The 112640-nt window shown below is 64.7% G+C and carries 102 protein-coding genes, 1 tRNA gene and 7 pseudogenes (2 of these 110 only partly in view); 59 read left to right on the top strand and 51 right to left on the bottom strand.

Features of this window, described 5'->3' with window-relative positions; genetic code table 11:
- The 3 genes in view from yidC to rpmH are tightly spaced (at most 32 nt apart) and all read right to left on the bottom strand, a layout consistent with a single transcriptional unit that may run on beyond the window.
- A protein-coding gene (gene yidC, locus ACVWW1_RS33755; protein WP_176534091.1) for a membrane protein insertase YidC crosses the window boundary here: on the bottom strand, positions 1–218 show its beginning. It extends 1654 nt beyond the left edge of the window; 218 of the gene's 1872 nt are visible here — the first part of the coding sequence; the start codon lies at positions 216–218; its stop codon lies beyond the left edge, outside the window.
- 3 nt (positions 219–221) lie between these two features.
- Positions 222–602 (bottom strand): ribonuclease P protein component, encoded by a 381-nt coding sequence (gene rnpA / locus ACVWW1_RS33760; RefSeq protein ID WP_456658865.1) that lies wholly within the window; start codon positions 600–602, stop codon positions 222–224.
- Positions 603–634: 32 nt separating this feature from the next.
- Positions 635–769 carry a 50S ribosomal protein L34 gene (gene rpmH / locus ACVWW1_RS33765; RefSeq protein ID WP_008542748.1) on the bottom strand — a complete coding sequence of 45 codons (135 nt, stop codon included), beginning with the start codon at positions 767–769 and terminating at the stop codon, positions 635–637.
- Positions 770–1135: 366 nt separating this feature from the next.
- On the opposite strand from rpmH, the pseudogene ACVWW1_RS33770 reads away from it, so the two are divergent.
- The 6 genes and pseudogenes from ACVWW1_RS33770 to ACVWW1_RS33795 all read left to right on the top strand — a co-directional run bounded on the left by ACVWW1_RS33770 (position 1136) and on the right by ACVWW1_RS33795 (position 5304).
- A pseudogene (locus tag ACVWW1_RS33770) lies at positions 1136–2615 on the top strand (sensor histidine kinase).
- Between the two features lie 153 nt (positions 2616–2768).
- A tRNA-Arg gene (locus ACVWW1_RS33775) sits at positions 2769–2845 on the top strand.
- Between the two features lie 195 nt (positions 2846–3040).
- Positions 3041–3307, top strand: a complete 267-nt coding sequence (locus tag ACVWW1_RS33780) for a hypothetical protein (protein ID WP_176534088.1) — start codon at positions 3041–3043, stop codon at positions 3305–3307.
- 370 nt (positions 3308–3677) lie between these two features.
- Positions 3678–4478 carry a sterol desaturase family protein gene (locus tag ACVWW1_RS33785; RefSeq protein WP_176534087.1) on the top strand — a complete coding sequence of 267 codons (801 nt, stop codon included), beginning with the start codon at positions 3678–3680 and terminating at the stop codon, positions 4476–4478.
- Complete coding sequence (locus ACVWW1_RS33790) at positions 4465–4752, top strand: DUF5658 family protein (RefSeq protein WP_224924701.1); 288 nt, start codon at positions 4465–4467, stop codon at positions 4750–4752. Before ACVWW1_RS33785 ends, ACVWW1_RS33790 begins: the two co-directional genes overlap by 14 nt.
- Positions 4753–4929: 177 nt before the next feature.
- Positions 4930–5304 carry a hypothetical protein gene (locus tag ACVWW1_RS33795; RefSeq protein WP_456658866.1) on the top strand — a complete coding sequence of 125 codons (375 nt, stop codon included), beginning with the start codon at positions 4930–4932 and terminating at the stop codon, positions 5302–5304.
- Between the two features lie 75 nt (positions 5305–5379).
- Here ACVWW1_RS33795 and ACVWW1_RS33800 read toward each other — a convergent pair whose 3' ends face one another.
- The 6 genes from ACVWW1_RS33800 to ACVWW1_RS33825 form a co-directional block, all read right to left on the bottom strand.
- Complete coding sequence (locus ACVWW1_RS33800; protein ID WP_176534085.1) at positions 5380–6876, bottom strand: sugar ABC transporter ATP-binding protein; 1497 nt, start codon at positions 6874–6876, stop codon at positions 5380–5382.
- Positions 6873–7970 carry a hypothetical protein gene (locus ACVWW1_RS33805; RefSeq protein ID WP_456658867.1) on the bottom strand — a complete coding sequence of 366 codons (1098 nt, stop codon included), beginning with the start codon at positions 7968–7970 and terminating at the stop codon, positions 6873–6875. The genes ACVWW1_RS33800 and ACVWW1_RS33805 overlap by 4 nt, the downstream gene beginning before the upstream one ends.
- On the bottom strand, positions 7967–10090 hold the full coding sequence (locus tag ACVWW1_RS33810) for an ABC transporter permease (RefSeq protein ID WP_456658868.1): 2124 nt from the start codon (positions 10088–10090) through the stop codon (positions 7967–7969). The genes ACVWW1_RS33805 and ACVWW1_RS33810 overlap by 4 nt, the downstream gene beginning before the upstream one ends.
- A gap of 78 nt (positions 10091–10168) precedes the next feature.
- The gene (locus tag ACVWW1_RS33815; RefSeq protein ID WP_092122674.1) at positions 10169–11185 is read right to left on the bottom strand and encodes a sugar ABC transporter substrate-binding protein; all 1017 of its coding nucleotides are present in this window, start codon (positions 11183–11185) and stop codon (positions 10169–10171) included.
- Between the two features lie 41 nt (positions 11186–11226).
- Entirely contained in the window at positions 11227–12198 is a 972-nt protein-coding gene (locus ACVWW1_RS33820) for an ABC transporter permease (RefSeq protein ID WP_456658869.1), read from the bottom strand.
- A gap of 19 nt (positions 12199–12217) precedes the next feature.
- Positions 12218–12925 (bottom strand): TetR/AcrR family transcriptional regulator, encoded by a 708-nt coding sequence (locus ACVWW1_RS33825; protein ID WP_176535260.1) that lies wholly within the window; start codon positions 12923–12925, stop codon positions 12218–12220.
- 495 nt (positions 12926–13420) lie between these two features.
- Between ACVWW1_RS33825 and ACVWW1_RS33830 the strand changes: the two genes are divergently transcribed.
- The 16 genes and pseudogenes from ACVWW1_RS33830 (at position 13421) to ACVWW1_RS33905 (ending at position 28649) form a co-directional block, all read left to right on the top strand.
- Complete coding sequence (locus tag ACVWW1_RS33830; protein WP_456658870.1) at positions 13421–14116, top strand: STN domain-containing protein; 696 nt, start codon at positions 13421–13423, stop codon at positions 14114–14116.
- A complete protein-coding gene (locus ACVWW1_RS33835) occupies positions 14113–14841 on the top strand; it encodes a TonB family protein (protein ID WP_456658871.1) in 729 nt (242 codons plus the stop codon). Before ACVWW1_RS33830 ends, ACVWW1_RS33835 begins: the two co-directional genes overlap by 4 nt.
- 202 nt (positions 14842–15043) lie before the next feature.
- Positions 15044–15586, top strand: coding sequence for an RNA polymerase sigma factor (locus tag ACVWW1_RS33840; protein ID WP_456658872.1), 543 nt, complete (start codon positions 15044–15046; stop codon positions 15584–15586).
- Positions 15587–16045: 459 nt separating this feature from the next.
- Positions 16046–17026, top strand: a complete 981-nt coding sequence (locus ACVWW1_RS33845; protein ID WP_456658873.1) for a FecR family protein — start codon at positions 16046–16048, stop codon at positions 17024–17026.
- Positions 17027–17301: 275 nt separating this feature from the next.
- A complete protein-coding gene (locus ACVWW1_RS33850; RefSeq protein WP_456658874.1) occupies positions 17302–18960 on the top strand; it encodes a ShlB/FhaC/HecB family hemolysin secretion/activation protein in 1659 nt (552 codons plus the stop codon).
- Positions 18960–21003 (top strand): annotated as a pseudogene (locus tag ACVWW1_RS33855) (DUF2341 domain-containing protein). Before ACVWW1_RS33850 ends, ACVWW1_RS33855 begins: the two are co-directional and overlap by 1 nt.
- 5 nt (positions 21004–21008) lie before the next feature.
- Positions 21009–21413 (top strand): ExbD/TolR family protein, encoded by a 405-nt coding sequence (locus ACVWW1_RS33860; RefSeq protein WP_092122695.1) that lies wholly within the window; start codon positions 21009–21011, stop codon positions 21411–21413.
- A gap of 20 nt (positions 21414–21433) precedes the next feature.
- Positions 21434–21967, top strand: a complete 534-nt coding sequence (locus tag ACVWW1_RS33865; RefSeq protein WP_456658875.1) for a hypothetical protein — start codon at positions 21434–21436, stop codon at positions 21965–21967.
- On the top strand, positions 21964–22755 hold the full coding sequence (locus ACVWW1_RS33870) for a TonB C-terminal domain-containing protein (RefSeq protein WP_456658876.1): 792 nt from the start codon (positions 21964–21966) through the stop codon (positions 22753–22755). The genes ACVWW1_RS33865 and ACVWW1_RS33870 overlap by 4 nt, the downstream gene beginning before the upstream one ends.
- A gap of 99 nt (positions 22756–22854) precedes the next feature.
- Positions 22855–24719: pseudogene (locus ACVWW1_RS33875) on the top strand (putative porin).
- A 2-nt stretch (positions 24720–24721) separates the two neighbouring features.
- Positions 24722–25315 (top strand): hypothetical protein, encoded by a 594-nt coding sequence (locus tag ACVWW1_RS33880; protein WP_456658877.1) that lies wholly within the window; start codon positions 24722–24724, stop codon positions 25313–25315.
- Positions 25312–26361 (top strand): peptidylprolyl isomerase, encoded by a 1050-nt coding sequence (locus ACVWW1_RS33885; RefSeq protein ID WP_456658878.1) that lies wholly within the window; start codon positions 25312–25314, stop codon positions 26359–26361. The genes ACVWW1_RS33880 and ACVWW1_RS33885 overlap by 4 nt, the downstream gene beginning before the upstream one ends.
- A gap of 13 nt (positions 26362–26374) precedes the next feature.
- Positions 26375–26905 carry a YbjN domain-containing protein gene (locus ACVWW1_RS33890; protein ID WP_456658879.1) on the top strand — a complete coding sequence of 177 codons (531 nt, stop codon included), beginning with the start codon at positions 26375–26377 and terminating at the stop codon, positions 26903–26905.
- A 144-nt stretch (positions 26906–27049) separates the two neighbouring features.
- Positions 27050–27832: a lytic transglycosylase domain-containing protein gene (locus ACVWW1_RS33895; RefSeq protein WP_456660738.1), complete on the top strand. Its 783-nt coding sequence runs from the start codon at positions 27050–27052 to the stop codon at positions 27830–27832.
- Between the two features lie 342 nt (positions 27833–28174).
- Complete coding sequence (locus tag ACVWW1_RS33900) at positions 28175–28357, top strand: hypothetical protein (protein WP_210285514.1); 183 nt, start codon at positions 28175–28177, stop codon at positions 28355–28357.
- 100 nt (positions 28358–28457) lie between these two features.
- Positions 28458–28649, top strand: a complete 192-nt coding sequence (locus tag ACVWW1_RS33905) for an MJ0042-type zinc finger domain-containing protein (protein WP_050406106.1) — start codon at positions 28458–28460, stop codon at positions 28647–28649.
- A gap of 146 nt (positions 28650–28795) precedes the next feature.
- On the opposite strand, the gene ACVWW1_RS33910 is transcribed toward ACVWW1_RS33905, so the two are convergent.
- Positions 28796–28960, bottom strand: coding sequence for a helix-turn-helix domain-containing protein (locus ACVWW1_RS33910; RefSeq protein WP_456660739.1), 165 nt, complete (start codon positions 28958–28960; stop codon positions 28796–28798).
- Positions 28896–29837 carry an AraC family transcriptional regulator gene (locus ACVWW1_RS33915; protein WP_456658880.1) on the bottom strand — a complete coding sequence of 314 codons (942 nt, stop codon included), beginning with the start codon at positions 29835–29837 and terminating at the stop codon, positions 28896–28898. The genes ACVWW1_RS33910 and ACVWW1_RS33915 overlap by 65 nt, the downstream gene beginning before the upstream one ends.
- Positions 29838–30221: 384 nt before the next feature.
- Here ACVWW1_RS33915 and ACVWW1_RS33920 point away from each other — a divergent pair, with 384 nt between their 5' ends.
- The 7 genes from ACVWW1_RS33920 to ACVWW1_RS33950 all read left to right on the top strand — a co-directional run bounded on the left by ACVWW1_RS33920 (position 30222) and on the right by ACVWW1_RS33950 (position 38415).
- Entirely contained in the window at positions 30222–31877 is a 1656-nt protein-coding gene (locus ACVWW1_RS33920) for a fatty acid--CoA ligase (protein ID WP_456658881.1), read from the top strand.
- 42 nt (positions 31878–31919) lie between these two features.
- Positions 31920–32396 (top strand): MaoC family dehydratase, encoded by a 477-nt coding sequence (locus ACVWW1_RS33925; RefSeq protein WP_456658882.1) that lies wholly within the window; start codon positions 31920–31922, stop codon positions 32394–32396.
- A complete protein-coding gene (locus ACVWW1_RS33930; RefSeq protein WP_456658883.1) occupies positions 32393–34093 on the top strand; it encodes an alpha/beta fold hydrolase in 1701 nt (566 codons plus the stop codon). The genes ACVWW1_RS33925 and ACVWW1_RS33930 overlap by 4 nt, the downstream gene beginning before the upstream one ends.
- The gene (phaZ, locus tag ACVWW1_RS33935) at positions 34090–35037 is read left to right on the top strand and encodes a poly(3-hydroxyalkanoate) depolymerase (protein ID WP_456658884.1); all 948 of its coding nucleotides are present in this window, start codon (positions 34090–34092) and stop codon (positions 35035–35037) included. The genes ACVWW1_RS33930 and phaZ overlap by 4 nt, the downstream gene beginning before the upstream one ends.
- A 23-nt stretch (positions 35038–35060) precedes the next feature.
- Positions 35061–35489, top strand: coding sequence for a phasin family protein (locus ACVWW1_RS33940; protein ID WP_456658885.1), 429 nt, complete (start codon positions 35061–35063; stop codon positions 35487–35489).
- 89 nt (positions 35490–35578) lie between these two features.
- The gene (locus ACVWW1_RS33945) at positions 35579–36796 is read left to right on the top strand and encodes an acyl-CoA dehydrogenase family protein (RefSeq protein ID WP_456658886.1); all 1218 of its coding nucleotides are present in this window, start codon (positions 35579–35581) and stop codon (positions 36794–36796) included.
- A 74-nt stretch (positions 36797–36870) separates the two neighbouring features.
- Positions 36871–38415, top strand: coding sequence for an acetolactate synthase large subunit (locus ACVWW1_RS33950; RefSeq protein WP_456658887.1), 1545 nt, complete (start codon positions 36871–36873; stop codon positions 38413–38415).
- Positions 38416–38441: 26 nt separating this feature from the next.
- Here the strand turns inward: ACVWW1_RS33950 and ACVWW1_RS33955 are convergent, their stop codons facing one another.
- The 4 genes from ACVWW1_RS33955 to ACVWW1_RS33970 are packed head-to-tail and all read right to left on the bottom strand — an operon-like array spanning position 38442 to position 41058.
- Positions 38442–39677 carry an MFS transporter gene (locus ACVWW1_RS33955; protein WP_456658888.1) on the bottom strand — a complete coding sequence of 412 codons (1236 nt, stop codon included), beginning with the start codon at positions 39675–39677 and terminating at the stop codon, positions 38442–38444.
- The gene (locus ACVWW1_RS33960) at positions 39674–40003 is read right to left on the bottom strand and encodes a hypothetical protein (protein ID WP_456658889.1); all 330 of its coding nucleotides are present in this window, start codon (positions 40001–40003) and stop codon (positions 39674–39676) included. Before ACVWW1_RS33960 ends, ACVWW1_RS33955 begins: the two co-directional genes overlap by 4 nt.
- Entirely contained in the window at positions 39990–40565 is a 576-nt protein-coding gene (locus ACVWW1_RS33965) for an isochorismatase family protein (RefSeq protein ID WP_456658890.1), read from the bottom strand. The genes ACVWW1_RS33960 and ACVWW1_RS33965 overlap by 14 nt, the downstream gene beginning before the upstream one ends.
- 40 nt (positions 40566–40605) lie before the next feature.
- Positions 40606–41058, bottom strand: a complete 453-nt coding sequence (locus ACVWW1_RS33970; RefSeq protein ID WP_176534061.1) for a MarR family winged helix-turn-helix transcriptional regulator — start codon at positions 41056–41058, stop codon at positions 40606–40608.
- 465 nt (positions 41059–41523) lie between these two features.
- Here ACVWW1_RS33970 and ACVWW1_RS33975 point away from each other — a divergent pair, with 465 nt between their 5' ends.
- Positions 41524–42264 (top strand): alginate lyase family protein, encoded by a 741-nt coding sequence (locus ACVWW1_RS33975; protein ID WP_456660740.1) that lies wholly within the window; start codon positions 41524–41526, stop codon positions 42262–42264.
- A gap of 37 nt (positions 42265–42301) precedes the next feature.
- Here ACVWW1_RS33975 and ACVWW1_RS33980 read toward each other — a convergent pair whose 3' ends face one another.
- A complete protein-coding gene (locus ACVWW1_RS33980; RefSeq protein WP_456658891.1) occupies positions 42302–42529 on the bottom strand; it encodes a hypothetical protein in 228 nt (75 codons plus the stop codon).
- Positions 42530–42855: 326 nt separating this feature from the next.
- On the opposite strand from ACVWW1_RS33980, the gene ACVWW1_RS33985 reads away from it, so the two are divergent.
- The 4 genes from ACVWW1_RS33985 to ACVWW1_RS34000 all read left to right on the top strand — a co-directional run bounded on the left by ACVWW1_RS33985 (position 42856) and on the right by ACVWW1_RS34000 (position 45215).
- Positions 42856–43926, top strand: a complete 1071-nt coding sequence (locus tag ACVWW1_RS33985; protein ID WP_456658892.1) for a histidine kinase — start codon at positions 42856–42858, stop codon at positions 43924–43926.
- A 108-nt stretch (positions 43927–44034) separates the two neighbouring features.
- Positions 44035–44535 (top strand): response regulator, encoded by a 501-nt coding sequence (locus ACVWW1_RS33990; protein ID WP_456658893.1) that lies wholly within the window; start codon positions 44035–44037, stop codon positions 44533–44535.
- 13 nt (positions 44536–44548) lie between these two features.
- A complete protein-coding gene (locus ACVWW1_RS33995; RefSeq protein ID WP_456660741.1) occupies positions 44549–44692 on the top strand; it encodes a response regulator transcription factor in 144 nt (47 codons plus the stop codon).
- 160 nt (positions 44693–44852) lie between these two features.
- A complete protein-coding gene (locus ACVWW1_RS34000; protein ID WP_224924685.1) occupies positions 44853–45215 on the top strand; it encodes a hypothetical protein in 363 nt (120 codons plus the stop codon).
- On the opposite strand, the gene ACVWW1_RS34005 is transcribed toward ACVWW1_RS34000, so the two are convergent.
- On the bottom strand, positions 45181–45591 hold the full coding sequence (locus tag ACVWW1_RS34005; RefSeq protein ID WP_456658894.1) for a hypothetical protein: 411 nt from the start codon (positions 45589–45591) through the stop codon (positions 45181–45183). The genes ACVWW1_RS34000 and ACVWW1_RS34005 overlap by 35 nt on opposite strands.
- On the opposite strand from ACVWW1_RS34005, the gene ACVWW1_RS34010 reads away from it, so the two are divergent.
- The 5 genes from ACVWW1_RS34010 (at position 45545) to ACVWW1_RS34030 (ending at position 48990) form a co-directional block, all read left to right on the top strand.
- Positions 45545–46975 carry an OmpA family protein gene (locus tag ACVWW1_RS34010; RefSeq protein ID WP_456658895.1) on the top strand — a complete coding sequence of 477 codons (1431 nt, stop codon included), beginning with the start codon at positions 45545–45547 and terminating at the stop codon, positions 46973–46975. The genes ACVWW1_RS34005 and ACVWW1_RS34010 overlap by 47 nt on opposite strands.
- Entirely contained in the window at positions 46975–47475 is a 501-nt protein-coding gene (locus ACVWW1_RS34015; protein WP_456658896.1) for a Rab family GTPase, read from the top strand. The genes ACVWW1_RS34010 and ACVWW1_RS34015 overlap by 1 nt, the downstream gene beginning before the upstream one ends.
- 384 nt (positions 47476–47859) lie before the next feature.
- Entirely contained in the window at positions 47860–48273 is a 414-nt protein-coding gene (locus ACVWW1_RS34020) for a DUF3597 domain-containing protein (protein WP_207833648.1), read from the top strand.
- 183 nt (positions 48274–48456) lie between these two features.
- Positions 48457–48735, top strand: a complete 279-nt coding sequence (locus ACVWW1_RS34025; RefSeq protein ID WP_207833646.1) for a hypothetical protein — start codon at positions 48457–48459, stop codon at positions 48733–48735.
- 90 nt (positions 48736–48825) lie between these two features.
- Complete coding sequence (locus tag ACVWW1_RS34030; RefSeq protein ID WP_456658897.1) at positions 48826–48990, top strand: hypothetical protein; 165 nt, start codon at positions 48826–48828, stop codon at positions 48988–48990.
- A gap of 34 nt (positions 48991–49024) precedes the next feature.
- Here ACVWW1_RS34030 and ACVWW1_RS34035 read toward each other — a convergent pair whose 3' ends face one another.
- Both ACVWW1_RS34035 and ACVWW1_RS34040 read right to left on the bottom strand, forming a co-directional pair.
- Positions 49025–49855, bottom strand: a complete 831-nt coding sequence (locus ACVWW1_RS34035; protein ID WP_456658898.1) for a class I SAM-dependent methyltransferase — start codon at positions 49853–49855, stop codon at positions 49025–49027.
- A complete protein-coding gene (locus ACVWW1_RS34040) occupies positions 49842–50306 on the bottom strand; it encodes an Rrf2 family transcriptional regulator (RefSeq protein WP_456658899.1) in 465 nt (154 codons plus the stop codon). Before ACVWW1_RS34040 ends, ACVWW1_RS34035 begins: the two co-directional genes overlap by 14 nt.
- Before the next feature lie 322 nt (positions 50307–50628).
- On the opposite strand from ACVWW1_RS34040, the gene ACVWW1_RS34045 reads away from it, so the two are divergent.
- Positions 50629–52707, top strand: a complete 2079-nt coding sequence (locus tag ACVWW1_RS34045; protein ID WP_456660742.1) for a tetratricopeptide repeat protein — start codon at positions 50629–50631, stop codon at positions 52705–52707.
- 45 nt (positions 52708–52752) lie between these two features.
- Here the strand turns inward: ACVWW1_RS34045 and ACVWW1_RS34050 are convergent, their stop codons facing one another.
- On the bottom strand, positions 52753–53049 hold the full coding sequence (locus tag ACVWW1_RS34050) for a helix-turn-helix domain-containing protein (RefSeq protein ID WP_456658900.1): 297 nt from the start codon (positions 53047–53049) through the stop codon (positions 52753–52755).
- Between ACVWW1_RS34050 and ACVWW1_RS34055 the strand changes: the two genes are divergently transcribed.
- From ACVWW1_RS34055 to ACVWW1_RS34065, 3 genes are all read left to right on the top strand, one after another.
- Positions 53006–53866: a tyrosine-type recombinase/integrase gene (locus tag ACVWW1_RS34055; RefSeq protein WP_029085027.1), complete on the top strand. Its 861-nt coding sequence runs from the start codon at positions 53006–53008 to the stop codon at positions 53864–53866. The genes ACVWW1_RS34050 and ACVWW1_RS34055 overlap by 44 nt on opposite strands.
- A 20-nt stretch (positions 53867–53886) precedes the next feature.
- Positions 53887–55113 (top strand): IS91 family transposase, encoded by a 1227-nt coding sequence (locus tag ACVWW1_RS34060; protein ID WP_176396397.1) that lies wholly within the window; start codon positions 53887–53889, stop codon positions 55111–55113.
- A gap of 417 nt (positions 55114–55530) precedes the next feature.
- Positions 55531–56473, top strand: a protein-coding gene (locus ACVWW1_RS34065; RefSeq protein WP_456655323.1) for an IS630 family transposase whose coding sequence is annotated in 2 segments (ribosomal slippage) — positions 55531–55866 and positions 55868–56473 — 942 coding nt in all. Because the reading frame shifts where the segments join, the coding sequence is not laid out codon by codon here.
- A gap of 12 nt (positions 56474–56485) precedes the next feature.
- On the opposite strand, the gene ACVWW1_RS34070 is transcribed toward ACVWW1_RS34065, so the two are convergent.
- Together ACVWW1_RS34070 and ACVWW1_RS34075 are read right to left on the bottom strand one after the other, a co-directional pair.
- Positions 56486–56653: a hypothetical protein gene (locus ACVWW1_RS34070; protein ID WP_456658901.1), complete on the bottom strand. Its 168-nt coding sequence runs from the start codon at positions 56651–56653 to the stop codon at positions 56486–56488.
- Between the two features lie 106 nt (positions 56654–56759).
- Positions 56760–58700 carry an ATP-dependent Clp protease adaptor ClpS gene (locus ACVWW1_RS34075; RefSeq protein WP_456658902.1) on the bottom strand — a complete coding sequence of 647 codons (1941 nt, stop codon included), beginning with the start codon at positions 58698–58700 and terminating at the stop codon, positions 56760–56762.
- Positions 58701–59021: 321 nt separating this feature from the next.
- Between ACVWW1_RS34075 and ACVWW1_RS34080 the strand changes: the two are divergent.
- The 4 genes and pseudogenes from ACVWW1_RS34080 (at position 59022) to ACVWW1_RS34095 (ending at position 64585) form a co-directional block, all read left to right on the top strand.
- Positions 59022–61363 (top strand): annotated as a pseudogene (locus tag ACVWW1_RS34080) (mechanosensitive ion channel domain-containing protein).
- A 413-nt stretch (positions 61364–61776) separates the two neighbouring features.
- Entirely contained in the window at positions 61777–62877 is a 1101-nt protein-coding gene (locus ACVWW1_RS34085; RefSeq protein ID WP_456658903.1) for an LLM class flavin-dependent oxidoreductase, read from the top strand.
- Between the two features lie 79 nt (positions 62878–62956).
- A pseudogene (locus ACVWW1_RS34090) lies at positions 62957–63513 on the top strand (flavin reductase family protein).
- 316 nt (positions 63514–63829) lie between these two features.
- A complete protein-coding gene (locus ACVWW1_RS34095; protein ID WP_456658904.1) occupies positions 63830–64585 on the top strand; it encodes an SDR family oxidoreductase in 756 nt (251 codons plus the stop codon).
- 9 nt (positions 64586–64594) lie between these two features.
- On the opposite strand, the gene ACVWW1_RS34100 is transcribed toward ACVWW1_RS34095, so the two are convergent.
- The 5 genes from ACVWW1_RS34100 to radC all read right to left on the bottom strand — a co-directional run bounded on the left by ACVWW1_RS34100 (position 64595) and on the right by radC (position 72202).
- Positions 64595–64999, bottom strand: a complete 405-nt coding sequence (locus tag ACVWW1_RS34100; protein ID WP_456658905.1) for a hypothetical protein — start codon at positions 64997–64999, stop codon at positions 64595–64597.
- Positions 64999–66582, bottom strand: coding sequence for a hypothetical protein (locus ACVWW1_RS34105; RefSeq protein WP_456658906.1), 1584 nt, complete (start codon positions 66580–66582; stop codon positions 64999–65001). Before ACVWW1_RS34105 ends, ACVWW1_RS34100 begins: the two co-directional genes overlap by 1 nt.
- An 81-nt stretch (positions 66583–66663) precedes the next feature.
- On the bottom strand, positions 66664–68529 hold the full coding sequence (locus ACVWW1_RS34110; protein WP_456658907.1) for a sigma-54-dependent Fis family transcriptional regulator: 1866 nt from the start codon (positions 68527–68529) through the stop codon (positions 66664–66666).
- A 444-nt stretch (positions 68530–68973) separates the two neighbouring features.
- Positions 68974–71088: a glycogen debranching protein GlgX gene (gene glgX / locus ACVWW1_RS34115; protein ID WP_456658908.1), complete on the bottom strand. Its 2115-nt coding sequence runs from the start codon at positions 71086–71088 to the stop codon at positions 68974–68976.
- Between the two features lie 400 nt (positions 71089–71488).
- Positions 71489–72202, bottom strand: a complete 714-nt coding sequence (gene radC / locus ACVWW1_RS34120) for a RadC family protein (RefSeq protein WP_456658909.1) — start codon at positions 72200–72202, stop codon at positions 71489–71491.
- A gap of 124 nt (positions 72203–72326) precedes the next feature.
- Between radC and ACVWW1_RS34125 the strand changes: the two genes are divergently transcribed.
- The gene (locus tag ACVWW1_RS34125) at positions 72327–73046 is read left to right on the top strand and encodes a DNA-3-methyladenine glycosylase I (RefSeq protein WP_456658910.1); all 720 of its coding nucleotides are present in this window, start codon (positions 72327–72329) and stop codon (positions 73044–73046) included.
- 12 nt (positions 73047–73058) lie between these two features.
- Here ACVWW1_RS34125 and map read toward each other — a convergent pair whose 3' ends face one another.
- Together map and ACVWW1_RS34135 are read right to left on the bottom strand one after the other, a co-directional pair.
- Entirely contained in the window at positions 73059–73883 is an 825-nt protein-coding gene (gene map, locus ACVWW1_RS34130) for a type I methionyl aminopeptidase (protein ID WP_456658911.1), read from the bottom strand.
- A 281-nt stretch (positions 73884–74164) separates the two neighbouring features.
- On the bottom strand, positions 74165–75481 hold the full coding sequence (locus tag ACVWW1_RS34135; protein ID WP_456658912.1) for a mechanosensitive ion channel family protein: 1317 nt from the start codon (positions 75479–75481) through the stop codon (positions 74165–74167).
- 323 nt (positions 75482–75804) lie between these two features.
- On the opposite strand from ACVWW1_RS34135, the gene ACVWW1_RS34140 reads away from it, so the two are divergent.
- Positions 75805–77598, top strand: a complete 1794-nt coding sequence (locus ACVWW1_RS34140) for a potassium/proton antiporter (RefSeq protein WP_456658913.1) — start codon at positions 75805–75807, stop codon at positions 77596–77598.
- A 9-nt stretch (positions 77599–77607) separates the two neighbouring features.
- On the opposite strand, the gene ACVWW1_RS34145 is transcribed toward ACVWW1_RS34140, so the two are convergent.
- The 6 genes and pseudogenes from ACVWW1_RS34145 to mepA form a co-directional block, all read right to left on the bottom strand.
- Positions 77608–78840 carry a hypothetical protein gene (locus tag ACVWW1_RS34145; RefSeq protein ID WP_456658914.1) on the bottom strand — a complete coding sequence of 411 codons (1233 nt, stop codon included), beginning with the start codon at positions 78838–78840 and terminating at the stop codon, positions 77608–77610.
- Between the two features lie 93 nt (positions 78841–78933).
- Positions 78934–79605 (bottom strand): molybdenum ABC transporter ATP-binding protein, encoded by a 672-nt coding sequence (gene modC, locus ACVWW1_RS34150; RefSeq protein ID WP_207833623.1) that lies wholly within the window; start codon positions 79603–79605, stop codon positions 78934–78936.
- Between the two features lie 2 nt (positions 79606–79607).
- Positions 79608–80303, bottom strand: a complete 696-nt coding sequence (modB, locus tag ACVWW1_RS34155; protein WP_456658915.1) for a molybdate ABC transporter permease subunit — start codon at positions 80301–80303, stop codon at positions 79608–79610.
- Between the two features lie 4 nt (positions 80304–80307).
- Positions 80308–81093 carry a molybdate ABC transporter substrate-binding protein gene (modA, locus tag ACVWW1_RS34160; protein WP_456658916.1) on the bottom strand — a complete coding sequence of 262 codons (786 nt, stop codon included), beginning with the start codon at positions 81091–81093 and terminating at the stop codon, positions 80308–80310.
- Positions 81094–81283: 190 nt separating this feature from the next.
- A pseudogene (locus tag ACVWW1_RS34165) lies at positions 81284–81794 on the bottom strand (hypothetical protein).
- 148 nt (positions 81795–81942) lie between these two features.
- Positions 81943–82890: a penicillin-insensitive murein endopeptidase gene (gene mepA / locus ACVWW1_RS34170; protein ID WP_456658917.1), complete on the bottom strand. Its 948-nt coding sequence runs from the start codon at positions 82888–82890 to the stop codon at positions 81943–81945.
- Positions 82891–83121: 231 nt separating this feature from the next.
- Here mepA and ACVWW1_RS34175 point away from each other — a divergent pair, with 231 nt between their 5' ends.
- Together ACVWW1_RS34175 and ACVWW1_RS34180 are read left to right on the top strand one after the other, a co-directional pair.
- Positions 83122–83310, top strand: a complete 189-nt coding sequence (locus tag ACVWW1_RS34175; RefSeq protein WP_456658918.1) for a hypothetical protein — start codon at positions 83122–83124, stop codon at positions 83308–83310.
- Between the two features lie 398 nt (positions 83311–83708).
- Entirely contained in the window at positions 83709–85832 is a 2124-nt protein-coding gene (locus tag ACVWW1_RS34180) for a putative bifunctional diguanylate cyclase/phosphodiesterase (protein ID WP_456658919.1), read from the top strand.
- Positions 85833–86291: 459 nt separating this feature from the next.
- On the opposite strand, the gene ACVWW1_RS34185 is transcribed toward ACVWW1_RS34180, so the two are convergent.
- The 3 genes from ACVWW1_RS34185 to ACVWW1_RS34195 all read right to left on the bottom strand — a co-directional run bounded on the left by ACVWW1_RS34185 (position 86292) and on the right by ACVWW1_RS34195 (position 88254).
- Positions 86292–87323 carry an IS110 family RNA-guided transposase gene (locus ACVWW1_RS34185; protein ID WP_207836975.1) on the bottom strand — a complete coding sequence of 344 codons (1032 nt, stop codon included), beginning with the start codon at positions 87321–87323 and terminating at the stop codon, positions 86292–86294.
- Positions 87324–87461: 138 nt separating this feature from the next.
- Positions 87462–88055: a hypothetical protein gene (locus ACVWW1_RS34190; RefSeq protein WP_456658920.1), complete on the bottom strand. Its 594-nt coding sequence runs from the start codon at positions 88053–88055 to the stop codon at positions 87462–87464.
- Positions 88009–88254: a hypothetical protein gene (locus ACVWW1_RS34195; protein ID WP_456658921.1), complete on the bottom strand. Its 246-nt coding sequence runs from the start codon at positions 88252–88254 to the stop codon at positions 88009–88011. Before ACVWW1_RS34195 ends, ACVWW1_RS34190 begins: the two co-directional genes overlap by 47 nt.
- Before the next feature lie 245 nt (positions 88255–88499).
- On the opposite strand from ACVWW1_RS34195, the gene ACVWW1_RS34200 reads away from it, so the two are divergent.
- Positions 88500–89564, top strand: coding sequence for an IS110 family RNA-guided transposase (locus ACVWW1_RS34200; RefSeq protein ID WP_456655926.1), 1065 nt, complete (start codon positions 88500–88502; stop codon positions 89562–89564).
- A 593-nt stretch (positions 89565–90157) separates the two neighbouring features.
- Here the strand turns inward: ACVWW1_RS34200 and ACVWW1_RS34205 are convergent.
- The 4 genes from ACVWW1_RS34205 to ACVWW1_RS34220 all read right to left on the bottom strand — a co-directional run bounded on the left by ACVWW1_RS34205 (position 90158) and on the right by ACVWW1_RS34220 (position 95606).
- Positions 90158–90616, bottom strand: coding sequence for a DUF1801 domain-containing protein (locus ACVWW1_RS34205; protein WP_456658922.1), 459 nt, complete (start codon positions 90614–90616; stop codon positions 90158–90160).
- A 70-nt stretch (positions 90617–90686) separates the two neighbouring features.
- On the bottom strand, positions 90687–92654 hold the full coding sequence (locus ACVWW1_RS34210; protein WP_456658923.1) for a methyl-accepting chemotaxis protein: 1968 nt from the start codon (positions 92652–92654) through the stop codon (positions 90687–90689).
- 490 nt (positions 92655–93144) lie between these two features.
- Positions 93145–94194: a DUF1254 domain-containing protein gene (locus ACVWW1_RS34215; RefSeq protein ID WP_456658924.1), complete on the bottom strand. Its 1050-nt coding sequence runs from the start codon at positions 94192–94194 to the stop codon at positions 93145–93147.
- An 11-nt stretch (positions 94195–94205) separates the two neighbouring features.
- Complete coding sequence (locus ACVWW1_RS34220) at positions 94206–95606, bottom strand: DUF1254 domain-containing protein (RefSeq protein ID WP_456658925.1); 1401 nt, start codon at positions 95604–95606, stop codon at positions 94206–94208.
- A 145-nt stretch (positions 95607–95751) separates the two neighbouring features.
- Here ACVWW1_RS34220 and ACVWW1_RS34225 point away from each other — a divergent pair, with 145 nt between their 5' ends.
- The gene (locus ACVWW1_RS34225; RefSeq protein WP_207836975.1) at positions 95752–96783 is read left to right on the top strand and encodes an IS110 family RNA-guided transposase; all 1032 of its coding nucleotides are present in this window, start codon (positions 95752–95754) and stop codon (positions 96781–96783) included.
- Positions 96784–97408: 625 nt separating this feature from the next.
- Entirely contained in the window at positions 97409–97933 is a 525-nt protein-coding gene (locus ACVWW1_RS34230; RefSeq protein WP_456658926.1) for a DUF2867 domain-containing protein, read from the top strand.
- A 56-nt stretch (positions 97934–97989) separates the two neighbouring features.
- On the opposite strand, the gene ACVWW1_RS34235 is transcribed toward ACVWW1_RS34230, so the two are convergent.
- From ACVWW1_RS34235 to lepA, 4 genes are all read right to left on the bottom strand, one after another.
- Positions 97990–99162 (bottom strand): acyl-CoA dehydrogenase family protein, encoded by a 1173-nt coding sequence (locus tag ACVWW1_RS34235; RefSeq protein WP_456658927.1) that lies wholly within the window; start codon positions 99160–99162, stop codon positions 97990–97992.
- Between the two features lie 145 nt (positions 99163–99307).
- A complete protein-coding gene (locus ACVWW1_RS34240; protein WP_456658928.1) occupies positions 99308–100534 on the bottom strand; it encodes an MFS transporter in 1227 nt (408 codons plus the stop codon).
- A gap of 151 nt (positions 100535–100685) precedes the next feature.
- On the bottom strand, positions 100686–101018 hold the full coding sequence (locus tag ACVWW1_RS34245; protein ID WP_456658929.1) for a hypothetical protein: 333 nt from the start codon (positions 101016–101018) through the stop codon (positions 100686–100688).
- Positions 101019–101219: 201 nt separating this feature from the next.
- Positions 101220–103031, bottom strand: coding sequence for a translation elongation factor 4 (gene lepA / locus ACVWW1_RS34250; RefSeq protein WP_456658930.1), 1812 nt, complete (start codon positions 103029–103031; stop codon positions 101220–101222).
- Between the two features lie 162 nt (positions 103032–103193).
- On the opposite strand from lepA, the gene ACVWW1_RS34255 reads away from it, so the two are divergent.
- From ACVWW1_RS34255 to ACVWW1_RS34265, 3 genes and pseudogenes are all read left to right on the top strand, one after another.
- Positions 103194–104552, top strand: a complete 1359-nt coding sequence (locus ACVWW1_RS34255) for a YARHG domain-containing protein (RefSeq protein WP_456658931.1) — start codon at positions 103194–103196, stop codon at positions 104550–104552.
- Positions 104553–105320: a M15 family metallopeptidase gene (locus ACVWW1_RS34260; protein ID WP_456658932.1), complete on the top strand. Its 768-nt coding sequence runs from the start codon at positions 104553–104555 to the stop codon at positions 105318–105320.
- Between the two features lie 174 nt (positions 105321–105494).
- Positions 105495–107111, top strand: a pseudogene (locus tag ACVWW1_RS34265) (glycosyltransferase family 39 protein).
- Positions 107112–107273: 162 nt separating this feature from the next.
- Here the strand turns inward: ACVWW1_RS34265 and ACVWW1_RS34270 are convergent.
- The 5 genes from ACVWW1_RS34270 to ACVWW1_RS34290 all read right to left on the bottom strand — a co-directional run bounded on the left by ACVWW1_RS34270 (position 107274) and on the right by ACVWW1_RS34290 (position 111270).
- On the bottom strand, positions 107274–107600 hold the full coding sequence (locus tag ACVWW1_RS34270; RefSeq protein ID WP_456658933.1) for an HPr family phosphocarrier protein: 327 nt from the start codon (positions 107598–107600) through the stop codon (positions 107274–107276).
- Entirely contained in the window at positions 107597–107998 is a 402-nt protein-coding gene (locus tag ACVWW1_RS34275; protein ID WP_021076632.1) for a PTS sugar transporter subunit IIA, read from the bottom strand. The genes ACVWW1_RS34270 and ACVWW1_RS34275 overlap by 4 nt, the downstream gene beginning before the upstream one ends.
- Before the next feature lie 214 nt (positions 107999–108212).
- Positions 108213–108653, bottom strand: coding sequence for an HPr kinase/phosphorylase (locus ACVWW1_RS34280; RefSeq protein ID WP_176534018.1), 441 nt, complete (start codon positions 108651–108653; stop codon positions 108213–108215).
- Complete coding sequence (locus ACVWW1_RS34285) at positions 108650–110458, bottom strand: sensor histidine kinase (RefSeq protein WP_207833612.1); 1809 nt, start codon at positions 110456–110458, stop codon at positions 108650–108652. The genes ACVWW1_RS34280 and ACVWW1_RS34285 overlap by 4 nt, the downstream gene beginning before the upstream one ends.
- Positions 110459–110568: 110 nt before the next feature.
- The gene (locus ACVWW1_RS34290; protein WP_016843287.1) at positions 110569–111270 is read right to left on the bottom strand and encodes a response regulator transcription factor; all 702 of its coding nucleotides are present in this window, start codon (positions 111268–111270) and stop codon (positions 110569–110571) included.
- Positions 111271–111509: 239 nt separating this feature from the next.
- Here ACVWW1_RS34290 and ACVWW1_RS34295 point away from each other — a divergent pair, with 239 nt between their 5' ends.
- Both ACVWW1_RS34295 and ACVWW1_RS34300 read left to right on the top strand, forming a co-directional pair.
- Positions 111510–112244: a HugZ family pyridoxamine 5'-phosphate oxidase gene (locus ACVWW1_RS34295; RefSeq protein ID WP_456658934.1), complete on the top strand. Its 735-nt coding sequence runs from the start codon at positions 111510–111512 to the stop codon at positions 112242–112244.
- 134 nt (positions 112245–112378) lie between these two features.
- Positions 112379–112640: the 5' portion of a hypothetical protein gene (locus ACVWW1_RS34300; protein ID WP_456658935.1), read on the top strand. Its footprint extends 308 nt past the window's final position; only the first 262 of its 570 coding nucleotides appear in the window; it begins with the start codon at positions 112379–112381; the stop codon falls past the right edge of the window.

Here is a 112640-nt window from a genome sequence, read left to right on the forward strand (position 1 = left end):
GCGGGCACGGCGGCCGTCGGTGACGGCGTCGCGGAGCTTCCGGGAGCGGCGCCGGGAGCAGCACCAGGGGTCGCCTGCGGTGCCGGCTTCAACAGCTCGGCCTGGCGCTGCGCCTCGCGCTGCTTCTCCATCTGCGGCACGTTATAGAAATATTGCCAGGCGATCAGGACGAGGCCCGACAGAATGACGGCGATGATCGTGTTGCGGTTGTCGGACATCTCTTAGGGTCTCGTCATTCCATTCGGATTGGGAGCGCTCTTGTTACCCGCCTTTGGCGCAGGCCGGTCGAGGCGGCGCAGCGCCGACCGCAGGTCGTCAATCATGGTCGCAAAGTCGCGGGTCAGCGCGTCACGACGGCCGACTAGCACATAATCATGGTGCGGCCGCATGAATACGGCATCGACCCGTCTTATCACTTCGCGAAGCCGGCGGCGGATGCGATTGCGCTCGGTCGCGGTGCCGTTCTTCTTGGTGACGGTATAGCCGACGCGGATCGGGCCTTGATCGTCGCGACGGCGGCCCTGCAGCACAAAAGCTGCGGTATTCGCCCGTGCGCCATTGGCAACGGCGAGGAAATCCGCCCGCTGCCTCAGCCGATCCATAATGGGTATCTCCGGAGAGGAGACGTCCGGGCTCAGGCGCTCAGGCGCTTGCGGCCGCGCGCACGGCGCGCAGCGAGGACCTTGCGGCCGCCGGCCGTGGCGAGACGGGCGCGGAAGCCGTGACGGCGCTTGCGCACCAGTTTGCTGGGTTGATAAGTCCGCTTCACGGGTAATTCTCCGCTGACCGGGCAATTTGCCGTTGTATTGAGATGGAGTCCGATGATGCTGGCAGGCCCAAGCGAGCCGATTACGGCCCCAAATGAGCCGCCCCCGGTCAAGAACCGGGCCATCGCGGACAGTTGGCGCGGCTTATAAGCGAGCGCCCTGTTTTCGTCAATGTCACAGGGCGTCGCAAAGAGGCTTCTTTGAAACGTCGCAATTGGGGCGAATATAACTGTTTTCGCGGGGTTTTTTTGACGGTGAGGAGCGCTTTGGGGCGTTCGGGGAACCGCCGACATTAGCGATCCGTAATTTGACCGGCTTGGGGGCCGGGCCGCATCTTCCGACCCCTAAGCCCAACAAGGCCTTATCTTGTGGCTCTAACTGACGATCAGGCGACCGCACAGAAGCAGCGGCCCAAGCCGCCCCTTCGGCTCGGGCTGTCCGGCAAGCTTTTGCTGCTGACGATCCCCCTGGTGATGATCGCCGGGCTCCTGATCTACGTGCCGGCGATCGCCAACTTCCGGATGAACCGGCTCAATGACCGCCTGGCTGCCGCCAACACCGCGGCGCTGGTGCTCGATGCCGCCCCCTCCGGCCTGGTGCCGGATTCGCTGGCGCGGCAGATCCTGACCAGCATCGGCGCCCGCGCCGTCGCCATCAAGCTCGGCCAGCAGCGCCGCCTTCTCGCCAGCGCTGACCTGCCGGCCGCGATCGACCATGATGTCGACATGCGGGCCATGACGGTGTGGGTCGGCGATCGTCGATGCCTTCGAGATCATGCTCGAACACGGTGACCAGACCATCCGCGTGGTCGGACCCGCGCCGGGCCAGGCGCAATTCATCGAGGTCGTGATCGACGAGAAACCGCTGCGGCAGGCGATGTACCGCTTCTCGCGCAACGTTCTGGTGGTCGCGCTCCTGATCGCCGGCCTGACCGCCGGCCTGGTCTACCTGGCGCTGCATTATCTGTTCGTCCGCCCGATGCGGCGGCTGACCGCGAGCCTGGTCGGCTTCCACGAGAATCCGGAGAGTTCGGCGCGAATCATCGTGCCCAGCCAGCGCGGCGACGAGATCGGCGTCGCCGAGCGCGAGTTGTCGGACATGCAGCGCGACCTCGTCTCGATGCTGCATCAGAAGAGCCGGCTTGCCGCGCTCGGGCTCGCCGTCTCCAAGATCAATCACGACCTGCGCAACCTGCTGGCGTCCTCGCAACTGCTATCGGACCAGCTCGCCAGCGTGCCCGATCCGCGGGTGCAGCGCTTCGCGCCGAAACTGCTGCGCTCGCTGGAGCGCGCCATCGCCTTCTGCCAGTCGACCTTGTCCTATGGCCGCGCGCAGGAGGCGGCACCCGACCGCCGCGTGATCATGGTGGAGCCTGCGGTTGCCGAGGTGCGCGAGTCTGCCGGGCTTGCAACCGATGTCTCGATCACCTGGATCAGCGCGATCGAGCGCGGCCTCACCATCGACGCCGATCCGGACCAGCTGTTCCGCGTGCTGCTCAACCTGGTGCGCAATGCGACGCAGGCCCTGGAAAGCCGGCAGGACAGCGATGGCGGGGCCCAGCAGATCCGCATCACCGGCCGCCGCGAGGGGACGGTTGCGATCATCGAGGTCTCCGACACCGGCCCCGGCGTGCCGGCCAAGGCGCGCGAGCATCTGTTCGAGGCGTTCCAGACCTCCGGCCGCCCCGGCGGCAGCGGGCTGGGCCTGGCGATCGCCGCCGAGCTGATCCGCGCCCATGGCGGCCATATCCATCTGGTCGAGGGCACCATCGGCGCCACGTTCCAGATCTCGATCCCGGATCGCCCGGTGGAACTGCTGTCGGTCCGCAGCGAGCGGGCCAGGGCCTGAGGCCTTTCCGGTAACCCAGGGCGGCTTAAACCGCGGCCGAAATTGGCGCTTGCAGACCTTGCCAACCGGACCGGGAGCCTGTAGCTAGAGCGCTCTTTCGCGACGCTCCGGGGCTCCCGGAGCCGTGCGGGCTTATGCCCCACCGCGAAAAATGCGCCCGTAGCTCAGCTGGATAGAGCATCAGACTACGAATCTGAGGGTCGGACGTTCGAATCGTTCCGGGCGCGCCATTCAACTTTGTTTCCATTGGATTTTTCGCGGTGCGTGCCGGGCTTGTTGCCCGGCAAGGGCATTGGCCGCGCCGCGGTTTCCAGTTGTCGGCGTGTCGCGGCCATCAAATGTTTGTGCGATGCGGCATAAACTTTATTGCATTGCAACAAAGTGAGCCTACCTCTGCTCATCGAGACCCATCGAGGAGCCTTCAAGTGACCAAGATTTCCCTTTCCATCATTGCCGCCACCCTCGCGATCGCGAGTGCAACGGTCGCGTCCGCCGCCGAGCTTCCGACGTTCGAAGCCGCCGGATTGCCGATCTCGCCGGTGCAGGCTGGCGTGCTTGGCGCCGCCAACGTCCACGAGCAGGCAGCGGCTGCCGCGACCGCGGCCACGCCGCATCAGCTCCACGTCCTGACGCCGCGAAGCAAGGTCACGACTGCACGGGCTTCGGTCCGGGCGGACCGCTCGCTGCACTAACCGGCATCGCCGAACCCTTGGAGAGAGCCCGCGGCGACGTTGCGGGCTTTTTCGTCCGGCACAAGTCGCGGCGTGCTTAAACAGAATTGAGCCCGCGAGTAGAACGATCAGCTCCGTTAACTCCGGGCCAACGGATTGCCGTAGCCGCCGCGCAGAAGCAGCAAACGCGTCCGACATTTTTGATCGAGCAGGCAGTAGCCGCATCAGCCGCGACGGCCCGTCAGAATCGGGCTCAAGGGCGAGGCGCACGCCCGTAGAAACCCTGCTTGCGCGCGCCCGACCGTTGAGAAAAAATAAGGTTTTTAGCTTATAGGGGACGGAGTGTTTTTATTCCTTTTGTCCATCCTATTGAATCGGCGAGTGATCCCTCATGCCGAGTGACATCGCAAACGCCGTCTTTTACGCGGCGGTATTTCTGGGCATCGTCTATGGCAGTCGCATCCTGGAAAAAAGGTGGCCGATTGCGGACGTTCCTTACCCCGAGTTTCGTGATGATTGGCTCGCGGTGATCGTGAGCCTCGGGTTGTCGCACATGCTCGCTCCGATCGCGGCGATCAGCGCGGGCGCAATTGCGAGCTATGCTGGTGTCGGTTGGATCAAGTTACCGACCGACGGTTACTGGTGGTACGTCTCTCTCGCAATCGTCGTGGTCGCGCTCGATCTCTACAAGTACACATACCATCGCCTCCAACACGCGATCCCGTTTCTTTGGGCGATGCACTCGTTCCATCACAGCGCGAACGGCGTTACGTTCATTACCGGCGGTCGGCATTTCTGGTTTGAGAGGGTGCTGTCCGACGCCTTCCTTCCGATTATGGCGATCTTGTTTCGCGTCCCGGCGGACATGGCGATAGCTGTCGGATTTATCTTCTTCATCCCCGATACATGCGCCCATCTCAACGTCCGTATCCCGCTCGGCCGGTTTGTGACCTGGGTCAACAATCCGCAATGGCACCGGATCCATCATTCGATCCATCCCGAGCATCGCGACAAGAACTTTGCAGCCTTCTTCCCACTCCTGGACATTCTGTTCGGCACTGCCTGGGTGCCGAAGCCGGACGAGTATCCTGCAACGGGCCTCGTGCCTGCCGAGCGAGTGGACATTATCAACAGTGTGATCTGGCCAATCCGGCATCTTCGCCATCGGGAGTCTCGGAATGAATTGGGTTAAAGGTCTTTTGGTGCTCCTCGCGTTGTTGCTGGGATACGCCGACCTGGTGTCGACCAATGTGATCCTGAATCTCGGATTGGGTGAGTTGAACCCGTTCATGCATCTGGCACAGACATGGTTCGGCGTGTGGTGGCTGGTCCCTAAGCTCGGTTTGACGTTCCTCGTCACGTGGCTGCTTTGGCGCAGCAACAACGTCTACAACATCGCGCTTGTCGTCGCCTTCTGTTCGACGCCAGTACTGAACAACCTCGTCGTCATCGCGGGCAATAGCTGAGCCGGCCGCCTCGCCAGTTGTCGCAACTGGCGAAGCGTTTGCCCCGTGCGGACTTTCCATTACCCTTGGACGCCGCGCAGACTTTCGTCGCATCTCGCAGAACCTGCCCGCATCGTCCGACGACAAACATCCTGGAATGACCGATGATCGCGTTCCGGCGGTCCAGGAGATTGAGTGATGTCGGACAGGTTTATTCTCGCCTGCATCGTCTGTAGTGCCCTGATCCTGGGGGCCCTCGGTGCGACCGTGCACGCGCAGACGCCGTCGAGCTGCAAGGAGCCGCGGGCGGGCACCAGCCGCGTCCCGATGCTGTCGCCGCCGCTAGCCAATGTGGTGACGGGCAAGGGACGGCTGCAATTCTACTCGGCGCCGAATCTTCACTGCCCGATCAGCGGCGTGTTCGTCATTCCGAATGAGGAGCTCGTCGCCTATGCGCAGACCAATGATGGCTGGTCGTCGGTGATGTATCTCAATCCGGGGACGGGCAACGACGTCTCGGGTTGGGTGCGGTCGGCGCGATTGAAGGTGACCGGAACCATCGGCCCAAAGTAGCACGTGGCCGGGATCGCAGCGGATGCTGCATGACAGCGAGCGGCGAGCCGGCCGCGACGCATGGGCGTTGCCACCTCAATGGATCGCTGCGTACATGATCTTTTCCTCGGTCGCCTCGACCGCCGAGAATTCCTCGACCACCTTGCCCTGGCGCGAGACCAGGATGCGGTCGGAGAGGGCCATGATCTCGGGCAGATAGGATGAGATCACCACCACCGCCTTGCCTTCGTCGGCGAGCTGGTTGATCAACTCGTGAATCTCGACAATGGCGCCGACGTCGACGCCGCGGGTCGGCTCGTCGAAGATGATCAGCTCGGGCTCCTGCACCAGCGACTTGGCGATCACCACCTTCTGCTGATTGCCGCCTGAAAGCTCGACCACCTTGGCTTCGTCGCCGATGGCGCGGACCTTCAGCCGCTGGGTCCAGGTCTTGCCCACCGTGTTGGTCTCGCGCCGCGACAGCATCATCCGGCCGGCGGGAAACTTCGAGAGCAGGCCGAGATAGATGTTGCGGGCGATCGAGGCGGTCTCGAAGAAGCCCTCGACCTTGCGATCCTCGGTGACATAGGCAATGCCGGCCTTCACCGCCGGCGCCGGAACCCGGTAGCGCACCGGCTTGTCATGCAGCAGGATCTCGCCGCCATGGAAGAAGTCGCGCTTCAACACACCGGATACGATCTTGAACGTTTCGGTGCGGCCCGCGCCGACCAGGCCGAACACGCCGGTGATCTGCCCGGCGAACACCGACAGCGAATTGTTCTTTACCATCGGCGCCATCTTGAGATTCTGCACCGTGAGCACGCGCGCCCCGGCGGGCCGCACGCTGGTCTTCCTGGCGCCGTACAGCGTGTTGGAAAGGTCGCGCCCGACCATCGCCTGCACGATCGCGGCCCGATCGAACTTCGCCGCATCGTCGGTGATGACGTGCTTGCCGTCGCGCAGCACGGTGATCCGGTCGGCGAGCAGCAAGGCCTCTTCCAGCGCGTGCGAAATGAAGATGATCGAGACGCCGCGTTTCTTGAGGTCGCGGACGAGGTCGAAGAAATACTTCTTCTCTTCGGGCGTCAGCGACGCGGTCGGCTCGTCGAAGATGATGACCTTGGCCTTGTGCAGGACCGCGCGCGCGATCTCCACCATCTGCTTCTTGGCCGCGCCAAGCCCGCTCACGGTCGCGGTCGGCGTCACGTCGAAATTCAGCGATTGCAGGAATTGCTGGGCGGCGATGTAGATGCCGCGCAGCCGGTTGTAGAACTTCTCCTGGCCGAGAAACAGGTTCTGCGCCACGGTCATGGTCGGCACCAGGCTGTTCTCCTGGAACACCATGGCGATGCCGAGATTGCGTGCCTCGAGCGGCGTGCGCGGCGCGACGTCGGAGCCGTCGACCGTCATGCTGCCCGACGTCAATGTCACGACGCCGGCCATCACCTTGGTCAGCGTCGACTTGCCGGCGCCGTTCTCGCCGACCAGCGCGTGGATCTCGCCGCGGCGAAGCTCGAAGTCTACGCCCTCGATGGCGGGCACGCCGGCGTAAAGCTTGGTGGCCTTGCGCAGCGAAAGCACGGTGTCGCTCATGAGCCGACCTCCTCGGCGAGCCCGGCGAGGGGCAGTTTCAGCACGCGGCCCGGTCCCTTGGCGATCAGCACGAGGTCGCTGCCCAGCTCGAGCGCCGCGACGACGCCATGATTGATGCCGTCGACCCGGCTGTGCAGCGAATAGAGCGGCTTGCCGTCTTCGCCGAGCCGGATCACGAGGCCGTAGGAACGCGGCGGCGCCCACGGCTTGATGACGCCCATCGTCTTGATGTGCGCGCCCTGCATCGGCTCCTTGAACGAGAAGCCCGAGCGCAGCCGCGGCGCCACCCAATAAGCCGGCTCGATCTCGGCCATCATGCGACGGCGATAGGCGGGCTCACGCAGCACGAATTCGATCAGCTGGGTGCGTGCGGTGAACGCGGTGAGCCAATAGCCGCCGCCGGTGGCCTTCGACAGCCGCGACGGATAGACCGGCAGGTGGCCGAGCACGATCTGCGGCGGCCTGCCATCCGCAACGAGCACGAGACGATGCCGCCAGCTTTCGCTGACCAGCGCGCCATCGCCGCGCGCACAGGCGCCGAAAGCGTAGCCGAGCTTTGAGGCCAGCGGCTTCACCGAGCGGGACTTGGGATCGAGCCGGAACACGCGGCCGCTCCGGTTGAGCTCCATCAGGTCACGCGCCCAATCGTCGACGCCGCAAGTCGTCGAGCCGTCGGTCGCGATCAAGGCCCCGTCGTCCGCCAGCGTCAACGCGTTGATCGCATTGAAAGCGGCGTCGCTGAACTGCACGCTCGGCTCGCCCGATGAGGGATTGGCGTAGAGGCGCACCTCGCGGCCGCCGAGCGCGACGGCGAGGCCGCCGTCGGCGAGCGCACAGAGCGCCGAAATCGGCTGCTCGAAGCTGCGCAGCTCGGTCGCAGCGCTGCCGTCGAGGCGCAGCAGACGCCGGCCGTCGGCGACATAAAGATTGCGGCCGTCGGTTGCGAGATCCTGGGGCGCCTCGCACTCCAGCAAGGTGGTCGCGGCCTCCAGTTTCTGGTTCGGCTTGAGCGCGCCGTCGAACGACGGCACGGTGATGGTGGCCTCGCCGCGGCCGAGAAAGCGGTTGGCGAATTCCCTGACGGCCGCGATCACGACGCTTTCCCCCAACGCTTGTCATACTGCACGAAGTTCGGGTCTGCGTTGGTCAGCTTGTAGCGGCCGATCCGGTTGTTCATGATGCCGCCAAGATAGAGGTAGCCGCGATGCTCGCGCATCGAGGTGATCATCGGATGGTTCTCGCCGCGCAGATCCCAGAACGATTCGAGGATCTTGCCCTGCTCGTTGAACTTGACGACGCAGCCGGTGTTGATGTTCGGGAACAGCCACTCGTCGACCGGGACGCGCTTGGCCATGCGGCGGCGGAATCCCGGCATCTTCCAGGCGAGGTCGAGCGAGGGGCTGCGCATGCCGACCAGCGCCAGCCAGTAATTGCCGTCGGAGGCGAGATTGATGTTGTCGGGATAGCCCGGCAGATTGTCCATCACCACCTCGACCAGGCCCTTCTTCGGTCCCGCGAACCACAGCCGCTTGATCGAGCAGCCGAAGGTTTCGGCGAACAGGATCGACTGGCCGTCGCTGGCGACGCAGATGCCGTTGGGGAATTTGAGGCCGCGCAGCGCCGTATGCGTCGCGCCGGTCTTGGTGTCGTAGCAGATGATGCGGCCGTTGCCGCGCGCCTCGAGGCCGTCGATCGGCCATTCATCCATCTCGTAGCGCACGGTGGCTTCCGAGAAGAAGATCAGGCCGTCATCGGTGATGTCGAGGTCGTCGGCCAGCCGCAGCCGGCTGTCGTCGTTCACCGAATGCATGCTGCGATTGGTCTCGTCGGTCGCCTTCTCCACGGTGCCGTCGGGCGTGATCCGGTACAGGCCCATGCCGCCGATGCAGACATAGAGATTGTCCTGCCGGTCGAACGCCATGCCGAGCGGCTGGCCGCCGATATGGGCGAACACCTCCATGCGCTGATAGTCGGGCGCGAAGAAGCGCATGATGTCGCCGTGGCGCGAGCCGGCGTAGAGATTGTCGTTGCGATCGAGGATCACGTCTTCCGGCGCCTCGATGCGGCCGAGGCCGATCAATTCGACGTCGCGCAGCTTGTCGTTCTGCTCGAACGGACCGCCCTGGCCGATCTCGGTCGCCGGCGGTGGCGGCAACGCGTGATAGGTCGGCGCGACATAGACCTTGCTGATGATGCGGGTGCGGTTCTTCTGCCAGCGGATGTCGACCATCGCGGCGATCAGCAGGATGCCTGCGAGCGCCATGCGGTTGATGCCGCCGCGGGCATTGAGCGTGGTCAGGCCGTTGGTGATCAGGAGCACGATCAGAACGCCGACCAGCGATTTGGCGACCGAGCCCTTGCCGCCGCCGAGCGTGATGCCGCCGAGCACGGTCGCGGTCAGCACGATCACCTCGAGGCCGACGCCGATGTCGCCGCCGACGGTGCCGAGCCTTGCTGCGAAGAACAATGCGGCGATGCTGGTCAGCACGCCGCTCGCGACATAGCACAGCGCGATGGTGCGGCGAACCGGAATGCCGGAATTGTAGGCCGAACGGCGCGAGCCGCCGATCGCGGTGATGTGCCAGCCCGGGCGCAGCCGCGTCATGAAGATATGGCCGAAGATCGCGATCGCGATGTAGACCAGGGCGACGCTCGGAATGCCGAACACGTCGCCGCCGCCGATGAAATTCCAGGACGGGATGTCCGGGAAGGCCGCGGCGATCGAATTGGAGTAGCGCTGGATCAGCAAATCGAACGCCGAACGGTAGATGATCAAGGTGATCAGCGTGGTGATGAAGGCGCGGAGCCGAAGATATCCGATCAGGACGCCGTTGACGGCGCCGAGCAGCGCGCCGCAGGCGAGGGTGGCGACCACCACCGCAGGCACCGGCCAGTTCAGCACGTCGAGCAGATAGAGTGCGCAGAAATCCGTCAGCGCGAAGATCGAGCCAACCGACAGATCGATGCCGCCGACAATGACCACCAGCGCCATGCCGAGCCCGATGAAGCCGATCTCGCCGGCCTGCCGCGCAGTGTCGGCAAGGCTCGCCGGCGACAGGAAGTGATCGATGGAGCGGCTGAGCGCGAAGCCGACGATCAAGAGCAGGATCACCGGAATGGCGGTCTCGGTCCAACGCTTGGACAGGATCTCGCCGAGGAGATGATCTGGCCAATAGCGGTAACGCAGGCTCGTCAGGGTATCGCGCATCGGCATTCCAGCAAGGCGTTCGATTTTGGGAGATGAACGTCCCGGGCGGGATGCGCCCGGGACGTCCAGCGGGGAATGGCCGGGCTATTTCTTCAGGTCACTGAGATTCCAGCACGCGGTCTGGCTGTCCGCGTTCTCCTTGGTGATCGGAATCAGGGTGGTGTATTCCGAACCCTTGATCGAACCGGCCTTGGCACCCGACGACAGCAGCCATTTGATGGTGCCTGCCATCTGCGCCGCCTGGGTCGGCACGTCGTAGCTCAGGTTGAGGTCGAAGGCGCCGGACTTCACGAGCTCGCAGGCGCCCTTGCGCTCGCCGCCGCCGGAGGTCGCGACGAACACCTTGCCGGTCAGGCCGGCTTCCTTCACCGCCGCCGCGGTGCCGATGTCCATGCCGTCCCAGAATCCGACGATGCCGCAGAGATCGGGATTCTGCTTCAGCACCGTCTGGGTGATCGCCTTTGCCTTTGCGGCATCCCAGTCGGCCGCCTGGCTCGAGACCACCTTGATCTCCGGATGCTTGGCGAGCACGTTCTCGACGCCCTTGAGGGTGTAGGCGCTGGCCGCCGCTGACAGCGCGCCCTGCACGATGGCGATCTTGTTCGACTTGCCCTGGCAGGCCTTCACCACGGCTTCAGTGTCCTTTTCGCCGATCTCGATCCAGTTGGCGCCGACGAAGGCCGACGAGCGATAGGCCGATCCCATGTTGATCTGGATGACGTAGATGCCTTCGTTCTCGGCGCGCTGCAGCAGCTTGGCGTAGGTCTGCACGTCCGGATTGTGGATCACCATCACGGCCGGCTTCTCCGAGATCAGCGAGGTCACCGCCTGCGCGCCGGCATTGGTGTTCCAGTTGGGATCGCGGATCTCGAACTTGACGCCGAGCGGCTCGAGCTCCTTCTTCATGCCGGCGTACCAGCCTTCGGTGAGGTCGAAGTTCATGGCGACCGGAACGTAGGCCACCGTCTTGCCGGCGAGCGCCTCCTTGAACGGCTTCTGGAACGGCTCGTCCAGGCCCTGCTGGGCCAGAGCCGGTGCGGCGATGGCCGCGAGCCCGAGCGCTGCGGCGATCACCTTGGCAGTCCTGACAGCGTATTTCATTGCTTCCTCCTTGGTCGTGATTGATCGTTCTTTGATTTGGTTCAGATGTCGCCCTGCTGTGCGGTTTCTTCGTTGCGCGGATTCAGGAATGAATCCGTGATGACGGCGAGCAGCAGGACGACGCCCTTGACGAGGTTTTGTCCGGCGTAGGAGATGTCCATGATCGTCATGCCGTTCAGCATGGTGCCGATCAGCAGCGTTCCGATGATGACGTTGAGCACGCCGCCGCGGCCGCCCGACAGGCCGATGCCGCCGAGCACGACGACGAGAATGACGTCGTAGATCAGGGTCGAATTGAAGACGCGGGTCGGCATCGAGTTGACCGACGCCGCCATCACCAGGCCTGCAAAGCAGCCGATCAGGGCCGCGACGATATATTGCAGCACGATGATCGGCCGCGAGGGGATGCCGGTGACGCGGGCCGCATAGGGATTGTCGCCGATCGCGTAGATGTAGGCGCCCCAGCGCGTCTGGCGCAGCAGGAAGGCGACCACCACGCAGGCGATCGCAAACATCACGATCGAGGTCGGGATACCGAGGATGGTGCCTTGTCCGAGCCGCTCGAAGCCCTGCATGCCGTCGCTCCACTGCACGACGTCGAGCTGAAACAGCGCGGCCTGTCCGAGGCCGGCGAGCAGCAGGCCGGTCGCCAGCGTCGCAAACAGCGAAGGGACTTCGGCGTAGGCGATCAGCCAGCCATTGACCAGGCCGAAGGCGATCGTGAGCAGCACGGCCGTCAGCAGCGAGGCCGGCAGCGAGTGGCCGTTCTGCACCATCTGCAGCACGAGCCCCGGAGGCACCGCGAGGGCTGCGATCAGCGAGATGTCGATGCCGCGCCCGATCACGACCAGCGCCATGGCAAGCCCGAGAATGCCGAGCACCGCCACGTTCTGCAGCAGCGTCAGCATGTTCTCCGGCGTCAGAAAGCCGCGCAGGAAAATCGAGAACGCCAGAAAGAGCACGGCGAATACGGCGAAGACGATCTCCTGTTGATTGAACCGCAATCGCTTCATTGCCTCGTCCTTCCTGCTGCTATGGCTGCGCCGTCGGCCTGGATCTCGTGCGGGAGCCGGTCGCGACGCGGCCGGGCCGCGTCCTGCCGGCGACCGCGGCGTCGACGAAGGCGCCGACGGCGTTGATGTAGGCCTCGATCGAGGTGCCGCGTCTGCGGTACTTCGCGCGCTTGACGTACCAGTCCTGCAGCAGCGGCTTGATCAGCGATGCCGTCAGCGTGACCTGGTCGATGGCGAACACCCCGCTGGCGACGCCTTGTTTGAGGACGTCGGCGATGATCTTCTCGGTCATCACCTCCATCTCGATGGCGCGCTGGCGCTCCGCGGGCGGAAACGACTTTGCTTCCATGAAGGAGAACACGAACCAGGGCTGCATCGCCTCGCTCATGCGAACGTGGGTGGCGATGATCCAGTGCAGGTGCTTGCGTGCATCCTGCTTCACGTTGGCGGGCGGCGCGGTGAGGACCTCGGCGGCCGTTTCGGCGACCTCGCCGAGGATCATCGACAGCAGCGTCGGCTTGCTGTCGAAATAGGTATAGAGGCCGCCCATGCTGAGGCCGGACGCCTCCGCGAGCTGGCGCAGCGTGGTGGCGTGAAAGCCGTGCTTGTTGGACAGCGTCAGCGTCGCGCCGATGATGCGCGTGAGGTTCGGAACGGCGAGATGCGGCTTCTGGACCCGGATGGAATCCCGATGGCGTTCGAGAATGCGTGCGCAAAGCACGTCCATCGCGAACGCATTCGTCCCCGGCCGCTGACGCGCGAGACCCACGTTGCCTCCCTGGCTATGTCCCCGGATCATTTCATTTGGTTGCCGATCCGGGCCGGGCTTTGCGCCCTTGCTCAATTCCTAGCCCACGAACCGCGGTTCGGAAAAGGGGGATGATCAATTTTTCTGAGAGAGCGCTCGCTCGTTTTTTGGGCCGCGCCGCGGCGCTTGCCTGGAGCCCAGCGCCGCTCCGGCGCTGTTCGGGAACTTTTCGCGCTGAAAGGTCAGCACAAATTCCCGTCACTCCGGCCGATCATGTCGCCGGTTAGACGGCCGTCACATTCCAGATATAAAGAACGCAGGCTCGCTGGCCGGAAGGTCAACCCGCACAGACATGCTGGCCGAATTTCACCCACGGTTACTTTGGGCCGAAGCAAGGTTATGACGGCAGTTGGATCATATGGTGCACGCGCGGGCGCTGCGATCGGCGCTGACGCTCGGGGAGCCACCGCGAGGTTGCGGCATCTGTTCGGGATTTGCGCGACGCTGTTGATCGGCGGCATTTGCGCGGTCGCCGCGCAGCAGCGCGAGATCGTTGCCACATCCACGCCGATCGACTTCAACATCCCGTCCCAGCAGCTTGCAAGCGCGCTGCAGGCTTATGGCGAACGCACCGGCGTGCAGGTGCTTTACGAGAGCAACTCGGCAACCGGCCGGAAGTCGGCGCCGGTCGAAGGGACCCTCACGCCTGGGGAAGCATTGAACCTGCATCTGAAGGGAACCGATCTGAAGGTCCAGTACATTCGTCCGGACGCCATCACACTTGCTTCGCGCGCCGCGCGCGCCGACCATCCGCCGGCGAGCCCGCTTGCGACCGCGGATCTGTCGCTCGGCACGCTGCGGGTGCGGGCGACCAGTGACGGCAACGATACCGGCGCGCTGCGCGACTACAGCGAAAGCCTGCAGCTCGACCTTCAGAAAGCGTTGCAGAAGAATATCGGGTCTCGCGGCGGCAGCTATCAGCTCGTCGTCGATCTGTGGATCGATTCCTCGCGTACGATCCAGCGAACCTGGCTGTTGCGATCGACCGGCGATCAGAGCCGTGATGCCGCCGTGACCGCGGCGCTGCAAGGATTGACCGTCAGCCGAACGACGCCTGCGAATGCGTCGCAGCCGGTGCGGATCGCGATCCGGGTGAAATCGTTCCAATGAGCGACAACGACACCAGCGGAGCGGATGGCGTGCGCGGCTTGAGGCCGATAACGCTGCTGTTTCATCCCGAGGATCCGAGCGCGTGGACCTCGGGCGAGGTGCTGCGTCTGCTTCTGGTGCCGGCGATCGCGGCCCTGTTGTTCGTCGGGGGAATTTACTGGATCCGGTTGCAGCCGCCGGCTGGACAGGCAAGCCGGGAGCAGAGCTCGATCGTCCAGGTTCGGTTGCTGCCGAGCCCATCACCTGCGCCGATTCCGGTTGCGCCCGTGTCGCAGCCGCAAACCGCGACCCTCGCGAGCCTGACCGAGGTGTCCCTGGAGAGCTCCGATCCGCCGTTCGACAATCTGACCGCGGCCCCGGCGCGGGAGCCGATGCCGGCGGAGCCAGCCGTGCCGAGCCTGCTTGCGACGCCGTCGCCCGCCGATGCGCCGCCCAACAGTGTCGCCGTGAAATTTCAGCAGGCGCTGCTTCGTCACGTGGCACGCTACCAGCGGTATCCGAACGCGGCGCGGCTCGGTCGGCTGCACGGGGCGGTCGAGACGCTGTTTTCGATGCAGCGGGACGGCACCCTGCTCGAGGTCTGGGTCAAGACCAGCTCCGGACAGGCGGTGCTCGACAAGGCTGCCGTCGACGCGATCCGCCGCGCGCAGCCGCTGCCAATGATCCCGTCGGCGCTGCCCGACCGCCTCAACATTCAGATCACTTTGGTCTTCGACCCGGCCTGATCCAATTGCGCGGGCCCCTTCGGCTTCGCAAGCGCGAGCGGCAGTTCATTGTTTGGATGTGACCGCGATGCAACCAGCTTGCGTGTCGTTCGGTGTCGACTTGTTGCCGTCATAAATATGTTGTGCGCGGCCGTTACGAGACGGGCAGCTTCAAGAACAATTCAATCTGGATATCGGGCTGGTGTCTGGGAGGCCGCGGAACGTGGCTGAAATCAATCGAGTGCGGCTGCGGGGCCAGCTTGCAGAGAACTACGACGGGCTGGTCAAGAAATTGACCCGCCGTCTGGGATCGTCGGACTTCGCGTACGAAGCCCTGCACGAGACGTTCCTGCGGCTGGAGCGGGTCACTGACGCCGTGCCGATCCGCAGCCCCGCCGACTATATCTTCCGTATCGCGATCAACATCGCCCGGGATCGCCAGAAGGCGCAGAATCTCCGCGTCAGCGCGGCCGAAATCGATTCATTGCTCGACGTCAGCGACGACGGACCGAGCCCGGCGAGAATCGTCGAGGCGCGCTCCGATGTTGATGCCTTCAAGCGTGCGTTGGCCGAATTGCCGGAGCGGCCGCGCGATGTGCTCTATAGTATTACGATCGAGGGACGGACGCCGGGCGATGTCGCGACCCGCCTCGGTGTCAGCGTGCGAACGGTGGAAAGCGATTTGAAGTTGGCCCTGAGCCATTGTGCCGATTGTCTCGATTATACTCTGATCCGTCGTCTCGGCGGTCCTCGTCCCCGCACGTGATCCCGCCGTGGCCGCGACGCGCGCTGTCACGCGGAGCCGGCCGTCGAAATTTGTTGCCGGAACTATTTCCAACAACTGCAGGCGCTTGACCTGAGATCAGGGGGCACAAGTTGCAGGATTTTCAACCTCTGTTCTGCGGGATAGCGGGCTTTCCGTCATCTATAGGGTAGAGAGCGATCTCATAAGGACCGTTTGGGTACCTGGGAAAGGTTCGCCGGAAGTGTTGCGCCGCCTGAAAACACGTGCAGGCCTGGTCGGCCTGGCATGCGATCGCCGCGAGGACTGCCGGCACGCGACCCGGTGCAAGCTGCGATTGCCGGATGTTTCTGGTTGCGTTGTGCCCAACGGCCGATTGCGGTGCCCTGCTGCCGTCGGAATCGTCTATATAGCGACCTTCGCTATGTGCTCGACGCGATTGGGAGGTTGAGGTTTGGCGAGCAGGGTGATGAGCAATCCGTCGTGACCGAGCCGACCCGCACTTCCGGGCCCGATCCGTTGCTGGACGAGGCGCTTGACTGGGTTGTTCGGCTGAAAGCCGGCGCGCCGACGCGCGCCGATGTCGACGCGTTGCAACGTTGGCGCGCGCAAAGTCCCGGCCACGAGGAAGCGTTCAGGCAGGCTGCCCGGCTGCTTCGCAGCGCCAGCGCCGCGGCCAAGGAGCTTGCCGACGAAACGGCCTCCGCCTCCGTCGTGGCGTTGCCGTCCCGACCGTCGCGCCCTTTGACACGCCGCATCGTGCTCGGTGGCGCGATCGCGGCCACAGCCGGCTACGTGATGATCCGCCCGCCACTCGACATGTGGCCGTCGATCGAGGAGCTCTCGGCCGACTACCGGACCGGAAAGGGCGAACAGCGCAAGGTGATGCTGGCCCCCGACATCTCGGTCGAATTGAACACCCAGACTAGTCTCGCGCTGCGGCCCACGCCAAACGAGACGCGGATCGAATTGATTTTCGGCGAGGCCTCGGTGGCCGCCCGAAGGTCGTCGTCGACGCCGCTGGTGATGTTGGCACGCGACGGACGCATCAGCACGCTGCAGGCCGATTTCAACGCGCGCTGCCTCGATGGCGTCGTTTCGGTGACGTGCCTCGACGGCATCGTCACCGTCGAGCAGGACGGCCGCTCCGTGCAGCTTCGCAAGGCAGAGCAGGTCACCTATTCACGCGCAGGCCTGCAGGCGTCGCTTCCGGTCGATGCCAGGCAAGTCGCGGCCTGGCAGACCGGATTGTTGATCTTCCGCGACCGGCCGCTGGCGAGCGTCGTCGACGAAGTGAACCGGTACCGCGCCGGAAAAATCATCATTACCAACGCGGAACTGAAACGCCGGTTGGTCAACGGCACTTTCCAGGTCGACAAGCTCGACAATTTTGTCGCCCAGGTCGAGCAACTGTTCGGCGCGCGGATCACATCGCTGCCTGGCGGTGTGGTGCTGATGAGCTGACGACATTCGCCGAATCGGCGCCGCGCCGTTCGATTTCCTAACAAACCAAAAATTTCTTTTGCGCCGCCGCAGATTCTTTTGCGGGTTTGCGTTCGTCCAGTCGTCTTCAGAGTAAGGCGTCGTCATCGCGGCCTTCCTGTCGCGATGGCGCGCGTCTGCGCGAAGTAAGTGGGACGTCTGTGCGTAGTCGAAGAGATCACCGGGTTTTCGGGCATCGTCAGCGATGCCGGATCGGGTTGCGGGTGTCGGCTGCGGCACTCACCGTGGTTGGCTCCGTGGCAGCCATCGTTCCGGCGCGTGCGGCGAAGGAAGCAGCGAAAGATGCGGCTACGGCCGCAGCGCCGGCGGCGGACAAGCAGCCGGCGCAGGCGAATGCACCGGCGCAAAAGCCGTCGGCGCCGCTGCAGCGCTTCGACATCGACGACTTCGCCGTGCAGGGCGCCGATAGACTGCCGCAGGTCGAGATCGAGGAGGCGATCTATCCGTTCCTCGGTCCGAACAAGACCTCGGAGGACGTCGAGAAGGCGCGGGCCGCGCTGGAGAAGGCGTATCACGACAAGGGCTTCCAGACCGTCAGCGTCGCGGTCCCGCAGCAGAACGTGACCGGCGGTGTGGTCACCCTCAAGGTGACCGAGCTGAAGGTCGGGCGCCTGCGGGTGAAGAATTCGCGTTATTTCGATCTCGATCGGATCAAGGACAGCGCGCCTTCGCTGAAGGAGGGCACCGTTCCCAATTTCGGTGACGTCACCAAGGACATCGTGTCGCTCAACCAGTGGCCGGATCGCCGCGTGACCCCGGCGCTGCGCGCCGGCGTGGCGCCGGGCACCGTCGACGTCGATCTCAATGTCGAGGACAAGGCGCCGTTCCAGGCCAGCGTCGAAGCCAACAACCGGCAATCGCCGTCCACCACGGCGAGCCGCGTCTCCGCCACCGTGCACTACGACAATCTGTGGCAGCTCGGGCATTCCCTGAGCTTCACCTATCAGGTCGCGCCGGAGCGCCCGAGCGATGCCGAGGTGTTCTCCGGCTCGTACATGGCGCGGATACCGAACGCCGATTGGCTCAGTCTGCTGTTCTACAGCGTCAAGTCGAACAGCAATGTCGCGACGATTGGCGGCACCAATGTGGTCGGTCCCGGCACGATCATCGGCGAGCGCGCCGTGATCACGCTGCCGACGCGCGAGGGCCTGTTCCACACGCTGTCGGTCGGCATGGATTACAAGCATTTCGACCAGACCGTGAAGCTCGGCACCGACGGGTTCTCGTCACCTGTCACTTACTATCCCGTCGTCGCGACTTATGGGGCGACGTTCCAGGAAGAGAAGTTCACGACGCAGTTCAATGCCGGCGTCACCTACAACATTCGGACGCTGAGCAGCCCGTGGGACGAGTTCGACGCGAAGCGCTTCAAGGCCTCGCCGAGCTTCACCCACCTCAACCTCGACGTCTCGCATACCCAGGAGCTGCCGGAAGGGTTCCAGCTCTACGGCAAGGTGCAGGGCCAGATTGCCGACGGCCCGCTGGTCTCGAGCGAGCAGTTCAGCCTCGGCGGTCTCGATACCGTTCGAGGCTACCTCGAGTCCGAGGTGCTCGGCGACAACGGCGCGGTCGCCAATTTCGAGCTGCGCACGCCCAATGTCGGCGGCATGCTGCAAGGCGAACTCAAGAGCGAAACCGGCGACGGCAAGCCGCGCTTCATCACCTTCAACGATTGGCGCTTCTTCACGTTCTTCGATGCCGGTTACGCGTCGATCCAGCAGCCGCTGCCTGATCAGCAATCGTCATTCGTCGCATGGAGCTACGGCCTCGGCACGCGATTCAAGACCTTCGAATATTTCAACGGCATGGTCGCGCTTTCGGTGCCTGGGGTCGCTCAACAATACACGCACGCAAACAGTCCGCGCGTGAACTTCCGAATCTGGGGTGAATTCTGATGGGGATGGGTCTTACTCTCGAGCGGGGCACGCGCCGGCCGGCGCTGCGTCGAGGCATTGCGAACGCCGCGACCGCATTGTTGTTCGGGTTCGTCGCCCTGGTGGCGTCGCTCGCGCCGGCCAATGCGTGGTGGAACGACGAATGGTCGCTGCGCAAGAAGATTACGGTCGACGCCAGCGCGTCGGGCGCCAACGTCACCGATCCGATCGGCGGGGCGCCGGTGCTGGTGCGGCTGCATGTCGGCAACTTCCGCTTCAACTCGGCGAAGGACGACGGCAGCGATCTGCGGTTCGTCGCCGGTGACGACAAGACGCCGCTGAAGCATCACATCGAGAAGTTCGATTCGCTGCTTGGCGAAGGCCTCGTCTGGGTCGCAGTGCCGAACATCGCGCCGGGTGCGCGGACCGATATCTGGCTCTATTACGGCAACAAGAAAGCGCTCGCGACCAGCGATCCGAAGGGCACTTACGATCCGGATACCCTGACGGTCTATCACTTCAACGAGCGCGGTACGCCGTCGATCGATTCCTCGGTATGGGCCCAACAACGCCCAAAGCGTCGGCCAGCCGGCGGACGGTTCGCTGATCGGGACCGGCTTGCGGCTCGACGGCCGTGCGCCGGTAACCGTGCCGGCCTCGCCGTCGCTCGCGTCGCCGGATGGTGCTGCCTTGACCTGGTCGGCCTGGATCAAGCCGGCCGCCTTGCAGCCCAACGCCGCGCTGTTCAGCCGGCGTGACGGCGCCAACGCGCTGGTGGTCGGTGTCGACAATGGCAGCCCGTTTGTCGAAGTCACCAACGCGGGTTCCGTGCAGCGCTCGGGCGCCGGAGCGCCGGTGGCGGCCGGCAGCTGGCATCATGTCGCCGTCGTTGCCGGAAACGGTCAGGTCACGCTCTATCTCGACGGCGTATCTTACGCCGCGCTCAGCGCGAGCCTGCCCGCCCTCAATACCGTTGGCCTGATCGGAGGAGACTCGTCGACCTCCAGTGCGTCTCCGATCGCGCCTGCGACGGCCCCGTCCGCAGCAACACCATCAGTGCCCCCCCCTGATGCGTCGGCTGCGGACGGTGGCGCCGCGCCCGCGGCGACGCCGGATGCAGCGACAACGCTGGCACCGGCGCCTGTAGCCGCCGCGATGGCCGGCTTCGTCGGCGACATCGACGAGCTGCAGATCAGCAAGGTCGCGCGGCCCGCCGGACTCATCAAGGTGATGGCGATCGGGCAGGGCCCCGACCAGGCCAAGCTGATGGCCTTCAGCGTCGACGAGGAGACTGCAAGCTGGCTGTCCGGCTACTTCGCGGTGATCCTGAAGTCGGTGACGCTCGACGGCTGGGTGGTGATCGGCATTCTCTTGATCATGGCCGCGGTCAGCTGGGTGGTGATGTTCGACAGAGCCTCGTATCTCAGCAAGCAGGCCAAGGCGAATGCCCAGTTCATGAAGGGCTTCCACGAGATCGCGGCCGATCTCACCATGCTGGATCGCGGCGATGCCGACGACATCTCGACGCTAGGCGGACGCCTCACCGAGGCTGACGCCAAGATGATGCGCTCGTCCTCGCTCTACCGCATCTACCACATCGGCGCCGCGGAAATCCGCCACCGCTTCAGCAACTCGCAGCGCGCTCCGGTGCTGTCGGCGGTCTCGATCGCGGCGATCCGCGCGGCGCTTGACTCCGGCGTCGTCAAGGAGATGCAGCGCCTCAACCGCCTGATGGTGGTGCTGACCATCGCGATCTCCGGCGGACCGTTCCTCGGCCTGCTCGGTACCGTGGTCGGCGTCATGATCACCTTCGCGGCGATCGCGGCGAGCGGCGACGTCAACGTCAACGCGATCGCGCCCGGCATCGCTGCGGCGCTGGTCGCAACCGTCGCCGGTCTCGGCGTCGCGATCCCGGCGCTGTTCGGCTACAACTACCTGATCTCCCGGATCAAGGACCTGACCAACGATATTCAGGTCTTCGTCGACGAGTTCGTGACCAAGATGGCGGAATTCTATTCCGCCGACCGGCCGGACCCGATCGAACACCGTATCGCTGCGGAGTAACGGCCATGCAGATCCAGGCCGACTCCAAGCCCTATGACGACATCAACATCACGCCGATGCTGGACCTCGCCTACGTGCTGCTGGTGATCTTCATCATCATGACGACGGCGACCGTGCAGGGCCAGAAGGTCAATCTGCCGAAAGCCTCGGCGGCGCCGAGCCTTGCGACTCAGACCACCAAGGCGATCACGGTCGCCAATGACGGCAAGATCTTCCTCGACACCATACCGGTGACCCTGGCCGAGCTCGAGCAGCGGCTGATCCAACAGAAGGCGCTGACGCCGGAATTTCCGGTGGTGCTGCGCGGCGATGCGCAGGCCCAGTACCAGAGCGTGATGGATGTGTTCGATCTGCTCAGCCGTATCGGCCTGAGCCAGGTCGGGCTCGCCACCAAGCCGCTCGTGAAGTGAGCCAGTCGGGAAGCGACGCCATGATCACGCAGCCATCACCTTTCCCGCTGACCGAGCGCAGGACGCTGCGGTCGTGGCTGAGCGGCATGATGCGATCATTCGATCACGGCTGCGGTGCCGCGGACGTCACGCGCGCCGAGCCCGTTTCGCAGGTGTCGATCCGCGCCGGTATTGGCGCGGAGCTCCCCGTGTTGCCGGTCGCCCCGGTTGGGCGCGAAGAGCCGCGCGGCGAGGTGGTGGCATTTCCCGTTCATGGCGAGGCCTTGCTGGTCAAGCTCGCTGATCTGTTGCGCCGGCGCGTCGCCGGCCGCGAGCCTGCCGACAATCCGCTGTGGCTGACGATCTCGCGATGCCCGTGGACCCGCCTCTCGATCGACGCGACCGCCTATGTCGACTATCTGAGCGATGTTGAGACCTTTCACGCAGCGATCGAAGCAGGCCCCGACACCAAGGTCATCCTGAAGACCATGGACTTCGACGCGCTTGCCAGCTTCGTCATGCAATACGTCAATGACAGGCTGCTCGACCGCGCCTCGGTGGAGGCCGCGCCATGAACGCGCCGATGCGGGAGAACGCGCGTGCCGCGCCGCCAGCCGACGATCACGATGTTGCCGTCGCGCCCGCAACAGCCGCGGCGCTGCCGACGGCTGCCCGGAAGGGCGAGCGCAGTGCGCTGCTGCGCTACGGCGCGGTGGTGGCGGTGGTCGCGCTGTTCCTTGGCGGCATCGTCTATTTCTTTCTCGGTCACGACGATCTGCCGCCGCCGCGTCAGGTGCGGGATCTCACCATCGTCAATGTGACGCTGCCGCCGCCACCTCCGCCTCCGCCGCCACAGCCGCAGCCCGAGCAGAAGATGATCGAGCAGCCCAAGATGGCGGAGCCCGAGTTCAAGGAAGAGAAGCCGGTCGACAAGCCGAAGGACGAGCCGGCCAAGGATGCCAAGAACGACGAGCCGCCCGGTCCGCTGTCGCTCGATGCCAAGCCGACAGGACCCGGCGATCTGTTCAATCTCGGCGGCAAGCCCGGCGGCAACCCGTATGGCGGAGGCGGCGGCGGTGGCAGCCGCTGGGGTTGGTACACCACGATCATCACCTCGCAGGTCGAGGCGGCGATCCGCGCCAATCCGAAGACCCGCAACATGGCGACGCAGATCCAGGTGCGGCTGTGGGTTGATGGCTCCGGCCACGTCACCCGCGTCGTCCTGACGCCGTCCTCCGGCAATCCGGAGATCGATGCGGCGCTTCGCAACGAGGTGATCGGCAGCCTGACGCTGCGCGAGCCGCCACCCAAGGACATGCCGATGCCGGTGGTCACGCGCGTCACCGCGCGACGGCCGAGCTGACGAGACCGACTGACGAACGACCAACCTTCGAAATTCAATGTGCGAGTGAGAACTGGGGGACTGATGTTTAAGAAATGAGCTCACGCAGAATGGCGCGCGTTGCCGCTTGCGGTGTCGCTGAGCGCGCTCGCCTGCGCAACGCCGGCCGTGGGCCAGACCGCGGACCAGGCCGTCGAGCAGGGTCCCGCCGCCGCGGCAAAGCGGACTGACGCAAAGAAGCCAAAGGTGTCGAGCACCAAGCCGACATCGTCAAATGCCACCGTCAATCTCGTCAACCTGCTGGTGCAGCAGGGCGTCCTCAAGGAGGAGCAGGCCCAGGCGCTGATCAAGCAAGCCGAGGACGAGGCCTATGTCTCCCGCCAGGCCGCCAAGGACGCCACGACCAAGGCCGACGACGCCACCAAGGCGGCAACCGCCGCCGCCGCGGCGGCACAACCGCCCGGCACGCGGCACGTCACCTACGTTCCCGAAGTCGTCAAAAGACAGTTACGGGAAGAGATTAAGCAGGAGGTGATGGCCAAGGCGCAGAAAGAAAACTGGGCGTCGCCCGGAACCTACCCGGAATGGGCGCAACGCATCCGCTTCTACGGCGATGCGCGCGTTCGCTATCAGGGTGCCTATTTCCCGACCGGCAACGACCAGGCCGGCGCGGCCAACTACAACGCGATCAATACCGGGTCGCCATATGACATTTCGAGCACTGCGTTTGGTCCGACCTACGACGCCACGCAGGATCGCAACCAGTTCCGCTTCCGCGGCCGGCTCGGCATGGAAGCCGACCTGCTGTACGGGTTCACTGCTGGCCTGCGCATTGCCACCGGCGAGAACAGCTCGCCGGTGTCGACCAACCAGACCCTTGGCGGTGGTGGCGGCAACTTCTCGAAGTATGGCGTCTGGCTCGATCGCGGCTACATCAACTGGCAATCTTGGGGCGACGATCTGAGGATCTCGGCGGGTCGCATCGACAATCCATTCTGGTCGCCGACCGATCTGGTCTGGTACAAGGAGCTCGGCTTCGACGGTTTTGCCGTTCAGGCCAAGCACGAGGTTTGGGAAGGCTTCACGCCGTTTGCGGTGGGCGGTGCGTTCCCGATCTACAACACCGATTTCAATGCCGGCAGCAATCTACCGGCCGATCCGAGCAACCTGAACTCGCCGCCGAGCAAGTTTGCCAGCCACGACAAGTGGCTGTTCGGAGGCCAGGTTGGCTTCAATGCCCGGTTCAGCCCGGAATACTCATTCCGGTTCGGTGCGTTGCCTTCTACGACTTCGACAATGTTCAGGGCCAGTTCTCGAGCCCCTGCAGCGTCTCGTCCGCATCTGACGTCTGCGACACCGACCTGACCCGGCCGTCGTTCGCGCAGAAGGGCAATACCTATTTCCCGCTGCGTAACATCATCGTCGATCCACCGGGCACCGGTAACAATGGCGGCACGATCAACCAGTTCGAATATTTCGGATTGGTCAGCCAATATCGGCCGGTCGTTGTCAGCGGACAGCTCGATCTCGGACAATTCCATCCGACCCACATCGTGCTCGACGGCGAGTATGTCTACAACACCGCGTTCAGCCGCTCCTTCATGAACGCGGCCGCGGCAACCTACGGGGTGCTGATGAACAACCGCGGGCCGAGCCCGGATGGCGGCACCACGCCCGGCGCGTTCAACGGCGGCAATCAGGGTTGGCTCGGCCGCGTCACCGTCGGCAACAGGGAGATCAAGCATCTCTGGGATTGGAACGTCCACGCCGGCTACAAATACCTGGAATCCGACGCCACCATCGATGCCTTCGCGGATTCCGACTTCGGCCTCGGCGGCACCAATCTCAAGGGCTATTTCGTCGGCGGCAATATCGGTCTCGGCGAGAATGTCTGGGCGACCTTGCGCTGGATGAGCGCCAACAGCATCGCCGGCAGCCCCTATGCCGTCGACGTCCTGCAAGTCGACCTCAACGCCAAGTTCTGACCATGCGCATCGCACTCTTCGTCCTGATGATGGTGATCGGAGCATTGAGCTCCGGCACCGCATTCGCCCAGTCCGAGACCGACCGCCTGCGCGACGCCCTGCGCAGCGCGACGGCGCAGACCCGTGCGCTGGAAGACCAGCGCACGGCGTTGCAGGCCAAGGTCGCCGACGCCGATCGCGAGAAGGCGGCGGCCAAGAAGGAGGTCGACGACCTCAAGGCGCAGCTGAAGAAAGCCGACAAGGAGCATCGCGACGCCGTCGACGAGTTCAATCAACGGCTCGCCGAACGCGATGAGACGCTGGAGAAGTGGAAGTCGGCTTACGAAGAAGCTGCCACGGTCGCCCGCACCAAGGACGCCGAGCGGGCCAAGTTCGAAGGCGAGGCCACCGCCTACAAGGCCAGCACCAAGAGCTGCGTCGCCAAGAACACCCAGCTGATCAAGGCCGGCCAGGAGATGGTGCAGCGCTACAAGGATCTGACCATCGGCGAGATCGTGGTCTCGCGCGAGCCGATGATTCAGCAGCGCCGCGTCGAAATCCAGAATCAGCTGCAGGAAAGCCAGGACAAGTTTCTCGATCAGAAGGTGAATCCATGACGACCGCCCTTATTGTGAAGCCGCTTCGGTCGATCGGTCTCGCCGCCGCCGTCGCAGCTTTCGTTGCGCCGCTCGATGTCTCGGCGCAGACGCAGGCCCAGACCCAGGCTCCCGCGCCGCGCGCCGTGCAGGCTCCGGTCAGGAAGCCGCAGCCACAGCGTGCGGCACAGGCGCAAGCTGCCGCCACGCCCGCGCCGGTCGCGGCTGCGCCGAAGCCCGCCGCGCCCGAGAATGTCATCGCGCGGGTCGGCGAGACCAACATCTCGGCCGATGATCTCCGGAGCTATGTCGCAGCCCTCGCGCCGCGCGAGCAGGCTGCGCTGGCCAAGGATCCGGCCATGCTCAGCCAGGCGGTCCGGCTGCTGCTCGCGAACCGCCTCGTGCTGCAGGAGGCGGTGGCGAAGAAGTGGGATCAGCAACCTGCCGTCGCCGCGCAGCTCGACCGGGCACGCGAGGGCGCGGTGGTCGAGCTCTACATGCAATCGGTGTCGACGCCGCCGGCCAATTTCCCGAGCGAGGACGATTTGCAGAAGGTCTACGAGGCCAATCGCGCCGCATTCCTGATGCCGCGGCAATTCCAGCTCGCGCAGATCTTCGTCGCCGCTCCGAAGGAGGGCGACAAGGCCGCCGAGGACAAGGCGAAGCAGGAGCTCGACGACGTGCAGCGCAAGCTGAAGGCGCCGGGAGCCGACTTCGCGGCGATCGCGCGCGGCGACAACAACGCCGCCAAGGATGCCGGCGACCTCGGCTGGGTTGCCGAGAGCCAGATCCGTCCGGAGATCCGCAACCAGGTGATGGGGCTCGCCAAGAACAGCGTGTCCGAGCCGATCAAGCTCGACGACGGCTGGCACATCATCAAGCTGCTCGACACCAAGGCGTCCTATACCCGCACCTTGCCGGAAGTGCGCGACCAGCTGGTGCTGCAGATCCGCTCCGAGCGGTCGAACATGATGCGGCGGGCCTATCTCGCCGAGCTGCTGAAGCAGCATCCGCCCGTCCTCAACGAGCTTGCACTGTCGAGCCTGCTCGACGCGTCGAAAAAGTAATACGGAGATAGAGATGTCCGAGATCATCACCAAGCTCACCATCGACGGATTGCGCGACAGCTTCCAGAATGTCGGCTATCGCGTCGAAACGCTGACCGATCCGGTCGCCAACACGACCTATCTGCGCTCGGCGACGGCGGGGCTTGGCTTCGAGATCCGTCCAGGAAACCAGCTCGTCGGCGAGGAGCAGAGTTTTGTCGACGCCACGCTGGTCACCACGCTTCAGGTGCAGGGCGAGCTGCCGCTCGACCTCGTCAATCGCTGGAACACGACGCGGCGATTCGGGCGGCTGCAGTTCAGCCAGCCGTTCCTGATGTTCTGCCTCGATGTCTCCGTCGCCGGCGGCGTGGCGCCGAACTTTGTGCGGGCGCAGATCGAGGTCTGGGACCGGCTGGTTCAGGAGCTGATCGCCTATCTGCGCGAGGAGCTGCCGAAGATCGTCGCCCGCAATGCCGCGGCGGCTGCCCCGCAGCCGAGTGCGCCGGCCCAGCAGCCGGCGCATGAGCACGCCGCGGAAGCGGGGGCTGTTCCCACGATCCAGTAGATCATGCGGACACGCGACGATCAGGGCCGTAAGCGACCGATGAATGACGGTGCCTCAACGATGAAGGCGGGCAGCCTCAGCCGATGGCGGAAGCTGCTTGATCCTGCTCGTCACCGGGGCAGCCGCATCGCAGCCGGCGGTCTTGTGCTCGCGCTTTGTCTTGTTCAGCCCGCCCATGCCGAGGGAGAGACGCCGGCGTCGTCATTCAGCACGCGCTTTGCCGCCGTCGAGTCGGCAGACCCTTCAGCTGACGCGACGGCAAAGCCGCCGGCCGAGGCGACGACGAAGCCGGCCGCGCCGGCCAAAGATGCGGCGAAGGACGCCGGCGGGAAGACAATCCCGCCTCCGCCCGTGGGCCAGCCCACGGTGTCGGACGCGCGCATGCGCTATCGCGCGCTGATCGAGAAGGAGGCGACGGGAAGCGGGCTCGCGCCCGAGATCGCCGAGGCGGTGATGGGCGTGGAGAGCGGCTACAATCCCGACGTGATCGGCGGTGTCGGCGAAATCGGGCTGATGCAGCTGCTGCCGTCGACCGCGCGCATGCTCGGTTTTTCCGGCTCGCTTGCCGAACTCGCGATTCCCGAAAACAACATTCACTTCGGCGTCATGTATCTTGCGCAGGCATGGCGCCTTGCCGGCGGCGACCTGTGTACCGCGGTCATGAAGTACCGCGCAGGTCATGGCGAGACCCGCTTCTCCTATCTGTCGGTGAATTATTGCGTGGCGGTGCGCGCCCGGCTGTTTGCCCGCGGCTTTCGGGTGACCGGCACCGTACCGGTCGCGACCTTCGGCGAACCGGGCCGTGGCGGTGGCGGCGGATGTGGCCGTAAATGTCTCGGCGGCGGCGGACGCATCGGCCGCGTCGATCTCGTCGCGCTCAACACGCGGCTCAATGCGCTTGTGATCCAGGCCCGGGGAGGGAAATAGCAAGGCCGCGCCGCCCGCATTCATATCGTTACCTTGATATCCTCGCTTGATATCTGCCCTTGGCTTCCTATCGTTTGAAACAAGTCTGGTTCTGCAAGGAGCAGTACCGATGAAAGTGATCATGTTGGCGGTCGCCGTTGCCGGATTGTCGGCGATGCAGGCGCAGGCGCAGCACAACACACGCCGCTGCCGGAAATTGTCGTCGGCACACCGCCGCCGGCGCTCAACCTTAACCGCGACGCCAGTGGCGGCACCGGCCGGGCTGCGGCAAGAGGTGGCGGCGCCGGCGCGCCGGCCGAGCGCTGCGGCGATGCGGCCTCGCTTGGCTGCATCAACGAGCGGTTGAAGAAGCAGGTCGATCAGGTCAATCCGCCCGTCACCAACACGCCGCCGATCGACGCGAAATCGCAGGACCTCAAGGTGGGCGTGGTCAACGTCCCGGCGGTGCAGCAGCAATATGGCCGCAACTTCGGGGTCTCGGCGTTTCCCTACCGCCCGCCAGCACCCGTTTACAGTCATCGATAACGTCAGCGAAGACACCGTCTGTTTCGCACAGATCGTGACGCCGTCACATTTCTGACGATGGGCATATGGAAAATAGAGAGAGCAACGGTTTGCTGATTCCATGCGAAAATCTGACGTGACGTGCCCCCATTGCCAGGCCGGCTATCGCCGGATCGAATTGACGTCGAAGGGCGGCATCGCCGGCGAGTTTCGATGCCTGGTGTGTGACCAGTTGATCGAGCTGATGGACGGTTCGACCGACGTCGCCTTTCGGCTGACCGTGCAGCCGGGCAAGACGTCCTACGCTTACTAGAGCCTTTTCCGCTCGGATCGGAGCGGAGCGGGCTCTAGATTCTTGTTTGACGCGTTTTCTTCACGCGAACCGGTCTCCACTTCGCTCGAAAACGCTCCAGCGCCGACGTCCTTGCAAGCGAGGCGGTGAGCGATCGCGGCCCGCAATCATTCGCCGCGGATATCGCTCGGGGCCTTGTTGGTCCAGCGGTGAAACGCACGCCTGAAGTTTGCTGCATCGCTGAAGCCGAGCGCCAATGCGATGTCGTCATTGGCCAGCGTCGTGCTGCGGAGATATTTCAGCGCAATCTGGGTCCGCAGCTCGTCGTGCAGCCCCCGGAAGGAAAAGCCCTGCTGACGAAGCTGGCGGCGCAACGACCGCGTCGTTCACGCCGAGCAGCTTGGCGATCGCCTCGAAAGTCGGGGGATTGGCGATGTCGCGAAGCAGGATGGCGCGGATTTTTCCGGCCACGCCGGTCCGCAATCTCAAGTCTCCGAGCAAGGCGTCGCAGAGGGCGACGATGGTCGGGTACGTCGTCTTGTTGCCGAGATCGGCTCTCCGGTCCAGCAACTGCGCCCTGAAGACGATCTGGTTGGCCGGCTGATCGAAGCGCACCGGGCACCCGACATGATCGAGCGGAAGATCGAAATCCTGTGCCTGCGGATAGGCGAGCGTGATTTCAAAGGGAGCGAAGCTTGGTCCCATGATGTCGCGCATCAGCGAAATGTGGATGCCGATCTGCATCTCGGCGACGAACCGGTACAGCGTGGAATCGGCAAGTGCGTGCAGATTGGGTTCGATGGTCCATCTCGCATGGGCCTTGTCCTCGCTGAATTCGATCGTCGCAAGCGGCGCGGCGAGCGCGTGGTAGCGCATCGCGAATTCCATTGCCTTGCGAAAGTCCGGGCAGCACAGCAGCGCATAGCCGTACATTCCGTAGGTCGAGATGTGGATCGATGCGCCGATGCGATAGGGCAGGTGACGGTCGGTCGACAGGCTCAGCGCGTTTTGACAAACCGTCATCAGCTGCGTGAGCGAAATCCGCGCCTGCGGTGAGTGGACATCGGCCAGCGGAACGCGGGTGTCGCGCAGGATGGCGTCGGCCGGGACGCCGGCGCCGGCCAGCATGTCGAAGACGGCGCCAAGCTTGGTCGTCTCATAGACCTTGTCGCCGGTGCCGACGGTCAGGACATCGTTGCGGGAGCCCACAGGCCTCTTCAGTCGCGTGGTTGGTTGCAAAGTGAACCAGCCTTTCCTTCGGTCGGAAAGCAGTGCGCCGCAAACCTGGCCCGAGTGGATTTCCGTTCGCGAGCCCTTGGAACATAGCCGGTTCGCGCCAAAACCCAAGACTCATCAATGGGCCTCCCTTGCTGCGCAGCAGCAAGACCATCGCCATTGACGAGAGCAACTTGTCCGGTTGAGACCCCGCCGATGTCCGTTTCGGACCTTCACAAATCTCGGGCGTCACGCGAGGCTTCGTCCTAATGTCACACGGTCAGACCGTCGTGATGCAGCACGGCAGACCACACGATCCGCTCGCTTAGAACTGCGGACGCAACGGTCGGAGGACATGCCAGGTCGAGGGAGGCTTCCATGGTTGGAAGGCTGATTCAGACTGCCCAATCCGCCTATCACTATCCGCTCATCTTCAAGCAGCTTTGGCACACGCCGAGCGTCCAGGCGCCGGACCAGGAGATCGTCTATCGAGATCTCAAGCGCCAGACCTATCGACAGACCCGAGAGCGGATCGGCCGTCTCGCCTCGGCGCTCAGCAAGGCCGGCGTCGAGCCCGGCGACACCGTCGGCGTGCTCGAATGGGACAGCCATCGTTTCCTCGAAGCCTTCTTCGCGATCCCGATGATGGGCGCTGTGCTGCAGACGGTGAACGTCCGCCTGTCACCGGAGCAGATCGCCTATACGATCGATCATGCCGGCGCATCGACGCTGCTGGTCAATGAAGAGTTCGTCGGATTGCTTGAAGGCATCAAGGCGCAGCTGCCCAAGGTCAAGCGGATGATCGTGATGTCGGACAAGCCGTCGCCGCAGACCGGCAGCCTGTCCTTTATCGGCGAGTATGAGGGCCTGCTCGCGGCGGCCTCGCCGGATTACGACTTTCCCGATTTCGACGAGAATACCCAGGCCACCACCTTCTACACGACCGGCACCACCGGTCTGCCGAAGGGCGTCTATTACAGCCACCGCCAGCTCGTGCTGCACACGATCGCCGGTCTCGCACTGTTCGGCATGGCCGGGTCGCAGGGGCGCTTCTCGCGCGACGACGTCTACATGCCGATCACGCCGATGTTCCACGTTCACGCCTGGGGCTTTCCGTGGTCGGCGACGCTGGCCGGCACCAAGCAGGTCTACCCCGGCCGCTACGAGGTGCCGGCGATGCTGGTCAAGCTGATCAAGAGCGAAGGCGTCACCTTCACCCACGGCGTGCCGACCATCCTGCAGATGCTGCTCAACGCCGCCGCTGCGGCCAAGGTCGATCTCCAGGGCCTCAAGATGGTGATCGGCGGCTCGGCGTTGCCGAAGGCGCTGGCCAAGCAGGCGATGGAGGCCGGCATCGACATCTTCGCGGGTTACGGCATGTCGGAGACCGGCCCGCTTGCCGCGGTCTCCCATGTCCAATCCAGGGATCTCAGCGGCGATCCTGACGGCGAGGTCGAATTCCGCACCCGCGCCGGCATGGCCGGCCCGCTGGTCGATTTGCGCATCGTCGATCCCGACATGAAGGACGTGCCGCATGACGGCAAGTCGCCCGGCGAGATCGTGCTGCGGGCGCCCTGGCTCACCCAGGGCTACTTCAACAATCCTGAGGGCTCGGAGCAGCTCTGGGAAGGCGGCTATCTGCACACCAGCGATATCGCCGTGGTCAGCCCGGGCGGCTACGTCCAGATCACCGACCGGATCAAGGATGTGATCAAGACCGGTGGCGAATGGGTCTCCTCGCTGCAGATCGAGGATCTGATCTCGCAATGCGCCGGCGTGGCCGAGGCCGCGGTGATCGGCGTCAAGGACGAGAAATGGGGCGAGCGGCCGCTCGCGCTCGTGGTCAAGAAACCGTCCGGTACGGACGGCCTCAGCGACGACGCCATCAAGGATCATCTCAAGCTGTTCGCCGACAAGGGCGTGATCTCGAAATACGGCATCCCCGGCAAGATCTTGTTCATCGACAGCATTCCAAAGACCAGTGTCGGCAAGATCAACAAGAAGGAGCTGCGCGAGCTGTACGGCGACATGTGACGGCTCCGGTGCAGTCGAGAAAAGATCGTGGAGGACGATGTCATGAGCAACCTCACACTTGCCGGCCTGGGCGAACACCTCGGAAAGGAGCTCGGGCTCTCCGATTGGGTCACGATCGATCAGCAACGCATCGACGCGTTTGCGTCCTGCACCGGCGATCACCAGTGGATTCACGTCGATGTCGAACGCGCGAAGCGGGAGAGTCCGTTCCGCGGTCCGATAGCGCATGGCTATCTGACGCTCGCGATGGTGGCGCCGCTGGCGATGCAGGTCGGCATCATCCCGCGCGATGCCGCCGCCGGGTTGAACTACGGGGTCGACAAGGTGCGCTTCCTGGCGCCGGTGCCATCAGGCGCGCGGGTGCGGCTGAGGGTCGTGCTGTCCGGCGTTGAGCCGAGGGACGGCGGCCAAGTGATCATGAAAACCCTGAACACGCTGGAGGTCGAAGGTTCCGAGAAGCCGGCACTGATCGCCGAGACGCTGGCCCTTCTGATCCCCGCGGCGGGAGCAAAGCAATGAGCACGGAAAATCGCAGTCCGGAGTCCTCGGCGTCTGACATGTCCGAGGCGGCGTCCAGGAATACGCTGGCGCTCAATCCGCTGGTCGGCATCCAGGGGCAGGACCTCGTCGAGGGCGCCGGCATCCTGTTCAAGGCGGTCATCAACGAGCCGAAGGTCGCGACCGAGCAGTGGCTGTCGTTCGTCGGCGAGCTCGGCTCGATCGCCGCCGGCAAATCCGAGCGCGCACCGAAGGCCGGCGACAAGCGGTTTGCCGATCCGACCTGGAAGGAGAGCTCGCTGCACTCCGGCCTGCTCAAGGCCTATCTGGCGTGGGGCGAGGCGGTCAACGGCCTGGTCGACAAGACCAGCCTCAGCAACATCGACAAGCAGCGCGCGCATCTGATTACGGATATCCTGATCGATGCGGTCGCGCCGACCAACACGATGCTCACCAACCCGGCGGCGGTCCGCAAGTTCATCGACACCGGCGGGCAGAGCCTGTGGAGCGGCCTGAAGAACTACATCGGTGATCTGACGCAGAATCGCGGCATGCCGTCGATGGTGGATATGAGCGCGTTCAAGGTCGGGGAGAACCTCGCGACCACGCCGGGAGCAGTGATCTTCCGCAACGAGCTGATCGAGTTGATCCAGTACACCCCGACGACGCCGACGGTCAGGAAGCGGCCGCTTTTGATCACGCCGCCGCAGATCAACAAGTACTACGCGCTCGACCTGTCGCCGGACAAGAGCATGGTTCGCTTCCTGCTGGAGAGCGGCTTCCAGGTCTTTGCCGTGAGCTGGCGCAACCCGACCGCGGCGCATCGCGACTGGGGGCTCGACACCTATGTCGCGGCGCTCGACGAGGCGGTCGACGCGGCGCGCGAGATTTCCGGCAGCGCGGACATCTCGATGATGGGATCCTGCTCCGGCGGCATCACCTCGACGGCCTATTTCGCGACGCTCGGCAGCGCCACTGAAAAGAAGATCAAGAATTTGGTGCTGGCGGTCTGCCTGCTCGATCCCAACTCGGCCGAGGAGAGCACGTTCGGCTGCCTGATGACGCCGGAGACCATGCGCGTGGCCAAGGCGACGTCGCAGCTGCGCGGCATCGTCGATGGCCACGACCTGGCGCGGATGTTCGCCTGGATGCGGCCCAACGACCTGATCTGGAACTACTGGGTCAACAACTACCTGCTCGGCAACCAGCCGCCGGCGTTCGACATTCTCTATTGGAACGCCGACACGACCCGCCTGCCGGCGGCGCTGCACGGCGACTATCTGGATCTCTATTTCTCCAACCCGTTCGTCAACGCCGGCAAGCTGACGCTCAACGACAAGACCATCGACATGAGCAAGGTCAAGGCCGACAGCTATGTCGTCGCAGGGGTGACCGACCACATCACGCCGTGGAAGGGCGTCTACAAGACCGCCCAGATCATGGGCGAGGGCACTACCTTCGTGCTGTCGAACAGCGGGCACCTGCAGAGCCTGCTCAATCCGCCGAGCAATCCGAAGGCGTCCTTCATGATCGGGCCGATCTCCACGGACAAGCCCGATGCGTTCATGGCCTCGGCGGAGAAGCGCAAGGGCAGCTGGTGGCTCGACTGGCGCGACTGGCTGCAGGCGCGTTCGGGGCGACGAGGTGGCGGCGCCCGCCTCGCTCGGCAGCGCGCGCTATCCATCCCTTGGCGCGGCACCGGGGACCTACGTCTTTGACTGACGATCTCACCAGCGCTGACGAGGCCGGGCCGTCGGCGGCTGCGCAGCGTGGCACGATCGAGACGCGGCAGATCACGATCGACGGCCAGCTGCTTCAGGCCGCGATCAGGCACGGCGACGGTAGCGGGCCGCCATTACTGTTGTTCAACGGGATCGGCGCCAATTGGGAGCTGGCGAAGCCGTTCCTCGATGCGCTGACCGGCACCGCCATCATCTTCGACGTGCCCGGCATCGGCGGATCGCCAAGGCCGGCATGGCCGTATCGTCCGTCGACCCTGGCGCGGCTCGCCGCCGGGCTCGTTGCCGAGCTGGGCTATGCCGAGGTCGATGTCGCCGGCGTGTCCTGGGGCGGCGGCATCGCGCAGCAATTCGCGCATCAGTTTCCAAAGCGCTGTCGCCGCCTGGTGCTCGCCGCGACCGCGCCCGGTTTCACCATGGTGCCGGCAAGCCCGTCGGTGCTGTGGAAGATGGCGACGCCGCGCCGCTACACCGACAAGGGCTACATGAAAACGATCGCCGCCGAGATCTATGGCGGGGCGTTTCGCGACGATCCGTCATTGATCGGCCGGCATGCGGCCGCGATGCACGGCGCGCGCAGCATGGGCTACTTCTATCAGCTGCTCGCGATGACCGGCTGGACCAGTCTGCCCTGGCTGTGGTCGCTGCCGCAGCCGACGCTGATCCTGATGGGCAGTGACGATCCGCTGGTTCCTCCGGTCAACGGTCAGATCATGGCGAGCCTGATCCCGAACGCCGAGCTGCGCCTGATCGACGACGGACACCTGTTCATGGTGACGCGGCCAAAGGAAACCGCCGACCTGATCGAAGCGTTTCTGGCTGACGAGAGCCGTCAGGCCGTGTCGTCATCCCTGCTCTCGCGAACGACGAGCTACTTCAGGGATCTCGTTCCAACGTCCGGAGGCGGGCGACAGAAGCCTTAAACACAGCAACCAGGGAGGATATCGTGACCGACAATGCCTCTTACATCGATATGCTGCGGAAGTTCGGCAGTGATCTCGGCTTGCCGAAGCTGAATGTGGACGAATTGCTGCAAGCTCAAAAGAAGAACCTCGAGGCGCTCGGCCTGAGCGCGAAGGTTGCGGCCCAGGGCGCGCAATCGGTGGCGCAGAAGCAGCGCGAGGTGATTGAGGCGGGCTTGCGCGAGGCCTCGACCTTGGCGCGCGAGTACAAACCGCTCGGCAAGATTCATGAGAACCTCGCCTTGCAAACCGAGTTCGCGCGAAAGGTGTTCGATATCGCGGTCAAGGGCGCGCAGGACAGCGCGTCGACGGCGCGGCAGTCGACCACGGAAGCGGTGAAGATCATCCAGGACCGGATGAAGGAGAATTTCGAGGAGTTCCGCGCCAGCGTCCGCCCGAACAAGCCAACCTGACGTCACGTTGAGATGAATCCCCGGCAGGGCGTGGGTCCTGTCGGGAGCGCGATAAGGGCGAAGCATCGCCATGCATCAGGGAGCGTACCATGGCTAACGCGCAGGCGACACGGCCACCCAAGCCCGATTACGCGCCGCCGCCGATCAATGGTGATTTCTACGGGATTGCCACCGTCCTCAACGACAAGGAGCGCGCGCTGGCGCAGCGCGTGCGCGCATTCACCGAGGGCGTGGTCGCGCCGGTCATCGAGGAGTTCTGGAGCCGCGACGAATTTCCGTTCGCGATCATTCCGAAGATGGCCGAGATCGGCATCGGCGGCGTCGGCTACCAGGGCTATGGCGCGGCCGGCGGCAGCTGGCTGCTGAACGGCTTTGTCGCGATGGAGCTGGCGCGGGTCGATTCCTCGGTTGCGACCTTCTGGGGCGTGCACACCGGGCTTTCGGCGGGCTCGATCTATCTGTGCGGCGACGAGGCCCAGAAGCAGCGCTGGCTGCCGGCGATGATGCGCTTCGAGAAGATCGGCTCGTTTGGTCTCACGGAGCCGCTGGTCGGCTCGGCGACGTCGGGCGGGATGCTGACCACCTGCCGGCGCGAGGGCGACGTCTGGATCCTCAACGGCCAGAAGAAGTGGATCGGCAACGCCACGTTCGCCGACATCAACGTGATTTGGGCGCGCGAGGAAGGCTCCAACCAGGTCAAGGGCTTTGTCGTAGCCAAGGACAATCCGGGCTTCTCGGTCGAGAAGATCAAGACCAAGATGGCGCTCCGCGTGGTGCAGAACGGCCTGATCACGCTGAAGGACTGCCGCGTGCCCGAGGCGGACCGGCTGCAGAACGCCAACTCCTTCAAGGACACCGCCAAGGTGCTGCGCATGACCCGCACCGGCGTGGCGTGGTTCGCCGTCGGCTGCGCGATGGGCGCTTATGAGCATGCGCTGCGTTATGCAACCGAGCGGCAGCAGTTCGGCAGGCCGATCGGCGGCTTCCAGCTGGTGCAGGACCTGCTGGTCCGGATGCTCGGCAACGTCACCGCGACGCAGGCGATGATGCTGCGGCTCGGGCAGATGCAGGACGAGGGCGTGATGCTGGACGAGCACGCCTCGCTGGCGAAGGCGTTCTGCACCGTCAAATGCCGCGAGACGGTCGGCTATGCGCGCGAGCTGCTGGGCGGCAACGGCATCCTGCTCGAGAACCATATCGGCCGCTTCGTGGCCGATGCCGAGGCGATCTACTCCTATGAGGGCACCCGCGAGATGAACACCCTGATCGTCGGCAAGTCGATCACGGGGCTGAGTGCCTTCGTCTGACATGACGGAACGGAACGCCCTAGGTGGGAACATCATAACGAGCCAGGCGATCAATCACACGACGGAGAAGCGGCATGAACGGCGCGGAAAGTCTTTTGCGGACGCTCGTCGAATCGGGTGTCGAGGTCTGTTTCGGCAATCCGGGCACGTCGGAGATGCACTTCGTAGCGGCCCTCGACAGGGTCAAGGGCATGCGGGTCGTGCTTGGCCTGTTCGAAGGTGCGGTGACCGGCATGGCCGACGGCTACGGTCGCATGGCTGAGAAGCCGGCCGCGACGCTGCTGCATCTCGGACCGGGCCTCGCGAACGGACTAGCCAATCTCCACAACGCGCGACGCGCGGCGACACCGATCGTCAATATCGTCGGTGACCACGCGACCTATCACGCGCAATATGACGCGCCGCTCGCTTCCGACGTCCATGGTTTCGCGCGGCCGGTCTCCGCGTGGGTGCATTCGTCGGCAAGTGCCCAGACGGTCGCCGCGGACGGCGCTCGCGCCGTTCAGGCTGCGCTGCAATATCCAGGTCAGATCGCGACCTTGATCCTGCCCGCTGACACCGCCTGGCTGGAAGCTGATCGCCCGGCGCCGGCCTTGCCGAAGCCGATGCCGGAGGAGGTTTCGACTGAGGCGATCGACCAGGCTGCGGCCGCGCTCCGATCCGGCAAGAAAACCATGATGCTGATCCGCGGAGCCGCGCTGAAGGAGCGCGGGCTCAACGCGGCCGGCCGGATCGCCGCGGCGACCGGCGCACGGATCGCCTGCGATACTTTTGCACCACGTTGCCAGCGCGGAGCCGGCCGCGTGCCCCTCGAACGCATTCCCTATTTCGCCGAGCAAATTGTCGAGTTCATGAACGGGACGGAGCAGCTCATCCTGGTCGGCGCCAAGCCTCCCGTCAGCTTCTTCGCCTATCCGAACAAGCCGTCCTGGTGCACGCCCGAGGATTGCAGGATTCTCTATCTCGCTCACGCGCATGAGGATGGTGCGGTTGCCTTGGAGGCTCTTGCCCACGCAGTGAAGGCGGCGCGTCTGCCGCTGCACGTCGGCGTATTGAACAAGCCAGATATTCCAGCCGGACCGCTTGATGCGCGGACGGCCGGACAGGTCATTGCCCATTATCTTCCTGATGGTGCCATCATTTCCGACGAAGGCGCAACGGCAGGGGGCGGCGTACATCGATTTGCAGCCAGTATCGAGCCACACGATCATCTGGCGCTGACCGGCGGCGCGATTGGACAGGGCATCCCTCTCGCCACAGGCGCTGCGGTCGCCTGCCCGGACCGGAAAGTCGTCTGTCTCCACGGTGACGGTGGGGCAATGTATACGCTGCAGGCGTTGTGGACACAGGCCCGGGAGCAGCTCGACGTCACCACGGTGATCTTTGCCAACCGCTCCTACGCGATTCTCAACATCGAGCTCGGGCGGGTCGGAGCCGGCGATCCGGGACCCAAGGCCTTTTCGATGCTCGATCTGCACAATCCCGAGCTTGATTGGGTCAAACTTGCGTCCGGCATGGGCGTAGAGGCGAGCTGCGCAACGTCGGTTGAGGAATTCGCGAGCCAGTTCGCCAGCGCGATGAAAAATCGCGGTCCCCGTCTGATCGAGGTCATTTTGTGATTTAAGCGTCGGCTTGACCGAGCTGCTTACCGCTTCACCGCGGGCGGCAGGTGGCTTGCTTCGTCGTCCCGTTGAGAAAGGAAGGTGATCGCCACGACTGCAGCCGCAAAGCCGGCGGCGGCGCCGACCCCGAGTGCCCAGCGCGGGCCGAGGTGATCGGCGACCCAGCCGACGATCGGTGCGCCGATCGGCGTGCCGCCCAGCGCCACGCCGAGCCGCAGCGCCATCACCCGGCCGCGCATCGCAGGCTCGGTCGAGAGCTGCATCAGCGCGTTCGAGGTGTTGGTAACGGTAAGCGCGGCGACGCCGATCACGACGAGCGCGGCGGCGAACAGCCAATAGTTCGGCGCCAGTGCGGCCAGCGTGCAGCCGAGGCCAAAGATCGCAGAGCCCAGCATCAGGGAAGAGAATCGCGGCTGATCGCGGCTCGCGGCCAACAGCGCGCCCGACATCGTGCCGAGCGCCATCACCGACGACAGCAGCCCGAAGCCGCGCGCATCGGTGTGGAACACGCCGACCGCCATGGTGGAAATGAAGATCGGAAAGTTCAGTCCGAAGGTCCCGATCAGGAACAGCATGATCAGCGTCGCCCGGAGATCCGGGCGGGACCACACATAGTGGAAACCCTGCATGACGCTGCCCTTGGTGGGATGGGCCCGCGCATTGGGACGCAGCTCGGAGGTGCGCAGCAGGGTCAGCGAGGTCAGCACCGCAAGAAACGAGGCGCCGTTGAACAGGAACGCCCAGCCGGTGCCGACGGAGGCGATGATGAGGCCGGCGACGGCGGGGCCGATCATCCGCGCGGCATTGAACGAGGTCGAGTTCAGCGCGATCGCGTTCGACAGGTTCGTGTCGCTGACCAGCTCGGCCACGAAGGTCTGGCGCACCGGCGCGTCGAGCGCTGCCGCGCAGCCGAACAGCAAGGCGAATACATAGACGTGCCAGAGCTGCACCAGTCCGGTGACGGTGAGAATCCCGAGGACCAGCGCGAGCGCGCCCATCGTCGCCTGGGTTGCCATCAGCAGCTTGCGCTGGTTGAAATGATCGGCGGCAAAGCCGCTCCACGGCATCAATAATAGCTGTGGCCCGAATTGCAGCGCCATCACGACGCCGACGGCGGATGCGCTATGCTGCGTCAGCTGGGTGAGGACGAGCCAGTCCTGGGCGGCGCGCTGCATCCAGGTGCCGATGTTGGACATCAGCGCGCCGGCCGCCCAGACACGGTAGTTGAAGCTTGTGAGCGATCGAAAGACGCGTCTCATGGTCTTTGTGGTTCATTGCCGCCGTGAAACCGTCCGAACCGCCGCGCCAGCAACAGGCCGATCAGCAGGCCGCCGAGACCGAGCGCTGCGACGTCGCTTGTCGTTCTCAAGCCGAAGTCGCCGACGCGGCAGACCAGGAGATATCCAACGGCGAGGTTGAAGAAGCCCCACACGATGTTGACGGTCGATGACGACAGGCCCTCGCCGGGCGGCTTCGCGAACGGGCTCTGGAACGGTTCGCCCATCATGCCGGCGACGACGTGGGGGATCGCGTTGGTGAGGAAGGCGCCGCCGAAAAAGTAGGTGACGAGGTCAAGCCAGTTCATGCGCATTGGTCCTTTCAAGCAGATCGATGATCGCCTGCGTCGAGCCGGTTTCGCCGAGCCGCGGGAACACCTGTTCGATGCTGTAGTCATGTGCGTTCGGCCGCGCATCGGTCATGGCGTCGATCGCAAGCGCGACATTGAAGCCGGCTTCGTAGGCCTGCCGTGCTGTGGATTCGACGCCGGTGCCGGTCGCAACGCCGGCGACCACGACCTGCGTGACGCCGCGGGCGCGCAGCTGCTTCTCAATATCGGTGCTGGCGAACGCACCCCACGTCCGCTTGGTCACGACGATGTCGCCCGGCTGCCGGTCGAGCTCCGGAATCAGGTCGGTCCAGCCGTCGGGAAATTGTCCACTGTGGCGCGGCCGCTCGGTTCGTCCGGGTGCCGTGCCGCCGACATTGACCAGCACGATCGGCAATCCATGCCGTCGAAACGCATTGATGAGGGCGCGGGCGCGAACCACGACGTCTCCGAACGGATGCACGAACGGTGCGCCGACGAGCCCTGATTGCAGATCGACGACAATGAGGGCGGTGATCGGATCGAGCGTCGTCAGAGCCATGATCGCTTCCTGTTTCCACAATTGCGCAGCGCGGCCGACATCAATCCGCGACCAGCCGTTTCAGCAGGCCGACGGCGGCGGCGAGTTCATCCTGCTCTCGCGCCGACAGCCGCGCGGCGATGGTGCGCGACAGCCAGTCCTGCCGCGCGGCGCGGCCGGTGCGCAGCCGCTCGCGGCAGCTATCGGTGAGCGACATGATGGTCTGCCGGCCGTCGTCCGGATCGGGCGCGCCGCGCACCAGGCCCGCGGCCTCGAGCGCTGATATCGCCGAGCTCATCGACTGCGGACGCATCCCTTCCGACCGGGCCAGACTGGACACGGTTGCGGGGCCGTCCCTTTCGAGGCGCAGCAGGACCGCGACTTGGGACGGCGGAAGATCCTCACGCTGCCCCTGCTCACGCAGCCGGCGCTTCAGCGTTCCGATCAACAAACGAAGATCCTCGGCGAGCGCCGATGTGCGCGCTGATCCGTTACGGGCCGCTGAATTGTTCATGCCGAACATCCTTGCATATATGAAGGTAAACTGTAAAGATTTTCTTCGCAGGTTACCTTCATATTTCCGTGATCGTCAGCGCCGTGGCAGAGCATCGTTGGACGATGCTTGAAAATCTGAACGGCCGCTGAACTCGGTTCTGGCGCGCATCACATTAGATTTGGTTGTGATGTTGCGCGCGTATGTCGATGGCTGCGCCGGCGCTCACGATGCGGCGTCTCGTCCCCGCGGTGGCTCGCGGAGTTGTTTGGAATGAAGTTTGATGTTCGTTTAACGGCGGTCGGCGTATCGATCGTCCTTGCTTGCCTCGCGTAGCCGGCAGCGGCCCGGACATGCGAGGCGCGACCGGCGCTGACATCGGTCGATCCGCCCGGCTTCTACCGGGATGCAGGCGGTTACGCGGAAGCGATCAAGCCGCTGCATGCGTTCATTGCGCAGGTCAACAAGGCCGCCGATGAACGGGAGCTGGATTGCGTCATGGACTTGCTCGCAGGCTGGGCGAGGGGAGGTGCGCTGCTGACGATCGGCGCGAATTATCAGGGCGATTTCGAGCGCTCCTGGGCCGGGACCGATTTCGCGCTCGCGTTGCTGCGCTTCCCCAACGCGTCGACCAAGGCCGATCACCGTTTCCAGCAGATCAAACCATGGCTGATCCGGATTGCCGAGGAAACCCGCGATGCCGATCGCATCAACCACCTCGGCAACAATCTGGTCTATTGGGCAGGGCTCGATCTGATGTCGATCGGCACCCTGACGGATCGCGGTGATCTGGTCGATGCCGGCATTTCCCGGGCGCGCCAGGGCATCAGGGACATCGGCGCCCACGGCGAATTGGAACGCGAGTTGAAGCGTGGCGAGCGCGCGCTGCACTACCACAACTTCGCGCTGATCCCGCTGGTGTTCTGCGCCGAGCTGGCAAGCCGCCGGAAGGTCGACCTCTATGCGGAGAACAACGGAGCGATCCGTCGGCTCGCGGACCTGGTCGTTCGCGCGGTGCAGGACGAGCGCAGCTTCGGCGCTCTCACCAACGTTCCGCAGCAGCTCTTCCCCTGGACGTTTCAGGGAGACCTTGCCTGGATGGAGCCGTATTACGCCCGGTTTCACGATCCGCGCTTGCCGCCAATTCTCAGCTCGAGAAGGCCTTTGAATAATCCGAGGCTTGGCGGCAACGTGACGGCGACCTGGGGCGCGCCCCTGCCGGACTAGGCTCGGTCGGAGGTGCGCAGTACCTCGATGACGTGTGCTATTCGCTCTCGCTGGTCGCCGGCGCCGCGTACATGTCCCGTGCGCGCTTGGTCACCGCCGCATAGCGCGCGGTCGCGCTGAGGGTCATCAAGCCGGCGCGCACCAGTCCCAGGATGGCGCGGCGTGAATGGAACGGGCCGGTCTTGCTCGCGGCATATCCGCGCGGGTAGAGCTGCAGGCGGCCGGCGAGCGCTTCCTGCAACGCCAGCATCTGGGTCGCGCTCATGCGCCGGCGCCGCGCAGGCTTTTCCGCTTCCGCCAACATGAGCTCGATACCCAACGATTTCCGTGGCGCGGCCTTCATTGTCAGCTCACACTCCGGCCGACTGGCGCGACCTTCCGCGAGGCGCGGCGCCCGGCCGGCATCGCCATGGACGCCGGCATGTGGCACATCATGGCTTGCGCTGTTGCTCATTCGTACGACAGAACCGCATTTCGAGCGGCGGCGGCATCTGACGAAAGTCAGGATCAGTTATGACGAAAGTCATATTCGTTTGCGGCCGCTGCCGGCTTACGGCAGAGTGGGCTGCTCGCTGAGTTGATGGGCAACGCATGATCGATTTGAGCGCGGATTTGCTTGCGGCGGCAGGAGCCGACGTCATCGGTCTCGCCGTCATCGGTGCCGACCGAAGCATGCAGCGGAAGATCGGGCGGCTGGTCGAATGGCTTCCCGCGATCGGCGTCGATTGTTGCGCATGCATGCTGCTGGTCGGCATGGAGGCCGAGCTGGCGGCGCTTGCCGGAGGCCAGCGGGACATGATCGCACTGGCCGGTGTCCGCGGTGCCTCGCCTGACATCGCGCAGCCGATGACGGCGGTCGTGCTGTGGAACGGCGCGCAGTCGCATTACTTCGTCATCGCCATGCCGGACTTCGCGGGACGTCAGGTCGAAACGCTGCTCGGCAGCGAGCGCCGGGCCCGCCGCCTGATGGAGCAGCAGCTCGAGGCGGCGAGCGCGGAAGTGCGTTTTGCCTCGCTGGCGCGGACGCGGCTGCGGCTGGCGCGCGACCTGCACGATACGCTGGTGCATTCGATCGTGGCGCTGCTGACCCAGATCCGGCTGATCAGGCATTATCTTTCGGCCGACCCGGCGCGCGTGACGGACAGCCTTGCAACCGCCGAAGACGCAGCAGCGAGCGGGCTCTCGCGTGCCCGCGAGGCCATCGATCGCCTGCGCACGCCCGACGATTTGAAGCTTGATCCCGATGTCGAGGGACTGCTCAGCGACTTCGCGGCGCGCAGCGGCGTCAGGGTGTCGATCCAGATCGACGAAGAGGCGCGTCCCGGCTTGCGCGATTGCGGCTTGACGGTTCAACGCATCCTCAGCGAGGCATTGCGCAATGTTCAGGCACATGCGAAGGCACGCCGTGTCTCGTTTCACGCCTTCGAGGCGCCGGCCGCGGTCGGTCGCAAGCTCGTTGTCGAGATCCGCGACGACGGCCGCGGCTTCGATCTCGCGGTGCCCACTCCCGGACATTTCGGATTGATCGGGATGGCCGAATTTGCTGAACTCGTCGGCGGAAGCTGCACGGTGGAGAGCGCGCCCGGACAGGGAACGCTGGTCCGGATATCGCTCCCCGTGGCGGCGCCGCCGGCAGCGTCTGCCGGCCTGCTGGCCGATTGATGTCGTTGCCGCGCATTCGGAGCGTTTTCGAGCGAAGTGGCTACCGGTTCGCGTCAAGAAAACGCGAGCAGCAAGACAACTGGACCTTCGAGAGGATGACTGAAGCCCGTGAGCAGAATTGAGAAGGTGCGGGTGCTGATCGCCGAGGATCAGACCCTGATCAGGGAAGGTATCGCCACACTGCTTGCCCAGCAGAACGACGATTTCGAGATCCTTCCCGGTGCGTCCGACGGCGAGCAGGCCATCGAATTCGCGCGGCGCTATCGGCCGGACGTCATCCTGATGGACCTGCAGATGCCGCGTGTCGACGGTATCGCGGCGACCCAGCGGATCCTGCGCGAGCTGCCGCAGACCCATATCGTGGTGCTGACGACATTCGAGACCAACGATCTGATCTTCGAGGCGGTCAGCGCGGGCGCCAAGGCGTATCTGCTGAAGGACGCCAGGATGGAGGAGATCGCATCGACCATCCGCGCGGTGATCAACGGCCAGTCCGGGCTGTCGCCCAGCGTCGCCGCGCGCATCCTCGACGAGTTCAAGCGGCTGCGCGGCCCGCGCGTCTCGGCGAAGCTGCCGGTTCGCGAACGGGCTGACGGCGCGGGAGAATGAAATTCTCACGCTGATCGTCGAGGGCAAGAGCAATACCGAGATCGGTGAACGGCTGCATTTGGCCGAGGGCACGGTGAAGAACTATGTCAGCACCATTTTGGAAAAATGCCAGGTCAAGAACCGTACGGAACTGGCAATAAAGGCAATAACTTACTAAAAACAATTACCTCCAATCGCACACCACGCGGTTGATCCGGCTGAGATTGCTCGCGTTTCTCTGGGCCGCGCCGACAAAATTGGCTATAGGTTTGTTTCGGATTTGCTTTTTGACACGGCAGGTCGCGGATTGCGCGGCTTTGACTAAACAGGGAATGACCATGAAGGGTATCGAGCGCCAGACCAAGGATACCGATGGACTGGCAAACGCGGCGGCCGGCAACGGCGCGGACGCCGCGGCGCATGGCATGGCGGCAATCGATCAGGTCCGCGATCTCCTGTTCGGCGGCGCGCAACGCTCGATTGAGACCAACCTCTCGGGTCTGCGCGAGGAGATGCAGGCCTCGCTGAAGCAGATGCAGGCGGACTTTACCAACGAGCTCACCGCGCTGCAGGCGCGGCTCTCCGACCTCGAACGCGATACCGAGCAGAAGCGCCTCGACTCGCTGAAGGATGTCGGTGCGGCCATCACCCAGCTCGGCGCTGCCATCAGCGGATTGGGATCCGGCCGCACGGGCAAATAGCATGGCAGCTGCTGCTGGCCAGAACCGCGAGATCGAGCAGCTCAGGACATTGCTGTTTCAGCCCGAGGCGACGCGTCTGACGTCGCTGGAGGCCGATCTCGACTCGCTGCAGCGCTATGTCGGCAACGCCGATCGCCTGGAGACGGCCACCGCCGGCATTCTGGTCGAGGCGCTGGAGCGCGCCGAGGTCAACCGGCCGCGCGAGCTCGCCACCGCGATCGCGCCGGTCGTGGTCTCCGCGATCCGCAGCGAGATCAAGAATTCGCGCGAGCAGATGATCGAGGCGCTCTATCCGATCTTTAATCGTCGGCCGGCTGGTCAGCGCCGCGGTGGCGAACGCGTTCCGGGAACTGGTTGCCTCGCTCGAGCAGCGCATCAATGCGCTGACCTCGGCGCAATTGTGGGTCGGACGGGTCAAGTCGCTGGTCACGGGACGTCCGATCAGCGAGTTCGTGCTCGCCGACAGCCCGCCGCAGATCAACCGGCTCCTGATCATCGAACGCGGCAATGGCCGCCTGGTCGCCGACTGGAAGCGCGAGGCGACCGTCGACGAGCGCGCCGACCTGCTCAGCGCCATGGTTGCGGCGATCCTTGAATTCTCCGTGCAGGCGCTGGCCGGCGAAGGCAATCTGCAAACGCTCGATTTCGGCGGACGGCAGCTCGCGCTGCGCGCATCGCCCCGCTTCATCCTGGCGGCGGAGTGCCTGGGGCCGCTGCGCCCCGCCGACAATGCCAGGATCAATTCGCTGTTCTTCGATGCGATCGAGCGGATCGACCGCGGCGCGGATTGCGACGGGCCGATGCTGGCCTCGCTCGCAGCCGCGATCGAGACCGACGATACGCCGCGGCGGATCGCGAGCCGGCGCGGCAAGGTGATCCTGTTCGCCGTGCTCGCCGCTGTGGCCGCGCTGTTGCTTTATTTTGCCGTGACCTCGGTGACGCGCGCGCTGCTGGAGCGGCGGACCCATGCCGCGCTGGAGCAGCTCGCCGCGAAGCAGCCCCTGCTGGCCACGTTCCCGCTGCGGCTCGAGTTCGATCACGGCAACGCAAGCGTGGCCGTGTCGGGCCTCGAGCCCAGTCAGTTTGAGACAGCGCCACTGATCGACACGCTCGCTGCGGCCGCGGCGCCGTACAAGGTCATCGACCGCATCGGACTGGTGTCCACGCCGGAGCAGGCGGCGGCATCGCAGGCCGGCATTGCAGGCCTGCAGCAGAGCCTGACGCGCCTGCAGGCGAGCCTCGACCAGATGCGCGAAGCGATGGGCGCGCAGGCGAAGTCGGGCGACCAGAAATATGCCGCTCTCGCCGCGCAGTATGACAAGCTCGGCGAGCAGTACGCGAAGTTGAGCGAGCAGGCTGCGAAGCTGCAATCCGTCGCCGACGGTCCGGCGGCGCGGCTCGACCGCTTCATCGCCTCGACCGCGGTCTTTTTCGTCAACAATTCAGACGAATTCCTCGACAACGACCAGGCCGAGCAGCAGCTGCGCGAGCTCGCCGGGCTGCTGACGAACAATGATCTCAGGCTGCGGATCGTCGGCTACGCCGATCAGAGCGGCACCGAAGGCACCAACAAGACGCTCGGGCGCAAGCGGGCGGAGCAGGTGCAGCGCAGGTTGATCGCGCTCGGCGTCGACCCGTCGCGGCTGATCTTGGTGTCGCGCGCCGCGACGATGCCGATCACCGACCGGCTCGACGCCACCGCCGGCGGCAACCGCCGCGTGGCGTTCGAGACGGTCTATCGAGGCGAAGTGGCCCGCTGATGCTCACCGCAAAAGTCATGCTGCTCGGCGATATGGGGGTCGGCAAGACGTCGATCCTCTATCGGCTGATCTACAACCGGTTCGAGGGCCAGTACAAATCGACGCTGGGCGTCGAGATCCTGAGCCATGACGTGGTGCCGGCGGATGGCAGCGATCCGATGCGCCTCGTGCTGTGGGACACTGACGGCGATTTCGGCACGCAGATCTTCGACACCGTCTATGTCACCGGTGCATCCGCCGCCATCATCGTGTCCGATGTCACGCGGCCGCAGACTGTGACCCGCATGGTCGAGCTGGTCCGCGGTTTCGAGGAGCGATTCCCGGGCCGGCCCTACCGGGCGCTGCTCAACAAGATCGACCTGCCGGAAGCCGCCGGCAGCGCCGGCGCGATTGCCGAACTCGCCAAGTCGAGCGTCAAGCCGGTCAGCGCCAAGACCGGCGTCGGCGTTGCCGAATGCTTTGTCGAGCTCGCCCAGACCATTCGCCGCCGTCAGCTCTAGAGCATTTTCGGTTCTGATCGAATCAGAACCGAAGCTCTAGATTCTTGTTTTGACGCGTTTTCTTCACGCGAACCGGTGTCCACTTCGCTCGAAAACGCTCTGGTTCATATAACTCCGCACAGGTTTGTGTCAGCCGTCCCGACTTCTCGGGGCTGGCGAATCGGGCCGGGACGGCTGACTTCATCGCACGTGGGGCGTACGATGAAACGCGCGCGACATGCGGTGCATGACCGCACGAATCTCTCCCCGAATGCACCACGCCGTCCCAAACCCCGATAGTGACGATGGTCATCTTCCGCTCGGCCAATGGCCTGCCTATCGTCCACGCGTCACTGGAACCAGTCGCGGGACCAACGGTGTCCCGGGCGTACGGAGTGAGAGAACATGAGCATTTTTGGAAGCATCATGGGTGCAATCTTCGGCCACGGTGCCCAGGCCAAAACCGCTGAGACCACAGCGACGGCAGCACCCGGCACCTCGCCGGCATCGACGTCAACGTCTGCATCTGCATCGCCGGCACCCGGCACATCCGCGGCGCAGACGGTCGACGTCGCGGCGATCGTCGACAAGGCGGCGGCTGCCACCGGCGAGAAGCTCGACTGGCGCACCTCGATCGTCGACCTGTTGAAGGCGCTTGGCCTCGACAGCAGCCTTGCTGCGCGCAAGGAGCTCGCCAAGGAGCTGCACTACACCGGCGATACCAACAACACCGCCACCATGAATGTCTGGCTGCATCAGCAGGTGATGGCCAAGCTCGCCGCCAATGGCGGCAAGCTGCCGGCCGACATCAAGACCTGATCACCACCTCGAGCCGTGCGCGGCGCTATGCATGATGCGGAAAAGTGCGAAGCGGTCTTCCCTCGCGACAAACGCGTGGCGTTTGCGCGGAGATCATGCTCAAGCAAAAGGCTAAAGCGCGACATCGCGCTTTAGCGTCGCGCACGGCTCCGAACCATGTGTATTGCGTGAGGAGCAGTTGCGATGACCTCATCTCATCTTGCCGTCCTGAACAGGTCGCGGACCGGCGTCGTTGCCGCTTCGATCGGCGCGGGACTCGGCCTTGCGGCAATGGCGCTGGGCATCACCGTCGCCCGCGCCGACAACGCCGGCGACGAGCCGCAGCCGGTGCACGCGAATGCCGGTGTGCAGCGCGCCGCGCAGACCCTGCCGCCGGCGCGGGTCATCCTGCCGGCACCGTGGGAGCAGGCGGCGCCTGCGCAGCCGGTCGCAACATCAGCGAAGCCGTCAGATCACAAATAATCTTCGCGCCTCCGTCGCGGCCGTCGATCCACGCATCGCGTCACGGTCGCCGCGAATGGCCCGCACACCACCCAGCTCTGGAGCCTCATCATGCCAGAACAGGTCAAGCTGCCCCGGAAATTGTCGCAAGAGCCCGGCGGTCCGCCGTCGCTGCGGCCGAGCCACCGACGGGTCATCGAGGACCTCGACCGCTGGGCCAACAGCCCCGGCCCGCAGCCGCCGAGCGACGGAGACAAGGACGACGACAAGCACTAGCGTGCTCCAATCCGCAGTTGATCTGCGGCGATTGCTACGCGTGGCGCTGGCGCCGCAGCGCCGTCGCGATCAGTGCGGTCGAGGGAATCGCGAAGGTGTCTCCGACCCGGCCTCGCTCGATCTCGCTCCGGAAGGCGCGTGCAACGGCGGCACTCTGCTCGGCATCGAGCCCGCTCCAATGCGGCATGAACTCGAACAGTTTGTCGACGTCGGCAGGATTGGCGACATGGAGCTTGAAGTCGTGGGTGATCTCGGCGACGACAGGATCGCAGAAGCCGGCCGCGACGACCGCCGCACTGAGGCGGCCGGGATCGGCGAGCTCGGCGAGGCCCGTGCACGGCATCGGCGTGACGTTGTCGGGATAGAGCCGCCGGATGATCTGCGAGAGCAGCAGATGCACGGCGGCACCGTCGGCGCTTTTCCAGACCGCAATCGCCGCCGATCCGCCCGGCCGCGTCACCCGCGCCATCTCGCGCAGTCCGGCGCGCCAATCCGGAAACAGCATCACGCCGAACACCGACACCGCTGCATCGAAGGCGGCATCCGGCAGATCGAGCGCCTGGCCGTCCATCTGCCGCGCCGCGATATTCGCCACTTCATGCGCGCGGACCCGTGCCACCATGCCGGCCGAGAAGTCGATCGCGGTGACGTCGGCGCCCCTGCGCGCGGCCGCAAGCGCCGCGGCCCCCGTACCAGTGGCGACGTCGAGCACCTTCGATGACGGGCCGATCGGGAGCATCGCGACCGCGGCCTCGGCGAAGTGTGTCGTGAACGGCTGCGACTGCGCCTCGTAGGTCGCGACCATCTTGTCCCAGTGCGCGGGATCGTTGAAGGGAAGCGGTTTCGACTGCTCACTTGGCTGCATGAATTTGGTCCTCGAGACTTTGTTTGTGTTTGGCGAGCCGGCGCTTGAAATCCTTCGCGAGCGCGTCGAGCGTCACCGCGCCGAGCCGCTTCAGGAAGATCGCCTCGACCTCGCGAAACGTGCCTGACAGCGCGTCGTTGACGGCCTGTTCGACCAGGCAGCCGGGATTTTCCGAGCGATGGCCCATCGCGACGATCGTGGGCGCGCCGACCGCGCGATAGATGTCGGCCAGCGTGATGTCGGCGGGATCGCGTGCCAGCGTCCAGCCGCCGCCATGGCCCTTCTCGGAGCGGACCAGGCCTTGCTCGCGCAGGCCGGCCATCACGCGGCGGACGACCACCGGGTTGGTGGCCATCGCCTGGGCAAGGTGCTCCGACGTGACCGGCTCGCCCGCTCCGATCATGTGGAGCAGGCCATGCAGGACACCGGATAGACGGCTATCGCGTATCATGTAACTTTACATGTTACATGATGAGCCAGGCGTCAAGAGGGGCGATGGCGGGCGTCATCTCCCCTTGAAAAGGGGAGGTCGCTTTGCTCGGCAGAGCAAAGCAGGTGGGGATCAACTCTCTCTGCGAGCAGCGCTGCGTGTAGCTGACCCTCATCCCGACCTTCCCCCTTTCAGGGGGAAGGAGAAGAGATCAGAGCTTGCACCCGGGTCATGATTCTTCAATCGGGATTCGCGTGCCGGATTTGGCGTCGCCGCCCGTTTAATCCCCATCGGGGTCTTGAGAGGCGGGGGCGGTATCGTGGGCAGTGTGGCTGTTGATCGGATGTTGCTGGATGCGGTGGCGCATTATGGCGCGGGCCGCGCGACGGAGGCCGGCACGTTGTGCGGCGATATCCTCACCGCCGATCCCGACCATATTCCGGCGCTGCATCTGTCCGCCGTCATCGCCTTCGTGACCGATCGCGCCGCCGAAGGCGCGGTGCTGCTGAACCGGGTGTTCAGCCTCGATCCGCATCACGGACCGGCGTTCGCCACGCTCGGCGATGCGCTTGCCGTGAAGGGCGAGCACGAGGGCGCGGTGGCGGCGTTCGAGCGCGGCGTGACGCTGCGGCCAAAGGACGCCAGCCTGCACATCAAGCTCGGCGTTGCGCTATGCGAGCTGTCGCGCTTCGACGAGGCCGAGGCGGCGTTTCGCCGCGCGATCGCACTCGATGGTGGCCTGACGCGGGCGCGGTTCAACCTCGCCGTTGCGCTGACCGGGCAGCAGCGCCCGGTCGAGGCGGAGCAGGCCTATCGCGAGGTGATCGCGCGCGATCCCGCCTATCGCGGTGTCTGGCTCAACCTTGGCAATGCGTTGACCGATCAGAAGAAGCACGACGCCGCCGCCACCGCCTATCGCGGCGGGCTCGGCGCGGATCCCGATCATCCGGGCCTGCATAGCGGTCTCGGTGCGGCGCTCTACCGCCTGGGCCGGCTGGAGGACGCGGTCCAGCACTATCGCCGCGCGATCGCGCTCGAGCCCGACAATTTCGCGCCGCGGCGCCTGCTCGCCATGGTGCTGCACGAGCTGGGCGAGCGCGAGGAGGCGGTCCGCATCTATCGGCAGGTCTCGGCCCGCGATCCGTCCGATCACGTCATCCTCAACAATCTCGGCGCCTGCCTGTTCGAGCTCGGACAGGTCGACGACGCCGTCGCCTGCGCCGAACTGGCGCTGGCGCTCAAGCCGGACTATGCCGCCGCGCACACCAATCTTGGAATCATCTTCGAGGCGCAGAATCTGGTCGAGGCGGCGGTCGCCGCGCATCGGAGGACCATCGACCTCGAACCCAATTACGCCAAGGGCCATGCCAATCTTGCGGTCGCGCTGCGCAATGCCGGCGAGATCGATGCGGCGCTGGTGGCCTCACGCCGCGCCATCGCGCTCGATCCCGAGCAGCCGCTGGCGCATTACAACCACGCGCATTTCCTGCTGATGAACGGCGAGTTCGAGGAGGGCTTTGAAGAATATCAGTGGCGCCGCAAGACCAAGATGCTCAGCGAAGGCGATCCCGTGTTCGACGAGCCGGAATGGCAAGGCGAGCCCCTGGCGGGACGCACGCTGCTGCTGTTTGCCGAATACGGGCTCGGCGACGCCATCAATTTCGTCCGCTATGTGCCGATGCTGGCGGGCAGAGGCGGCCGGATCATTCTGCAGGTACAGCCGGCGCTGGTCTCGCTGCTGCGGCCGATGCTGCCCGACGTCGCGGTGTTCGCGCGCGGCGAGCTATTGCCGCCGTTCGACCGGCAACTGCCGCTGCTGAGCCTGCCGCGGATCTTCCGCACCACCGTCGAGACCATTCCCGCTGCCGTGTCCTATCTGCAGGCGGACGCCACCAAGCTCGCGCGCTGGCGCGAGGCGCTGGCCGGCGTGTCCGCGCTGAAGGTCGGCGTGGTCTGGGCCGGCAATGCCAGGTACAAGGGCGACCGCCAGCGCTCGCTGCCGGCCGATGCCGTGCTGCCGCGGCTGGTCACACCAGGCGTCCAGCTCTACAGCCTGCAGAAGGAGCCGCGGCCGGACGATGCTCCGGTTCTTCGGTGTCTCGGTGCCGATATCGTCGACCTCGCACCGATGCTCGGCGATTTTGCAGATACCGCCGCGGCCGTCTGCGCGCTCGATCTCGTCATCGCCGTCGACACCTCCGTGGCGCATCTCGCCGGCGCGCTGGGCCGTCCGGTCTGGATGCTGTGTCCCTATGCGCTCGACTGGCGCTGGCTGCGCGATCGCGCCGACACGCCGTGGTATCCGACCATGCGGCTGTTCCGCCAGGACGGACCGCAGGCCTGGGAGGGCGTGCTGACGCGGATGGCCGACGAGCTTGCACGCGTCGCGCGGGGGGAGCGGGACCTGCTGCTGCCGCGGTGACGGATCGACCGGCTGCCACCGCGCTGTGTGCGGCCTTAGCAGACCCTATGCGGCTGAGAGCCGGATCTGGAACTTGCTGCCGGTTGCCTTGGCAAATCGCAACAACGTCTTGGTACTTGGAAGCGTCTGGCCGCTTTCGAGGCGAGCGATAGTTGATTGACTAGAGCATGTTGTTTTTTGCCGGAATCGGGATTGAACGAAGCCGCTGCCGCGGCGTAGGGGGCAAGGTGGCATAGATCGCCTCCTGGCTGAGAGGATGTGGGTGTTGGAGCCCACCCCCTCAGACAGGAGTATCGAGATGGCCGATTTGAGCCCTCTTCGCCGCCGCATGATCGAAGACATGACCGTCCGCAATCTGTCGCCGGCGACGCAAAGATCCTACATCAGCGCGGTTTCGAAGTTCAGCCGCTATTTTGGCCGATCGCCTGACCGGTTAGAGCTGGAAGACGTCCGCGCCTTCCAGGTGCATTTGGTCTCGACCGGCATCTCATGGCCGGCGCTGAACCAGATCGTCTGTGCGCTACGGTTTTTCTACGGCGTCACGCTCGGCGAGGCGCTCATCCCAGAGCGCATTCCCTATGCGCGAGAACCGCGCAAGCTGCCGGTCGTTCTCAGCGCCGACGAAGTGGTTCAGTTTCTTGAAGCGGTATCGAGCCTGAAGAGCCGCGCCGCGCTCACCACCGCCTATGCGGCCGGGCTCAGGGCCTCGGAGGTTGCGGGACTGCGGATCGAAGACATCGACAGCGCCCGCGGCGTCATCCAGGTGCGCCACGGCAAGGGCGCGAAGGATCGCAACGTGATGCTGTCGCCCCAGCTGCTGGGCATCCTGCGCACCTACTGGCGGCTCGCCCGGCCGCGGCTTTATCTGTTCCCTGGTCGTGACGAAGATCATCCGATCGATCAGACCGTGCTGCATGCCGCCTGCCGGTCGGCGGTGAAGGCTGCGGGCCTGACCAAGCGCGTCACGCTGCACACGCTGCGCCACAGCTTCGCGACACATCTTCTCGAGAACGGAACCGATATCCGGATCATCCAGGTCTTGCTCGGGCACAATAATTTGTCGTCGACAGCGCGCTACACGCAGGTCGCCACCGATACGATCCGAGCGACGCAGAGCCCGCTCGATCGCCTGTCGCTGGAGGTGACGCCACCTGGATGACCCGCAGCGGGATGCGGGTCATGACCCGCTCCGACATCCGCTCCAACAGGCCCGCCATCGAGATTGCCGATATTCTGCGCCGGCATGGCGACGCCTATCGCCGTGTACATGCCGGTCATCTGGGGCGGGTCGAGCGGCGCGTGATGAGCGCGATCGTTGCGTGCCGGACCGAGGCGCTCGGCGGCCACATGCAGGCTTGCGACGACTGCGGCACGACACGCGTTGCCTATAATTCCTGCCGCAATCGGCACTGTCCGAAGTGTCAGGGGAGAGCCCGAGCCGCGTGGCTCGCCGCGCGTCAAGCCGACCTGCTTCCGGTTCCCTATTTCCACGTCGTCTTTACACTTCCCGCACCGATCGCCGCGATCGCTTTCCAGAACAAGGCCGTCGTCTATGCCATCCTGTTCAAGGCTGCCGCCGAGGCGATGACGACGCTCGCCGCCAATCCACGCCGGCTCGGCGGTGCGATCGGCGGCGTCGCCGTCCTCCACACCTGGGGACAGACGCTGATGCATCATCCCCACGTCCATTGCGTCGTTCCGGGTGGCGGCCTCTCGCCCGATGGCGCGCGCTGGACCGCTTGCCGACCGAACTTCTTCCTGGCCGTCAAACCGTTGTCCAGACTATTTCGCACACTTTTTCTCAAACGTCTGTCGGCAGCCTTCAACTCCGGTGCCTTGCGTTTCTTCGGCGATCTCGGAGCTCTGGCCGAGCCGGCTGCCTTTGCGGCCCACCTCGACGCCATGCGACGCATCAACTGGGTTGTTTACGCCAAGCGGCCCTTCGGCGGACCCGCACAGGTCCTGGCCTATCTCGGCCGCTACACCCATCGCGTCGCGATCGCCAACAGCCGGCTCGTCGCACTCGACGACGATCATGTCGCCTTCTCATGGAAGGACTATCGCCAAAACAGCGCGACAAAGATCATGAATCTCAAGCCCGATGAGTTCATTCGCCGTTTCCTGCTTCATACGCTGCCTGACGGCTTCCACCGCATCCGCCACTTCGGCTTCATGGCCAACCGCCATCGCGCTGCCAAGCTCGCCCTTTGCCGCGAACTTCTCGATCATGAGCGAACAGCCCCAAACGATGGCCAGCCGTCGCCTGTGGATTCGGAGGCTCAAACCTGGGCCGAGGTTCCTGCCTGTCCCGATTGTGGTGGCGTCATGCGCATCATTGAGCGCTTTCGACATAGCTTCAGACGCCCCAGCCCTCGAACATCACCGTTCCGATGCGACACATCGTGAGCCAAGTCATGTCGTGCACGACGATCATCATTCGTCATTTCGCTCCCAGCGTCTCGATCATCGCGGACGATGTCGAATCCGTGCTGTCACACTGCGCGACAACAACCGTCCGATGCAGCAAAAGGCCTATCGCGATCTCAGGCGAAGCGCGTCTGATCTCAACTCTTCCAGGATGCGCACTCCTGTGTCTCTGCCTCACGCGCCGAGCCAGCAGATCGGGCATGGCGATCTCGAACAATCCCCATAGCTGCAAAACCGCGAATAGCCTCCCGCGCCTTCGTTCAATCCGGCTTCAATGAGGTCGCGTCATAAGCGCCTGCCGCGCCCTCGCGTGAGCGCGACCTCACAGAACCCTCCAGATTCCCAGAAGGGACAATTTCTGATTCAAACTCCATGCTGGAACGGGGGCCAGCATGGATGACGCGACCCTATTCGGAAGATCTTCGTGAACTCGCTCTGGCGCGGGCTGACGCGGGCGAGACCGTGCGTTCGATTGCAGAAGCGCTTCAGATCAGTCCTTCCTGTGTGACAAAGTGGAAGAATCTGCGGCGGGAGACCGGAGGCGTTTCTCCCGGCAAGATCGGCGGTCACAAGAAGCCGGTTCTGTCCGGCACCAATGCCGACTGGCTGCGCAAACGCATTCGCTCCGGCCCATTCACTTTGCGGAAGCTGACGCAGGAACTGGCTGCGCGCGGGATCAAGACCGACGTGCGGGCAGTGTGGACGTTCGTCCATGCCGAAGGGCTGAGCTTCAAAAAAAACGATCCTGCCGGCCGAACAAGATCGTCCCGATATCGCCCGTAAACGGACGCGCTGGAAGACCCATCAGGGCAGGATCGACGCCTCGCGCCTGGTCTTTATCGACGAGACCTGGATCAAAACCAACATGGCGCCGCTGCGAGGCTGGGGACCGAGTGGGCAACGTCTCCAGGCGTCTGCGCCTTTCGGCCATTGGAAGACCATGACCTTCATCGCGGCGCTGCGCCACGACCGGATCAGCGCGCCATGGGTCATCGACGGCCCCATCAATGGCGAGCTCTTCACCCTCTATGTCGAGCAGGTGCTGGCGCCGACCCTCGCAAAGGGTGAACTCGTCATTCTCGACAATCTCGGCAGTCACAAGGGCAAGGCGGCGCGCAACGCCATCCGCGCCACAGGAGCCCATCTGCTCTTCCTGCCGCCCTATAGCCCCGACCTCAATCCGATCGAGCAGGTCTTCGCCAAGCTCAAACACCTGATGCGAGCCGCGCAGCCGCGTGATGTCGAAGCGACTTGGCGCAAGGTCGGCGAACTCCTCGACGTCTTCTCCAAGGAGGAGTGCGCCAACTATCTCAAAAATTCAGGGTACGTTTCCGTATAAACACATCATGCTCTAGTGCCCATCTTGGCCGCCAGCTCGGACTCGCGACAGTCCGGCGCGCTGACGCGCCTTGAGCAACTCGGCAGCGATTTCGAACTCAGGCGCGAGCGCACCGTATTCCGCCCGGACCCTCGGATTGGCCAACAGGCGCGCCTTGAGCTTTTCGAACGGTATCGTCATGTGACTTCCTTTGCCCTCCGCAGCGCCAACTCGATCTCACCCGGTGGCGTCTTCTGTGACTTTCTTCACGAACGCGCGGACGACCACAACGCGCCGACCAAATGCTTCACATGCGGTTCGCCCAGACTTTCCAGCCCGGCGGCAGAAATGCGCTCCGAAAGGCGGATGAAACGCGCCTGCATGTCGGCTGGCAGCGCCGCGATCTCTTCCACGACGACCTCGTTGAGGATTTCGACGCTCCAGGACATCGCGAGGATATCTCATTTTTGAGATAGAGAGAAGCGGCAAATCTGCCGGGAAGCGCAGCCATTCCGATCACCCCGCGCTCATTCCCTGTGCGCCGCCGAGCAGCTTGGCGTTGAGCCCGGCCGCCGTCGAACAGCATTTCGCTGACCGCGCCGTCGAGGTCGGAGGTCGTGACCCGCTCGCCGCCGTCGCGGATGATGCTGGCCTGGGCGAGACGGCGCATCAGCTCCTTGATGAAGGCGGCGCTGACGCCTTCGGTGCGTCGTACGGCTTCGTCGATGACGGGCTGTTCGAGCGCCAGGCCCTTGCCGTAGAGCCGGACCAGCTTGCCTCGGCCGGTCTCGTCGGGCAGCGGCACTTCGATCGCCTGGTCGATGCGGCCGGGCCGGCCGGCCAGCGCACTCTCGAGCTCTTCGGGGCGGTTGGTGGTCAGCAGGAACAGGATATCGCAATCCTCCTTCAGGCCGTCCATCTCGTTGAGCAGCTTGTTGAGCAAGGATTCCTCGCACGGCCCGCCCATGTCCTCCCGGTCGCGCGCGATCAGATCGACATCCTCGATCACGACCATGGTCGGCTGCAGCAGTCGCGCGAGGTTCATATAGGCGCCGAGCAGGCCGACCTGCTCGGCGGTGATGATCAGCGTGGTGTGGTTTGGCAGGTTGGTGGCGAGATAGCGGATGGTGTGGGTCTTGCCGGTGCCGGGCGGGCCGTACAGCAGGATGCCCTTGCGGGTCGACTGCCCGAGCTTGCGCAGCAGATCGCGGCTTTCGACGAAGTCGAGCACGTTGCGGTCGAGCAGCCGCAGCGTCCGCTCCGGCAGGATCACGTCATGGCGGGCCACCGTCGGCAGGCGATGCACGGTGACGCCGCGGGCGCGGCCGCGATAGTCGGCGGCATCTTCCAGCGACAGAATCTTGCCGCGATAGGATCGTGCCGCATGCACGGCCGCTTCCAGCTCGGCAAAGGTTCGTTGCACCAAGACGTTTCCGGCGATGCCTGCGGGTACCGCGAGCTCGATGCGCAAGCCCGGCTCGCTCCGATAATCTCGATGGTAGCTGAGCAGCACCGCGTAGCGCAGCTCTTCGGTCTGGCACAGCCACAAGCCATTGGTGAGGCATTTCACCGGCTCGGACTCGCCGACGTCGACGTCGTGATATTGCGGCGGCGCGATCGCCGGAGCGTTGCGGCTGTTTTCCATCAGCGCGGCGAAAGCGAGGGTCTCGTAGCGATGCTCCTCATGGAGGCCGAAGAAATGGAGCGGCGTATCGAACAGCCGGTCGATCGCGATCTGAACATCGGCACGCATGTGACCAGGAAATTGCCGCGACCGGGTCAGGATCTGGTTGCGTGGCACTCCCGCAAAATGCCAATCGAGCGCTATGAAGGCATATCGGAACTCCTCGCCCGGCAGCTTTTCCGAACTGGCCCTGGCGGCGAGCAGGCAGTTGCTGCACAGGCAGACCGTCTTGCGGCTGAGAAAAACGTCCGTCACAGGATCCAGCACGCCACAGAGGTCACACGGCCTGGCCGCATCGGGAGCCGTGCTCGTGATCAGCAACGAATGACCATTGCTGCGGATCAGCTGCTGGGCGGACTCCAACAGCGCCTGGGCCACGCCCGCTGGATAGGGGCCGCAGGCGATTCCGTTCAGGGTCTCGATCCGTGCGGTGGCGGCAACCGCCTCTTTCCGGGACTTGCCGAATACCGTGCGCAGCAGGTCGCGCATGAATTCTATCGGTGTCTCGCTATCGTCGTGAATGAACAGCTTGATCGGGCCGCCCTCGTCAAAGACATCGTGCATGATCACCTCGAAACGCAATCGGAACCAGAACAAAATAAGAACATCATAGCGACGGCTGCGCGTCAAGCGAAAGATTGTCCCGCCTCAGCCCTGGCGTGTGGCGCGCAGATCGGCCCGCTCGGCCGGAACGACCTCCATGCGTAAACGCCGCTCAACACCTGTGACGATTGTGTTGCGGCAAATGCCAAGAGATGGTCGTCGCGGCGGCAAACTTCCGACACATCATCAAGGCGAAAAGGGGCGATCCGACATGGCGCGAGCGCGAGAGCAGAGTCCTCCCGGGGATCTGCGGTCGCGCAACTATTTTAATAAGAGGCCCTCGTGTCGCACAAACTTCGCTTTGCGCTTTTCCTCATCCTCGCCCTGTTCGTCTCGCCCGCGCTTGCGCAGCCGGCCACGAAGCCGGCGCCGCCGCAACCCAGTACCAGCGACGCATTGACGCCGGAGCAGGCGAAGCGTGCGCTCGACGCGCTGCAGGACGACAAGAAGCGCGGCGAGATCATCAACACGCTGCGCGCCATCGCCAATGCCTCGCCGCAGGCGGCCGCGCAGCCGGCGCCCGAGCAGCAGTCGCCGATCCCGCTCAGCGCGGACAGCCTCGGCGCGCAGCTTCTGCTGATGGTCTCGGAGCAGGTCGGCGAGATGTCGCGCGAGGTTGCCGACGTTGCGCGCACGCTGACGCATTTCCCGGCGTTCTATTACTGGTTCCTGCGCACCGCCAACGATCCGGCCGCCTATGGCCTCATGATCGACATCGCCTGGAAGCTGGCGCTGGTGCTCGGCTGCGCGCTGGCTGCCGAATGGGTGGTGTTCCGCCTGATCAAGCGGCCGGTCGCGTTCCTTGAAGCGCGGCTGCCGCAGACCGCGCGCGTGCCGGTGCAGGCGCTCGCCAGCGCCGATCCGCCGTCGTCGGTTGCCGACGTCACGCCGGAGGGCGATCTGCATCGCCGCCGGCTCAGCCTGGCACGGGCCTGGCAGTCGCTGGTCCGGCTGCCTTTCGTGCTCGGGCGCCTCGTGCTCGAGCTGCTGCCGGTGGTCGTGTTTCTCAGCGTGGCCGCCGCGCTGCTCAGCACCGAGATCGGCAATCAGTCGACCACGCGGCTCGTGATCCTCGCGGTGATCAACGCCTATGCCTTCTCGCGCGCGCTGATCTGCGCGGTGCGCGCGCTGGCCGGCCCGTTCGGCCTGGTCCGCGTCCGTGCCGAGACCGCGGCCTATATCGAGATATGGGCGCGGCGCATCGTCGCCGTCGGGGTCTCGGGGATCTGCTTGGCCAATGTCGCATTGCTGCTTGGGCTGTCCCACGCCGGCTACGCCGCGCTGCTCCGGCTCGTGATGCTGGTGGTGCACCTCTTCGTCGTCGTCATCATCCTGCAATGCCGCCGCCAGGTCGCCGACGTCATCCGCGCGCCGGCCGATCGCACCGGCCTTGCGGCGCGGACGCGCAATCGTCTCGCTTCGCTGTGGCATGTGCTGGCGATCGCGCTCGATCTCGCGCTGTGGGCGGTGTGGGCGCTCAACATCCGCAACGGCTATTCGCTGCTGCTGCAATATTTCGTCGGCACCGTCGCGGTGCTGCTGGTCACCCGGCTCGTCACCATGGTGGTGCTGAGCCTGATCGATCGCGGCTTCCGCATCAGCCCGGACCTGATGCAGCGCTTCCCGGGGCTCGAGACCCGCGCCAACCGCTATCTGCCGCTGCTGCGCAAGGTGGTTACGGCGGTGATCGCCCTGGTCGGCTTCGTCGCGCTGCTCGAGGTCTGGGGCGTCGATGCCATCGTCTGGTTCTATGGCGGCCAGATCGGCTCTCGCCTGATCTCTCGGCGCTGGTGACGATCGGCATCGCCGCGCTCGCCGCGGCGGTAATCTGGGAAGTCGCCAATGCGCTGATGGACCGGCAGATCGACACGCTGTCGCGTGAGGGGCATTTCGCCCGCGCCGCGCGCCTGCGCACCTTCCAGCCGATGCTGCGCACCGCGCTGTTCTGCATCATCGTCGCAGTGGTCGGGCTCACCGCGCTCAGCGAGATCGGCGTCAATGTAGCGCCGCTGCTCGCCGGCGCCGGCATCGTCGGCATCGCGATCGGCTTCGGTTCGCAGAAGCTGGTGCAGGATCTCATCACCGGGCTGTTCCTGCTGCTCGAGAACACTGTGCAGGTCGGCGACACCGTCACGGTGTCAGGCTTGTCGGGCGTGGTCGAGAACGTCTCGATCCGCACCATGCGGCTTCGTGCCGGCGACGGCTCGGTGCATATCGTGCCGTTCAGCGCGGTGACGACGATCACCAATGCCAGCCGTGGCGCCGGCAACGCCGCGGTCAGCGTCAACGTGTCCTACAAGGAGGACACCGACCGCGCCGGCGAGGTGCTGAAGGACATCGTCGCCCAAATGCGCCAGGAGACCGCGTATCGCGCGCTGATCCGCGGCGATCTCGAATTGTGGGGCGTCGACAAGGTCGACGGCTCCGTCGTGACCATCGTCGGCCAGATCCGCTGCACCGACGGCGGCCGCTGGTCGGTGCAGCGCGAGTTCAACCGCCGCATGAAGCGGCGCTTCCAGGAGGAGGGCATCGAGATCGCCTCGATGGGCCAGACCATCCTGATGCAGCTTCCCGCGCCCTCCGAGCTGGATACAAACAAGCTGCCGCGCCGCGCCGCGGGCTGATCCCTTTGTCTTGCTCCACCTCTCCCGCTTGCGGGGGAGGTCGGATCGCATCGCAGATGCGATCCGGGTGGAGGCTCTTTCCACGATGTGACTCGCTGAGATACCCCCACCCCAACCCTCCCCGCAAGCGGGAGAGGGAGCACAGTCCCTTGGCGGCGGCCGCGCCAGCTTGATCCCAGCTCGCCGTAACTGCTGAGCGTGTTGCGCGTCTCACGGTTGCGACACCGTCTCGCGACGATGAGACGGCAAGGGCCTCGCTCGGCCCGAGGCATGGCTTGCACCTGGCCGAAAACGCCGCGTTTCTCTTCCTCTCCTGCGATTTCCGCGCTGGCACAGCGCTTGCTCAACGCGTCTTCGAATGCGCGGCAAGACGCATTGCATGACTGAATCTCAAGCGAAGGAAGGAAACGCACATGGAGCTTGGCTACTTCACGATGCCCTCGCACCCGCCGGAGTGCGGATTGAAGGAGGGCCACGACTGGGACCTGCAGACGCTGCGCTGGCTCGACGAGCTCGGCTATCAGGAGGCCTGGATCGGCGAGCATCACACCGCGCCGTGGGAGCCGCATCCGTCGCCCGACCTGTTGGTCGCGCAGGCGCTGCTGCAGACCAAGAATCTGCGCATCGGGCCCGGCGGCTTCCTGCTGCCGTATCATCACCCGGCCGAACTCGCCAACCGCGTGGCGATGCTCGACCATCTCTCGAACGGGCGCCTGAACTTCGGCGTCGCGGCCTCGGGCCTGCCGAGCGACTGGGCGATGTTCAACGTCGACGGCATGTCGGGCCAGAACCGCGACATGACCCGCGAGGCGCTCGAGATCATCCTGAAGATGTGGTCCGAGCCCGGACCGTGGACGCACAAGGGCAAGTATTGGACGGTGTCGAAGCCGGACACGATGTTCGACTTCCTCAAACCGCACATCAAGCCACAGCAAGCACCGCATCCGCCGATCGGCGTCGCCGGCCTGTCGAAGAATTCCGACACGCTGAAGCTCGCCGGCGAGCGCGGCTTCATCCCGATGAGCCTCAACCTCAACCCCGCCTATGTCGGCAGCCACTGGGACTCGGTCGAAGCCGGCGCGGCCAAGACCGGCCGCAAGCCGAGCCGCAAGGACTGGCGGCTGGTGCGCGAGGTGTTCGTGGCTGATACCGATGAGGAGGCGTGGAGGCTGTCGACTGGCGACATGATGGGCCGGATGATGGGCGAGTACTTCCTGCCGCTGCTCGGCCATTTCGGCTTCAAGGACTATCTGAAGCACGCCCCCGACGTGCCCGACAGCGACGTCACCGTCGAATATTGCGCGCGCCGGAATTGGATCGTCGGCTCGCCCGCGACCGTCACCGAGAAGATCGAGAAGATCTACCGGGAGGTCGGCGGCTTCGGCGTGCTCTGCGTGTTTGGCTTCGACTACAAGCACAAGCCGGAAGCCTGGCGGCACTCGCTGGACCTGCTCAAGAACGAGGTGATGCCGCGGCTCAAGCATCTCGGCGCCGAGTTCGAGAAGGCTGCATGACAGATAGGCGGGGTGCGGGGCTTGCCTCGCACCCTGCCTCGCATATCTTAAGCGTGGTTTTTCGCATCAGGGTCAGGGCATGACGGTCGACGCACAGAGTTTCAAGCAGGCGATGCGGCATTGCGCGGGCGCGGTGGCGCTGGGGTGACGGTCGGCCGCGAGCCGGGGCAGCGCACCGGCCTGACGGTAACCTCGGCCTGCTCCCTGTCGGACAATCCGCCCTCGGTGCTGGTCTGCGTTAACCGTAATGCCAGCGCGCATGAGCGCATCCGCGCGGAGCGCCATTTCGTCATCAACTTCCTGAACGAGGACCACGCGTTGCTGGCGCTGACCTTCTCCGGTCAGAAGGGCGTCAACGGCGACGACCGCTTTGGCTTCGGCCGCTGGACCACCGGCGCCACCGGCGCCCCGGTGCTGGAGGATGCCGTCGCGGCGTTCGATTGCGTGCTGGCGCAGGAGCTTGAGACCAAGACCCATTCGATCTTCATCGGCGAAGTCCAGCATGTCCGCGCCGTGACCACGGTCGATCCGCTGATCTATCTGCGTAGCGGCTTCCAGAGCGTGCGCAACATCCACGATCCGATCACGCTTGGCGACGTCGACGCGCGGCGCGTGAGCTGGAACGAGTTTTCCTGAAGCCGCGGCGAGCGGCACGGCTCCCCGAGTCAATCAGCACTGCTGACCAATCCTGATCAACTTCACGAACGCGCCATCAATGCGAGCGGCATGATATAATTGCCGTCGCGCATGCAGGAGCGATCGATACGGCGGCGCGAGGTCTTCAACTCTCCTCGTCAGCCGCACGTCCGCGCGATCTCGCTTTGCGAGCCCGCAACGTTCGTCGATACGTCGATCAATCGGTGCGCTCATCGCGCTTGCCGCCAGCAAGCTTGAAGCACAAGCGCGTCCCGAGATCGCCAAATCTCTAGTCATCGACAAGGGAGACCAAATCATGAAGATCGTTGTGATCGGCGGCACCGGACTGATCGGCTCCAGGACCGTTGCCATTCTGCGTCAACGCGGCCACGACGTTGTCGCCGCTTCGCCCAAGAGCGGCGTCAACACCATCACCGGCGAGGGGCTCAAGGAGGCACTGGCCGGCGCGGCTGTCGTGATCGACCTGGCCAACTCGCCATCATTCGAGGACAAGGCGGTGATGGCGTTCTTCGAGACTTCCGGACGCAACCTTCTGGCGGCGGAGGCGCCGGCCGGCGTCAAGCACCATGTCGCGCTCTCGATCGTCGGAACCGACCGCACGCCCGAGAACGGATACTTCCGCGCCAAGGTCGCCCAGGAAAAACTCATCGAGGCGTCCGGCATCCCCTACACCATCATCCGCGCGACGCAGTTCATGGAATTCGTCGGAGCCATCGCCGATGCGGGTGCAGTTGGAAACACCGTCAGGCTCTCGCCCGGCCTGTTTCAGCCGATCGCGGCGGAGGATGTGTCCGCCCTTGTGGCCGATGTGGTGCTCGAGCCGCCGCGCAACGGCATCGTCGAGATTGCCGGACCGGAACGCGCGCCATTCAACGAAATTGTCGCCCGCTACCTGAAGACAATCGGCGACCCGCGTCAGGTGGTGCGAGACCCAGACGCGCTCTACTGGGGCGGCCGGGTCGAGGAGCACTCGCTGGTGCCGTTGGGCGAGGCGCGCCTCGGCCGCATCGATCTGAACGAATGGCTGCGCCGCTCGCGACCGGCGGCCTGACGGTGGCAGCTACTTGAGCCACACCAGCAGCGGGACGGGCGCGCGGCCCTCGCAGGACAGCGTGCCCTCGTAATTGTGCGTCTTGCGGGCACTGTAGGTGCAGGGCGCGCCGTCCAGCACGAGTTCGGCCGTCACCCGCGAATCCGCACCCGTGAATTGCAGCCGGATCTCTCCTGCGCGTTCCTCGGGTCCATCCTGGGCGCAGATTCCGACATGCTTCATCTTCAGCGGTCCGGAGAACTGCTTGCGCGCATCCGGTCCGCTTTCGGTGAGATGCCCGGTCAGCTCCCATTCGCCGAGCACGCCGGCCTGGCCGAGGATCTCCATCGCACCGAGCGGCGGCACGTGGCAAAGACAGAGCGCAACGGCGCCGAGCAGCGCCGCACCACCGTTGCGCCATGTCATCCGCGGCATCACAGCTTGCTTCCGGTTGTCTGGCGCAATTCGATCAGCTCCGGCCTCGACAGATCCGCATCCGCAGTGAGCCGGGCGATGTGATCAGCACATTCCCGGGTCTTGGCCTGATCGCCGGCCGCCCTGGCGCTCTTGATCATCCCGACATAGGCCGCGAGCCGGTTGGGCTCCTTCTTGAGCACCGCCTCATAGGCCGCAAGCGCGTCGGCGGCCTTGCCGCGATCGAGCAGCATGGCGGCGTAGAGCTCGCGCGCCGGCGCGAGCGGTCCCGGGGTGACGGGATGCTTCTCGGTCTTGTCTTCCGCCCCCGCGGCGGCATTCATCGCGCCGAGCGCCTCGTCGTATTTGCCTTCGGCGTACAGCACCCAGGCGCTCGCGATCTGCTGCTGGATGTCGACGATGTTGGACCAATAGGCATCCTTGGCGTCTTTCAGCTTGTCGCGCAGCTCGGCGAGCTTGGCGACATCGGCCTTGGCGGCCGCCGGATCACCGGAGCGCGCGGCACCGACCGCCCGCGCGAAATAGGTGATGGCGTCCGCATAGGCGTACTTGGTCGGACGGACCTGAAGCGCGGCAGCTTCCTTCCAGTCGCCGCGCTCGAACACATAGCGAGCCTGGCTTGCCGCCACCGCGTAAGGACCGGCGAACCGATCCTGCTTGAACTCGAGCTTGCCGAGCTCGTCGACCACCGCGCGCGCCTCCTTGTCTTGCCCCAGCTGGAGATAGGCATAGACCAGATAGTCCATCGCGTGCGCCTGATCCTGCTGTTCGCCGTCTTCCTTGGCGATGCGCGCGGATTCCTTGTTCGAAGCGATCGACTCCTTCCAGTAGCCGACGCGCGTGAAGATGTGCGACGGCATGTGCTGTGCATGCGGCGCGCGTTCGGCGATCTTGGCATAGCGCATCGCCGCGGGGAGACCCTTCTCCGCGAGCGCCGGATAGTCGTAGAGATGGATCAGATAGTGGGCGATGCCGGGGTGCTCGGGCTGGCGCTTGAAGATCGGCTCGAGCAGCGCCGCGCCCTTCAGCTGGTTGGCATAGGTCTTGTCGGTAGGGGATGCCGCGACGTTGAGCGTGATCGCATAGGCGATCTGGGCCTCGTCATCGTCGGCATAGTGCGTCGCGACCTGCTCTTCGGCCGCGAGGAATCTCTGCACGCGGGTGCGGTGATCGACCTTGTCATAGTCGACATACATCGCGGCGATCGCGTCGATGTATTCCCGCTCGCGCGGGGTGTTCGCACCCAGCGCCTGGCCTTTCTTCACGGCTTCGAGGCCGAGCGGAAGGTTCTCCGGCGGCGGCGGCCCGTGTGGATTGTAGAGATAGCTGAGGGCGATCCCCCAATAGGCGATGGCGCATTGCGGGTCGGCCTCGAGCACCTCCTCGAAGGTGCGTCGCGATGCGCTGTACCAGAACGAATGCTGATACAGCATGGCGCGATCGAACGCCTCCTGCGCTTCCGGTTTGCAGGACGTCGCAAAATGGACTTTGCCCAATCGTTGTTCAGTAGAATCCGAGGCGGCAGGCTGCGAAATGGTCGCGGCAACCAGGCCAACGACCACAGCGAGGGGAAACCGTGTCATGGGACCCGCTCCGTGGCGTTGAATGAAAGGCGTATGATAACACCGTTCCCGCGCCGCCGGAACAGGAGGTGCGCCTCCGGTCTAGCTGTCCAGCTCGATCCCTAACGCCTTGATCTTCCGGTACAACGTCGCGCGGCTGAGCCCGAGCGCCTTGGCAGCGTCCGTCACTCTTCCGTCATTGGTGCGCAATGCCTCGACGATCGCGGTACGCTCGGTCGCCGCATGATCGGCCCCCACGTTGCGCGTGCCGACCGGCGGCAGGTCGAGATCGGCCTCGGTGATGACGCCGCCCTCGGCGGTGGCGCCTGCGAGCCGCAGCACGTGGCGGAGTTGGCGCATGTTGCCGGGGAACGGATAGGCGATCAACTGTGCCCAGGCATCGGCCGAGATGCGGCAGTGCGGCGCTTCCTCGTCGGCGATCTGCGTGATGATGTCCCTGCGGTCGGCGCGTTCGCGCAAGGCGGGCAGCCGGATCTCCATGCCGCGCAGCCGGTAATACAGATCGGAGCGGAAGCTGCCGTCCTCGGCCATCCGCGCGAGGTCGCGATGGGTCGCACTGATCAGGCGAATGTCGACGGCGACCGGCTTCAGCGCGCCGAGCGGCCAGACCTCGCGATTTTCCAGCACGCGGAGCAGCCGCGTTTGCAGCGACAGCGGCATGTCGCCGATCTCGTCGAGGAACAGCGTGCCGCCAGAGGCCTGCACGATCAGCCCCTTCGATCCCTCGCGCCGCGCGCCGGTGAAGGCGCCGGCCTCGTAGCCGAACAGCTCGGCATCGATCAGGCTCTCCGGCATCGCCGCGCAGTTCAGCGCGACATAGTTGCGGCCGGCGCGATTGCTCGCCGCATGGATGGCGCGCGCGAACACGTCCTTGCCGGCGCCGGTCTCGCCCCGCAGCAGGATCGGCAGATCGAGATTGCCGACCGTCATCAGCCGCTTCACGCCCTTGATCAGCACGGGATCGCGCCCCGCCAGCCGGTGCAGGCCGGAAAACTGTCCGGCAGGCGCCTCGCGCGACGGTGCCGGCAGCGGGCGGGAGACACGCGCGCGCACCGGCGGCGCCACGCGGCCACGGCCCCATGGCGTGCCGTCGGCCCGGCGCAGCGTGACCGGTTCGTCCGCGGAACGCGCCGCGCGATCGTCCAGTTGAATCAGGCGCGACAGGTCGATGCCGTCATCGATCATCGCGTCCGTCAGCCCGAACTCGCCGCGCGCGGTGCGACAGGCGCCGACGACGCGGCGGTCGTCGTCATAGGCGAGCATGCCGTGCCCGTCGCCGGGCAGCGTCGCGATCCAGGAGGCGCGGTAGCGCCGGCGGAAGAACGACTGCTCGATCCGCCGCGTCGCCTCCGCGGTGACGGCGAGCGCCAGTTCATGCGCGCTACGGCCGAGATCGTTGCGGCAGGAGGAGATGTTGACGGCGCCGGCCAGCCGGCCGGCATGGTCGAACAGCGGCGACACCGCGCAGGTGAACATGTGCCACTGCTCGCGGAAATGCTCGTCGCCATGCACGATGATCGGCCGCTGCTCGGCGAGCGCGGTGCCGAGCCCGTTGGTGCCCTCGAAGGTCTCGGCGAAGTTCGAGCCGGTGTAGATCTTCCACTCCAGGAACATCCGCGCGTAGTCGCCCCCGGGCAGGCGGCTCACCAGCATCGTGGCGTTTGGATCGGCGAGGTTGACGCAGTAGCCGGAGTCGTGGAGCACGCGGGCAAGGTCCTCGAGCTCCGGGATCGCGACCTGGATCAAATCCTCCATCGGTTCGGCGATGTGCCGGACCTCGGCTTCGGTCAGGGTCTGCGGCGGCCCGCGCCGGGCCGGATCGAGGTTGTGATTGACCACGCAGCGCCGCCAGGACGCAGCAATCCGCGCCTCGGTGTCGACGCCGGCCACCTGATTGGCCGCCGATAAAACACGGGCGACGTGATTCGAGGCCGAAAGATTGGCCATCCAGAGGTCTCCACCCCTAATTTTCCGCGAAGTCTGGCACCCCGACAGCGAATGTCAATTGGCCGACGGGGTCGCGGGGAAGGGAGGTTGGGTGGACGTGGGGATCGTCGGGTGGATTAGCGAAGCGCAATCCGCCGGTCCGCGTGCGGTTCTGGCGAAGATCGTTCAGGCTGCACGGTGAGTAGAGGCGCACGGCTCTAACCTCCCCTTGAAAAGGGAAGGTCGCTTTGCTCGGCAGAGCAAAGCGGGTGGGGATCTGCTCTCTCCGCATAGAGCGTCGCCTGTGGCTGACCCCCATCCCGACCTTCCCCCTTTCAGGGGGAAGGAGAAGGCGGGGGGCATGGAGCCCGGGTGGAGGCCTGGCTGCGTAGCCCGCATGAGCGAAGCGACATGCGGGAGCTTGCGCCGTGCCGGCCCCGCATATCGCTCGTGCGAACTACGGAGCTACTTGACCTCACCCGCCGTGAGCAGCACGAACGAACGCCCGGCCACCTTGCAGGTGCTGTCGAACCCAAACGGCGCGCCCGCCGGTTTCTCCGGCGCGCTGGTATCCACGAGCAGCGACCACTGCGGCCTCGCGGACGTCGCCGGCAGCTTGAAGTCGACCTCGCCCTCATAGCTGTTGAGGATCACGAGCACGGTGTCGTCTTCACCCTTGCGCGCGATGGCGGTCTTACGGGCGCGGCCGTCGAGCACGACGCCGAAGCATTTGATCCAGCCGGTGGTCCAGTCGGCCTGCGTCATCTCCACGCCCGAGCTGTTGATCCAGACCACGTCGCGGATCTCAAGCTGGGAATCGCGATCGCCGGAAAGGAAGCGGCTGCGGCGCAGGATCGGATAATCGCGCCGCAGCTTGATCATCCGCTTGGTGAAGGCGAGCAGTTTGTTGGCGTCGTCGGAAAAATTCCAATCGAACCAGGAGATGTCGTTGTCCTGGCAATAGGCATTGTTGTTGCCGCGCTGGGTGCGGCCGAACTCGTCGCCGCCGAGCAGCATCGGCGTGCCCTGCGAGGCCAGCAGGGTCGCCAGCATGTTGCGCTTCTGGCGTTCGCGCAAAGTGCGGATCTCGGGGTTGTCGGTCGGACCCTCGGCGCCGCAATTCCAGGAATGGTTGTCGGACGAGCCGTCGTTGTTGTGCTCGCCGTTGGCCTCGTTGTGCTTGCTGTTGTAGCTCGCCCAGTCGTTCAGCGTGAAACCGTCATGCGCGGTGATGAAGTTGACGCTGGCCCAGGTGCGGCGCCCCTCGCGGTTGAACACGTCGTGCGAGCCGAGCAGCCGAGGCGCCAGCGCGCCGGGCCCAGCCTCGCCGCGCCAGAAATCGCGCACGGTGTTGCGGTACTTGTCGTTCCATTCCGCCCAGCCCGGCGGAAAGCCGCCGACCTGGTAGCCGCCGGGGCCGCAGTCCCAGGGCTCGGCGATCAGCTTGACGGTCGCGAGCAGCGGGTCCTGGTTGACAGCCTTGAGAAATCCGGACTGCTCGTCGAAGCCATAGACCTCGCGCGCCAGGATGGTGCCGAGATCGAAGCGGAAGCCGTCGACATGCATGTGGCCGGCCCAGTAGCGCAGGCTGTCCATCACCAGCTGGATCACGCGGGGATGCGACAGGTTCACCGTGTTGCCGGTGCCGGTGTCGTTGATGTAGTAGCGCCTCTTGTCGGGCAGCAGCCGGTAATAGCTCGCATTGTCGATGCCCTTGAACGACAGCGTCGGGCCGCGTTCATTGCCTTCGGCGGTGTGGTTGTAGACGACATCCAGAATGACTTCGAGGCCGGCGCCATGCAGCCGCGACACCATCTCCTTGAATTCGCGCAGGCTGTTCGGCACATCGGCGGCGTAGCGGGGGTCCGGCGCGAAGAAGCCGATCGTGTTGTAGCCCCAATAATTGGTGAGGTGCTTGTCCAGCAGGTTGCTGTCGTTGATGAAGGAATGCACCGGCAACAGCTCGACTGAGGTGATGCCGAGCGCCTTCAGATGATCGATCGCCGCGTCCGCGCCGAAGCCGGCATAGGTGCCGCGCAGGTTTTCAGGGATGCCCGGATGCTGCCTGGTGAAACCCTTGACATGGGTCTCGTAGACGACGGTCTCGTCCCAGTGCACGTCCTGCCGCTGCGCCTCCTGGACCCAGTCGAAATTGGGATCGACCACCACGCATTTCGGCATGAACGGCGCGCTGTCGCGCTCGTCGAAGGTCAAATCGTCACCCGTTTCCATCTTGTAGCCGAACACCGCCGGATTCCAGCTGAGGCTGCCGGCATGGGCACAGGCATAGGGATCGAGCAGCAGCTTGTTCGGATTGAACCTGTGGCCGCCATCCGGCTGGTAGGGGCCGTAGACGCGATAGCCGTAGAACGTGGCGGGCTGCACGCCGTTGATGAAGCCGTGAAACACTTGGTCGGTATATTCGGGCAGCTCGAAGCGGTGGGTCTCGCGCTCACCGTCGAACAGGCAGACCTCGACCTTGGTGGCATTGGCGGAAAACACCGCGAAGTTGGTGCCGTGGCCGCTCCAATGGGCGCCGAGCGGATAGGGCAGCCCTTCCTCGATCACGAAATCGGACATCGGTCCCCCAAGGCTTGCGACAAAGCCATCCTGGAACTGGCAAATCAACCTGCAACAAACGCCGCCGCGCGGAAAACGTTGCATTGGCTAGTTTAGCGGCAGTTGTCATGGATCGTGTGACGCAAGGGCAGGCCGAGGGCGGCATGTCGCGGCGTTCTCGTACGCCGCGGCCTTTCGGCTCAAGCACAGAATCTCTGGAATACTGGATCACTCGCATGCGCGGGTGACGACACCGCGCTGTTCGACATCTTGAATTGCGTCTCATCCTCAACGTCGTCCTGGCGAAAGCCAGGACCCATTACCCCAAATCTCAATTGTTGCGTAACGCTGAGGCCACAGCTCGCTCTCACATCACGACTCTGTGGTCATGGGTCCCTGCTTTCGCAGGGACGACGGGCGCTTACATCAGCTGCATCCCCTTGAAGCTCGTGTGCCCGTTCTTGCCGACGATGATGTGATCATGCACGGCGATGCCGAGCGGCTTGGCGATGTCGACGATCGCCTTGGTCATCTGGATGTCGGCCTGCGACGGCGTCGGGTCGCCGGAGGGATGATTGTGCACCAGGATCAGCGCGGTCGCAGACAGTTCGAGCGCGCGCTTGATCACCTCGCGGGGGTAGACCGGGGTGTGATCGACGGTGCCGGTCTGCTGCACCTCGTCGGCGATCAGCTGGTTGCGCTTGTCGAGGAACAGCAGGCGGAACTGCTCCTTGTCGGCGAACGCCATGCTGGTGCGGCAATAGTCGATGACGTCGTTCCAGGACGACAGCGCGATGCTGCGCTTGATCTCGCCCTTGGCGATCCGGCCCGCTGCCGCGGCGAGCAGCTTGAGCTGATTGATCGAGGCATCCTTGACACCGTCGACCTCGCGCAGCCGCGCCACCGGCGCATGCACAACCTCGGCGAAGGAGCCGAACTTCTTCAACAGCGCCTTGGCCAAGGGCTTGGTGTCGCGGCGCGGGATCGCGGCGAACAGCGCCATCTCCAAGAGCTCATAGTCGGTCAGCGCGTCCGGCCCGGCGGCGTAGAAGCGCTCGCGCAGCCGTTCGCGATGGCCGTGATAATGCGGCGTCTCGTCGGTGTCGTCGTTGCTGGTGTCGGGTTTGGCGGGCATCGGCCACAACCATGCCGTGCCTGCCGCGTTTTGCAAGGGGCGATGCAATGTCCCGGTTTGCCACGATGCGACGGGCGAATTACCGTCGGCTGCAACGTTCAGGATCGAAAAGAGGGAGGGCGGTATGACATCATTCAAGGTGATCCGCTCGCGCGCAGAGAAGCGCAAGGGCGGGCCGAAGGCGCTCGAGAAACTGCTGCGGCCGCCGGCGGGCGCCAAGGCGCTGGCAAAGCTCGGCGACGACCGCGTGCTGGCCGAAATGACCAGGCGCGTGTTCTGCGCGGGCTTCGCCTGGAGCGTGATCGACGCCAAATGGCCCGGCTTCGAGGACGCCTTTCTCGGCTTCCAGCCCGCCAAGCTTGCATTCAAGCCGGACGAATATTGGGAGAAGCTGACTGGTGACACCAGGATCGTGCGCAACGGCGCCAAGATCATGTCGGTGCGCGACAATGGCCGCTTCGTGCAGGAGATCGCGCGCGAGCACGGCAGTTTCGGCAAGTTCCTCGCGGCCTGGCCGCCGTCGAACGAGATCGGGCTGCTCGATCTGCTGACCAAGCGCGGCAGCCGGCTCGGCGGCAACACCGGGCAGATGCTGCTGCGCTTCCTCGGCTGGGACGGTTTCGTCACCTCGCGCGACGTCGTCGCTTGCCTGCGCGATGCCGGCCTCGATATCGCCGAGGAGGTCAAGTCGAAGCGCGATCTCGCCAAGGTGCAGGCGCTGTTCAACGCCTGGGCGGAGGAGACCGGGCTGTCCTATCTGCATCTGTCGCGGATCTGCGCGATGTCGATCGGCGAGAACCACACGCCCGAAGAGATCGAGAGGCGTACGCGGAGCGATTATTGATCGCGCCGCCGCTTACACCTGAGCCCACGGCTTCTCGTCATGGCGCTCGGACAGCGTGAAGATCTCCACGCCGTCGGCGGTGACGCCGACCGAGTGCTCGAACTGCGCCGACAGCGAGCGGTCGCGGGTCACCGCGGTCCAGCCGTCGGACAGGATCTTCACATGCGGCTTGCCGAGATTGATCATCGGCTCGATGGTGAAGAACATGCCGGGCTTCAGCGGAGCGCCTTCGCCGGGGCGACCGATATGAATGATGTTCGGCTCGTCGTGGAACAGGCGGCCGAGGCCGTGGCCGCAGAAGTCGCGCACCACGCTCATGCCCTGCGGTTCGACGAAGCTCTGGATGGCATGGCCGATATCGCCGGTGGTGGCGCCGGGCTTGACGGCGGCAATGCCGCGCATCATCGCCTCATAGGTCACCTCGATCAGCCGCTCGGCCTTCCGCGCGATGGCGCCGATCGCATACATGCGGCTGGAATCGCCGTACCAGCCGTCGACGATAAAGGTGACGTCGACATTGACGATGTCGCCTTCCTTCAGCGGCCGGTCGCCCGGCATGCCGTGGCAGACCACGTGATTGATCGAGGTGCAGGTCGAGTAGCGATAGCCGCGATACATCAACGTCGCCGGATAGGCGCCGTGGTCGAAGGCGAACTTGCGGACGAAGTCGTCGATCACGGAGGTCGGGACGCCGGGCTTGACGATGTCGGTGAGTGCGTCGAGGCATTTCGACACCAGGGCGCCGGCCTTGCGCATGCCGGCAAAGCCGCTCGGTCCGTGCAGCTTGATCTGGCCGGTCTTGCGAAGCGAGGTGTCGGTGGCGTCGATATAGCTCATGGTCGGGATGTTTCTGCGGGCAGGGGGCTGATTTCAGGCCCTAATTTAATGATCGGCGCGCCCGGCGCAAGCCAAGGTTGGGCATGGGGACAATGCTCAAACGGCTTGATTTTCCGGCCAAATCCGAACAGCAGCCGCCGTCACCCCAAAAAAGGTCCCTCTGAAGCGCCATAAAGCAGATGAGTTTTGTTTGAATCGGCTTGGTGCGGTCTTGGTTCACCTCTCCCAAGGGAGAGGTGAACGTCCGACGCCGTTCCAGCTCTGCTTGATCTCTCCAGGCTTTAGCTGGAGACCTCGACCGCGCTCTCTACCGGCAGCGCGCCGCCGCGGATCCGGAGTTCCCGCACCGGGTAGGGCACCTTGATGCCCTGCTGCTTGAAGGCATCCCACAGCGACAGCATGACGTCGCTCTTCACATTGTCCATGCCGTCCGGGTCGGCGATCCAGAAGGTCAGCGAGAACTTCATGCCGAGCTCGGCGAATTCGGTCAGGATGCAGTTCGGCGGCTTGCCTTTGAGCGCGCGGGCGTGGGCCGTAGCGGTATCGATCGCGAGCTTGCAGACCAGCCTCGGATCGGCGTCGTAATTGGCGGCGAAAGCGATCTTCACCAGTGTGTTCTTGTCGGTGTAGGTCCAGTTGGTGACCTTCTGCGTCACCAGGTCCTCGTTCGGGATCAGGAATTCGCGGCCGTCGCCGGCGGCGACGGAAATGTAGCGGGTCTTCATCGCGCTGATTCGGCCCTGGCTGTCGCCGATGGTGACGAGGTCGCCCGGCTTCACCGACTTGTCGACCAGCAGGATGATGCCCGAGATGAAGTTGGCGACGATCTTCTGCAGGCCGAAACCGATGCCGACGCCGACGGCGCCGGAAAGCACCGCCAGCGCCGACAGGTTGATCCCGACGGCGCTCAAGGCAATGGCGACCGCGACCACCATCAGGCCGATGCGAATGATCTTGACCAGCAACACCTGAATCGACGGGGTCAGGTCGGTCGAGCGGGTGATCTGGCCGTCGATGAAATTGCTGGCGATATTGCTCAGCCACAGCGCCAGGATCAGCACCGCGCCGGCCTTGATCAGCAGCAGCGGGCTCAGCCGCAGGCCGCCCACAACGACCGCGAACGAATCGAGCGTATCGGCCGCCCAGTCGAGCTGGCCGATGATGCTGAGGGCGGCGACCACCCAGGCCGCGACCGAGACCAGTTTGACGATGAAGGCGTTGTCGATCACCGAGGTCACGAGGCGGATCACGAGCCAGGCCAGCGCCAGCTTGGCGGAGACCGCGATCAGATAGCTGCGGCTCGGCCAGGTCGCGTGCCACATCACGATGCGCGAGATCACCATCAGGATCGCGAACACGGCGGTGGAGGCGCTCGTCACCATTACCCGAGCGAAGTGCCGGAGCGGCAACGGCCAGCGGCTCACCAGCGACGACATGTTGACCCGCGCATGAATGGCGGTATCGGCGGCGTAGGCGAGGCCCGCGGCGGCGAGGATGATGCCGAACTGCAGATAGAACCAGGGCGAGGCGATCTCGGCGCCGACCGAGCGCGCTGCCATTTGGATCGATTCCAGGACGTCCTTCCAGCTCATGTCCATCGGCAAAGTCTCAACTCGAGGCGCGGGTCAGGCAAATGTGATTCGAAGATGCAGGGAGATTCCCACAAAGGCGCGTGCGCGACCATCGATACACCACAGTGTCGGGGCGAGTTAGAGCGTTTTCGAGCGAAGTGGTCACCGGTTCGCGTGAAGAAAACGCGTCAAAACGAGAATCGAGAGCCCCGTTCCGATTTATCGGAACGGAAAAGGCTCTTGGGGCTGATGGGAGCGGGCACATTGCCGCTTAGGACAGAAATCGGTTGGCGTCCCAGTGTGGCGACGATAAGGATGCAATTGCAAGTATTTGAGACCTCCGAAGGCGCATGGCATCCCTCGACTCCGTCAGTATAGCGATCCTGCTCGGTGCGGTGCTGGTGATGGCCGGCATCCTGTCCAGCCTGCTGGCGCTGCGGTTCGGCGCCCCCTTGCTGCTGGTGTTCTTGCTGGTCGGCATGCTGGCGGGCGATTCCGGCCCGGGCCGACTGCAGTTCGACGACGTCCGCACCACCTATCTGGTCGGCTCGGTGGCGCTGGCGCTGATCCTGTTCGACGGAGGACTGAAGACGCGGTTTGCCAGCATCCGCACGGTGTTGGCGCCCTCGATGATGCTGGCGACCGCCGGCGTGCTGCTCACCGCGCTGATCACGGCGCCGGTCGCCCGCTATGTGCTCGACCTGAACTGGACCGAGTCGCTTCTGGTCGGCGCCGTCGTGGCCTCGACCGACGCCGCGGCGGTGTTCCTCCTGGTGCACACCCAGGGCCTGCGCCTGCGGCCGCGCGTCGGCGCGACGCTGGAGGCGGAGTCCGGCACCAACGACCCCTTCGCGATCTTCCTCACTTTGATGCTGGTCGAGTTCATCTCGGTCGGCCAGAGCTCGGCCTCGCACATCGCGCTGGAGTTCATCCAGGAGGCCGTGCTCGGCGCCATCATCGGGGTGATCGGCGGCCGGCTGGTGGTGATCGCGCTGAATCGCGTCGCGCTGCCGCAGGGCCTGCATGCGCCGTTCGTCACGACGGCGGCGCTGGTGATCTTCGGCGGCTCGCAGATCGTGCATGCCTCGGGATTTCTCGCGGTCTATCTCGCCGGTATCATCATCGGCAACCGGCCGACCCGCGCGCACAATTCGGTGGTGACGTTCCTCGATGCCGCGACCTGGCTGGCGCAGATCGTGATGTTCGTGCTGCTCGGCCTTCTGGTCTCGCCGCATCGCCTGCTCTCCAGCGCTGGCGGCGCGGTGCTGGTGGCATTCGCGCTGATGCTGGTGGCGCGTCCGCTGGCGGTGCTGATCTGCCTCGCGCCGTTCAAGTTCAACTGGCGGGAAAAGATCTTCATCGCCTGGACCGGGCTGCGCGGCGCGGTCGCGATCTTCCTGGCCTCGATCCCGATGCTGGTCGGCCTGTCGAAGGCCTATCTCTATTTCGACGTCGCCTTCGTCGTGGTCATCATCTCGCTGCTGCTGCAGGGCTGGACGCTGGCGCCGGCGGCGCGGCGGCTGCACGTCGCGCTGCCGCGCGCCGAACGCGGCCCGCGCCGCGTCGAACTGGACCTGCCCGGCCAGCTCGAGCAGCAGCTGGTCGGTTATCCGGTGCGGCCGAAGAGCCTGTATTTCCGCCGCGGGCTGATCCCGTCCTGGTCGAAGCCGACGCTGGTGATCCGCGACGAGCGGATCCTGACGCCTGTCGAGGCCGATCCGGTCGCGCCCGGCGACTACATCTACCTGCTGGCGCCGCCGGAGCGCGCCGAGGCACTCGATCGCTTCTTTGTCGACATGGCGCCGTCGAGCGCGCCCGATCCGCATCTGCTCGGCGACTTCATGGTGTCGGGCGAGCATACGCTCGGTGAGCTCGCCGAGATCTACGGCGTCAAGGTCGACGAGCACCAGGCCAAGCTGACGCTGGCGGATTATTTCGACATCAATCTCGACCGCGCGCCGAAGGAAGGCGCCGAGCTTGCGCTCGACGAGATCGTGCTGGTGGCGCGCAGCATCAGCGGCGGCCGCGTCAATGTCGTCGGTCTGCGCCTGCCGGAGGAAGACGAAGAGGTCGCACCGCAGACGCGGATGCAGACCGTCCGGCGCAAGCTCGCCGATATCTGGGCGTCGGTCGCCGGCGTGTGAGCCGCGCCGTCACTGCTTGCGCAGGAAGCTCGAATCCGGGGCGAACTTCTTGATCATGTCGGACAGGCCGTCCTCCGCCGGCGGGCCCTTGGACGCAGCGTCCGGCTTCGGCTCGTCCTTGAACTTCTGGCCGGAAATCTCGGCCAGCGCTGCGAGCAGCGTCTCGTCGAGATGATCGGCCGCCGTCTTCACGGGCGGTGTCTTCGCAGGTGGCGTGTTGGCGGGCGGAGGCGCAACGGGCTTCGGCGGGGCGACGGCGCGGATCTCGGGCTCGCGCTGCGTCGGCGTTGGCTCTGCCACCGGCTTGAATGTGTCCGCCCGTCTGGCGGCGGCCTCGCTGACGGCGGCGATCAACGATGCTTCGAGGTCGGCGGGCGTCTCGGTCGGGACCGGTGGCGGTGCCGCTGGCATTGGCGGCGGCTCGGCAGGCCTCGCGGCCCGGGGTGCGCGACCGAACAGCGGTTCTCGCTGGCTCGCCGTCGACGGCCGGGTGTCGGTGGCCTTGCCAGGCTCCTTGCCCGGCTCCCTGGCAGGCTTGAAGAGACCCGCGCGTTCGGCGGCGATCCTGGCGGAAGCCTCCTCGACCGTGGTGAGCAGGGACGCTTCCAGCGCATCGGCGGGATTGCTCGGCGAAGTCGCCGGCTTGGCGGCCGGAGCGGCCACCTGCTTTGGCTCCGGCCGGGGCGGCGGCAGCGGCGGTGGCCGCGACGCTTCGACCGGTGCGGGCGGCGGGGCCGGCTGGCCGTCGCGGGCGCGCGCGATGATGCCGTCGACGATCGCGCCCAGGCGGCTCTTGTCGGGCGCGGCGAGATAGCTGGCCGCGAGCTCATCGACATATTGCGGGCCGTAATCGGCCAGCACCTTGGCAAGCTGGGCGAGATCAGGATCGCTCTCGACCAGCCGGCGCCAGGTCTGCCGGTCATAGGGCGCGTCCGCCTTGTTGTCGGGCCAGGCCACCCGGCGCGGCTGGCGTTGCGGTCCGGTGTCCTGGCCGGTGTCTTGGCCAGTGTCTTGGCCGGTGACCGGGTCGAGGGTCGGCGGCTGTAGCCCGGCACTGAGGCGTGGTGGGGTAAATCCCTCAGCCGCGGCCGGCACGGCGTCATCACCGAGGCGTCGGCGGCGCTCGGCGACCTGCAGCGAGATCAGGCCGATGCCCATCAGCAGGAAGCCGAGCGCGGCCCACGAAATCGTGGCGCACAGCAGCCCGCCGATCAGCAGCAATACCCAGCCAGTCAGTCGCAAAGTGCACCTTTCCCCATGCCCGATCGGATGTCCCGATCGGGGCCTAGCAGACAAGATGGGCTATCTTATGCCGACTTTCGGAAAAACGGCCAGCTACGCGCCGCCCGTCAACACCTTAACACCGCCGAACGCGGTGACCTGGCCGCGGCGCAGCATCACGATCTGGGTGGCGAGCTGGCGAAGCTCGGCCGCGTCGTGGCTGACATAGACCATCGGGACGCCGGCCTCGTCGCGCAGCCGCACCAGATAGGGCAGGATCTCGAGCTTGCGGCTCTCGTCGAGCGCGCCCAGCGGCTCATCCAGCAGCAACAGCCGCGGCTTGGACAAGAGGGCGCGGCCGAGCGCGACGCGCTGGCGCTCGCCGCCGGAGAGCTTTCCGGGGCGCCGGTCGAGCAGGGCGCCGATGTCGAGCAGGTCGACGACACGCTTGTGTTGTGCAGGATCCTCCGCAAGCCCGTTCATGCGGCGGCCGTAATCGAGGTTCTGCCTGATATCGAGATGCGGAAACAGCCGGGCGTCCTGGAAGACGTAGCCAATGCGCCGACGCCAGGTCGGGACATGGATGCCGGCTGCGGTGTCGTCGACCGTCTCGCCGTCGATCACGATGGTGCCGCGATCAGGACGAACCAGCCCGGCGATCATGTTGATCAGCGACGTCTTGCCGGCGCCGGACGCGCCGAACAGGCCGGTGACGCGGCCCTCGCTGGTGAACGATGCCGCCAGCGAGAACTCTCCGAGCTGCTTGGTGATGTCGACGCGCAGCATCGCTATTGTCCGTGCAGGCGGGCGGTGGCGCGGCGCGCGAACACTTCGGCTGCGACCAGCGCGCCAACCGCGAGCACGATCGAGATGATCACGAGCCGCGCTGCGGCCGCGTCGCCGTCTGGCGTCTGGATCAACGAGTAGATCGCCGATGAAATGGTCTGGGTCTCGCCAGGGATGTTGGAGACGAAGGTGATGGTCGCGCCGAACTCGCCGATCGCCTTGGCAAAGCCGAGCACCATGCCGGCCAGCACGCCCGGCAGCGCGAGCGGCAGCGTCACCGTTGCGAACACCCGCCAGGGCGCGGCGCCGAGCGTCTCGGCGGCCTGCTCGAGGCGGCGGTCGACCGCCTCGATCGAAAGCCGGATCGGGCGCACCAGAAGCGGAAACGACATCACGCCGCAGGCGAGCGCAGCGCCGGTCCAGCGGAACGCGAACACGATGCCGAGATGATCGGCCAGCCAGCCGCCGACCAGTCCGCGCTTGCCGAAGGTCAGCAGCAGCAGATAGCCGGTGACGACGGGCGGCAGCACCAGCGGCAGATGCACGGCGGCATCAAGCAGCGATTTGCCCCAGAAATCGCGCCGCGCCAGCAGCCAGGCGAGCGCTACCCCGAACGGGGTCGCCACCAGCGTTGCGATGACGGCGACCCGCAGCGACAGCAGGATCGCCGTCCATTCGGTCGGCGAGATATCGAACACGTGCTTACGTCGTCGGGCTAATCAGGAACTTGAAGCCGTACTTCTCGAGGATCGTCTTCGCCGCCGACGAGCGCAGGAAGGCAAGATACTCAGCGGTCTCGGGCTTGGCGGTCGTGGTCGCCGCAACCGGGTAGATGATCGCGGGATGGGTGTCGGCCGGGAAGGTGCCGATGATCTTGACGCCCGGCTCGACCTTGGCGTCGGTCGAATACACGATGCCGAGCACGGCTTCGCCGCGCGCCACCAGCGTCAATGCCGCGCGCACGCTCTCGGCCATCGCGAATTTGGGCTCCGCCGCCTGCCAGGCGCCGAGCTTCTCCAGCGCAGCCTTGGCGTATTTGCCGACCGGCACCGCCTTGACGTCGCCGGTGGCGATCTTGCCGTCGCCGGCGAGCTTGGCGAGATCGAAGCCGGGTCCGATGCTGACATCGCCGATCATGGAATCCTTCGGCGCGATCAGCACGATCGAGTTGCCGAGCAGGTTCACCCGGGTCGGCTCATTGATGTTCTTCTGCTTGATCGCGTAGTCCATCCAGTCGGTGTCGGCGGAGACGAACACGTCGGCCGGCGCGCCCTGCTCGATCTGTCTTGCCAATGCCGAGCTCGCGGCATAGCTGGCGCCGATCTTGACGCCGGTCTTGGCGGTGTAGGCCGCATCGATCTCGTCAAGCGCGTTCTTCATCGAGGCGGCGGCAAAGACGGTGAGCGTCTTGTCTTCGGCGCTCGCGGGCGAATGGATCGCGCCGAGCAGGATGACAAAGGCAGTGAAAAGTCCGGCAAGTCGTGACATGGAAGCGCTCCGTGCGAGCTCGCGCGCAAACGGGCGCGCGCGAATCAGGCGTTGGGTGGGTTCTGGGCGCGACGGACGGAAGCGCTGTTCCGCGGGTCCCCGAAGGACTTACGGTCCTCGGGGATATCGCACTGCAAACATAGCAGGCTGGGATTTACGGTAAAGGCGACCGTTTGTCTAACCGGTCGTGCTATTCGTCCGACGGCTGGATTGCGATCGACAGCGAGTTCTCTTTTGAGCCGCTGACCTGCAGCACGAAGGGGCTCGCAGTGAGGTCATATTTCATGGTCTTGCGGATTCCGTCGCAATCGGTCGCGCCGCTGAAGGCCTTCGGCTTCAGGAAATGCCCGTCCTGCACCAGGTCGACCCAGGCCCCGTCCGACAGGCTGACGGTGTAGAGCCCGGCCTTCGGTGCGGCCTTGAAGCTGGGTGAAGCCGGAGAACGTGCCGTCCTTCGGTGCGCGCTCCGGCGGGCTCGGCAGTTTGGCCTCGCCGGGCGCGACCAGCGCCAGCGTGATGGCGGTCGGCGGCAGTGCGGCCTGTTCGCTGCCCGAGGCAAGCTTGGCGCGATCGGGCGCGGTGAGCGCGGCGCGTGCGCGGTCGATCGACCATTTGAACTTGTCGCAGCCGCTCGGCTCTTCCGCCGCGAAGGCGGGAACTGAGGCAAGCAGGAGCGATGCGGCGAGGAGCGATTTGCGCATGACTGGTCCAATGCAATTGTGACGGATGAAAGAGATCAGCGGCCCCGATTCATCGCTCGAACGCGCTTACGGCACGACGACGCGAGAACATAACGCAGTTCGAGCCGGCCGGAAAAGCTGCCTGACGAAGATGTTATTGCTCTGAATATTACTGCTTGGCGTCGGCTGCGTTCAGCACCGTCTTGCAGGCCGCCGGCATCTGCGCCAGCGTCATCGGCGGGCGCGGTTTCGGCGGCTTCGGCGGAGGCTTCGGATGCAGCACCGAGTCCTTGAACCAGAAGGCGAGATCGGACGGCTTGCAGCCCTCGCCCTCCGACTGCGGCTTCTGCCCCTCGCATGCCGGGCTGCCGGACGGACACCGCATGCGGATGTGGAAGTGGTAGTCGTGGCCCCACCACGGCCGGATCTTTGACAGCCAGCTGCGGTCGCCCTTGGCCTCGCGGCACAGCGCTTTCTTGATCGCCGGGTTGACGAAGATGCGCTGCACGGCAGGCTCGCGCGCCGCGTCGCGGAGGACCAGCACATGGGCCGGCGTGAACACGCGCGGATCGATATCGAGCCGGTCGTCGCGCACCATCATCACCGCCGACATCTCCTCGCGGTCCTCGCGCGACAATTTGCGATCGGGCATCGGCGTCAGCCAGATATCGGCGTCGAGCCCGATCTGGTGGCTGGTATGACCGGAGAGCGCGGGGCCGCCGCGCGGCTGGCCGATATCGCCGACCAGGATGCCGGGCCAGCCAGCGTCCTTGTGCGCGTTGGCCGCCAGCCGCTTCAACAGCGCGATCATGGCGGGATGACCCCAATAGCGGTTGCGCGACAGGCGCATCACCTGCCAGGTGTCGCCGTTGAGCGGCATCTGCGCGGCGCCGGCGAGACAGCCCTTGGTGTAGCCGCCGATCGATTGGGTCGGCAGCGCCGCCGGCAACACCTTGCGCGCGAACAGCTGCTTCGCCCCGATCTTTGGATCGCTGGGGTTAGCGAGCGGCGGTAATGGCTGCGGATTGAGCGAGCCCTTGTCCTGCGCACGTGCGGAGATGGTGCAGGCGAGGAGGGCGGAGATCAGGAGCGGGATCAGACGCAGGCGGGATGTCATTCGGATCACTCTGTCTGCGCAAGGCTAACATGGATTCGAGGCAGGCCAACCGCGCTTTCATCCCATTTGCTTGATCGCCCACAAGGCGGATCAAGATGACCTGCGGCTTCCCGGCTCGCATGTGAGCTACGCCACTTTACAACCGCGCAGCTCGCGACATCATGCGCGCATAATTTCAGGGCAGGCGTTATTGTGACGAGCGTATGTTGCGTACGGCTGGTATATGCCGCCGTGATTGCCGCGTCGACATTGGCACTCTCTCCGGCGCAAGCCGACATCGTCGTTCATATCGACAAATCATCGCAGCGCATGGCGGTCAGCGTCGACGGCGCAACGCGCTATAACTGGCCGGTGTCGACCGGTCGCCGCGGCTATGGCACGCGGATCGAGATCATCAACTGGCGTCGCAGCACGGCGTGAATCCGGTCGCGCCTTTACCGCGTGATAACCCTGTCACACGCTGGCAAACATTGATGCGCTTGCAGCGTTTTCGGCGCATTCCCTGTGCAGGCGGACGTTGGTTTACCCTTCCTTCACCACGCTCCGGCGCTTCCACGCCGCAAATCTGCGCGCAGCGACGCTTGCGCAGCACCAGTCCCTCGCGTTCGGCGTGAGCTCGCCTCCAAAGCGGGGCAGATACGGCTTCTCAGGCAGCGCAGCTATTCGCCGAGAGATACCAATTTTTCAGACACTTATCGCAGAAGTGTCGCCGAACTGGAATGCGCGTGGGGCGTGCGATACCGATGATGCGGCCGAAAAAGACCAAGAAGCCGAAGCAGGCCAAACTGTCCGGTCCTCGGGGCCGCCGGGTGAGGCCGATGCCGAAGATGTCCGGCAGTTCGCGCCGTACCGCCGTCGAGATCGGCGAACTGGTGCGCCAGCGCGCGCAGGCCGATGCCGCGATCGCCGAGGCCCGCAAGTCCAATGCGCGGCTGCGTGAGGCGATCGACATCCTGCCGCAAGGCATCGTGTTCCTGGACCCCGAAGGCCGCTACACCCTCTGGAACAAGAAATACTCGGAGATCTACAGACGCAGTTCCGACCTGTTCGAGCAGGGTGCGCGCCTGGAAGATACCATCCGGGTCGGCGTCGCGCGCGGCGACTATCCCGAGGCCGCCGGGCGCGAGGAAGAGTGGATCTCCGAGCGGCTCGAGAGGATGTACCGACCGGGCGAGCGCCACGAGCAGGTGCTGGCCGATGGCCGCGTGGTGCTGATCGAGGAGCGGCTGACCTCGGATGGCGGCATCGTCGGCCTGCGCGTCGACATCACGGAACTGAAGCAGCGCGAGGCGTCGTTCCGCCTGCTGTTCGACGGCAATCCGGTGCCGATGATCCTGTGCGCGCTCGACGGCGAAAAGATCCTCGCGGTCAACGACGCCGCGATCGCGCATTATGGCTACGTCCGCGCCGAATTCGAAAAGATGACGATCAAGAGCCTGCAGGCGTTCGATGCCGAGCTGCCCTGGGCCGCCGGCCGCAGCAGCGACGAGCAGGCGGCGCGGACCTGGAAGCATGTGCGCGCGGACGGCACGCTGATCGACCTGGCGATCTATTCGCGCCAGCTGATGCATGGCGACCAGCCGGCGATGCTGCTCGCGCTGATGGACATCACCGAACGCAAGCGCGCCGAGGCGCGGCTGGCCTTCATGGCCCAGCACGACAGCCTGACCGGCCTGCCGAACCGCAATCTGCTGCGCCAGCAGATGGAAGATATGCTGCAGCACACCCGCCGCTCGACCGACAAGGTCGCGGTGCTGATGCTCGGGCTCGACAATTTCAAGGCGGTCAACGACACGCTCGGCCACGGCATCGGCGACAAGCTGTTGCGCGGGGTCGCCAAGCGGCTGCGCTCGACGCTGCGCGAGGAAGACGCGCTGGCCCGGCTCAACTCCGATGAGTTCACCATCGTGCAGGGCGGCGTGATGCGGCCCGAGGACGCGGTGCTGCTGGCGCGGCGGATCCTGGATGCGATCGGCGAACCCTATCTGCTCGATGGCCATTCGGTGGTGGTTGGCGCCAGCATCGGGATCGCGATGTCGCCCGGCGATGGCGAGGATTCCGAGAAACTCTTGAAGAGCGCCGACATGGCGCTGTCGCGCGCCAAGAGCGAATTCCGCGGCACCTTCTCCTTCTTCGAGGCCGAGATGGATGCGCGCGCGCAGAGTCGCCGCAAGATCGAGATCGATCTGCGCGGCGCGATCCAGAATGAGGGCCTGCGGCCCCATTACCAGCCGTTGGTCGATCTCACCAGCGGACGCATCACCGGCTTCGAGGCCCTGGTGCGCTGGCCGCATCCGGAGCGCGGCATGATCTCGCCCGGCGAGTTCATCCCGGTGGCCGAGGAGACCGGCCTGATCAATCCGCTGGGCGCGCTGATGCTGCGTCGCGCCTGCATGGACGCGGCGCAATGGCCCGACGACGTCCGCGTCGCCGTCAATCTGTCGCCGCTGCAATTCCGCACCGGCAACCTGCTGGCGCTGGTCACCGACGCGCTGCGGCAATCCGGCCTGCCGGCGCGACGGCTCGAGCTCGAGATCACCGAGACGCTGCTGCTCGAGAAGAGCAGCCAGGTGCTGGCGACGCTGCATGCGCTGCGCGCGCTCGGGGTGCGGATGTCGATGGACGATTTCGGCACCGGCTATTCGAGCCTGAGCTATCTGCGCAGCTTTCCGTTCGACAAGATCAAGATCGACCAGTCGTTCGTGCGCGACCTCGGCGCGAACCCGGACGCGCAGGCGATCGTGCGTTCGATCGTCAGCCTCGGCGTGGGGCTTGGCGTCACCATCACCGCGGAGGGCGTCGAGACCGAGGCGGAGCTGAGCTGCCTGCGCGCCGAGGGCTGCCACGAGGGCCAGGGCTTCCTGTTCAGCCGCGCGCGGCCGAACACCGAGGTCATCAGCCTGCTGAAGGCGCAGCGGGTCGCCACGGCGCTGGTGGCGTAGCGAAGCCGCCGCCACCGCGTCATTGCGAGCCACCCGGTCGGCGCCGAGCGCCGCCGGATGACAGGCTCCGCGAAGCAATCCATCCAGGGCGTGTACTCACAAAGCCGGTACGCGCGTGCGCAGGAATAGCGAGGTCCTGGTTGCCCTCAAAAGCTGACGTCGACGATGCCTACGTGAATGTCTGCAATGGGCCATGTGTGGACGGCTCCGGGTTGGCAAGAAGAATCTTCACTTTGCGGCGTTGGTCGGAGCGGCCATGTGTTCGGCCTGTTTGCGCGGTTCACATGACCGCTGGCCATAATGCCCTCCGCGGATCAGGTCCCGGTCAAAAGCACGCATTCGAAGATGCCATGGCCCATGTGGGTTGTCCTGATCGCCGGATCGACCGGCGCTGCATTAAGTGCTGTTCGCCCTCCCAACCGTTACGTCACACCGGATGTCCGGTGTAATGTCGTCTCGTCACGCCGCGAGAGCGGCGGGTTCATTGTAACGTTCGTTTCTGGCCATCATTGCCCACGCCATTCTGGCGAGTTTGTTAGCGAGTGCGATGGCCGCGACCTTTGTGGGCCGCCGGGCCAACAATCGAGTGAGCCAGGGCCGGTGATCGGTGCCATGGATCTTGGCATAGCGGATCACGGCGAGCGCGCCAGCCGTGAACAGGCTGCGTAAATAGCGATCCCCTTGTTTGCTGATACCGCCAAGTTTGTCCTTGCCTCCGCTCGACTTCTGCTTCGGCACGAGCCCAACCCAGGCCGAGAAGTCTCGTCCCGATCGGAAAGCCTTGGGATCCGCAATGCTGGCGACCAATGCTGTGGCCAACGCCGGCCCGACACCGGGGATCGCGTCCAGCCGTTTGCTCGTCGTGCTTGATCGATGCCAGGCGATGATGCGTCGGTCGAACTCCAGGATTTGAGCCTTCAGCGCGCGCAATTGACTGCCGAGAGCAGCAAGACATGCACGGGCCACCTCGGGGAGCCGGTGGTCGGCTGTGTCGGCGACGACTTCTAGCAGTTGCTCCACACCCCTGCGCCCCACAGGGGCGACAATCCCGAACTCGGCAAGATAGGCGCGGATTGAATTGATGACGGCAGTCTGTTGGCGGATGAAGAGATGGCGCGCCCGGTGAAGCATCAGACAGCTCTGTTGCTCGACCGTCTTGGTCGGCACGAACCGCATGTTGGGTCTCGTGACCGCCTCGCAAATCGCTTCCGCGTCCGTGGCGTCGTTCTTCTGCCGCTTGACGTAGGGCTTCACATAGGCCGGCGGCATCAATCGCACCGTATGCCCTAACTCCTGCAGCTCGCGGGACCAATGGTGGGATGACGCGCAAGCCTCGATCCCCACCAGGCACGGCGGCAGCTTCTGGAAAAACGCCAGGACGTGGCGACGCCGCAACTGACGGCGTACGACCACTTGGCCCGCTGCATCAACGCCGTGTACTTGGAAGACCGACTTCGCAATATCCAGACCGATCGTCGAAATTGACTGCATAGGCTGCTCCTCCGAATCGTGGGAGCTTCAAACAGCGCCCACTCCTTGGCACTCTTGTGCCGGTGGAGGAGCCGTCCACAGCATCAACAGCGGAAGTCGCCGATCAGCCAAGATCACAAGATAAGGGAATGACCCAGCCTAATCTTCGGCGAACGAATCCAAAAGCGAACGAAACCGCTTCCTTATCTCGTCGGCCTGGTAGACGTATTTGCGACTGAAATCTAACGTGAGAACGCCCCATCCGGCTCCGGTCTGATCCGCAATCGTGCAGTCGGGTCTTTTGACCGTGACCTTCTCGCAAGCGAAAATCAAAGGGCCTTCAGGCGTATCCTTTAAGAACAGATCAGAATCAGCCTCACATAGTTGATATCCTGACTCGACCATACGAAATGCGCCCGAGCCTTTCTCCTCGCACCGACGATTCCACAGAAGCCTCCGTTCAGACCAGTTCAGTTCCTCCTGCCCGCCACGGATCCTTGCATTCACCTGATCTCCGTATCCGCCGTAGAACGGGCTCTTTGCGAACCTTCCAGCGTTATTGGCCGTTCTGGGCTCCAGATTGGGAAGCAGAACGTAAATTTCGAACGTAGTCTCTTTTGGATCAGCACTTGATTGGTCCAGATCCACCAAATAGTTGCGAGGAATCTTGTAGGTCTTGCCGGCAAAAGCGATCGGAATCGTCCTCCTATCGAGCGACGAGATAATTTTGCCAGAGTTCCTCGCGAGAGGCATGCCTTTGCAGCTTCTCCGCAAAGGACTCGTGCTTCAACAGCGGGTCGGCAGGTTGATAAAACACCTTGTAGCTCAGGAAGGAGCCTGCGATCAGCGCAATCGCAACGGCGCCACAGACAAGCCACTTCCTCCGGTCGGAAGTTTTTGCGCCGGAGGAGATGCTGGTTGTGTAATATTGCCTTCGTCCAAACTCAGCCATGTCCCCAGTCCGCTTGCCGATCCTGGCACCCTCTTTTGGGTTGCTGAATTTTCGGTGAACGGGAGCAACTTATCGGCTCGTTCCAAAAGAAAGACTTGCCGAGCAAATCGAACTTTATCAATTGCGATGTCGGTTCCGTAACTGGACGCGATGCTGACGACGTCAGCTAATGGGATGGTCCGGCCGTGCTCCTGCCCTGCCAGCAAGCGAAGCTGGCAAGGGGCGCCAAAGACAAGGAGCACGCCATGTCTGAGACACCCAATACCGCACTCGCCGTGATCGGCATCGATATCGGTAAGAACTCGTTCCACGTCGTGGGCCACGATGCGCGCGGCGCCATCGTGCTACGGCAAAAGTGGTCGCGTGGCCAAGTGGAAGCGCGGCTCGCCAACTTACCGCCCTGCCTGGTCGGCATGGAGGCCTGCGTCGGCGCACATCACCTGAGCCGCAAGCTCGCATCGCTTGGTCACGATGCCAGGTTGATGCCGGCCAAATATGTTCGCCCCTACAGCAAGGGACAGAAGAACGACTTCAACGATGCCGAAGCGATTGCCGAAGCCGTGCAGCGTCCGACGATGAAGTTCGTGGCGACCAAGACCGCGGAGCAACTCGATCTGCAGGCGCTGCATCGGGTGCGCGAGCGGCTGGTGTCGCAACGCACTGGCATCATCAACCAGATTCGCGCTTTTATGCTGGAACGCGGGATCGCCGTGCGCCAGGGTATCGGCTTCCTGCGCACGGAACTGCCCACCATCCTTGCGACGCGCACCGATGCCCTGTCGCCACGCATGTTGCGCGTCATCGAGGAGCTGGCAGGCGACTGGCGCCGGCTGGATCAGCGCATCGATGGCCTATCCGGCGAGATCGAAGCACTGGCCCGTCAAGATCAGGCATGTTCGCGCCTGATGACGGTGCCCGGCATCGGGCCGATCATCTCCAGCGCCATGGTGGCTGCGATCGGCACTGGAGACGTATTCTCCAAAGGCCGCGACTTCGGCGCCTGGCTCGGACTGGTGCCCAAGCAGATCTCGACCGGAGACCGCACCATCCTCGGCAAAATCTCCAGACGCGGCAATCGCTACCTGCGCGTTCTGTTCGTGCAGGCGGCATGGGTTGTGCTGGTCAGGATAAAGGACTGGGAACGTTACGGGCTCAAATCCTGGATCGAAGCCGCCAAAAGGCGGTTGCACCACAACGTTCTGGCGATCGCGCTCGCCAACAAGCTTGCCCGGATCGCCTGGGCGGTGCTGGCTAAGGGACGCGCCTTCGAGCTGACGAGGACCGACGAGACAAGCGTCCGACCCGCCTGATCCTCGCGCCGTGCTCGGCTCGGTCAAGGCGCAGCCTGGCGACGCCAGAGCCCGCCGCAAGTCAGGCGCGACGGCCGGCCTTGACCGCCCCTGCGCGCGACGCGATCGACGTTCTGCAAGGTCGGGACGAAGGAACGGCCCCTGGCTCGAACAAAGGAACTCAGCAATTTGAGGAGCAAGCGATGACGTAACCTATCAACAGCTTCCAGCCGAGGTCTGCGAGAGGATGAGACGAGATGGAGGTTCGGTCTTCCGAGCGCGTGCGAACACTGGTGACCCGAATGGCCCGATCGAGGCCTGTCCGCTAACGAGAACGTACGCGCGCTGATATCCATGATGGCCCGGAGCACCACACGCTCCGATCAGAGGCCGGATACATTGATGCAAGACCGCTCATCGCCAGCTCGACCAAATCTTCTTGCAACGCGCGGCCGGACCATACATTCGGGTCACAAGGCGACATCCCCGCGGTCTAGACCGCGTGTCCGCGTAACCCTCGAAAGCGGGCATCCCGGAATGATGAATACGCGCCCTGGCCTCACGCGCGGCTAGATGGATTGCTTCGTCGCTTCGCTCCTCGCAATGACGTGGAGCTAGGCTCCGCTATCTGTCGTCCGTTTCTTCAAATGATAGGTCAGCGCCAGCGCCACGCAGTGGCGCAGCGCCGCCTCCGGGAGCTTGCCCGCGACATCGAGCAGGATCGCGCGGTTGCCGCTGTAGCTCAGCTCGGGATAGAGCTCGCGGAAGGTCTCGACCAGATTGGTCTGGCAGTGGAAGTAGACCGCGACCTGGTCGGCGGCCGGCTTCACCTGATCGATCCGGACCGTGCTGCCGCTGCCGGTCTCCGGCGTGAGGTAGCTCGGCTGGCCCCATTTCAGCGTCTCTTCCAGCGCGCCGACGCCCCTGGTTGCCTTTGCGGTGTCGAAGATCAGCCGCCGCAGCGCCAGCAGCTTGGCCTTGACGGGGGCAGGGTATGCGTCGAACAGCGCGGCTGCGCCTTTCGGCTGCGGTCGTCGTGCAGCCTTGCTGGTCGATGTTGCCGGCTTGCGCATGCAGGGCTCCGCGAGGACGACGTCTCGCGTCAATCTACCATACCGCCTTGAACGTCATATGGCCCGCCGCTCAGGCCGCGTTGCGCAGGCCGGCGAGGAACGTGTCGACGCTGTGCGACAGCGCGGAGGCGTGATCGCCGAGCTGGCTGGACGTATCCAGCACATTGCCGGTGAGGGCGCGGGACTGGCCGGCGGCTTCGCTGGCGCCCGCGATATTGGCGGAGACCTCGACGGTGCCGGAAGATGCCTGCTGCACGCTGCGGGCGATCTCCCGCGTCGCCGAGTCCTGCTGCTCGACGGCGGCCGCGATCGCGGTGGCGATGCCCGAAATCTCGCGGATGGTGCCGCTGATGTCGCCGATCGCGCTGACGCAGTTGCCGGTGGCGGACTGGATCGCGCCGACCTGGCCGGCAATCTCCTCGGTCGCCTTTGCGGTCTGGCTCGCCAGCCCCTTCACCTCGGCGGCGACCACGGCAAAGCCGCGGCCGGCTTCGCCGGCGCGCGCCGCCTCGATGGTGGCGTTGAGCGCCAGCAGATTGGTCTGGCTCGCGATCGCGCTGATCAGGCGCAGCACGTCGCCGATCTTCTCCGCGGAGGCGGCGAGGCTCGTCACCATCTCCGTGGTCTCCGTCGCCTTGGCCACGGCGTTGTCGGCGACGCGGCTGGAATGGCTGACCTGGCGGCCGATCTCGGTGATCGAGGAGGCCAGCTCTTCGGTGGCGGCTGCGACCGCATTGACGCTGGCCGACGCCTCCTCGGACGCTGTGGCTGCCGCTGCGGTCCGTTCGGAGGTGCCGTTGACGCTGGTGGTGATCTCGCTGGCGACGCGCTGCATGGCGCTCGACGACTGTGCGACGGCGGCGACCATGCCCTTGACGTCGGCTTCGAAGCGGTCGGCCATCTGCCGCTGCAGCGCCTGCTTGTCGGCCGCAGCCTTCACCTTGTCGGCCTCCTGTGCATCGCGCAGCGAGGAGGTTTCGAGCATGCCGCGGCGGAACAATTCGACCGCCTTGGCCATCGTGCCGAGCTCGTCGCGCCGCTCGCTGCCGGGGATCGTGACGCTGGTGTCGCCGCTGGACAGCCGGTTCATCACCGCGGTGATCGCGGCGAGCGGCCGTGACAGGCCGCGGCCGAGCAGAAACGCCAGCAACACGGCCGCGGCCAGGATCGCGATGGTGCCGAGGATCAGATTGCGCTGCGCGCTCGCCGCGGCGGCTTCATAATCGCTGGTGTCCTTGATGATCTCGAGTACGGCGACCGGTTCGCCGGCATAATTCCTGATCTGCCCGAGATAGAGCTCCACCGCATGGCCGTCGAGCTTCGCATCGCGCAGCAGCGCCGTCCCGTTCATCACGCTCTTGAGCTCGTCCGGAGTCGCGACCACGGTGTCGCCGAAGGTCGAGGACAGCCGCTTGAAGCTCTGGCCGTCGAACGAATGCACGGCGAGGTCGATGCCGAAGCGCTTCTTGGCGCGGTCGACGAATTCCTTGCCGAAGGCGGCGCCGACGTCGACATTGGCCAGTGTCTTGCCGTCATGCATGACCGGGGTCATGCCGAAGATCGAAAGCGCCTCGCGGCCGGGCTCGACGCCGACGATCGGCTTGCCGGCCTTGATCGATTCCACCACCGTCGTGCGCCGCGTGGAGGCATCGTCGCCGAACAGTTTTGGCGCGTGGACCCGGTAGAAGCTGGTTGCCGGGGCCTGCCAGAACGAGATCAGCGGGATGCCTTGCGCCTTCATCGCGGCCCAGGGGGCGCCGAGCAGCTTGCCGAGGCCGTCGCGGTCGCCTCTGGCGATGGCCTCTTCGACCGGCGGCAGGGCGGCGATCACGGCCGAGACCGCAAGCGCGGCGCGACCTTCGTATTCGATCGCTGCAATCACGCTGTCATATTGCAGCTTGAGCTGCTGATCGAACGCGAGCCGCGTCAGCGTGCGCTGCTGGCTGATGCAGAAGCTGCCGAGGATGGCGCAGGCGACTGCAACGGTCAGCGAAATCGCCAGGATCAGGCGGGCGGCAATCGATCGAAGCTTGAACATGGTACCAGCGGAACTCCAGGCATTAGCGCCGGCCGCAAAGTCTCAGAAAAAGCTTAACAACCGGGTGTTGTTGCCGCCGGTATTCGTACCGCGATCATTGCGGGCGGTGCGACTTTCGTACTGTCCGGCTAAAGCGCAATGAGATTGGGTTGAAGCAGTCGGACCGCAGACTCGCTTCGCCTCTCCCGCTTGCGGGGGCGGTCGAGACCAGCGAAGCTCGCTCTTAGGCCGACGCGCCCCGAGCGACGCGGAGCGTCGTCCGGAGCGCGGCGGGTGGGGCTCTCTCCACGATGGCATTCGCGGCGCTACCCCCAACCCCAGCCCTCCACGAGCGAGAGAGGAGCGCATCGTCCTCGCTGTCGTTAGGGCGCGTACTCATAAACGCCAGCGGGCCGATGTCCGCTTCCGGAGAATAAGCAGACATCGCGAAGCCACCTTGAAATCGGTCGAGAATGACCCAAAGCAGCCATGGGACTTGTCGCGCGTGCGACTAAATTGCCGGTTGCGGCTCAGGGAACCTCCACTTGCCGCTCAGGATTTCGGCACGCGGGCGATAGAGCCGTACCGTGTAGTTCCAGCCCTTCATGACCGGCAGACAGTTCGGGATCTTGCCGTCGCAGCCGCCGAACTGGATGGTGATCGAGCCATCGGCGTTTTTCTTGCCCGTAATGCTGTTGATCGAATAGGCGTCGTAGGGGTTCTTATCATAGTAACCCTCGGCGTTGTAGAGGCTTACCGACCAGAAGCCGTTGACCGGCACGTCTTTGACGTCGAGCCTATAAACCGTCGCCCCGTCATTCTTGGTAGGTGTGATGTTGAGATAGGTCGCGTCCTTAACGGGATTGCCGCCCCAACCCAACGCTGTTCCGATCAGATGCCGTATCGGATCGACTTCGGCCTTGGAGCCGAACGCCTTCTTGAAATCCGGTATGGTCGAACCCAGCGCCAGCAGCGCATCACGCACTTTCTTCTGGCTGACGTGATCCCAATTGGGCGTTTCGAACTTCCCGGCGCTCTTCTGGCTGACCTTGATCATGTCCTGAAGCGCATGGACTTCTTCAACGTCCTTCGGGTTCGCCGGATCGACCAGGGTACGCACAGCAGCGGCCATGTATCGTGTACCGATCTTTTCTCTCGTGAACGTGTGCGGCCCAACATCATAAGTCACCGAAGGTGCGTAATGGTCCTCGTTGATGACCATCAGCGACATGAAACGTTTACCTGCGTTCGGCATTGTGATGGTGACCGGTCCGGCATCGAGATCGAAAACGGCTGACGAATAGAGCGTATCCCGGTTGAGGCGGATCACGGTCTGATTGTCGATCCCTGCGGGCTCACGGCGATGCAGGAATTTTCCGATCGCTCCACTGTCCTTCAGGATGCCGCCAAAATACAGGTCGCTCTCGGCGCGTACGAAGCTATCAACGGTGACCGGGATCGGTAGGCCGCTTGCGGATGGTTGCGCTGTGGTCTGCGCCTGAGCCTCATTGATTGTAGTTAATCCAAAAGCCAGCGCGAAAAGGGTGAGCGAGGTTTTCATGTCAATTTCCCTCAGTTCACTCGCTGCAAGGAGGGAGCCTTCCATTTCCCGTCTAGAGCTGCGGGCTTGGGCCAATACAGGCGCATGACCGGAAAAAACGGACCTCTCGGAGCTGGTAGCCAATTCGCTTCCTTGTCCACACCCGGCGACGCATTCTGTACGTACAGAGTGATCCCGCCATCAGGGTCCCGTTTGAGGCTCGGCAACATCGTTGAATTTATCAGATAGCGGTTGAGCGAGTTGGCATATAGCAGGCTTGCGGGCAACTCGTACATCGTGAGCGACCAGAACGAATTTACTGGCGGCAACTTTCCCGGCGCAAAGCGAAGGATGTAACGGTTTGCACCGTCCAGCTTCTGCTTGTCGGCGTCGATGAAATAGGCGGGGTAGATCGCCTCATCCTTCGAGTTACCGTAGATACCAAGCACCGCGGCGGCGAACCGCGCCAAGTAATCGCCTTTCAAGAAGGCCCTGGTACCAAAGCCGTCAGCGCTCGTCCTCTTGCCGGTGTCGAGCTCGGTTTCCTTGTAATCCTTGAACGCGGCCCAAGCATCAGCCATGCCATCTTGCAACGCCTTCTGCATCTCGGGCGAGAGTGAATTGGCGTCAAACGACTTGCCCGCGCCAACACCAATTCTGGCGAACCGCAACATAAGCGTGTTCTCAACGGGATTGGTCGGACAGAATTGCAGAATGAAGTTTAGCTCGTTGAAGAATTGAAGCGACGTCCGCTCTTGTTCGACGTTTAGCGGTTTCATGAAATCGACTGGGGATGGGCTCCGGGGCGCTGGCTTGCCGAGATACTCCGAGAGTGTCTGCACTTTATAACCTGCTTGTATCTTCTTGACGTTCTCAATGTCGCTTGGATCGAAAAGCTGGGTCCGATAGAGCACGAAGGCGAACTCGGTTTCCGACCGGATCACCGATTTGATGCTCTTGGGCTTCTCGCCCTTCCACTTCGGGCCAGCAAGCAGATAGCTCCCGGCTCCATTGCCAGTGGCACGGCTGCCAACGTAAGCGAAATTGAATGTGTACATGTCGATAAACTGAAGCGAATAGTAGCGACCCTTCTCGACTGCGGGCACTGTTAAGACAATTGGCTCCGCGCGCAAATCCGCCCCGACATATGAGTATGGGGTGTCTGAGTTAGGGGTTTGGATTGCCTTGTCGTCAGGCGTATAGACACGGGCGTTATTGAATATCTGGTTCCACGGTGCCTTGAACTCCGGACTGTTCCGGTCTGCGAAATACGAATACTGGATGCGATAGCTGTCCACGAGCGGGAAGCCGTAAATGGTGGCCTCCTTGGCGATGGCACGAGCTTCGGTTGCAGACTGCGCGGATGCGGGGGCAGTTATCAGCGCCACGAAGATTGCAGTAAGGAGTGCTCTTCGCATTTTGGCCGTTTCCATTTTTTTGCAACTTGGGCCAAAATGTTCGCTCGCAATCTCCGCTGAGGCAAGTCCGTTTTTGATGCTGTGGACGGCTCCTCCACCGGCACAAGAGTGCCAAGGAGTGGGCGCTGTTTGAAGCTCCCACGATTCGGAGGAGCAGCCTATGCAGTCAATTTCGACGATCGGTCTGGATATTGCGAAGTCGGTCTTCCAAGTACACGGCGTTGATGCAGCGGGCCAAGTGGTCGTACGCCGTCAGTTGCGGCGTCGCCACGTCCTGGCGTTTTTCCAGAAGCTGCCGCCGTGCCTGGTGGGGATCGAGGCTTGCGCGTCATCCCACCATTGGTCCCGCGAGCTGCAGGAGTTAGGGCATACGGTGCGATTGATGCCGCCGGCCTATGTGAAGCCCTACGTCAAGCGGCAGAAGAACGACGCCACGGACGCGGAAGCGATTTGCGAGGCGGTCACGAGACCCAACATGCGGTTCGTGCCGACCAAGACGGTCGAGCAACAGAGCTGTCTGATGCTTCACCGGGCGCGCCATCTCTTCATCCGCCAACAGACTGCCGTCATCAATTCAATCCGCGCCTATCTTGCCGAGTTCGGGATTGTCGCCCCTGTGGGGCGCAGGGGTGTGGAGCAACTGCTAGAAGTCGTCGCCGACACAGCCGACCACCGGCTCCCCGAGGTGGCCCGTGCATGTCTTGCTGCTCTCGGCAGTCAATTGCGCGCGCTGAAGGCTCAAATCCTGGAGTTCGACCGACGCATCATCGCCTGGCATCGATCAAGCACGACGAGCAAACGGCTGGACGCGATCCCCGGTGTCGGGCCGGCGTTGGCCACAGCATTGGTCGCCAGCATTGCGGATCCCAAGGCTTTCCGATCGGGACGAGACTTCTCGGCCTGGGTTGGGCTCGTGCCGAAGCAGAAGTCGAGCGGAGGCAAGGACAAACTTGGCGGTATCAGCAAACAAGGGGATCGCTATTTACGCAGCCTGTTCACGGCTGGCGCGCTCGCCGTGATCCGCTATGCCAAGATCCATGGCACCGATCACCGGCCCTGGCTCACTCGATTGTTGGCCCGGCGGCCCACAAAGGTCGCGGCCATCGCACTCGCTAACAAACTCGCCAGAATGGCGTGGGCAATGATGGCCAGAAACGAACGTTACAATGAACCCGCCGCTCTCGCGGCGTGACGAGACGACATTACACCGGACATCCGGTGTGACGTAACGGTTGGGAGGGCGAACAGCACTTAATGCAGCGCCGGTCGATCCGGCGATCAGGACAACCCACATGGGCCATGGCATCTTCGAATGCGTGCTTTTGACCGGGACCTGATCCGCGGAGGGCATTATGGCCAGCGGTCATGTGAACCGCGCAAACAGGCCGAACACATGGCCGCTCCGACCAACGCCGCAAAGTGAAGATTCTTCTTGCCAACCCGGAGCCGTCCACACATGGCCCGTAGCTGACGGTCTGAATGACCTTCGAGAACATCGGCTCTCCGAAGTGAACCGGAAGTCTCTGGGTTCGGTCGCGATCGACGGCTTTTGATCCAAAGCGGGCGTCCTTCTCAATGCGGCTAGCCGCAATCAGTCCCTCGCGGTTTGAGCGTGAACAAGCCTCGAACATTGACCCCTCTATCGTTCGTGGGATCAATTCTTTGACGCGTAGATCGGCCTTGAGACCCCGCGCCGATCACCGTAGAGTTGAAGGCCTGCAAACCGGCGACGAGTTGCGAGCTCAGCGTAGGGAAATCACAGCGTCTAAAACTGAGAATAGCTCTTCCTATTGGCCCCTCGCATAGGTGACATCGTCATGAGCATGGGTTTAGACCGCAAACCGCAGGTACGCCGGACGACGCCGCCGTCGGAAAGTGTCGTTGCGAGCTGGTACGAGAACGCCAGTTTACTCGATAGCTACAGCATCGACTTGAGTGCATCGGAACAGCCGAGCATGCGCGAGCTGGCGACGCGGACACTCGTCAATCCACCCGCGTGGCAAAAGGCGTTGATCGCGCTGCGCGACGCCATGGTTACGCCCTTTGGCATCAAAACCTCCGATACGGTCAGGACGTTCCCCGACAGCCATGAACGGGTGGATTTCTTCCCGGTGCACTGGGAGGGCAAGGACGAAATCGTGCTCGGTACGGATGACCGACACCTGGACTTCCGGCTATCTTTGCTCCGACGCCATTGTCCCACAGGCACGTTGCTCATCGCGACAACCGTTGTGCATACCCACAATGCCCTGGGCTTCACCTATCTCAACGCGATCAGGCCTTTTCATCACCTCGTGGTCAGGGCCAACCTGGCACGCTGTGCACAAACACAACTGCAGTAGAGCTGCATGGCGGATTGATGAGTGCACGCCCTGGTTCAATCTGACGTTATCGCGCTTTAGCGCGCCGTTGGCGGAGCGGAGAGATTGCCCGACAGGATCGCCTTGCCGGCGTCCTCATACTGGGTGTCGCGGGCCTGGATCTGCTGCGCGATCGCATGCATGTCGCGAAACCGCCGCTCGAACGGATTCTTCGCAAACACCGCCGTTGCCCCCGACATGTGATAGGCGATGTCGACCACGGCGGCCGACTGGTGGATGATCCAGGTCGAGGCGATCCGGATCGCGATGCGATGTGCCTCGCTGATCGGATCGCCGCGGGCGAGATCGCTCCAGACGTCGTGGGCCGTCGCGTACAGATAGGCGCGCGCGGCGCGCAGGCTCGCCTCGGTGCGGCCGATCTGGCCCTGCACGGCGTTGTTGTCGCGCATAGCCTTGAGGCCTTGCGGGGTCTTAGCCCGCGCAAGCTCGGTCGCCGCATCCAGCATGGCGCGCGCGACGCCGAGCGAGGTGGCGGCAAAGCCCATGCTGAACACCATGTTGGTGGAGAGCTTGTACAGCGGCCCCGGCTCGCGGCACGCGGCCGGGTCGTCGCGCAACGCGGCGAACTTTTCCGGAATGAAGAGGTTGTCGACCGAATAGGAATCGGTGCCGGTGCCCTTCAGGCCGATCACGTCCCAGACGTCGTACATCACAGCCTGCGACACCGGAAACAGGATGGTGCGGATTTCCGGCGAGCCGTCGGCCTTCTTGCGCGGTGAGCCGTCGGCCTCGACGACGCGGACATGGGCGCCGAGCCAGCTCGCCTGCCGCGAGCCGGAGGCGAAATCCCAGCGCGCACTGGCGCGGTAGCCGCCGGGCTCGGCGCGCACCTCATGGGCGATCGCGCCCCAGGCCAGGATGCCGGGCGCGGTGTTGAAGATCGCGTTGGCGGCATCGGGCTCGAGATAGGCCGCGGTCATGGCGCAGACGCTGCACTGGCCGAGGCACCAGGCGGTCGAGGCGTCGGCCTTGGCGATCTCCTCCTGCATCTGCATGAAGGCGTCCAGCGTCGCCTCGGCGCCGCCGAAGCGCTTCGGCAGCAGCGCGCGATAGAGCCCGTTCTCGACCAGCGCCGCGGTGACGGAAGGCGTCAGCCGCCGCGTCCGTTCGATCTCGTCGGCTTCGCTCATGATCAGCGGCGCCAGCGCGCGCGCCCGCTCGACAAGGTCTACTCCCTGCGGCTTGTTCATGCGTGTCCTCGGCGCCCCTTCTGACGTTCTTGTTGGGCGGGGCAGGCGATGGTGGCCCATCCGGCAGGAGAGGGCAAGGCGGGGCGGCGCTGGCGCAGATCAGCTATCCATCGCGGCCGCGCGGGATCGACCCATGCATCCGCGCTCAGGCGGCGGCGCGGCCGAGATCGAGCGACGGCTGGCGCTTGGTGGAGAAACTCAGCGCCACCGCGACCGCCGCAAGGCCGATCGCAAAGGAACCGGCGTGCAGCCACGTGTAGCCGTGGAACGTGTCGAACACGTAACCGCCGGCCCATGGCCCGAGCGCCATGCCGAGGCTCGCAAAGGCCGACACGGCGCCGAACACGGTGCCCATGATGCGCGCGCCGAAGAATTCACGCACCAGCACGGCATAGAGCGGCATCACGCCGCCATAGGCGAGCCCGAACACCACCGACAGCGCGTAGAACTCGCCGAGCTGCGCCACTGCGAGATAGGTCGCGATCGACAGCGCCTGCACCAAGAGGCCGCCGACCAAAACCGGCTTGGCGCCGAGGCGGTCGGCCAGCACCCCGAGCAGCAGGCGTCCGCCGAGCCCGGAGAAGCCGGCGAGGCTGTAGACCGTGACCGCGGTGAGCGGCGCGATGCCGCACACCATGGCGTAGGACACCATGTGGAAGATCGGGCCCGAATGCGCCGCGCAGCAGGCGAAATGGGCCAACGCCAGCGTGATGAATTGCGGCGTGCGCAGCGCCTGCGCCACGGTCCATTCCGCTTGCGGTGGGTTCGCTGCGGTCGCAGTCGCGACGATCGATCCCTGCGGTGCCGGGCGCACCAGGAACGATGCGGGGATCAGCAGCGCCCATGCGGCGATGCCGATGACGAGCATCGCGAAGCGCCAGTCATAGGCGGTGATCAGCCAGCTGGCGGATGGTGCGACCGTCAGCGGCGATACACCCATGCCGGCCGATACCAGCGCGACGGCGAGGCTGCGATGCTTGTCGATCCAGGCGCTCGCGAGCGCCATCATCGGCGCATAGAAGCTGCCGGCGGCGATCCCGATCAGCACGCCGAAGCAGAGCTGGAATTGCCACAGGCTCTGCGCCTGGCTTGCCGTCACGAGGCCAAGCCCGAGCAGCAGGCTGCCCGCCAGCACCACGATGCGGGTGCCGAAGCGGTCGGACAGCGTGCCCCAGGCGAACGCCGCAAAACCCATGCAGAGGAAATCCAGCGTCGCGGCGGCCGATACGCCGGCACGCGACCAGCCCATCGCATCCGAGATCGGCTGCAGGAACACCGCGAGCGACAGCATGGTGCCGAAGCCGACGCAGGTCATCAGCGCGCCCGCGCCGACGACGACCCAGCCATAGTCGAACCGAGCGTCCTTGCTCATGCGTTTCCCCGGCGCTGTTGTTTGTTGTGGTCCGCGCAGGGAGGATCGTGGCCTATCCGAGGTCCGGCGGCAATATGACGAGCAACATGCCTCTCATTCCGGGATCAGCGGATCGTGCGTTGCATGCGCAAGATGTCGCAGCGACGCGCGGCTAGCCGCAGTTCCAGGCCCGCCCGATCGGCGTCCAGCTCCAGCACGGGCCGTAGCTGCCGCCATTGTAGCGCCCGCCGCCATGGAAGCCGGGCCGACCGAAATAGTGCCAATCGCCGCCATACCAGTATTCCGGCGAAAAGTCCGGGTAGCCGCGGGCGGCGCCGCGCGGACCGAGCACCGGAATGGTCTGGTTGGGCGGCTGGCGGTAGCCGGGCAGGAAGCCATAGCCATGCCAGCGGGCGGTCTGCCGCTTCTTCGAGGAAGCAGCCGCGCTCAGGTCAGGCTGCAGCAGGGCGAGGATGACGATCGAAAGGGACAGGATGCGCAACATGATGGGAGCTTAGTCGGCGCGCTGCGCCGTGGCGATTCAAATCATGGTGCGTTTTGTTGCCGGGACAAGAACGGGCAACAAGCGCGCCTGCGACAGCGTGTCAGCTATCCGGCTACTTTGCATGGGGTTGTTTTCGAGATTTTCGACTAGGACCGGGCCGGCGCGCCTGTCGTCAAGCTGGCGACAGTCCGTGTCGTCGCCTCAGCTATCCACCTTGAGCGCGGCGATGAAGGCTTCCTGCGGGATGTCGACCTTGCCGAACTGCCGCATCTTCTTCTTGCCTTCCTTCTGCTTCTCCAGAAGCTTGCGTTTGCGCGTGATGTCGCCGCCGTAGCACTTCGCGGTGACGTCCTTGCGCAGCGCGCGGACGGTTTCGCGTGCGATCACCTTGCCGCCGATCGCCGCCTGGATCGGGATCTGGAACATGTGCGGCGGGATCAGCTCCTTCATCTTCTCGACCATGGCGCGGCCGCGGCCCTCGGCGCGGGTCCGATGCACCAGCATCGACAGTGCGTCGACCGGCTCGGCGTTGACCAGGATCTGCATCTTGACCAGGTCGGCCGGCTTGTAGTCGGTCAGATGATAGTCGAACGAGGCGTAGCCCTTGGACACCGACTTCAGGCGATCGTAGAAATCGAACACCACCTCGTTGAGCGGCAGGTCGTATTTCACCATCGCGCGGGAGCCGACATAGGTGAGCTCCTTCTGCGAACCGCGGCGGTCCTGGCACAGCTTCAGCACGCTGCCGAGATATTCGTCGGGGGTGAGGATGGTAGCCTCGATCCAGGGCTCCTCGATCTCGGCGATCTTGACCACGTCGGGCATGTCGACCGGGTTATGGATCTCGAGCTCGGTGCCGTCGGTCAGCTTCATCTTGTAGATGACGCTCGGCGCGGTCGCGATCAAATTGAGGTCGAACTCGCGCGACAGCCGCTCCTGGATGATCTCCAGATGCAACAGCCCGAGGAAGCCGCAGCGGAAGCCGAAGCCGAGTGCGGCGGAGGTTTCCATCTCGAAGGAGAAGCTGGCGTCGTTCAGCCTGAGCTTGCCCATCGCCGCGCGCAGCGTCTCGAAATCGTCGGCGTCGACCGGGAACAGGCCGCAGAACACGACCGGGATCGCCGGCTTGAAGCCCGGCAGCATTTCGGTGACGGGCTTCCTGTCGTCGGTGATGGTGTCGCCCACTCTCGTATCGGCGACTTCCTTGATCGCCGCGGTGATGAAGCCGATCTCGCCGGGGCCGAGCTCCTCGACCTGCTGCATCTTCGGCGTGAAGAAGCCGACGCGCTCGATGTCATAGGCCGCGCCGGTGCCCATCATGCGGATGCGGCTGCCCTTCTTCATCACGCCGTCGACGACGCGGATCAGGACGACCACGCCGAGATAGACGTCGTACCAGCTGTCGACCAGCAGCGCCTTCAAGGTCGCGTCGCGGTCGCCCTTCGGCGGCGGCAGGCGGGTGACGACCGCCTCCAGCACGTCGGGCACGCCGAGGCCGGTCTTGGCGGAGATCATCACGGCGTCGGAGGCATCGATGCCGATCACGTCCTCGATCTGCTGCTTGACCTTTTCGGGCTCGGCCGCGGGCAGGTCGACCTTGTTCAGGACCGGCACGATCTCGTGACCGGCGTCGAGCGCATGGTAGACGTTGGCGAGCGTCTGCGCCTCGACGCCCTGGCTGGCGTCGACCACCAGCAGGGAACCCTCGCAGGCCGCCAGCGACCGCGAGACCTCGTAGGCGAAGTCGACATGGCCGGGCGTGTCCATCAAATTGAAGATGTAATCCTTGCCGTCCTTGGCGCGGTAGTTCAGCCGGACGGTTTGCGCCTTGATGGTGATGCCGCGCTCGCGCTCGATATCCATCGAATCGAGCACCTGCTCCTTGCCCGCCATTTCGCGATCCGACAGGCCGCCCGTCATCTGGATCAGGCGGTCGGCAAGGGTCGATTTGCCATGGTCGATATGGGCGACGATGGAGAAGTTGCGGATGTTCGAAATCGGGGCAGTTGTCATGGGGCGCGGGATAGCATCCGCACCCCCGCGCGGGCAACCATATTGCGGTATTTTGCGGGGATGTGACGGCGAATCACGGCCGTGTTTCAGTCAGATCCGCCATGATCGATTTTAGGGCACGTTTCTGCTAGGTGTTTCGGCCCCAAAACCGTGGACCTGACGATGCGCTGGACCCTTCTCGCCGCCGGATTGCTCGCCGTGTTGTTCGCAGCGCCCGCAGCCGCCGACAAGCGCGTCGCGCTGGTGGTCGGCAATTCGACCTATCAGAACGTGTCGCGGCTGCAGAATCCGAAGGACGATGCGCAGCTCGTGGCCGACACGCTGCAGCGGCTCGGCTTTGCACTGGTCGGCGGACAGGCCCAGGTCGATCTGGACAAGGCCGGTTTCGATGCCGCGATCCAGCGCTTCGGCAGCCAGCTGATGGGCGCCGACGTGGCGCTGTTCTATTACGCCGGTCATGGCATCCAGGTGCGTGGAACGAATTATCTGGTGCCGGTCTCGGCGAATCCTGTGCGCGAGGCCGATGTCGATTTCCAGATGGTCGATGTCGGCCTGGTGCTGCGGCAGATGGAAGGCGCCGGCACGCGGCTCAACATCGTCATCCTGGACGCCTGCCGGAACAATCCGTTCGGCGGCCGCGGCTTGCGCGCCGCCGACGGCGGCCTTGCCCAGATCCGCGCGCCGGAGGGCACGCTGTTGTCCTACGCGACCCAGCCGGGCAACGTCGCGCTCGACGGCGATGACGGCCACAGCCCCTACACGCGCGCTCTCGTCGACACCATGCAGAAGCCCGGGCTCGACGTGCTGCAGGCGTTCAATCAGGTCGGCCTCGTCGTCAAGCGCGCGACCGGCAGCGCGCAGCAGCCCTGGGTCTCGACCTCGCCGATCGACGGCTCGTTCTATTTCGCCGGCAACGCGCCGGCTCAGGTTGCAACCGTCGATCCGCCGGCAACGGTGATCCCGCCGCAGCAAAATCTGCCGCCATCGGCGCCGCCGGTGGTGCGCACGCAATCGGATTTCATCATTGCGGATTCCGACAGCCGCCTGCTGTCGGAGAGCGATCTCAGGCTGCTCAGCAAGGACGATCTGCGGATCGCGCGCAATGAAATCTTCGCGCGGCGCGGGCGCTACTTCAACGCGCCCGACCTGACCGCGCGATTCAGCAGGTTCGCCTGGTACGTGCCCCGCTCATGGGATCCGCCGCTGAATGCGATCGAGAGCGCGAATGTCGCGCTGATCGATCGCTTCGAATCCGGTGGCGGCGCTGCGCCGAGCGGTTTCATCTTCCCGGATTCCGACCGGCGTCTGCTGACGCCGGCCGATCTGCGGCGGCTGTCGCGGGACGAGTTGCGGATCGCACGCAACGAGATCTTCGCCCGCAGGGGCCGCTATTTCGATTCCGCCGATCTCAAGGCGTATTTCGCGCGCTTCCCGTGGTATGCGCCGAACAGCTGGAATCCGAAGCTGAACGCGATCGAGGAGGCCAATGTTGCGCTGATCGATCAGGCCGGAAAGCGCTGAATGGCCGCGCGCGGCACGGCCTGCATCGTTGCTTTGCTGGCGCTGCTGCCGCCGTTTACGCACGCGCAGAGCAAGAGCGAGCTGCTCGACCGCCTGGTGCGCGCCTATCCCGATGCGCTGTCCGGCCATGACGACACTACGATCACCTGGCGCGACGGCACGGTGATGCCGGTCGATGACGGCGTCTCCGGCAAGCCGTTCGATCAGATGCTGCGCAATGCCTCGATCCTCGACCAGATGCGGCAGCCTTATCCGTCCGGGCCATCGGCGCCGCCGGCCCCGAACGTCGATCCCGGCCGCTTCCGCAACGAGGCCTTCTTCAAGAAGATGTATGGCGACTGCAACACGGCGGAGGTCAGGCGGAACCTGGTGACGATCACCTGGCTGCCGCGGTCCTGGGCCAAGCCGGTTCAGGTCACGCGGGTCAACGGCGTGGCCGAGCGCCTCAAGCAGGTCTCCGCCGAGATCGACGCGCTCGATCCGGCGCTGCGCGCCGCGGCCTTTCCGATCGCGGGTGTGCTATCTTGTCGCGCCGTCGCCGATACCGGGCGGATGAGCATGCATGGTTATGCGGCCGCGATCGACCTCAACCTGAAGGTCTCGGATTACTGGCTATGGGCGGGCAAGGGCAAAACCATCCCCTACAAGAACCGGATGCCGCGCGAGATCGTCGACATTTTCGAGCGCCATGGCTTCATATGGGGCGGCAAGTGGTATCACTACGATACCATGCATTTCGAGTACCGGCCGGAGCTTCTCGGAAAGTGAACCGGCCGGCTGGAGGCGTTCTCACGCCAAGCTGATTACACTGGCCACAAAAACGCGCTAAAGCGCGATGAAATGCTGGTGAGCACTCACTCATCGCTCCTTCCGCTTCCATTCGGCATGATCCTTCCGGGAAACCGCTTTCCACGTTTCCGGGTCATGCCTCAGGCACAGGCCATGTCGACCGCCACCACCCTCCCTGCCGCAAGGCGCACGACCCGCAGACTGACGATCCGGCGGATCGCCGCCTGGATTGCCTCGCGCGCCACCGATCCCAAGACCAGCCTGTGGCTGGTGTTCGGCTTCGCATTGGTTCACGCGGTGCTGTGGACGCTGATCCTGGTCAAGCTCAAGGCTGCGCAGGACGTCCATATGGACGTCGCGGAGGCTTATGCCTGGGGCCAGCGCTTCCTGCTCGGCTATGGCAAGCATCCGCCGCTGTCGGGCTGGATCGCGGGGGTCTGGTTCAGGATTTTCCCCGTCACCAACTGGTCGACCTACGCGCTCGCGATGGCAACCGTCAGCTTTGCGCTGGTGGTGTGCTGGCTGATCGCGCTGCGCGTCGTCGATCGCCGTCGTGCGTTCTTCATGGTGGTGATGCTCGCGCTCTACCCGATCTTCAATTTCAAGGGCTTCAAGTACAACGCCGACCTCGCGCAGCTGGTGCCGTTGCCGCTGTTGGTGCTTTGGCCTATCTGAACGCGTTCGAGAAGCGCAGCTTCAAATCGGGGCTCTGGCTCGGCTTTGCCGGCATGCTGGCGCTGATGACCAAGTACTGGGTGGTGACGATGATCGGCGCCGTCGGCCTTGCCGCGCTGATCCATCCGCAGCGGATGCAATTCCTGCGCTCGCCGGCGCCGTGGGTTGCGATCGGCACCATGATCGTGACGATGATCCCGCATCTGGTGTGGCTGGAGGAGGTGAACTTCGTGCCGTTCACCTATGCCGGCGACGTCTACGCGCTGTCGAGCCGTGAGCTCAACGTCCAGCTCGTGATCGGCTACATCGTGCACAATCTCGGTCTGCTCGCGATTCCGACCGTACTGGGCCTTGTGGCGCTGCTGCTGGGGTCGGTGCCATGGCGGCCGTCGGACGTGCTGGCGCGGATCTGGTCGGGCGGACCCAATCCGTCCGTCAATCTTCCGCAGGCGCTCAACATCTGGATCATCCAGCTGATCGTCGCGATCGGGGCCGCCGCTCGGCGCGCTGGCGTTCACCGTCTACATCAAGACCGATTGGGGCATCCCTCTGTTCTTCCTGGTGCCGCTTGCGCTGGTTGCGATCCCCTCGCTGCGTTTCCCGCGCATGGCGCTGTTCTCGATCACGGCGGTGTGGTTCGTGGCCACGATCGTCACGCTGATCGCCGCGCCCAGCATCGCCACGCAGGAAATCGCCTCCAACCGTGTCGGCGGCTCGACCTACGCCGCGCGCTCTGAATTGGCGCGCGAGCTCACCCAGACCTGGCAGGACAGATTCCATTCGCGCTGGGCGGTGGTGGTCGCACGCTCCGACATCGGCGAGCCGATGACGTTCTACAGTCCGGATCATCCGGCCTCGCTCGTGCCGGGCGAAGCGTGGTCGTCGGGGCTGACGTCGCTCGACGAAGCCAAGCGTCGCGGCTTCATCGGCGTCTGCGACACCACCGATCCGGTGTTCCTGCAGCCATGCGAGGCATGGATGGCGGAGCATGCCAAAGATGCCGAGCCGCTGGTGATGAACACCATGCGCTTCTTCAACGGCCATCCCGGTCCGTCGACAGTGTGGAAGGTCTATCTGGTGCCGCCGGCGAAGTAGCCATTTCCAGGCATCGGTGCCGTGCCGTTTCCGTCATCCTGAGGTGGCCGCTTCTTCAGCGGCCCTCGAAGGATCGACGGCCACTGGCGGGGCCGTGCATCCTTCGAGGCTCGCTCCGCTCGCACCTCAGGATGACGGGGAGAGTAGCGGCGAAGGATCGTCTTACGTGCCTTCTTCGTTGAACTTGCCGGCGACGAGCTCGGCGATGGCGTCGAGTGCCTGCTGCGCCTCGTCGCCTTTCGCGGAGACCACGACCGTGGTGCCGGGCCCTGCGGCCAGCATCATCAGGCCCATGATCGAGGTGCCGCCGACAGTCTCGCCGCCGCGCGTCACCCAGATCTCGGCGTTGAAGCGCTCGACCAGCTGGACGAACTTGGCCGATGCCCGCGCATGCAGGCCGCGCTTGTTGACGATCAGGAGTTCGCGCGAAATGGCGCCCGCTGGCACGCCCGGGCCGACATGGTTTTCGCCCGGGGCCTCGCCGCTCATTTGCCTGCGAGAACGCGGCTGGCGATGGTGACGTATTTGCGGCCGGCTTCCTGCGCCATCGCGATCGCGTCGGGCAGCGAGCGCTCCTCGCGAACCTTGGCAAGCTTGACCAGCATGGGAAGATTGATGCCCGCGAGCACTTCCACCTTCGGGCGGCTCATGCAGGAGATCGCCAAGTTCGACGGCGTGCCGCCGAACATGTCGGTGAGGATCGCAACGCCGTCGCCGCTATCGACGCGATTCACCGCCTCGATGATGTCGCTTCGACAGAGATCGGAATCGTCCTCGGCCCCGATCGTAATTGCTTCAATTTGTTTCTGCGGACCCATGACGTGTTCGAGCGCGGCTCTGAACTCGTCAGCAAGGCGCCCATGGGTCACCAGCACTAGACCAATCATCGGAAACTCCTCGCGGGCGCCCTTTGGTGCACCGCACGAACGCGCCACTTTGACCATCCAGAGGCCCTGCGCAAGAGGGCATCTTGGCTAGTCTCCCGGTTCCTGGCGGTAGAGAGGGGAGGCTGCGCCGGCAAAATCCGACGCCATAGTGGATGTGATATGGTTACCAATTCCCTTCCCACAATTGGCCGCAAGATTACGGGAGGATGAACTTTCAGGTTGTCGTCAGCGCAGCGACAACCAGCGGCAGGGGTTGGAAGCCGGCCGGTACGGGAATTCGCGGTATTGAAACACCATTAAGGCGGATCTTGAGCGCCTCCGGCGGCGGCAGCCGCTCGGCATCGTCGGCGGCAAGGTCGACGATCAGGCCGACCACGGCCTCACCTGCGAACGGACAATGGCGGATTCCGAGGCCTCGGATCTCGATCAGACCGGCCAATTGCTGTGCCGGGCGAACCCACAATTGTTCGCCGGCTGTGTCGAGATGGACACGGTCATCCCCCACTAAAATGGCCGGCGGAAGCGCTCCGGTGCGCCCGGCGAGAATCAGGTCGAAGGCCAGGCGCGACTTGCCGGCGCCCGACGGACCGCGGATCAGCACCGCACGCTCGCCGACCAGAACGGCGGATGCGTGCACGCTTGAATTGTCGCTCATAGGGTCGGCAGCCTGACCACGAAACGGGCGCCGGCGACCGTGGGCTTGCCGTCTTCGTCCGCAGGGCCCAGACGGTTCTCGGCCCAGATGCGCCCGCCATGCGCCTCGATGATCTGCTTGGAGATCGAGAGCCCAAGGCCGGAGTTCTGGCCAAAGCCTTGGTGCGGCCGGTCGGTGTAGAAGCGCTCGAAGATCCGCTCCAGCGCGTCCTCGCCGATGCCGGGCCCGTCATCGTCGACCATGATCTCGACCTCGCCGCGGGTGCGGCGGCAGACGATGCGCACCTTGTCGCCCGGCTTGGAGAACGATTGCGCGTTCGACAGCAGGTTCGAGATCACCTGGCCGAGCCGGGAATCATGGCCGGGCACCGAGAGCGTGTCGGTCGGTCCACGGCCCTCGAAGCGGACTTCGACGGCGACGTCGTGGCCGAGCCGGGTCTCGTTGGCGACGCTGGTCAACGTGGTCAGCAGCCGGCGCAGATCGACGGGCGCCATATCCTGGCGCTGCAATTCGGCGTCGAGCCGGCTCGCGTCGGAGATGTCGGAGATCAGGCGATCGAGCCGCTTGACGTCGTGCTCGATCACGGCGAGCAGCCGCGCGCGGCTGTTCTCGTTGCGCGCCAAGGGCAGCGTCTCGACTGCGGAGCGCAGCGAGGTCAGCGGATTCTTCAGCTCATGGGCGACATCGGCGGCGAACATCTCGATCGCCTCGATGCGGCTGTAGAGCGCGTTGGTCATGTCGCGCAGCGCGCCCGAGAGATGCCCGATCTCGTCGCGGCGTCCGGTGAAGTCGGGAATCTCGACGCGGGTCTGGATGCGGTGACGAACGCGCTCGGCGCCGTCGGCGAGCCGCCGCACGGGACCCGCGATCGTGCTCGCCAGCAGCAGCGACAGCATGATCATGACGGCGGAGGCGACCCCGCCGATCTTGAGGATGGCGAGGCGCTCGGACATCACCAACTGGTCGATGTCGTCGCCCTGCGTGGTCAGCATCAATGCGCCGCGCACGGCGCGGAAATGCTGCACCGGAACGGCAACCGAGACGATGATCGCGCCGCGATCGGTGACGCGCACCGCGCTGCCCTTCATGCCCTCGAGCGATTGCGCGACCTCGGAATAGCCCTTGCCGCCTTCGGGGCCGAGCTCGCGGTAGATCGGCAGGTCGCCGCGGTTGAGCCAGGTCTTGATCGTGGCCTTGGTCTTCTCGTACAGCGACGGCTTCTCCGACGGCGGCGGCAGCTCCATGCGAAGCACGTCGCCGCGCGCGAACAGGTTGCGGCTGTCGAGGATCAGGCCGCCGTCGCGGTCGAAGATGCGGGCCCGCGTCTTGGTCGGCGCGATCAGGCGGCGCAGGGTCGGCGCGACGCGCTCGGGGTTGATCGGGAAATCCGCCGATTCATCCGGCTGGCCGAAGCTCTCGCCGGGCTTGAGGTCGAGCAGCCGGTCGGGATCGATGGTGACGGTGTTGCCTTCGACGGTCGCAGACGCCGCGATCGCCTCCGAGATGATCTCGGCATAGACCAAGAGGCTCTGCGTGCGCGCCTCGATCAGGCCGGCGCGGAATTGCGAGAGATAGAGGATGCTGGCGACCAGCGCGACGAGGCCGGCCAGATTGAGCGAGACGATGCGGCGCGTCAGGCTCGAGAACGACAGCGCGAAGAAGAACTGACCGGCGCGGCGGACCCAGCCGAGCGGGCGGCGCCAGCCTTTGTCGCGCGCCAAATCGTCGGCCACGGCCTCTTGATCGAGGAGCTGTGACGCGTCCTCGGTGTTCAGTCCCTGCTCGAGCTGCGTTCGATCAAGCACTGGCAAAGCTGCCGGTTGGTATGGATGTCGTCCCGCGAAGCAGACAGTCGCCCGAGCTTACCCCAGCCGTGCGGGGCCTGTCAGTTAACAAGCCGCCCGGGAAGCGCAGATCAGGCTTCCTTGAAGCGATAGCCGACGCCGTACAGCGTCTCGATCATCTCGAAATCGTCGTCGACCACCTTGAACTTCTTGCGCAGCCGCTTGATGTGGCTGTCGATGGTGCGGTCGTCGACATAGACTTGGTCGTCATAGGCCGCGTCCATCAGCGCGTTGCGGCTCTTCACGACGCCGGGGCGGGTGGCGAGCGCCTGCAGGATCAGGAATTCAGTCACGGTGAGCGTCACCGGCTCGTTCTTCCAGGTGCAGGTGTGGCGCTCCGGATCCATCCGCAGCAGGCCGCGGTCGAGCGCGCGGGCATCCGGCTCCTTCGGTGCGGCGGTCGGATCCTTCGGCTGGCCGCGGCGGAGCACGGCCTTGACGCGTTCCACCAGCAGGCGCTGGGAGAACGGCTTGCGGATAAAATCGTCGGCGCCCATCTTCAGGCCGAACAATTCGTCGATCTCTTCATCCTTCGAGGTGAGGAAGATCACCGGCAGGTCGGACTTCTGGCGCAGCCGGCGCAGCGTTTCCATGCCGTCCATGCGCGGCATCTTGATATCGAGGATCGCAAGATCGGGCGGTGACGTGCGAAACCCATCCAGCGCCGACGCACCGTCCGTGTAGGTCATGATGCGATAGCCTTCGGCTTCGAGCGCGATCGAGACCGACGTGAGAATGTTGCGGTCGTCGTCGACCAAGGCGATTGTGGGCATGAGCTGCTTTCACAATGAGAGTGGCTTAGACGGCGGGCACTCTGGCGACTCGCCGTAGAATATGGGCTTCGAACGCGGTCAACGAGCAATGCAAGCTGGGCTGAAGTGTGACCGAGTTCCGCAAAAAACGCTCTGCGACCCACGCGTTGAACCCCATATAGCACCCTGAGACCGTGAGAAAAGGCTCTTTTTTCAACGGGAACCGGCTCGATTCGCCTCCAAAATGACCCGATAGGCCCATGCAACCGACCGCCGACTTCGACCCCGCCCACCTTGCCCGCTCCCTGCTCCGCCGCAGCCGACAGGGCGCGCTCGCCACGCTGATGACCGGTTCCGGCGATCCCTATTGCTCGCTGGTCAATCTGGCCAGCCACCCCGACGGCTCGCCGATCCTGCTGATTTCCCGGCTGGCGCTGCACACCAGGAATATCCTGGCCGACAACCGCGTGTCGCTGATGCTGGACGAGCGCGGCGAGGGGGATCCGCTGGAGGGGGCCCGGATCATGCTGGCCGGCCGGGCGGAGGAGGTCGCGGAGGCTGAGCAGGATCTCGTCCGCCGGCGCTACCTTGGCGCTCATCCGTCAGCGGAAGCCTTTGTACAATTTAAGGATTTCTCGTTTTTCGTGATCCGGCCGAGCGGCGCCCATCTGGTGGCCGGGTTCGGCCGGATCGTCGACCTCAAGCCTGCGCAGTTTCTGACCGACCTCGGCGGCGCCGAAGCGCTGCTGGAGGCCGAGCCGGGCGCGGTGGCGCATATGAACGAAGATCACCGCGAGGCCATGAACCTCTACGCCACGCGGCTGCTGGCTGCGGAAAGTGCCGACTGGCTGTGCACCGGCTGCGACCCCGACGGCATGGACATGCAGGCCGGCCGTGACACGCTGCGGCTCGATTTCCCCGAGCGCGTCAGCAACGGCACCGAGCTGCGCAAGATGCTGGTGCGGCTCGCCGGCGAGGCGCGCGCCAAGGAATAGAGGGAGGGATAGGGAGCACGACCTGTTGGCATCGAACGGCGGTGCTGTGCGCGACGAGGCATGGTGTCGCACGGTGCGGCTCCGCGCGCGTTGGCCGAGGCCGGGCGCAGCGTCTCTGACAGCGCGATCATTTCGTGCCGGCGCTGATATCATCGCCGACGGGCGCGATGCGGGTTGCGAGAATTTCCGGCGTTGCTGTTCCGGAAGATCGCTCGGATCGCGAGCTTCAACCGCTGACGTGCACGTGCAACGCGGTGATTGCGTTACCATCGATCGCTACGATCAGTGATCCTGTTGCAGCCGAACGCAGCCCGCTTTGCGGAACATTCGCTGCTGCCGGGCATTGCAATCATCCAAGTTCGACGACGGGTGTTGAGCTCAATCGCATGCAGCTCG

It is taken from the genome of Bradyrhizobium sp. JR3.5, from assembly GCF_054057015.1.

What these genes read in the sequence shown, in the direction of transcription:
- rnpA (WP_456658865.1), bottom strand. Translation starts at nt 602, where the DNA reads ATGGATCGGCTGAGGCAGCGGGCGGATTTCCTCGCCGTTGCCAATGGC.
- ACVWW1_RS33785 (WP_176534087.1), top strand. Translation starts at nt 3,678, where the DNA reads ATGCCGAGTGACATCGCAAACGCCGTCTTTTACGCGGCGGTATTTCTG.
- ACVWW1_RS33790 (WP_224924701.1), top strand. Translation starts at nt 4,465, where the DNA reads ATGAATTGGGTTAAAGGTCTTTTGGTGCTCCTCGCGTTGTTGCTGGGA.
- ACVWW1_RS33795 (WP_456658866.1), top strand. Translation starts at nt 4,930, where the DNA reads ATGTCGGACAGGTTTATTCTCGCCTGCATCGTCTGTAGTGCCCTGATC.
- ACVWW1_RS33800 (WP_176534085.1), bottom strand. Translation starts at nt 6,876, where the DNA reads ATGAGCGACACCGTGCTTTCGCTGCGCAAGGCCACCAAGCTTTACGCC.
- ACVWW1_RS33810 (WP_456658868.1), bottom strand. Translation starts at nt 10,090, where the DNA reads ATGCCGATGCGCGATACCCTGACGAGCCTGCGTTACCGCTATTGGCCA.
- ACVWW1_RS33815 (WP_092122674.1), bottom strand. Translation starts at nt 11,185, where the DNA reads ATGAAATACGCTGTCAGGACTGCCAAGGTGATCGCCGCAGCGCTCGGG.
- ACVWW1_RS33820 (WP_456658869.1), bottom strand. Translation starts at nt 12,198, where the DNA reads ATGAAGCGATTGCGGTTCAATCAACAGGAGATCGTCTTCGCCGTATTC.
- ACVWW1_RS33825 (WP_176535260.1), bottom strand. Translation starts at nt 12,925, where the DNA reads ATGGACGTGCTTTGCGCACGCATTCTCGAACGCCATCGGGATTCCATC.
- ACVWW1_RS33835 (WP_456658871.1), top strand. Translation starts at nt 14,113, where the DNA reads ATGAGCGACAACGACACCAGCGGAGCGGATGGCGTGCGCGGCTTGAGG.
- ACVWW1_RS33860 (WP_092122695.1), top strand. Translation starts at nt 21,009, where the DNA reads ATGCAGATCCAGGCCGACTCCAAGCCCTATGACGACATCAACATCACG.
- ACVWW1_RS33865 (WP_456658875.1), top strand. Translation starts at nt 21,434, where the DNA reads ATGATCACGCAGCCATCACCTTTCCCGCTGACCGAGCGCAGGACGCTG.
- ACVWW1_RS33870 (WP_456658876.1), top strand. Translation starts at nt 21,964, where the DNA reads ATGAACGCGCCGATGCGGGAGAACGCGCGTGCCGCGCCGCCAGCCGAC.
- ACVWW1_RS33880 (WP_456658877.1), top strand. Translation starts at nt 24,722, where the DNA reads ATGCGCATCGCACTCTTCGTCCTGATGATGGTGATCGGAGCATTGAGC.
- ACVWW1_RS33885 (WP_456658878.1), top strand. Translation starts at nt 25,312, where the DNA reads ATGACGACCGCCCTTATTGTGAAGCCGCTTCGGTCGATCGGTCTCGCC.
- ACVWW1_RS33890 (WP_456658879.1), top strand. Translation starts at nt 26,375, where the DNA reads ATGTCCGAGATCATCACCAAGCTCACCATCGACGGATTGCGCGACAGC.
- ACVWW1_RS33905 (WP_050406106.1), top strand. Translation starts at nt 28,458, where the DNA reads ATGCGAAAATCTGACGTGACGTGCCCCCATTGCCAGGCCGGCTATCGC.
- ACVWW1_RS33920 (WP_456658881.1), top strand. Translation starts at nt 30,222, where the DNA reads ATGGTTGGAAGGCTGATTCAGACTGCCCAATCCGCCTATCACTATCCG.
- ACVWW1_RS33925 (WP_456658882.1), top strand. Translation starts at nt 31,920, where the DNA reads ATGAGCAACCTCACACTTGCCGGCCTGGGCGAACACCTCGGAAAGGAG.
- ACVWW1_RS33930 (WP_456658883.1), top strand. Translation starts at nt 32,393, where the DNA reads ATGAGCACGGAAAATCGCAGTCCGGAGTCCTCGGCGTCTGACATGTCC.
- ACVWW1_RS33945 (WP_456658886.1), top strand. Translation starts at nt 35,579, where the DNA reads ATGGCTAACGCGCAGGCGACACGGCCACCCAAGCCCGATTACGCGCCG.
- ACVWW1_RS33950 (WP_456658887.1), top strand. Translation starts at nt 36,871, where the DNA reads ATGAACGGCGCGGAAAGTCTTTTGCGGACGCTCGTCGAATCGGGTGTC.
- ACVWW1_RS33955 (WP_456658888.1), bottom strand. Translation starts at nt 39,677, where the DNA reads ATGAGACGCGTCTTTCGATCGCTCACAAGCTTCAACTACCGTGTCTGG.
- ACVWW1_RS33960 (WP_456658889.1), bottom strand. Translation starts at nt 40,003, where the DNA reads ATGAACTGGCTTGACCTCGTCACCTACTTTTTCGGCGGCGCCTTCCTC.
- ACVWW1_RS33965 (WP_456658890.1), bottom strand. Translation starts at nt 40,565, where the DNA reads ATGGCTCTGACGACGCTCGATCCGATCACCGCCCTCATTGTCGTCGAT.
- ACVWW1_RS33970 (WP_176534061.1), bottom strand. Translation starts at nt 41,058, where the DNA reads ATGAACAATTCAGCGGCCCGTAACGGATCAGCGCGCACATCGGCGCTC.
- ACVWW1_RS33980 (WP_456658891.1), bottom strand. Translation starts at nt 42,529, where the DNA reads ATGAGCGCGACCCAGATGCTGGCGTTGCAGGAAGCGCTCGCCGGCCGC.
- ACVWW1_RS33985 (WP_456658892.1), top strand. Translation starts at nt 42,856, where the DNA reads ATGATCGATTTGAGCGCGGATTTGCTTGCGGCGGCAGGAGCCGACGTC.
- ACVWW1_RS34000 (WP_224924685.1), top strand. Translation starts at nt 44,853, where the DNA reads ATGAAGGGTATCGAGCGCCAGACCAAGGATACCGATGGACTGGCAAAC.
- ACVWW1_RS34005 (WP_456658894.1), bottom strand. Translation starts at nt 45,591, where the DNA reads ATGCGCTGCTCGAGCGAGGCAACCAGTTCCCGGAACGCGTTCGCCACC.
- ACVWW1_RS34015 (WP_456658896.1), top strand. Translation starts at nt 46,975, where the DNA reads ATGCTCACCGCAAAAGTCATGCTGCTCGGCGATATGGGGGTCGGCAAG.
- ACVWW1_RS34020 (WP_207833648.1), top strand. Translation starts at nt 47,860, where the DNA reads ATGAGCATTTTTGGAAGCATCATGGGTGCAATCTTCGGCCACGGTGCC.
- ACVWW1_RS34025 (WP_207833646.1), top strand. Translation starts at nt 48,457, where the DNA reads ATGACCTCATCTCATCTTGCCGTCCTGAACAGGTCGCGGACCGGCGTC.
- ACVWW1_RS34030 (WP_456658897.1), top strand. Translation starts at nt 48,826, where the DNA reads ATGCCAGAACAGGTCAAGCTGCCCCGGAAATTGTCGCAAGAGCCCGGC.
- ACVWW1_RS34035 (WP_456658898.1), bottom strand. Translation starts at nt 49,855, where the DNA reads ATGCAGCCAAGTGAGCAGTCGAAACCGCTTCCCTTCAACGATCCCGCG.
- ACVWW1_RS34040 (WP_456658899.1), bottom strand. Translation starts at nt 50,306, where the DNA reads ATGATACGCGATAGCCGTCTATCCGGTGTCCTGCATGGCCTGCTCCAC.
- ACVWW1_RS34045 (WP_456660742.1), top strand. Translation starts at nt 50,629, where the DNA reads ATGTTGCTGGATGCGGTGGCGCATTATGGCGCGGGCCGCGCGACGGAG.
- ACVWW1_RS34055 (WP_029085027.1), top strand. Translation starts at nt 53,006, where the DNA reads ATGGCCGATTTGAGCCCTCTTCGCCGCCGCATGATCGAAGACATGACC.
- ACVWW1_RS34050 (WP_456658900.1), bottom strand. Translation starts at nt 53,049, where the DNA reads ATGTCTTCGATCATGCGGCGGCGAAGAGGGCTCAAATCGGCCATCTCG.
- ACVWW1_RS34060 (WP_176396397.1), top strand. Translation starts at nt 53,887, where the DNA reads ATGACCCGCTCCGACATCCGCTCCAACAGGCCCGCCATCGAGATTGCC.
- ACVWW1_RS34070 (WP_456658901.1), bottom strand. Translation starts at nt 56,653, where the DNA reads ATGACGATACCGTTCGAAAAGCTCAAGGCGCGCCTGTTGGCCAATCCG.
- ACVWW1_RS34075 (WP_456658902.1), bottom strand. Translation starts at nt 58,700, where the DNA reads ATGCACGATGTCTTTGACGAGGGCGGCCCGATCAAGCTGTTCATTCAC.
- ACVWW1_RS34085 (WP_456658903.1), top strand. Translation starts at nt 61,777, where the DNA reads ATGGAGCTTGGCTACTTCACGATGCCCTCGCACCCGCCGGAGTGCGGA.
- ACVWW1_RS34095 (WP_456658904.1), top strand. Translation starts at nt 63,830, where the DNA reads ATGAAGATCGTTGTGATCGGCGGCACCGGACTGATCGGCTCCAGGACC.
- ACVWW1_RS34100 (WP_456658905.1), bottom strand. Translation starts at nt 64,999, where the DNA reads ATGCCGCGGATGACATGGCGCAACGGTGGTGCGGCGCTGCTCGGCGCC.
- ACVWW1_RS34105 (WP_456658906.1), bottom strand. Translation starts at nt 66,582, where the DNA reads ATGACACGGTTTCCCCTCGCTGTGGTCGTTGGCCTGGTTGCCGCGACC.
- ACVWW1_RS34110 (WP_456658907.1), bottom strand. Translation starts at nt 68,529, where the DNA reads ATGGCCAATCTTTCGGCCTCGAATCACGTCGCCCGTGTTTTATCGGCG.
- glgX (WP_456658908.1), bottom strand. Translation starts at nt 71,088, where the DNA reads ATGTCCGATTTCGTGATCGAGGAAGGGCTGCCCTATCCGCTCGGCGCC.
- radC (WP_456658909.1), bottom strand. Translation starts at nt 72,202, where the DNA reads ATGCCCGCCAAACCCGACACCAGCAACGACGACACCGACGAGACGCCG.
- ACVWW1_RS34125 (WP_456658910.1), top strand. Translation starts at nt 72,327, where the DNA reads ATGACATCATTCAAGGTGATCCGCTCGCGCGCAGAGAAGCGCAAGGGC.
- map (WP_456658911.1), bottom strand. Translation starts at nt 73,883, where the DNA reads ATGAGCTATATCGACGCCACCGACACCTCGCTTCGCAAGACCGGCCAG.
- ACVWW1_RS34135 (WP_456658912.1), bottom strand. Translation starts at nt 75,481, where the DNA reads ATGGACATGAGCTGGAAGGACGTCCTGGAATCGATCCAAATGGCAGCG.
- ACVWW1_RS34140 (WP_456658913.1), top strand. Translation starts at nt 75,805, where the DNA reads ATGGCATCCCTCGACTCCGTCAGTATAGCGATCCTGCTCGGTGCGGTG.
- modC (WP_207833623.1), bottom strand. Translation starts at nt 79,605, where the DNA reads ATGCTGCGCGTCGACATCACCAAGCAGCTCGGAGAGTTCTCGCTGGCG.
- modA (WP_456658916.1), bottom strand. Translation starts at nt 81,093, where the DNA reads ATGTCACGACTTGCCGGACTTTTCACTGCCTTTGTCATCCTGCTCGGC.
- mepA (WP_456658917.1), bottom strand. Translation starts at nt 82,890, where the DNA reads ATGACATCCCGCCTGCGTCTGATCCCGCTCCTGATCTCCGCCCTCCTC.
- ACVWW1_RS34180 (WP_456658919.1), top strand. Translation starts at nt 83,709, where the DNA reads ATGCCGAAGATGTCCGGCAGTTCGCGCCGTACCGCCGTCGAGATCGGC.
- ACVWW1_RS34185 (WP_207836975.1), bottom strand. Translation starts at nt 87,323, where the DNA reads ATGCAGTCAATTTCGACGATCGGTCTGGATATTGCGAAGTCGGTCTTC.
- ACVWW1_RS34190 (WP_456658920.1), bottom strand. Translation starts at nt 88,055, where the DNA reads ATGCCTCTCGCGAGGAACTCTGGCAAAATTATCTCGTCGCTCGATAGG.
- ACVWW1_RS34195 (WP_456658921.1), bottom strand. Translation starts at nt 88,254, where the DNA reads ATGGCTGAGTTTGGACGAAGGCAATATTACACAACCAGCATCTCCTCC.
- ACVWW1_RS34200 (WP_456655926.1), top strand. Translation starts at nt 88,500, where the DNA reads ATGTCTGAGACACCCAATACCGCACTCGCCGTGATCGGCATCGATATC.
- ACVWW1_RS34205 (WP_456658922.1), bottom strand. Translation starts at nt 90,616, where the DNA reads ATGCGCAAGCCGGCAACATCGACCAGCAAGGCTGCACGACGACCGCAG.
- ACVWW1_RS34210 (WP_456658923.1), bottom strand. Translation starts at nt 92,654, where the DNA reads ATGTTCAAGCTTCGATCGATTGCCGCCCGCCTGATCCTGGCGATTTCG.
- ACVWW1_RS34215 (WP_456658924.1), bottom strand. Translation starts at nt 94,194, where the DNA reads ATGAAAACCTCGCTCACCCTTTTCGCGCTGGCTTTTGGATTAACTACA.
- ACVWW1_RS34220 (WP_456658925.1), bottom strand. Translation starts at nt 95,606, where the DNA reads ATGGAAACGGCCAAAATGCGAAGAGCACTCCTTACTGCAATCTTCGTG.
- ACVWW1_RS34225 (WP_207836975.1), top strand. Translation starts at nt 95,752, where the DNA reads ATGCAGTCAATTTCGACGATCGGTCTGGATATTGCGAAGTCGGTCTTC.
- ACVWW1_RS34230 (WP_456658926.1), top strand. Translation starts at nt 97,409, where the DNA reads ATGAGCATGGGTTTAGACCGCAAACCGCAGGTACGCCGGACGACGCCG.
- ACVWW1_RS34235 (WP_456658927.1), bottom strand. Translation starts at nt 99,162, where the DNA reads ATGAACAAGCCGCAGGGAGTAGACCTTGTCGAGCGGGCGCGCGCGCTG.
- ACVWW1_RS34240 (WP_456658928.1), bottom strand. Translation starts at nt 100,534, where the DNA reads ATGAGCAAGGACGCTCGGTTCGACTATGGCTGGGTCGTCGTCGGCGCG.
- ACVWW1_RS34245 (WP_456658929.1), bottom strand. Translation starts at nt 101,018, where the DNA reads ATGTTGCGCATCCTGTCCCTTTCGATCGTCATCCTCGCCCTGCTGCAG.
- lepA (WP_456658930.1), bottom strand. Translation starts at nt 103,031, where the DNA reads ATGACAACTGCCCCGATTTCGAACATCCGCAACTTCTCCATCGTCGCC.
- ACVWW1_RS34255 (WP_456658931.1), top strand. Translation starts at nt 103,194, where the DNA reads ATGCGCTGGACCCTTCTCGCCGCCGGATTGCTCGCCGTGTTGTTCGCA.
- ACVWW1_RS34260 (WP_456658932.1), top strand. Translation starts at nt 104,553, where the DNA reads ATGGCCGCGCGCGGCACGGCCTGCATCGTTGCTTTGCTGGCGCTGCTG.
- ACVWW1_RS34270 (WP_456658933.1), bottom strand. Translation starts at nt 107,600, where the DNA reads ATGAGCGGCGAGGCCCCGGGCGAAAACCATGTCGGCCCGGGCGTGCCA.
- ACVWW1_RS34275 (WP_021076632.1), bottom strand. Translation starts at nt 107,998, where the DNA reads ATGATTGGTCTAGTGCTGGTGACCCATGGGCGCCTTGCTGACGAGTTC.
- ACVWW1_RS34280 (WP_176534018.1), bottom strand. Translation starts at nt 108,653, where the DNA reads ATGAGCGACAATTCAAGCGTGCACGCATCCGCCGTTCTGGTCGGCGAG.
- ACVWW1_RS34290 (WP_016843287.1), bottom strand. Translation starts at nt 111,270, where the DNA reads ATGCCCACAATCGCCTTGGTCGACGACGACCGCAACATTCTCACGTCG.
- ACVWW1_RS34295 (WP_456658934.1), top strand. Translation starts at nt 111,510, where the DNA reads ATGCAACCGACCGCCGACTTCGACCCCGCCCACCTTGCCCGCTCCCTG.